Here is a 115343-nt window from a genome sequence, read left to right as displayed (position 1 = left end):
ATTCAAGCTGAGTCGAAAGCTGAATGAACTCGAAGACAGGAAGGAATATTTTTTAGAGCGAAAAGCCAAAATCAAGGAGGAACGGGAAGAATTAATGAACAATCCGGAACTCATGGAGAAGTTTGCTCGTGAAAAGTACTTTATGAAGAAAGAAACGGAGGATCTCTATGTTATCGTCAAGAAATAAATTCAAAGCCCTCTTTTTCGGGCTTTTTTTGTTCAGTTCAATCGCTTTTGCGCAGCGTCCCATCTACAGTGATAGCACTTCTTTTAAGGATAGATTGTATTTCGGTGGGAATTTCGGGATGCAGTTTGGGACGATTACGTTGATCGATGTATCTCCTTTGGCAGGGGTAATGATCACTGATCGCTATTCTGCTGGATTAGGAATTACCTACCAATATTTCGATGATAGACGATATATTGGAGGCTCTTCTTCGACCTATGGTTGGAGAGTTTTCAATCGCTACAATGTACTTCCCAATATTTTCCTCCATGCAGAGTTTGAATCCATCAATTTTGACAATTACAATTTACTAACAGATCGATTTGAGCGGATTTGGGCAAATGGACTTTTTCTGGGAGGAGGTTATTTTGCGCCTTTCGGCGGGGGAAGAGGTGGAGCTAATTTCACCTTTTTGTACAATGTCCTTCATGACAATCTTCGATCTCCTTACGGTGAACCTTATGTCATTCGAGTGGGTTTTGTGATGTAAAGACACTCCAAACCTATTCGATGAATTCATTACTGAAAAAAATCTACCAAGCACATCAGGAATGCTCTGATTGCCCTTCCCCTCAGGTTGTTCAGCATTTTTTCGAAAATCTTTTGGGACTTTTATTTCCTGAGCATTCGGTTCAAAAAATAAAAGAGGAAAGCGAACTCAAAGCCAAGCTGAATGAGCTTCAAGAGCGGCTCTCTAAGATTTTGGAACGAAATACCCACTTGCATGGTCAGGATGGAAGAAAGCTCGCGGCTCAGTTTTTTGCCAATTTGGAGAGGGTTTATGATTGGGTCAATCAAGATGTGGACGCCATGTATGCAGGTGACCCTGCTGCAAAATCCCGTACGGAAATTCTCAGATCCTATCCCGGATTTTATGCCATCGCAGCTTATCGGATTGCCAATGAACTTCATCTATTAGGGATCAAATTGATTCCGAGAATGATTACTGAATTGGCACACAGCCGAACCGGAATTGATATTCACCCAGGTGCTCGGATTGGTCAGCATTTCTGCATTGATCACGGTACAGGGGTGGTTATTGGAGAGACGACTGTAATCGGTAATCATGTGAAAATCTATCAAGGCGTTACCTTAGGTGCCTTGAGCGTGGAAAAAGCCGATGCGGACGTGAAGCGACATCCAACTATCGAAGATGAGGTGGTGATCTATGCGGGTGCTACCATTTTGGGAGGGAAGACGGTTATTGGAAAGGGAAGTACAATCGGAGGTAATGTGTGGTTGACCAAATCCATTCCTGCCGGTTCCAAGGTTTACTATCAAGCCAAGATGTACCATGCGGATTCGGATGTGACAGATTTGTACGTTTTTAAAAATGATCCAGATGCAACTAGTTGATTTGATTGGAAATACTCCTTTGGTAGAGTTGGTGCATATTCCTACTAATCCTAATGTCAAAATCCTTTGCAAAATGGAAGGACAAAACCCCGGGGGAAGTGTGAAGGACCGTGCAGCTTACAATATGCTAAAGTCCGCATTGGACCGAGGAGACATCAAAAAAGGAGATAAGCTTGTCGAAGCGACAAGTGGAAATACAGGTATTGCTCTAGCAATGGTTTCCAAGGTCCTTGGCTTGGATATGACCTTGATTATGCCGGATAATTCTACCCGGGAGCGGGTATTGTCCATGGAAGCCTATGGCGCCAAAGTCATTTTAACTCCAGCTGCTCAAACCATCGAATATTCACGGGTCTTAGCGGAAAAGATGCGGGATGAGGAAGGGTACTTTATGCTAAATCAGTTTGGGAATAGCGATAATTATCTGGCTCATTATAAAAGTACCGGTCCCGAAATCTGGAGAGATACTGAAGGAAAAGTCACCCATTTTGTTTCCGCTATGGGGACTACAGGTACGATCATGGGCGTTTCCATGTTTTTGAAAGAGATGAATCCTGCTATTCAAATTGTAGGAACGCAACCAACTGAAGGATCCAGTATTCCTGGAATCAGACGCTGGTCTCCTGAATTTTTACCAGCTATTTTTGATGCTTCCCGAGTTGATCGGGTTATTGATGTCAGTCAGGACCAAGCTACTCAAATGACACGAAGAATGGCTAAAGAAGAAGGAATTTTGGCGGGAATGAGTAGTGGAGGTGCGTTGCATGCTGCCATCGAACTTTCCAAAGAACTGGAAGAAGGACTTATTGTCTGCATTACTTGCGACCGAGGCGATCGCTATTTAAGTTCGGATTTGTTTGGATAAAGAAATTTGAATTTCCTAAAGTTCATGGGGTTCGCATCGGGGATAATGCTTTATGCTTACAATCACCCTTTCCTCAAGTTTCACCTACAAGTAAAAAAATTTTGACTTCGCTCAGGGTCTTTGTGAAAAAGTATTTTTGGCTAAATCCATGGTTCCTGCTTAGACTAAATATTCATTTAACTTCTGGTTAGGAAAAGATTAGACGATCTGTTTCCCGATTTTTTTATTTTCGGACCATTCTATCCAATTGGGTTCATTCCTTTTCGTGACGCATATCACCAAAAAATTGACTGAAATGGCCCAATTTTGCACTCCATCTCATGAACAAAATCATCAAACTCGGCCTAAAAGAAAATTGGCGACAATTTGTATTGTTGGTCCTTGTCAATGCTCTAGTCGGAGGGATGATTGGGTTGGAGCGATCGATCTTTCCGGAATTTGCCAGTAGTCAGTTTGGGATTTCGTCTCACGTTGCCATTCTTTCCTTTATCACAGCCTTCGGGATAAGTAAGGCGGTTGCTAATTACTATACTGGTCGCCTAGCGAATCGATTGGGGAGAAAAAATTTGTTGGTCATCGGTTGGTTCATTGCGATTCCGGTGCCATTCCTATTGATTTTTGCTCCGACCTGGGGCTTTGTGGTCTTTTCAAATGTACTATTGGGAATCAGTCAAGGTCTCACATGGAGTAGCACTGTTTTGATGAAGATTGACTTGGTCGGAGAGAAGGACCGTGGCTTTGCCATGGGAATCAATGAGTTTGCCGGATATTTGGCCGTAGGCATCGTTGCTTTTCTGACGGGATTTATGGCCGATCGTTTTGGGATTTGGCCCTACCCCTTTATTCTTGGAATTTTCATCTCCTTGTTGGGTTTGGGTTTATCTGTGGTTTGGGTTCAGGATACCCGGTTTTTTGTGAAAAAAGAAAGTCAGACCTCATCCATTTCCTCGCTTAAACAGGTGTTTCGTGAAACTACCTTAAAAAACAAGACCTTAAGTGCCGTCACACAAGCGGGCTTGGTCAACAACCTGAATGATGGTATGATGTGGGGGTTGTTTCCCATTTTGCTTTTTTCGCTGGATTTTGACTCGGAAAACACAGGGCTCCTGACTGCTATCTATCCGACAGTCTGGGGTGTCAGTCAACTTTTTACCGGGAAAATGGCGGATTGTTTCCCCAAAAAATCCATGCTCGTATGGGGAATGTTGATGCAAGGAGTGGCGATACTTCTGCTCTCGGTAAGCAGTATCACCACAAGCCTGGTACTGCTTTCCATTGCCCTTGGGGTTGGTACTGCATTGGTTTATCCGACATTTCTTTCCACCATTGCATCGGTGACCCATCCCGAACAGCGAGCAGAAAGTATCGGGGTGTTTAGATTGTGGCGTGATTTGGGATATGGCATCGGAGCGATTGTATCTGGGATTGCGGCAGATTTTTTTGGCGTCCATTATGCCATAGCGCTAATTGGGGTGATTACCATCCTTTCGGCTGGAATTATTCAGGTCCGAATGCCAAAACCCATCCCTACTACCTCTTGATTATCGGAGTTTTAAAAGAACCGTTTCATCTTCTCCAAACCTTCTTTTACGACCACTGCTGCATCCATGGCATAGTAGGTTGGGTTAAAGAGTTCTAGGGAAAGAATCACCGGAGTCCCTTTTGCCTTGAGCGTGTCGGCGAGTTCCTGCATGGGTGCTGCTCCATCTCCTGGGAATACCCGATCCTTGTCCTGTTGCTCCAAGCGTGGGATGTCACCCGGCACATCATTCAAATGGAAAATATCAATCGCCTGACCATCGAGCAATTTCATTCCTTCAAAACCAGATCCTCCTCTGAATAGGTGATAGACGTCTGCGAGAATTTTGGCATCCGGATCATCTGCTACAGCAGCCACCATCATGGCTTGCCCTAAGTGATGGAAGGAGGGATAAGCTCCCCAAAATTCCAATTGAGGCATGACTCCGGTTTTCCGACCTAGGTCCAAAAGCTTTTTATACTTTTTACCTGCCTGCATCAGGTCCAAGGGGGCTTCTGTTCCGATAGCCGGAGCAGCTACTCGAGGGCAACCCAAATCTGCCAAGATTCCCATTTCCTTTTCCATCTGGGCAAAACCTGCCTTGCTCTTTTCTTCATCCTGAGCCATCCAAGTTGGGAAGCCTATGCAGTCAAAAAATTCCAAACCTGCATCAGATGCCAGTTTTTTCAGGGAAGCCAAGCTCTTTCCACTTTCCAGATAGGCTTGGATTTCCATCATCCAAGGTTCAAATCCGTCATAACCTGCCCGAGCTGTCAGTTCAATGATTTCTGGAAGACTGAGTTTTTGTCCCCGAATGGTGGAGGTGTTCAGGGAAAATTTAAAGCTAGTCTCTCTCTTGACAGTGGGCTTTGCTTCGGCGTTCATTGCCACCCCGGCTAAAGGTGCCAAAGCAAGTGATTTGAGCAGGTTTCTACGATTGATCATGAGGATTCAGAAATTTTTGTAGCATTTTTTTCCCTTCCATCGTAAAGGGAAACCATTTAAAGATATTTTTAAAAATAAACATCTTCGATTGGAATCTATCGTAATTTCATCCATGCGGAAAATTATTTTTTCTTGGGGTTTGTGTGCCCTACTAGCGGTTTCGGCTTGGTCCCAGACCGTCAACGAGAACTTGGCGAATCTTGAAAAGTATCAGGAGGAGCTTCCCTTTTTCCAGGAATTGATCACCGGGGCTCAATATCCGGAACCGCCACGGAATTATGATGGCTTTCCTTACCTAGAGACTCGTTCCTTCGAAAATGGAGGCTTGACCATCAACCGGGTATTTTATCCGGATGTGCCGCTGCTTTATGATATCCGCTTTGATCAGGTGATTACCTTTCACCCGCTTTTTTCTCAAAAACTCCTAATCAATCCTGCTAAAGTCAATGGCTTTGTACTGGCAAATGGGAATGAATTCAGGAAGTTGAAAGGGAATGAAAACTATCTGTATGATAAAAATGGATTCTATGAAATCATTGCAGAAGGTGCTTATTTATTGGTTTCAAAACATTACAAAGTTGAAAAGCCCGCCCGTGAATTGGGGGACTATGTAGGCTACTATTTAGAATATGAGGATTTTTTTCTGGTGAAGAATGAGCAGTTTTTTCCGATTAAGAAAAAGAAAGATGCCATCAAGCAGCTACAAGTTGAAAAGAAGGCGGTTCGGGAAAATCTTACCAGAAAGGGTATCTACTATAATCAAAACCGCCGCAAATACTTAATTGCTTTATTGGAGCTTTCTCCGAATTCCCCATCTGATTCCTTATGAAGTTTATCCGATTTTTAATATTTCTTTTGTTGCTGTTTGGTTGGGGAGCTCCGGAGCTACTTGCACAAACTTCTCAGAAATTCTCTGGGTTTTTTGCCGGGATCTCCTTTGAGCGCTTTGTGGAAAGAATAGAGTCCGAAAGTGATTTCCGATTCATTTATTCTAAGCAGGATTTATCGGGTTTTTCGGTGAATATCCAAGCAAATGACAGCGAGTTAAAAGACCTGCTGGAAACCCTCTTTTCGGATACGGATTTCAAATTTTCCATTGCTGCCGATCATCGGGTATTTATTACCCGAGGGGAAAAGCTGACGGTGAATTTTTCCAGAGATTATTTTGAGGCTAAAGCTCCTAGTGATGTGAATGCCATGGGGACAAAAGGAACTGAATTAGGCGCTTTTGCTAAAAACATGCGCTTCGAAATTGGGAAAGACAAGGAAGACCCATCGCGGAAAACTGCCATCCTTAGCGGAAAAGTCAGCAATATCGATAATGGGGAGCCCATGCTTGGAACCGTCATTTTCGAAAAGGTGGATTACAATAAGACCATCACTGACACGGATGGGAATTACAAGCTTGAATTACCCAAGGGTAGGCATACGCTTTTTATCCAGAATCCAGGAGGCTATCAGGAGCAACGTCAAATCGAATTGTTTGGAGATGGGGTGCTCGATATGGAAGTACAGGAAAGCTTCCTTTCACTGGATGAAATAGTGGTGAGTTCTGGTGCGCTCAACAACATCAATAAACTGGATATGGGTGTTCAGGCTATAAGCATTGCAGATGTACGAAAACTGCCCGCTGTTTTAGGAGAAGTTGACATCTTGAGAGGAGTGCTTACTATGCCAGGAGTGAATACGGTAGGAGAGGCTAGTGTGGGCTTTAATGTGCGTGGAGGAGCTGCTGACCAGAATTTGATTCTCTATAATCAATCCACCATTTTCAATCCATCCCATGTTTTTGGTTTCTTTTCTGCATTCAATCCGGATATGGTTTCAGGAGTGGAATTGTACAAAGGTTCTGTTCCGGTCAATTATGGTGGAAGACTTTCTTCGGTGCTTCAGGTGGAGCCAAAATTTGGCAGATCGGATAAGATCGGAGGAAGCGGAGGTATAGGGATTATGACGGGTCGATTGAGTTTGGAAGGGCCGATTGGAGAGAAAACGACATTCATTATAGGTGGACGAACTACCTACTCCAATTGGGCACTAGACCTGCTTGATGATGAGGCTGCTTTGGAAGGCTCGAGTGCTTCTTTTTATGACCTGAATGCCAATATCCGTCATGAGTTCAATGATAAGAATCAACTGGAAATCACCTCCTATATTTCCAAAGATGACTTTGCCTTTGATTTGGATACGACCTATTCCTATGAGAATTTGAATTTGGCCGCTACTTGGAGACACTTTTTCAATGAGCAGCTAGAAGGGAAGTTTACCATGGGCTCGGATAATTACCAATTCGGCATCATCGGAGCAGACAATCTGCTAAATGCTTATCAATTTCAATTTGATGTCAGCCAACTTCACCTTCGGGCTGATTTCGAATATCGGAAAGGAGAGGACCATATTTATAAGTTTGGAATCCATGGAATTCAATACGAATTGAATCCGGGAACCAATAGCCCTTATGGACCGGAATCCATTGTGATTCCTGAGGATTTGGAGGATGAAAAGGCAAGGGAAATTTCTGTCTATTTCGGTGATGAATGGACCCTCAGCGAACAGCTTTCAGTCAGCTTTGGCGGGCGGTACATGTTTTATCAGCTTTTGGGTCCTTTGACAGTAAATCAATATGTGCCAAATGCTCCGATTACGGATAGCAATGTAATTGGTGAGGAGACTTTTGAGTCAGGAGAGTCGGTCCAAACATACCACGGACCTGAATTCAGAGTTTCGGCCCGCTTTACTTTGGATAATCAATCCTCCGTGAAGATGGGCTTCAATACCATGCGGCAAAATATCCATCTTTTGTCTAATACTTCCGCGATTGCCCCGACGGATTCCTGGAAGCTAAGTGATCGCTATATCAAGCCGCAAAATGGAGGGCAGGCATCGGTTGGCTATTACCGAAATATGGCCTTAAATACCTTGGAATTTTCTGCGGAGGTGTATTATCGCTATATGAATAATCTCCTGGATTACCGCTCAGGAGCTAGCATTATTTTGAATGAAAATATTGAGCAAGACGTCTTGAATACCGAAGGTAAGGCCTATGGGTTGGAATTATTGCTGAAGAAATCTACCGGAAAATTGACTGGATCTTTGGCCTATACTTATTCACGCTCTTTGTTGCGGACTTCTGATGAGCCGAGTATCGAAAAAATCAACAATGGGGAGTTTTATCCGAGCAATTTTGATCAACCTCATCACGCTACCTTGGTGGGTAATTATGAGGTGAGCAAGCGTGTAAACGTAACCTTAAATGGAAATTACAGTACGGGTCGGCCTGTGACTTTGCCTATCGCCAAATTTGAATATGCAAGTTCGGAGCGGGTTTATTTCTCCGATAGAAATGCTTACCGAATTCCTGATTATTTCCGATTGGATCTTTCTGTGAATTTGGAAGGGAATCACAAGGTACGAAAATTAGCTCATTCTTCCTGGTCCGTTGGCGTGTATAATGTGCTCGGCAGAAGCAATCCTTACTCAGTTTATTATGCTCCCGTAGATGGACAGTTGCGTGGCTATCAGTTGTCCATTTTTGCAAGACCTATTCCATTCATTACCTATAATTTCAAATTTTAATGAGACATATTTTATTTTTCGGATTAGGATTAATTGGGTTATTGGCTTCCTGTCGGGAACCTTTCGAGCCTGAGATCGACCCAGTGGATTTGAATGTATTGGTAGTGGAGGGTTATTTGGATTCTGAAGGGACTCCAAGCCTGCTTACCTTAAACTATACCCAGCCAATTCAGGGGCAAGGCCAGCCTAATTCTCTGGTTTTGGGAGCGGATATTTATTTGGAAAGTTTGGGTGGAGAACGGTTTCCATTTATTGAATTGGGAGATGGAGTCTATCAGTTTCAGCATGATATTTCAGAATCAGATAGCTATCGCTTGCGTATTTTCCTTTGGGATGGCACGAGCTACACTTCCGAGGAACTTCAACCTTTGATTACTCCCGATATTATTGATGTAGGTTTTGAAGAAAATGAAAATGGAGTGGAAATATTTTTGACTACTCAGGGTGATGAAAACGCCGATGATTTCCTTTGGACCTATGAGGAGACTTGGGCTTTTCGGCCTCCATTTACTTCCCTGGTAAAATACGTTCCCGAGACCCAAGAAATTGTACCACGTAGTAACGAGGAGCGAATAGATATTTGTTATATGAGTCGAAGAAACTCAGATTTATTGCTAGAAACCTCCTCCCGTTTTCAGGATCAGTTTGTCTTTCGTCAGGCTATCCGACAAATAGATCAAGGAGATGAGCGACTTTCGGTGCGCTATAGTATCTTGATTTCTCAAAAAGCGATAAGCAAAGAGGACTCTGAGTTTTGGGAAATTTTGAAGAAAAACACAGATGATTTGGGTTCCATTTTTAGTCCGCTTCCCTCTTTGATTGGGGGAAATATCCGACAGGATCAAAATCCCGACGCACCGGTTATCGGGCAGGTGAGTTTGGGTGTTGTTCGCCAAAAACGAATGTTTATTGACAATCAAGAGGTAGCACCTTGGCGGCCTGATGTGGAAGATTATTTCGGTTGTGTGACCGAGCCGGATACAGTTTTAGTGGCCAATTACGATCAATATTTCCGAGCTGGGGGAAATCTTCCTACTACCCCTGTTTTTCTGGAAAATGGATTTGAGCCGATTGGCTATCGCTATGCCCGGGCTTCCTGTGTGGATTGTACCCGAAGAGGAACAAATGTCAAACCTGATTTTTGGGAGGATTAAGTATGGTAAAAATATTTAAGGGACTGTTATTTGCGGTCTTTTCGCTCTTGATCCTCTTTCCAAAGCTTTCACTTGGACAAGAAGTACTTGCTGAATCGGTATCTTATTCCATTCCCAAGACCATTTATTTTACTGGGGAAAAGATTTGGATTCAAGCCCAAGTACTTCAGGGAAATTCCCCAACTTCTTCCCATGTTTTGTATGCTGAGCTGTTGAATCGAGAAAATCAATCGGTTCATCTGGCTAAGCTACTATTGGAAAAAGGAGAGGTGTTTCATTTTCTGGAAATACCAGATGATATTCCTTCTGATAATTATTTGCTTCGGGTTTATACTAGAATTAGCCCCATTTTGGATTTGGAAAATGGGCTTCAGCAGCAGTTTGTGACCGTTTTCAATCCGAGTATTCCCCCTCAGGTTAGGACTGAATTAGCAAGTGTTTTTGAAACAGAAGTAGAAACTAATTCCAGTCTGAACCTTTCCAAGCAAAGCCTTTTTCCCGGAGAAAGGTTAACTGTTTCTTGGGGATCGCTTTCGAATGTTTCTGAAGTAATTGTTCGGGTAAAGAATCCATATTTAAATATGGATTGGCTTATTTCCTCTTCGGAAATCTATGATGGAAAGATTGAGGGGAATTTACTTCCTGAGCTTTTTGGACATATCGTAGCGGCTCAAGTGGATCCTCGAACGGTTGATACCACGAAGGTTTATTTCCTATCAGTCCATGGGAGGGAGTCTGCGCTTTACACGGATCGTCCTGATTCAGAGGGGAATCTTTATTTTGATATTGGGGGCTTAAAGCACTGGGATTTTATGATTGCCCAAGCAGATCAAAATGGAAGCCTTTTGGATTTTGAGTTTCGCTCACCGGCAATTCAGACAAACTTTAAGCAGGGATTTGAATTTCCTGAATTAGTGATAAGTACTAAGGACCAACCTTATCTTCAAGAGTTGTTGATCAGTAGAGGGGTGCAGACCTTTTTCATAGAAAAATACTCTCAAGAGCCTGTTCCCGTGGTTACTGGATTTGTGGCGGATCGCACCTTTATGCTGGATGATTATACCCGCTTTGAGTCTGTGGAAACCGTGATCAAGGAATATGTACCTATGATTTCTGTACGCACTCGAAAAGGCTTAAAGGAATTTCGGTCCATCAATGAAAATGGGGGTGTCTTTTCCGGTAATCCCTTAATGTTGGTAGATGGAATGCCGGTTTTTGATTCAGATCAGTTGGCCTCATTCAACCCGAAGAATTTTGAAAAGCTGGAAGTCCTTTCCCGCTTGTTTTACCTGAATGATCGGGAGTTTGAAGGTGTGATGAGTTTTTCTTCCTATCAAAGTAATGTGGGAGGATTCCCTTTGCCTAGTAATGCTTTTTTTACCCAAACTCCTGGAATCCAAATTCCAGTAGAATTATTACAGCCGATTACTGCAATTCCTGAAGATGCAGGCGATTATCGATCTATTCTTTTTTGGTCAGCAGATAAAATGTCTGAAATGCCAAAAACGAATAGTTTTACTGTAACCATTCCAAATCTTTTCGTTCCCTTCGAAGTGGAGGTCATTTCAAAATCTCCTCAAGGCGAAGAAGTTAGAAACAAAGCTAGTTTTTGGGTGAAGAAGGATTGATTGACCTGAATCAATCCTTTTTCCCAAGCTCTTTGGATAAGAAATCGCTCAACTTTCTTTGGTAATCCGCATTATCGCTAGGATAGACTGGCACCAATCCTTTTTTCTCCGGGAAGCTTTCCATGTGCAAAGTCTGTGTAGGGAAAGCAAAGCGCACACCCAATGAATTGGCAAGTTTCACGATTTGAATTAAGATCTCGTGTCTGGCTCGCAATTCTTCCGGCCAGGTAGGAACTTCAAAGAAAATGTAAAACATCACATCCTGACTGTAGGCCGAAAGATTGTTGAAATAGATATTGAAGTAATCCTTTCGGGTATCCGGATGTGCAAGGACGATTTCCTTCAAGCCCTTTACAAACTCATCGATCAACTGTGGAGGAGTGTCATAGGTTACGGTAAGGGTAGAGTAGAAACGACGGTACTTTCTAAGGCCGTGATTGTCAAGAATCGCATCGGCAATTTTTCCGTTAGGGACATACATGACAGAATTTCGGAAAGTACGGATTCGAGTCGATCGAAACCCTACTTCTTCGACAGTTCCATCAATTTCTCCTGAAGTAATCCAATCTCCAACTTGAAAAGGCTTGTCGATGAAGATCATAATGGACCCAAAGAAATTCTTGATGGTATCCTGAGCTGCCAAGGCGATTGCCACACCACCAATAGAAAGTCCTGTCAGGAATGGAATAATGTCCAGATTTAAGCCATCTCTCAGGATAAACAGGGTACCAATGATGATTACAAATGCCTTGAGTGTTTTCCGAAGGAGTGGAACTAATTGATCATCTAAGGTTGATTCTGTTTTGGTTGCCAGTCTTGCGAAGTACACGGCCAGCACATTGACCAACTTGTAGAAGATCAAGGTTAGTAAAAGTGGCTTCAAGGTTCTCAAAATCACCACCATCCACGACCAAATTTCTACAGGTAGCTGTAGAACCGGAAGAAGGATGGACAAGATTTGAGCAATGATAAAGTAGCTGACTACTTTGGCAACGGGAAGAAGGTAGTTTTCTCCTATTTGCTGATAATTGAATTTTCGGAAGAAATAGACCAATACCCGATCTACTAAAAAGGTCAGTAGAAAGTGGCTGACAAACACTAAAAGAATAATAAAAAACAAACCGAAAAGCTGCCAGGAATAGAGTCCTAAGTATCGATCATTTCCAATTTTTGGAAGTAAGTTTAGCAATCTATCTGTACCATAAGGATAGGTTTTCTTGTGTAGCTCATCAATTTGGCTTACTGTGAAAGCAGAGAATTTCCACTCTGAACCTCTTTTTTCTAGGAAAACTCCGGGTAATTTATCCTTGTCGAAATAGTAGATGTCCTCATTTATAAGGCCTGTCGTGTCCTGATAATTGGCGAGTCTTGGAATTTGACTGGCTCGAATGATGATTCCCTGACCTTCAAATACCTGCTTAAGTTTGATACTTAATCTGGTTCCGTCTGCCTCATCAATACCGTTTAAGTTTAATGTGAAGGCAGCTTTTTCAGGAAAGAAATTATTATCCTCCAAATTGTGAAAGAAAGTCAGCGTAGTATGATAGGGGGTGCTGAGATTAGCTCGATTGGAATCAGAAATGGAGGCTGCATTATCTCGAATCAGTTGGGCATGTAACTGAAGAGAAATCAGGAATAAAAAAGATAGGCTGAGTATGATTTTTCGAAGCTTCATTTTCGAAATAGTTTTCTTTTTAACAGGAGTTCTGAAATTGCTTAAGCTGATAGCAAGTAAGAAACCAAACGGTTTCCGGTAATCGTTCTAATCAGGTATTGATTATTTCGCTGGTCATAGCTAATCTGAATCGAGCCAGAACTATCCAATGGTAAATTAGTAAGCAGATTTCCACTAAGATCATAAAGGAAAGCAAAGTTTTGCTCTGGATCTACGACTACAAAAATCTGACGATCTCCACCAAAATCAAAATATTGGTAAATCAAGTTCCCCTCGGATACCCGTAGATTGAACAATTCCTCTTCTTTGGAATTGAATGCTTTCAATTGGTTGTAAGTTTTGGAAATGATCAGGAAGGATTGATTTCGTTGATCTGGGATCAAGAAGAACTCACTGTCCCTATCATCTTTGATGAGTTGATTTCGATTGATCACTTCTCCATCAAAGTTAACTTGAATTACTTGTCCGTCTTGAGTTACTCCCGTCAATCCATATTGATTGGAAGCGTTCATTCTACCAAAGAATAAACCTGAATTGAACTCTCCACTCAAATCAAAAGGAGAACCTTCCTGGGCTTCGCCTCTTCGATTGAATAAATGTAATTTTCCACTTTTTGAAAGGGTACCCATGTAATCTCCTTTTCCAGGAACGCGGAAATGGTTAGGGTTTTGGAAACTTGGATCTCCGATTGAATTGGGATTCCATCCGTCCAGTCTAGTCCCAGTTTTATCCAGCAAGAATAAATCCCCTTCAGCAGTAGCCAAGAAATAGCGATACTCTCGGTTATTGTCATAATCTACTAACTGTAGATGGGTTAGCTTTTGATCAAAATTGAAAGGGTATCCTGTTAATGGATTTCCTAAACGATCGATTCCATAGACTTTGTCAGCAGTCGCAAGTAAGACTTGAAGTTTGTCGTTTTTATAATAATCTACCTGAAAAGCATCTCCTAGAATTTTTCCTGAAAGTGGAGCGCTGTAAACCAAAGTACCGTCAGAATTTAGGAGGTGGAAGACATGGTTTTCATCCTGAACGATGATGTCTTCAGTGCCGTCTTGATAATTGATAATGGATTGAGGACCCCAAATCAACCGGTTTTCAAATTCAATTTGCTTTTGGGAAGCAAGGCTTACCGATGCATGAGCCTCTACTGGGACCGGGGCGGAATCATCAAAAGGAACCAGAATACTGCTCTTTTTTTGACTACCAACCTGATTGATTCGCAAAGTCAGGTAATCAAAAGAGGTAAAAGACGGCCGATACCGCTGAAAGAAAGAGCTCCAAGATGAATTGGCCTGTTCGGTCCAGCTGTTCCAAATTTCTTTCAATCGATAAGTTTGAGAAAAACCAGCACTTGGACTAATGACAGTTTTTAGATTTTCAGGAAATCTTGAATAGCCCCAAGTGAACCCACCTTCCAAATCATCAATCAACATTTTCATTGCCGATTGAGAATTGGCGAAGAATAAGAGGTTGCCCCGTTTTGTAATGAAGGTTTGGGGGAATCCCTGAAATTTGCTAGAGAATAAATATGCCGGTAACTCCTCGGTTCCTACAAAAAATATCTCAGCATTCCGGTAAAAATCAGGGTAGGTAGGATTCTCCTGTTCCAAGTAGCTTCTCAGAATACTAATTGGAGCGTTATCATTGATAATTCTGGAGACAAGGATGAGGTTTTTGCTTCCATCAGAATTGGGCTCTAACTCTTGGAAATATAATTCGCCGCTTAAGCCATCCAAAAATCCTTGGTCAATAAGATTTCGCTGGACTTCCCCTTGAATCGTTGATTTTGGAGTGAAGCCACGATTTGTCAATTCTTGAATCTCAAAAATCCCGGGTAAGTTGTATTGGGTAATTGATAATGCTCTCGCGGAAATGCCTTCCTGAATTTCACTCCAATTGGCTTGCAAAGAAGGAGTGAAAGTAACCTGATCGAAGAGTGAAATTTCTCCTTCTAGTCGAATTTGGTTCGAGTCTAAAATTAAATCGTAAGCAGCCTGGGCATCCAGATTTTCGAGTGATTTGATCTGAATGCTTTCTCGGTCTTTGGAAGTACCTTTTATCAAATGTGCTATGCTTTTTCCGCTAAGCCAAAGCCTTCCCAGGCTACCTTTTTCTTGGGTGATTGTAAAATCTTCCCAAGAGCTTGAAATGCTTTGTGGAGCCTCATACATTCGGATTGCTTCCTCCACCAAAAAAGAAGACTCTGAAAATACTAGTAGCCCCCCTAAGTGGGCAAAACTGTAGAGTCGTTCATCAGTACCTTTGACAACTTCTAATATTTCAATGTCTGTATAGTTTCGGTCTGTAATTTTTATATCAGCAGGAATTTGGTTGCGTAGAGAGGCTAGAAGATTCTCAAATTCAGATTTTTCTTGTTGCAAAATGTAAAGCAATTCGAAGTTCTCAGTTCCGATGGGATGGTAAGAAATGCTTAAAAGATTTCCATTAAGAAGCCTAGAAATTTGCCCTTGATATCCTGTGAGGCTGTCTAATTGTGAGAGATTTTCCGCGATTTCTTCAAAAGCAGGGAAATTGCTGATTTTTTTCCACAAAGAATGATTGACTAAGGTGTTCCAGCTTTGGTCAGCTTGTTCGGTTTCAAAAATAAAAACCGCATTATCACTGATTAATTGGCGGTTTTGGAGTTGGGGTTCGGAAGAATACTTAGAATATAACCAGTATCCTGTAGCGGCAGTTACCAAGATGATGGCGAGGATGAGTGCGCTTTTTCCGATGTTCACCGTGCTGGATTTTTTTATGGTTAAATACAAAAATCAGACCCGGAATTTGACTTGGTCAAGCCATATCCCGGGTCTGTATGAAAAGGAGGTGATTAATTGGACAATTTATCCAATACGCTCATTACCTCTTTTACGTGTCCTCTAGAGACCTCGAGAAGAGCTTTTTCTTCCTCATTCAAATCGAGTTCGATTACTTTCTCGATACCGTTTTTACCCAAGATAACTGGTACGCCTAGGTAGCAATCATCGATTCCATATTCTCCATCCAATTTGATACAAACCGGGAATACGCGACGCTGATTTTTCAAGATAGCTTCCACCATTTGAGCTGCTGCAGAACCTGGTGCATACCAAGCAGATGTTCCCATCAACTTCACAAGCTCGCCACCGCCAAACTTGGTTCTCTCGATGATAGCATCCAGCTTATCCTTTTCGATCAATTCAGTTACAGGAATACCTGCCACAGTAGTGTATCTAGGAAGTGGTACCATGGTGTCTCCATGTCCACCCATTAGGATGGCTTGAATTTCTTTTCCAGAAACGTTCAATTCTTCCGCCAAAAATGCTCTGTATCTAGCAGTATCCAAAATACCCGCCATACCCATTACTTTGGTACGAGGAAGCTTGGAAGTCAAATGTGCCTGATAAGTCATCACGTCAAGTGGGTTGGAAACGACGATGATGATAGCATTTGGAGAATATTTGATCACATTTTCAGTTACGGACTTTACGATGCCCGCATTGGTTTCGATCAAGTCATCCCGGGTCATTCCAGGTTTTCTTGGCAAGCCAGAAGTGATCACCACTACATCAGAATTGGCAGTCTTTGAATAATCGTTTGTACTTCCTACAGTTCGGGAATCATATTGATTGATAGGAGCCTTTTGCCAGATATCCAGTGCCTTTCCTTCGGCTACACCTTCTTTGATATCTACCAAAACAATCTCTTCCGCGATTTCGCGATAGGCCAAAACGTCAGCACAGGTTGCCCCAACGTTTCCAGCCCCAACTACGGTTACTTTGCTCATGATTTTATGGATTTTATAAATGATAATTGCGTAAAAAGCGACGCTAAGTTAATTAACAATGACAGGATTAGAAACCCGAAAGGGAATACTTTGTTAAGCGGAAAAATAAACGGGCAAAGAATCGTGTAAATTTTTACTCAAACATCTGTCGAAGGCTGAAAAACCCAAATGATTCCCGGTAGGAACGGAACAGTCGTTGGTTGTTTTCATTGTAAAATTCAGCCAAAGCAGTCATGATTTTCGCCTTGATTTTGGGGTTGCTATCGAAGATTTCCTGAATTGCGAAATGAGGAATGACAATCAGGTCCGCTTCATCCGAGGTTATGATTGCGGTGTAGATTCTTTTGCTGTTTTGTAGAAAAGCGTTTTCTCCAAAGGCTTGACCCTTATTGACTTCTAGAATAGTTTCAAAATTGTCCTTAACATCTATGGTCAGGTGAACTTGTCCTTTTTTGATTAGATAAAGCGCTTGACTGGGATCTTTGCTGAAAAACACCACTTCATCTTTGGTATACTTCCGAAAATGCATAGCGGGTAAAAACCGCTCCATTTCTTTGTTTTTAAGCTTTTCAAAAAATTTGATCAATCTTAAAAAGTCAAATGTCTGCAGTTCAGCTTCGGTATAAGTCTTGGTAAAAGGGTTTCTCATCAGTTTTTCATTTTGAAATGGAGAATTGTTCGGGTAGATCCATCACACTTGGCCCATTCGGCAATACGGTGCCCAATTACCCAAGCAATTTGCCCATCGGAAATCAGTACTTTAACCCGCTCTTTGTGAATGCGAGGTAATTTCAAATCTATCAAAAAGTCCGAAACTTTTTTTGGATGATTCATGCCAAGGGGAATAAATCGGTCTCCTAATTGCCATGTTCGTATTTCAAATGGAAAATTCAATTTTTCTAGATCGAGCATGGCATTTTCACGGGATGAATCCAGCTTGTCTCCGATTGGTTTTTTGATCAATTCGTAAGTTCCCTCAGGTAAAGTAATTTCGATGTCCTGCTCTTGGATAAAAATAGATTGGAAGTTTTCAACCTGAGGAGCTAGTAATAATTCTTCCCGATCCACATTTAATTGATGGCTTGCACTGAAAAACTGCTTTCCGGACTCGCCGGATTTCGCAGATGTCACGATGGCTTCACATTGATCAGAATTAAAACCAAAGCCTCGAAGCCAATAGAATATGAGCGTATTTGCTCCCGAATGGTGGATAAACGCATGAAATGGGAGAGTTTGAGTGTCCTTGTCGGTTTTCAGGTATTTTCCCAACCAATCTTGGACTAAGCCATGTAAAGCTTTTCCTGCGTCATGCATTCTGGCAAAGCTTCCAAGCAGATTTTGTCTGGCATCATCTGATACTGCATATAATCCAGGCAAGGCTTCTAATCGGAGTTTATTTCGCTTGTAATCAGTCTTTTGATTGGACTTGTCTTCTCTCCAGGCAATCTCGTTTTCATTTGCAAAAGCCTCGATTTCAGCTTTCGAAAAAGGTAAAAGCGGTCTGATTAATCCAGATTTTTTGTCCGCCATTCCTTGAATACCATCCAAGCCAGTTCCTCGTAGGAGGTTCAAAAAGATGGTTTCCAATTGATCATCCTGATGATGTGCAAGGATAATTCCTTCCAAATTTCTTTCCTGTTTCAGGGATTCAAACCAAGAATATCTGATTTCCCTTGCCGCCATTTGGATAGAGAGCTTTTTTTCCTCTGCATGTTCCTGAGTTTTTGGATGATGAAGATGAAAGGTGATACCGTGTTCTTCTGCCCATTGAATGACAAAAAGTTCGTCTTGATTGCTATCCTCTCCCCGAAGTCCAAAATTGACATGTGCTAGTTCAATGGGTATTTCAGACTTCATTAAGAGAAAGCCTAAAACCATGCTGTCCACTCCACCACTGCAAGCCAATAAATAGGTCTTCGATGGATCCAAAAGTGCCTTTTGGCGTATATGCTCCTGAAAAGCTGCTAACATTAACCAAAAATAGCTTTTTCTACTAATTTTGCCCACTTGAGTCTCTTTATGAAATCCACGCTTCGGTTTTTTCTATTCTTCCTTCTGAGCATTTGGTCTGTTCATACGCTTTATGGACAAACGAGAGGAGCTAATTCTCAGGGAAATACCTTGGATATTCTCCAGGCTGATTCTTTGAAGGGTGCTGAGGGTTTTGAGCGACTGATTGGATCGGTCCGAATGAAAAACCAAAGCACATTGATTTCCTGTGACTCTGCACATTTTTTCAGAATGGAAAATCGGGCTGAGTTGTTCGGCCGGGTTTTTATAAAGGATGAGCAAGATTCGGTAACTACCCGAAGCGCTTATGCCGAATATGATGGAAATACCAAACTGGCCAAGCTTCGATCGAATGTGGTCTTTTCCAATATGGAAACCACGGTCTACACAGACTATCTTAATTATGATCGAGCAGGAAATATCGCTACCTATTTCAACGGTGGGAGAGTAGTTGATTCTACCAACGTATTGACCAGTGAGCGAGGTCGTTATGAGGTGAATTTGGAGCGAATAACTTTTACTGATAATGTTGTTTTGGTCAACCCGGATTATACCATGAAGACCAATTACTTGGTGTACCTCACCATCCCCAAAACTGCTGAGACCAAAGGCTTAACAAATTTGGTGTCGAAGGATGGAAACACACTCGATGCGGAAAAAGGAAGTTTCTATGATACCCAAGCAAAAAGTTTTCGATTCTTTGATGGGGTGGTTGAGACGGAAACTAGCCGGGTGAAGGCAGGTGAACTAATCTACCGAGAAAATGAAGCCTATTATGAAGGGAAAGATGATGTCCGGGTTTTGAACAAGGAGCGTGAAGTTGAAATCTTTGGTGATCAAGGTCAGTATTGGGAAGAAAGAGGGTATAGCTTAGTTCACGGAAATGCATTGGTGAGAAGATACTTCGAGATGGACACCTTGTATCTGACGGCTGATACCTTGATTTCTCAAGACAATGAGACAGATTCTCTTAAATATCTTTTGGCCTTTTCATCCATCCAATTGGTCAAATCCGATTTGTCTGGAATAGCCGATTCACTCAGCTATAATTATGCTGATTCGACAATAAAGCTTTTTAAAGACCCGGTAATTTGGAATCAAAAAAGCCAAATTTCAGCTGATTCGATGACCTTTTTTATTGAGAGTGAGCAGATTCGGGAGCTTTTTGTGAAAAACAATGCCTTTGCCGTGATGTCCGACACCTTGTTGAATTTCAATCAAATGAAAGGGCGATCCATGACTGGTTATTTTAAAGAAGGGCAGTTAGATCGATTGAATATTGATGGAAATGGCGAGTCCTTGTATTATGCTTTGGAAGGGGATACCTTGGTTCAGGGAGTCAATAAAACCTTGTCTGCTACTATTCGAATGGGCTTTGAAGATGGACAGTTAGTCAAGGTCAATTATGGGGTAAAGCCGGAAGGGAAATTTATACCTGTTCAGGATATTGGAGATGACGGTGGCAAACTGGAAGGCTTTGTTTGGAGGCAGGAGGAAAAGCCCGATATGGAGAAGATTTTTGCTTGGCGATCCATTGTAGAGATCGATGCAGGAGCCAAAAATTTATTTGATGTTCCGAACGCGGAAATTCGAATGCCAACAGATGAGGAGATGCAGAAGTCTCTTGAAAAATGGAAGGCAAATGCAAAAAAAAGGACTTTGGTGCCACTCCAGAAAAACCAAAATTCCCCTAACGAATAAAATCTCAAAAAATTTTAAAGAGGTTAACAACAATTAACCCGAATTTTTCGTCCCGACATTACCTACCACGTAGATTTGTTGTGTATATTTCTATTCAGAAACATCTATTCGTAGGCTTATCGACAAAACTTCTACATGAATACTTTTCTCAAATTTTTTACATGGGCATTTATTGTGCTTCTCCCTGTAGTAGTGGAAGCACAGGAGGTTCGTGTATTGAGTGAAGCGTTGGAGTTTGACGGAGCAATTGGCGCTTCCCAGCGAAAAACAATCATACTTCAAAACGAAGGCAATACTTCCAAAACTTACTTTCTGAAAAATATCAATGGAAATATTGGTTCTTCCCAGGATATGAAAATCTGTATTGGGGAAAACTGCTTCGATGCCAAGCGTGATTTAGCCAAAATTAAAGTAACCCTGGAGCCAGGAGAAATTGTGACTGATTTGTATTTGGAGTTTTCCTTGGGAATCACCGAGACAAGAGGAGGGTTTGACTTGGTTTTTGTTAATGAAAAAAATATCCGAGAGTCTTTCATAGTCGAAGCAAAATATGATGTAATCAATCCTGAAGAAAGAGCAGATGAATCTGATTACGATGCGATTCGAATTAGTGATGTCTATCCTAATCCAAGTAATCGAATTGCGCAGTTGGATTATGTGTTAAAAAAGCCTCAGGCCAATGCGAAAATCACCATCAATAGCTTCATTGGTAATCCGGTGGCAGAATTTGTATTAGATCCTGATCAAAACACCTTGGTGATCAATGTTTCCGACTTTCATCCAGGTGTATATTTTTACACCCTTTTTGTTGACAATAAGAATATTGTGACAAAAAAACTCGTTGTAAAGAAGTAATCTCCCAGTTTCCTATTCGTTTGAATACCAACAATTATCCCGTATATTTGCGGTCTTGAAAATGAGCATGCGTCGAATTTCCCTTATCATACTTACCTTCACCTCCCTTCTTTATTCTTGTGGTCCTTTTGCCAAGCTGGAAAAAAGTACCAACTGGGAAGAGCTATATGAAGGAGCAAATAAGTATTACCAAGAAGGTGAATACAACAAGGCTATCATTCTTTATGATAAAGTTCTTCCCATTATCCGAGGAAGTGAAAAGGCCGAATTAGCGGATTATAACTACGCCTACTGTCATTTTAAGACGAAGCGATACATCGAGTCTGCCGGGTATTTCAATAATTTTTACCGTACATACAATCGAAGTCCTTTGGCTGAGGAAGCATTATTTATGCATGCTTATTCTTTGTATTTGGATTCTCCGGATTTCAATCTGGACCAGCAAAGTAGTCAAGAGGCCGTTGCTGCCATACAGCAATTTGTGACCCGATATCCGGGTTCAGATTCCTATGAACGAGCTTTGGAGATGTTGGAAGATCTTGAAACACGTTTCGAACGAAAAGCTTACGAGGAGTCCCAAATGTATTACCGATTGAAGGACGGCTTATTCCCTGGGGATTTCTACAGAGCTTGTATCGTCAATTTTCAGAATTTTGCCAAAGATTTTCCGGAGAGTAAATACAATGAAGAATTAGCTTACAAATTGGTAGAAGTAAGCACAGGGTATGCGGTAAACAGTGTTTTTTCAAAAAAGGAAGAACGGCTGAATGATGTATTTACCTATGCTTTAAATTTCTACAGAAGATATCCCGACAGCAAGTTTACGGCAGAGGTGAAAAGCTATGAAGCTGAAGCGCGTGAGGAGCTTGAGGAGCATTTGAAGCTAAAGAAAGATATTGCTGAGCGGGAAGAAGCAGAGAAAAATAAGCTTTCCGATCCAGCTACTAGTCAAACAAACGAAAACAAACAATAATCTATATGGCAGTTAATCCATCCATCATCACACGCGATTTGGACAAGGTTTCTGAACCTACCGGCAACATCTACGAGTCTATTCATATCGTAGGTCAGCGTGCCAAGCAAATCTCCAACAATTTGAAAGAAGAGTTGAACAACAAGCTTTCTGAGTTTGCTTCTACTGTAGATAATTTGGAAGAGGTCTTTGAAAACAAAGAGCAAATCGAAATTTCCAAGTTTTACGAAAGAATGCCAAAGCCAACTACCTTGGCAATGGAAGAGTTTTTGGAAGGTAAAGTTTATTACCGATTCCCAGAAGAGGAAGCACAATAATGGGGCTTGCAGGTAAGCGGATTATTTTAGGTATCACAGGTAGCATTGCTGCTTATAAATCCGCTTTCCTGACACGATTATTAATTAAAGAAGGAGCAGAGGTACAGGTAATCCTAAGTGCCTCTGCTCTTGATTTTATAAGCCCTTTGACACTGGCTACTCTTTCCAAGCGGCCTGCTTTACATCAATTTCAAAAAGATGAAACCGGAGTTTGGAATAATCATGTCGAATTGGGTCTTTGGGCTGACCTGATGCTTTTTGCGCCTTTATCTGCCAATACCTTGGCTAAAATGGCGAATGGTCACTGCGATAATCTTTTACTCGCCACCTACCTTTCAGCACGTTGCCCAGTCTGGTTTGCTCCTGCCATGGATTTGGATATGTATCAGCATCCTTCGGTTCGAAAGAATATTCAAACTTTACAATCATTTGGAAATCGACTTTTGGATGCCGAAAGCGGGGAACTTGCTTCTGGGCTTTCTGGTCAGGGAAGAATGATGGAGCCAGAAAGTATTGTTAAGGAAATCAAAGGCTTTTTCGAATCCGGTCAGGATTTTAAGGGTAAAAAAATTGGACTGACGATTGGTCCCACCCAGGAAGCCATCGATCCTGTTCGTTTTATATCTAATCATTCCAGTGGAAAAATGGGCTATGCCCTGGCGGAAGCTTTTTTAGAAAGAGGGGCGGAAGTTTGGGTGATTTCTGGACCAATTTCCATTCCTGTATCTAAGGATAAATTCCATTGGAAGGATGTTCATAGTGCCCAAGAAATGTTTGAGGCTGCTCAGGATATCCATGAGAAAATGGATGTGATGGTTTTTGCTGCTGCTGTGGCTGACTATGCACCGGCCGAGGTGGCACCTGAAAAAATCAAAAAACAGGGAGATTCACTTCAAATTCACCTGAAAAAGAATGTGGACATAGCTCAGGAATTGGGTAAGCAGAAAAAGCCTAATCAGATTCACGTAGGTTTTGCTTTGGAAACTGAAAATGAAAAAGAGCATGCCGTCGATAAATTAAATCGAAAAAACTTTGATCTGATTGTTTTGAATTCCATGAAAGAAAAAGGAGCTGGATTTCGTTTAGATACCAATCGCGTGAGTATTTTTTCAAAGAATGGGCAGGTCGTGGAATCTGAGATTTCCCCGAAAAAAGAAATTGCGGGAATGATTTTGGATCAAATCAAAAAAGAATCAAGTTGGACTCTCGTTTGATTTTTTCTTTACTTGTATTCCATGAGGAAAATCGCCGTTATTCTTTTTCTACTTCTAAGTTTTAGCTCCCAAGCGCAGGAGTTGAATTTTACCGTCATTATCAATAGCGAGCGGTCAAACCTTCAAAACACGGATATTTTCAACCAAATGAAAACTTCCTTTGAGCAGTTTTTGAATGGGCGTTCTTGGACTTCGAATGAGTTTCGGCCAGAAGAACGAATAAAAGGGAACTTATTGATTACCATCAATGAAGCTACAACGGTTGGTTCTTTTTCTGCCACCGTTCAAGTTCAAACAGTTCGTCCGGTTTATGGAACCAATTATGAAACTTTGCTTCTGAATTTTGCAGATCGAAACTGGAATTTTGAATTCATTGAGTCACAGCCTATTGAATTTAACCGATTTACATTTCTGAATAATATTTCCTCCCTGCTGGCCTTCTATGCCAATATCGCCATCGGTTTGGATTATGATAGCTTTGAAAGTCGTGGAGGGAACTCATTTTTTGCAGTTGCCAATGATATCGTCAATAATGCTCAGCAGTCGGGTAGAGCAGGTTGGGGACAGAGTAATTCCGATCGAAGAAACCGATTTTGGTTAATCAATGATATTTATTCCTCCTCCGTTTATTCATCTATTCGAGATGCTTATTACCTCTATCATCGGCAAGGCTTGGATCTGTTGCAGATAGACTCCGAAAAAGCCTACCAAAACATGCTAGAAGCAATCCGATTGGTAGCAGAAGCAAATAAGGCACAACCAAATGGGATTTTTACGATTGCTTTCATGGATGCAAAGGGAGATGAAATCAGTAAGATTTTTAAAAATGCTCCCATGGAAATACGGACAGAAGTAGTGGAATTATTGCTTGAAGTAGATCCCAATAATGCCAGAAAGTATAATGAGCTGCTTAAAAGCTAAAGGGGATTTTTTAGCTTTGTGGAAAACCGAAATTCATGCTCAAAACCCTCAGTATTTCCAATTACGCTTTAATCGATGATCTGCATATGCAGCCGGGTTCCGGTCTGAATATGGTGACCGGAGAGACAGGTGCAGGGAAGTCCATCATGTTGGGAGCTGTTGGTCTACTTTTAGGAAAAAGGGCAGATACCAAGGTCCTGCTCCATGAGGATCGCAAATGCGTCATTGAAGGCTGGTTTGAAATCGGGGAATATGGTTTGAAGGATTTTTTTGAAGAGCATGAGTTGGATTATGAGGAGCCTTGTATCATTCGAAGAGAGATAAGTCCTTCTGGAAAATCCAGATCCTTTGTCAATGATTCTCCTGTATTGTTGGAGGTTTTGAAGGAACTAGGATCCAGACTCATGGATGTTCATTCGCAGCATGATACTCTATTACTTGGAGAAGGTTCATATCAATTGGGTTTGGTAGATGCATTTTCCGGAACCTCTGCCGAACTCACCGAATACAAAGAAAGATTCAAGGCCTATAGGAAGGCAAAGGAACATTGGGAAGATCTGAAAAAGAAGGCTATTGAACTCCAAAAAGAAGCTGATTTCAATCAGTTTCAGTTGGAAGAACTCAGTGCTCTTTCTTTAGTAGCAGGTGAGCAGGAGGAATTGGAATCCAATCAGGAGATTCTTGAGAATGCAGAAGAGATCAAATCCAAAATTCATGAGATCGTAGGCCTATTTCAGGATGATCAATTCGGTGTGTTGCAGGGATTGTGGCAAATCCAGCAGCAATTGCATAACCTGGAGCGATTGGCTCATAAATTTTCTGAAATCAAAGAGCGCTTCTATTCCACTTTGATCGAATTGAAAGATTTGGTTGCTACCCTTGAAGAAGAAGATCTCAACGTGGAGGTTGATTTTGAGAAGTTGGAAGAGACGCGGGAGCGATTGAGTAAGATTTATCAGCTTCAAAAGAAACATGGAGTTCTGACAGTTGAAGAGCTTATCGCTATAGAAAAAGACTTGGCAGACCGAGTCTTCGAGTTTCAAAATCTAGACGAATCACTCGAAAAGGCTGAAAAAGAATTCCATCAAGCGGAAAAGTTGATGATCAAATCAGGAGAAGCTTTGACTGCCAAGCGAAAATCCTGTTTTTCCTCTTTTGAGAAATCTATGGAATCTTTGCTTCATCGGCTAGGGATGGAAAATGCCAAGATCAAGTTTGAGCATCAATCGATTCAGCCAAGTACTTCAGGTTTGGATCAAATCGAAATGCTTTTTTCCGCAAACAAAGGTTCTCAGCTACAGCCTTTGAAGAAAGTAGCATCAGGAGGAGAATTTTCACGTTTGCTTTTTGCCATCAAGTATTTGATGGCGGACAAAATGGCCTTGCCTACCCTTATTTTTGATGAAATTGACACGGGGATTTCTGGAGAAGTGGCCTTGCAGATGGTCCGAATGATGAAGGATATTGCCCAAAATCACCAAATCATTTGCATTACCCATTTGCCTCAAGTTGCCGCTAAAGGCGATTTGCATTACTTCGTTTACAAAGACAATTCAGCTGCGAAAACCGTATCCAAAATTAAGTTGTTGGATGAAAATGAGCGGGTTCAGGAGTTGGCAAAAATGATTGCTGGAGCCCAGCCTTCCGGTTCGGCAGTGGAAAGTGCTAAGGAGCTTCTCGCCAATTGAGAGAAGAACTCCCGAATTTTGTCTATTTTTGATCAAATTTTTGAAATCAACCCAATAGTCATATGCCAGAAAACTTGCTAAAAGGTAAAGTCGGTATCATTACCGGTGCTTTGGATGAAAACTCCATCGCGTGGAAAACCGCTCTAAAAGTAAAGGAACAAGGAGGGCGTTTTGTCCTGACCAATGCGCCTATCGCCATGAGAATGGGGGCTATCAAAGAACTTGCGGAAGAGTGTAACACGATTGTGATTCCTGCTGACGCTACAGTCGTTGAGGATATTGAAAAGCTATATGCAGAAGCAAAAGAATTCCTAGGTGGGAATTTCGATTTTCTGCTTCACTCTATCGGAATGTCTCCGAATATTCGGAAGGGACGATCTTATGGAGAACTCAACTATGATTGGGCGATGAAGTCCTACGATGTTTCCGCGATTTCTTTCCACAAGATGATGCATGTGGCTGAGAAAATGGATATTATGAATGAATGGGCTTCCATTATTGGTCTTTCCTATATTGCAGCGCAGCGTGTTTATCCTTTCTATACAGATATGGCAGATGCCAAAGCCTTATTGGAAAGCATTGCAAGAGGATATGGGTACCGATTCGGTAAGTTGAAAAAAGTTCGAGTAAATACCATTTCTCAGTCTCCTACTAAAACCACTGCAGGAACAGGAATTGGTGGATTTGATTCATTTTTCAATTTTGCGGAGAAACTTTCACCACTTGGAAATGCATCAGCAGAAGCCTGTGCGGATTATATCGTAACGATGTTCTCCGATATGACAAGAATGGTGACCATGCAAAATCTCTTCCATGACGGAGGATATTCCTTCACAGGTATTTCCGAAGAGATCATGGATCAATTCAAAGACCTCTGATCAAAAAATCAAATCAATTTCAAAGTCCGGGTATTTATCCGGACTTTTTTGTTTCCGGTCATCCCGAAGGGATTTTTTCCTGTGTCTTTTTCTCCTAACTTATTGACTCATATCATCCACCAACCCTATGCTAAAGAAGAATTTTCTACTCAGCTTGCTTGTGGCAATGTTTGCTATTCAAGCTTATTCCCAGATTATGCCAGCTCCAGACAGGGAGGAAGGCGATGGGCCTTATGATAAATTAATCCTGCGAGGAGTAACCTTGATTGATGGGACTGGAGCACCTCCAATTGGTCCAGTAGATATTGTAGTGGAGAAAAATAGAATTACTCAAATTCAAGTTGTGGGATATCCTGGATTACCTATTCGGGAAGGAAGAAGGCCAGAAGCGGATGAAAATACCAAAGAAATTGACCTGGAAGGACATTATTTATTGCCTGGATTCATTGATATGCATGCACATATAGGAGGGACAGGTCAGGGAACCCCAGCTGAGTATGTCTATAAGCTTTGGATGGCGCATGGAGTAACAACTATTCGGGACCCTTCTGCAGGAAATGGCTTGGATTGGGTTCTCAATGAAAAGAAAAGATCAGCTGCTAATCAAATTACTGCTCCACGGATTTTAGCCTATACTGCCTTTGGCCAAGGATCGGAAGAGCCTATCGTTACAGCGGATCAGGCAAAAGCCTGGGTCAATCAGAATAAGGCAAAAGGTGCGGATGGAATTAAGTTTTTTGGGGCTAATCCAGAGGTGATGCAGGCGGCTATTTCCGAAAATAAGCGAATCGGACTTCGATCTGCGATGCATCATCAGCAGTTGGATGTTGCCAGATGGAATGTATTGAACTCTGCAAGGGCTGGCTTGACTTCCATGGAACATTGGTATGGTTTGCCAGAAGCATTATTTCAGGATCGAACAATTCAGGATTTTAGGTTGGATTACAATTATCAAAATGAACAGCATCGATTTGCTGAAGCTGGTAAGCTTTGGAAGCAGGCTGCTCCTCCTTATTCTGATCATTGGAATAAGGTGATGAATGAACTGCTGGAGCTTGATTTCACCCTTGATCCGACCTTTAATATTTATGAAGCGAATCGGGACTTAATGCGCGCACGTAGGGCAGAATGGCATGAAACTTACACCTTGCCTTCTCTTTGGAGATTTTATTCTCCTAGCCGTCAATCTCATGGATCCTACTGGTTCGATTGGACCACTGAGGAGGAACTTCAGTGGAAAGAAAATTATCGACTTTGGATGACCTTTATTAATGAATATAAAAATCGGGGTGGCCGGGTAACTGCAGGTTCGGATTCTGGATTCATCTACCAATTGTATGGTTTTGCTTATATCCGAGAATTGGAATTGCTTCGAGAGGCAGGTTTTCATCCTTTAGAAGTGATTCGATCCGCGACCATGTTTGGGGCTGAGGCTTTGGGAATGGAAAAAGAAATTGGTACAGTTGAAGTTGGGAAATTGGCTGATTTTGTGATTTTGGAAGAAAATCCTTTGCAAAACCTTAAGGTTCTTTATGGTACAGGAGCGATTCGAGTGGATGAAAATAATCAACCCATTCGAGTAGGTGGCGTTAAATACACTGTTAAAGACGGAGTAGTTTACGATGCTAAAAAGCTTCTTGAGGACGTGAAGGAAATCGTGGATCAGCATAAGGCCCGTGAAAATGCCCGCTTAACTCAACCAGGATTAGATTGGTAAATCAACAATAAAAGAGAAGACATGCCACAAATTGAAGCCAATGGTGTAAAGCTTTTTTACCTTGAAAAAGGTGAAGGAAAGGAGACTGTTGTTTTTTCTCACGGGCTGCTTTGGAGTCATAAAATGTTTGCTGCTCAAATAGAGGAGTTATCCAAGAAGTACCATGTTATTGCATACGATCACCGTGGCCAAGGTCAAAGTGAGGTAAAGGAGCCATTTGATATGGATACCGTGGCTGATGATGCAGCAGCCCTGATTGAAAATTTAAACCTTGGAAAGGTTCATTTTATAGGCCTTTCCATGGGGGGATTTGTTGGTTTGAGATTGGCTTCCCGAAGACCGGATTTGATCAAGAGTTTGATTTTGCTTGAAACTTCGGCTAACGCGGAACCTGTGGAGAATTTGCCCAAATACAAGACCCTTAATGGAATTGTGAAATGGTTTGGGATCATTCCTCCTGTAGCAAATAAAGTGATGCCAATTATGTTTGCCGAATCTTGGCTTTCAAATAAGTCTAACCGAGTCGAGGTGAAGCATTGGAAGAAAGAATTGATGTCCAATAAAAAATCGATTACTGGCCCGGTGGAAGGAGTGATTTATCGAAATGGAGTGGAGGACGAGTTAGCTTCAATTTCTTGCCCGACAATGATTGTGGTGGGAGATGAGGATGTAGCTACCAAGCCTGAAAAAGCCAAATTCATTCAAATGGGGATTTCGGGATCTATCCTTCATCGAATTCCGGGGGCAGGACACAGTAGCTGTATAGAAAAACCAGATATTGTAAATCAGCTTATTTTAGATTGGTTGAAAGAGAGACAATAAAAAAAGCCCGAGAGGGCTTTTTTTATTAGTCAAATTGAAAGACTCGGATGTAATCCACAATCATATGTTGTGGAAAGACGGTTGTATTATCGGGAGAACCCGGCCAATTTCCACCTACTGCCACATTCATAATAAAGAAAAAGCTTCTTCTGAACTCATCTAACTGAGCTGGCGTGGTATCGATGACATTGTATTCTACATTATCAATATACCAGCGTATAGATGTGGCATCCCATACGATGGAGAAAACATGAAATTTATCTGCTAAAGTCCCTGATGGAAGTCTATAAGATCTTCCGAATTCGGCATGGGAACCATCATTTTGCCAGTGCACTGTGCCATGGACAGTGTTTTCACGGCCTTGACCGCCCACCATTTCCATGATATCAATTTCTCCACAGGCAGGCCAGCCTACCTCTGAGAAATTGGACCCAAGCATCCACAGTGCTGGCCAAAGTCCCTGTCCTCTTGGCATCACCGCTCGAATGTCTACTCTTCCATATCGGAATTGCTTTTTATTCATAGACACGATCCGGGAGGAAGTGTATTGACTGCCTCCAAAGGATTCTTGTTTGGCTGTAATGATTAAGTGTCCGCGCTCTACAGAAGTATTTTGAGACCGGTAATACTGGAGCTCATTATTTCCCCAGCCGTTGTTACCAGTTCCGGTTTCATGTGACCAATTTGCGATATCTAGGCTGTTGCCTTCGAAATCATCTTCCCAGACTAAAGTCATTCCATCATAGGTCGTAGGAGAAACAAAACCTTGATCTGGGATGGGAATGGTGGCCGTTGGGTTATCGGGTGTCGAGCCACTAGGGTTATCCTTGTCCTCGGAATCACAGGAAAGAAAAAATCCTCCTATTATACTGAGAAAAAAGATTGAGATAATTCGAGTTGAAAATTTCATTTGATTTTGGGTTTAGAAAAAAAAACACCCGGTAGCCAAAAGACCACCGGGTGAAAAAAAAATTATTCAGAAATCAGTTTAAAGGTCCACCAAACACCGGTTCCTGCCTCAATGTGAAGAGTCATCTTTTTGACACCGTCTTGTTCAGTAAGGCTTACCACCTTGTACGTGATGCTTTCTGGTACTGCTACGTTTGGTAGCTCACCTGCATTTCCAACTTTAGGTAAAGCAATATGTGCACCTACTCCACTAAGGGTAAGAGAAGATCCATCAAATGTATATGTGTAACTTCCGCTACCATCGAATGGTGCAACTGGAGTACCGCAAGAAGGGGATCCGCCCTGCCATTCCTCTAGCCAAGTTTGATCTCCCATGTTGTAGGAATAAGCTCCATCTTCCGCAAAGGTATATACATCGTCAAAGAAGCAAGCACGGGCACTTACGTCATCAGCACTTGAAGAAAACCATTCTGTACTACCTTCTGTTGGGCCAACACTAAATGCACCAGCAACAGGCTCCATTTTCCAATTTCCAACAATAGAAGTAGTTTCATTTCCTCCAGAGCCGATTTCACCAGAGATCAATTTAAAATCCCACCATACTCCTGAACCAGCTTCGATTCGAAGAGTCATTCGTCTTGTATTTCCATCTACTACTGGATCAATGATGGAATAAGTGATTTGATCAGGGATAGCAGCACCTTGAGAAACTTCACCTGCATTATTTACTTTAGGAAGCCCTAAGTAAGCACCTTCTCCGATTACGGTCAAAGAGGTACTAGTGTAAGTATATTGATAAGTACCTCCATTATACGGAGCTACTGGAGTTCCACATCTGTCGGTATCTACTCCTTGCCAAGGCTCTAACCAGGTGGCATCGCCTAAATCAATTACGAAAGAGCCGTCTGCTCCAAAAGTATATGTGTCGTCGTAGAAACAAGCCCGGGTAATGACATCACTTGCTGAAATAGAAAACCATTCTCCGTTTCCAGGACCTGGACCAACTGCTAAAGATCCAGCAACTGGTTCTACTAGCCAAGTTCCTGTGATGTCAAAAGCAGGTTTTGCTGATGCAACTGTAAATGAAAGGTTCGTGGATTCGGCATTACCGTTGCTGTCTTTGGCAGTAACGTCTAAGTTGTAGTCTCCTGGCTCAAAACCTCCTGCTACGGTAATGGTAACAGTTTGCTTATCTCCAGTAAGAGCTTCCGTTCCTGAGGCTGCAGTAGCACCTCCACTGGTAATTACATAATCTAAAGTAGAAAGGGAGCTGATCGCACCATTGTCTACACCGTCGTCTAATGTGACATTGATTTTAAAATCCTGACCTTCTGTCAAACCACTAGTGATTGCCCCCAATGTAATTTTGGGTGGAGTGTCAACCACCGGCACCTCTGAAAACCCGTTGTCACAGGCCCAAGTCAAAGCTAAAAGCGATAAAACCGCGATGATTTTGGGAAAATTGTTTTTCATAGAATTTAAATTTTTTTCTAATGTCTTTGTCTCTTTAATATTTGCCAAAAAAATGAGTTCTACAACAATTCATCAGACTGGGAAAAACTTTACATCAAAAACTCATCATATTTTAGTAAAAATGCTTTTTCGGGTATTTGGAGGCTGATTTTTTGACTCAAAAAATTTCACATTGTTTAAAAATTAATTGCTCAAATTAATGGGCGGGATTATTTTATTTAAAAATTACCATGATTAAAAATAAATGATCCATTTATCAATATTCATCCTTTTTTCCAGGGGTTTTAGGTCTAGTTTCTTAAAAATAAATTAAGATTTTTTCGAAGTGATGAAACTTTCCCCTACATTTGTATGTATATACATTAAATTCACTTGTAAGTAAAAATGGGAAAAATAGAAGATGCAATAAGGCAAAGGGAATTCAAAGACCCTTACAACAAGGCAGTGGTAAATTTGCTATTTACACATAGCTATTTGGTGACTTTGCAAAACGCCCTATTTAAGCCCTATGACATCTCTCCAGAACAATATAATGTACTACGAATTTTGAGGGGACAAAACGGAGTACCTACAACTGTTTCTTCCATTCAGGATCGGATGTTAAATAAAATGTCCAATGCATCCAGATTGGTGGAAAAGTTAAAAACAAAGGGCTTACTCATTCGAGAGGAATGTCCCACTGATCGAAGACAAGTGGACGTGGTAATCTCCGAGAAGGGACTAAACCTCCTTAGAGAATTGGAAGGGAAAGTGGAGGAATCAAACCGAACGTTAATTCATTTGACTGAGGAAGAAGTAAGGCAGCTAAATGACTTACTAGACAAGATGAGGGGGTAAAAAAATTTAGAATAAATAGTGTATATACATATAATGTCAAAACAATTCAATTTATAATTCACAAAACAAACACAACTATGAGTACTACTAAATGGACAATCGATCCTACACATTCTGAAGTTTCATTCAAGGTGAAGCACTTGGTGATTTCTACAGTTACAGGTTTCTTCCGATCATTTGAAGGTTCTGCCGAGAGCACCTCAGACGATTTTGATGGAGCTTCTGTTTCTTTCTCTGCTGCCATCGATAGCATTGACACTAATCAGACTGATCGAGATAATCACTTGAAGTCTGCTGATTTCTTCGATGCTGAAAATCATCCAAAACTTTCTTTTGAAGGTAAGGTTAGCAAGGAGTCTGGAGACTATAAGTTGGTAGGTGAATTGGAAATGCGAGGCACCAAAAAGCAAGTTGAGTTGGACGTAGATTTCGGTGGTGTTGTAGCTGATCCATACGGTCAGACAAAAGCTGGTTTTGAAATCGAAGGTAAAATCAACCGAAAAGAGTTTGGATTGGCTTGGTCCGCAGTGACTGAAGCAGGTTCTGTAGTCGTAAGTGATCAAGTTCGTTTGCACTTGAATATTCAGCTTGTAAAGCAGGCTTAATTTAATATTTCAACCTTTGGGGAGTAATCTCCAAAGGTTTCCTTTAAAAATCTATCATCATGAAAGCATTAATCACGGGTATCCATCATATCACTGCCATCGCAGGTGATCCTCAAAAAAACATTGACTTCTACACTGGAGTCCTAGGACTGCGATTGGTAAAAAAGACCATTAATTTTGATGCTCCAGATGTTTATCATTTTTATTTCGGAGATGAATTGGGACGCCCGGGTGCGGTTTTCACTACTTTTCCTTTTAAAGGAGCAAGACGGGGAGTAAAGGGGACTGGTGAATTAACCTATACTGCTTTTTCCATAGCTAAGAATTCCTTGCAATACTGGATCGATCGCTTGCGAAAATTTGGTATTCCTGTTTCTGATGTTCAGACTCGCTTTGGAGATCAATTGATTCGATTTGAAGACCATGACGGGATGGGCTTAGAGTTGATTGCCAATGATCTTGATGATCGTAAAGGTTGGCCTCAAGGTCATATTCCAGCTGAACATTCAATCAAAGGATTTTACGGAGCAACTTTAAATCTTCGTGCTAAGGATTTGACAGAAATCCTGTTGATGGATCACATGAATTATCGCTTTATCGGGCAAGAAGGTGATCGCTATCGCTATGGAACCGAAGGAAAGCCAGGTGACATAGTTGATATCCGAATTGATAAAAGCGGAAATCGTGGAATGCAGAGTGCCGGTACTGTTCACCATATCGCATTCCGAACTGCCAATGAGGAATCCCAATTGGAAATGCAGCGTATTTTGATGGAGCATGGTTATGGGGTGACTGAAGTTCGTGACAGGAATTATTTCAAAAGCATTTATTTCAGGGAGCCAGGAGGAGTACTTTTTGAAATCGCTACAGACGAGCCTGGATTTGCTATTGATGAGGAGGAAGAGAATCTCGGTGAATTGTTAAAGTTACCAGATTGGGCTGAGGCATCTCGTCCACGCATCGAACAATTACTTCCTGAAGTTCAAGTAAATTTGGAAGACTATGTCTAATATGATAATTGCAGGAGAAAAACCTGAAAATGGTCGAAAGGCAGCCATTTTGATCCATGGTAGAGGTGCCTCTGCTGAAAGCATTCTTTCTTTACAGTCTTATTTGAATTTGGATGAGTATGCTTTGGTTGCTCCTCAAGCTTCTGATAATACCTGGTATCCTTTCAGCTTTATGGCCCCTGATGAAAGCAATCAGCCGAAATTGGAAGAGTCACTTTCCCAGATTCAACAAGCATTTGAGTATTTGATCAATGGAGGAGTTTCTTCATCTGATATTTTAATCTTAGGATTCTCCCAAGGAGCCTGTTTGAGTTTAGAATTTGCTGCGAGGAATGGTAAGAAATTCGGAGGAGTTGTTGCGTTTACGGGCGGGCTAATTGGTGAAAAACTCAACCCTGCTAAATATCAAGGCGATTTTCAAGGAACACCAATTTTGATTTCTGGAAGCAAACAAGACATGCATGTTCCGCTAAGCAGAATGCAGGATTCAGCAGATTTGTTGAAAAAAATGGGTGCAGAGGTGACGCTTATTCCTTTCCCTGATTCAATGCATACCATTCGACAAGAAGAAGTGGAATGGGTAAACGAACACCTATTAGGATAAGGTCCCTTCATTGGTTTAAGTCTGCAAGTTTTAAATCAAGCTTTCTTTTTAAGTAAATTCGGGCGTGCAGACTAATTCTCATATCTATCTTTTTTCAGTTTCCTATTACGGCGCCCGGTATAAAGGATGGGCAATCCAGAAAGGTCAGCCTACCATTCAGGGGAAATTGGAACGAGTTTTCCGCTATGTTTTGGGACATGAAGACTTCAAGTTATTGGGGTCAAGTCGGACGGACTCTGGAGTAAGTTGCCGAAAGGCCTTTTTTCAACTCCTCCTTAAAGAGCCATCTAACCTTAAAGAAAAGGTTCAATTGATCAATTCCTATTTAGGTGGAGAAATACGAATTGCTTTTGAGGGGCTTTGCAGACTGGAGTTTAATTTGATTCAGGCATCCCGAAAGAAGACCTATCGTTACTTTTTTACAGATGATGATAATCCTCATCCATTTTCATCGAGCTTTCTGGTATCATTATTTTCAAAAGTTGATGTAGAGAAAATGAGACTTGCTGCAAAGCTCTTTGAGGGTACCCATGATTTTTATGCTTTTTGCAAACCTTCAGATACCAAATCCGATTATTCGAGAACCATCCTCCATTGCGATATTCAACCTGCTAAGGATACTCCCTGGGTTGATTTAGGTCAAAGGGTTTATATGATGGAGGTAATTGGAACTGGTTTTCTCTATCACCAAGTTCGTAAAATGATGCAGGCAGTTTGGAAGATTGGAATAGGTGAATGGGAATTAGATGAATTGAAAAAGCGCTTGGAAAATCCTCGTTATAGCTGGGAAAAAATTCCCACGGCCCCTCCATTTAGTTTGTTTTTATGGGATACCGAATTACAAGAGGATTGGAGGTTGGAAAAAGACTAAATTTCAAAAGGGGTAAGGTTGGAAAGTTGGATTCTTCACCTTTCAACTTTCCAACATTAATAACTTTCCAACTCAATTTTAACTACCTTTGCACTCCCAAATCGAAGCGAATTCTGTGAAAGCGAGAACATTAAAGAAAGACAAAGTCAATATCATCACCATGGGTTGCTCCAAAAACCTGGTGGATTCCGAAGTACTTTTGACCCAATTGAAAGGCAACGGCATCAATGCCAGTCATGAATCCAATTCGGATGATAATAACATTGTCATTATCAATACCTGCGGGTTTATCGATAATGCCAAGCAAGAGTCCATCGATACCATCCTTCAGTATGTAGACGCAAAGGAGCAGGGCTTGGTAGATAAGGTTTATGTGACAGGTTGTCTTTCTCAGCGCTACAAAGACGATTTAGAAAAAGAAATTCCCCAGGTCGATGCATTTTTTGGGACAAGGGATTTGCCAGCCATTCTGAAAAAATTCAAAGCCGACTATAAGCATGAGTTGGTAGGTGAGCGATTGCTCACTCATAATGCGCATTATGCCTACATGAAGATCTCTGAAGGATGTGACCGTCCTTGTTCTTTCTGTGCTATTCCTTTGATGCGGGGAGGTCATATCTCTCGACCAATTGAGGAATTGGTCAAAGAAGCACAACATAAGGCTGCAAATGGTACGAAGGAATTATTACTGATCGCACAGGATTCAACCTATTATGGTTTGGATTTGTATAAAAAGAGAAATCTGGCAGAGCTGCTTCGACAACTTTCTGATGTAGAGGGAATCGACTGGATTCGCTTGCATTATGCTTATCCTACGGGTTTTCCGATGGATGTGATTGAAGTGATGAAGGAGCGTTCCAATATTTGTAATTACTTAGATATTCCTTTGCAGCATGGCTCTACAGATGTTCTAAAGGCCATGCGTCGTGGAACTACCCGAGAAAAGCAGGAGGAATTGATCTATAGAATACGGGAAATGATTCCTGAAATAGCCATCCGAACTACTTTGATCGCCGGACACCCAGGAGAGGGAGGAAAGGAATTCCAGGAAATGGTGGACTTTGTTGAGCGGATGAAGTTTGAGCGTTTGGGAGTTTTCACTTATTCCCATGAAGAAAATACCCATGCTTTCTCGATGGAAGACAAACTTTCCCAAGAGGAAAAGCAAGAACGCGCCAATTATTTAATGGAAGTTCAGGAGCAGATCAGCTATGACCTCAATCAGGAAAAGGTCGGTAAAACTTTCAAAGTGCTGATCGATAAAAAAGAAGGAGGATACTTTGTCGGCCGAACGGAATTTGACTCCGTGGAGGTGGACAATGAGGTGTTGATTGATGCTTCGAAATACTATTGTAGGGTTGGAGATTTTGTGCAGGCTAAGGTGACTGAAGCGACGGAGTTTGATTTGTATGCTGATGTAATCAGTTAAAAATCAGTTTTAAATATAATTGGAGTTGTTCTAAGCTAGTCTTATTTTTAGCTAGTTAGCTATTTCAAAAACCATTATGTGGTCATTTATTGTATCTATATTTTTTCTTTTTTCTGCCCCTGATTCTACTGAATTAAGCTATTTGTATTTCGGGAACACCAATCTGTTGGGTGTTGGAGAAATCGTAAATGGGAAGAAAGAAGGATTGTGGAAGGTTTACTATTCCAATAATCCACTCGATAATCCTCAGCCCAATTTGCTGAGGGCAAACCGGAAGGTTTTCGAGGAGAAATTCACTCCTGAAAGAGTTGTATTTCAAATTAATTTCAAAGCGGACCTTCCTGAAGGTCTATATCAAGAAAATTACCCTTCAGGAGAGATTAAATCCATCACGTTTTATGTGGATGGAAAACAAAATGGTGATTTTCGGGAATTTTATAAAAATGGCGAATTGAAGGCTCAGGGAGCCTATTTGGAAGGGAAAAGAGAAGGAACTTGGGAAGAATTTTATGAAAACGGAGTCACCAAGATAGAAGTCAATTACAAGGAAGGCCTGATGCAAGGCAATGCTTTAGGATATTATCCTGACGGAAAAGCTAGATGGGAGATTCCCTATCAAAATGGAGAATTAGACGGTAATTACCGCTTGTTTTTCGAAAATGGAAATTTGCAGGAAAGGGGAGCTTACTCAGGTGGAATTCCAAATGGACTTTTGGAAGAATTTGATGAAAACGGGAAGCTGACTGTCCGAGGGAATTTTTTGAATGGGAAACCTGAAGGTGAATGGATTTCCTATGACAAGAATGGGGAATTAGATTTTAAGGGACACTTTAAGGAAGGATTGCCCTCTGGTGAATGGACGGAGCGGGTTGATATTGTTTCAGGCTTTTACAGAAAAGGAAACTATGTAGACGGGCTGAAAGAAGGGGAATGGATTCTTGTTGATGAATCCGAAGAAACCTCACAAATTGAAATGTTTGAAGCGGGTGAATTGGTGTCTGTGGGTCCATTTTTAGTTGGAGAAAATGAATTAAATGGGGGTAAGTTGAGAAAAGGAACCGGGCAGCGAATATTCTATGATTCCGAGGGCCACATTATAGCTAAAGGGAAATATTCCAAAGGAATACCAAAGGGTGACTGGTACTTTTATTTTCCAAAATCAGATCGAGTTACAGCAGCTGGGAGAATGGTCGGCACTGATCGGATCGGTTTGTGGAACTTCTATAGCTATGAAGGGGAAATTATAGACCAACAAGATTACATCCCCGATTATTCAAACTCAAGTAACCCTGCCATCAATTCCAGGGGCGCCACAACTAACCGAAATATGAGGTCAATGGGATATAACACAAATCCTAATGGATCGGTGGATGCTTTACGGTCAGCGCAAGAAAGTATGTTTAGAACGCAGAATAATATGAATGGGTCCTTTCTGTTAAGAAACTAAGTTTTTATGATAATTAAACTGAAGCTTTTGAAAAATATACTCTTAGGACTTTTGATGGTCTTCCCTCTTTCCGTGTTTGCTCAGTTTTCCTATGATCTCCAAGGTCATCGAGGCAGCAGGGGATTGATGCCAGAAAATACGATCCCAGCTATGATTAAAGCGATGGATTTGGGAGTTAGCACATTGGAAATGGATTTAGCTGTTACTAAGGATGGTCAAGTGATTCTTTCGCATGAACCTTTCATGAATCCAGTTATTTGTTTGACGCCTGACAGGCAGGAAATTCCCATAGATGATCATTCGCATAACATTTACCAAATGACTTATGCTGAAGTTTTGGCCTATGACTGTGGAAGTAAAGTTCATCCGGGATTCCCGCAACAGGTTAAATTTTTTACTACCAAACCTTTGCTTCGGGATGTCTTTGAGGTGGCAGAAAAGTATGCAAAAGATAAGGGTTTACCGGCACCACACTACAATATTGAGATCAAAAGTAGTCCTGAAGGAGATGGGGAATATCATCCCGGGGTAGCAGAATTTTCGGATCTTGTAGTCAATTTAATCTCTGAATCAATTGGCTGGGAACGGGTAAATATCCAATCATTTGACTTCCGTGTGTTGAAGTATATTCACGAAAAATATCCAGAAGTTCCGTTGGCTATGTTGGTGGAAAATGCCTCCCGGTTTCAAGAGGATTTGAATGAATTGGGGTTCGTTCCTGAATTCTATTCTCCTTATTTCTTAGCCTTGAATAAGGAGATCGTGGAGTCTCTTCATCAAAAAGGGATGAAGGTGGTTCCCTGGACTGTTAACACCAAAGAGCAGATGGAAAGATTATTGGGTTTGGGAGTCGATGGAATTATCACGGACTATCCAAATTTAGCCCCGAAGCGATAATTATTGCCATTTCAGAACCTTGGGTTAATTTTACCCACTAAAATTCTCTCCTAATGAAGCTGATTGAAGTTACCACACCCGCCCATCAAAAAGAATTCATTGAGATGGCGGTAAGGCTATACAAAAACGAGAAAAACTGGATCCGACCGCTAGATAAGGATATTGAAGGACTTTTTCATCCGGAAACGAACAAGCTTTTTCGTCGGGGAGCCAAGGCCAAACGATGGTTGCTTCAGGACAATAAAGGCCAAACCATCGGTCGTATTGCTGCCTTTATCAATCCAAAAATGAAGGAAAAGCAGCCGACTGGAGGAGTAGGTTTTTTTGAATGCATCGACAATGAGGAAGCTGCTTTCATGCTATTTGATGTTGCCAAAGATTGGCTTCAAAGTGAAGGAATGGAGGCTATGGATGGCCCTATCAATTTTGGAGAGCGTGATAAGTGGTGGGGCTTGCTTGTTGATGGGTATTCCGAGCCGAACTACAACATGCCCTGGAATTTTTCTTACTATCAAAAATTCTTCGAGGATTACGGTTTCAAGCTTTATTTCAAGCAGTTTACCTACATGCGGCCCGTTCAGGAATTGCGTTTTGATGAAAAGATGATCAAGAGGGCTAATCAGATAATCGCAAACCCTGATTATTCATTTCGATACATCAAAGGAAAGGAGTTGAAGGAAAAAGCTCCCGAGTACTTTATGACCGTTTACAATAAGGCTTGGGCAAGGCATCTAGGCAAATCCCTCACTTTGAAGGAAGCTCAAATCATGTTTGGGAAAATGAAGCCCATCATCGATCCAAGGCTGATTTATTTTGGGTTTTTCAAGGGTGAGCCAGTTTCTTTCTTTATCAATATTCCGGAGATTAATCAAATTTTCAAGCATGTCAATGGAAAGATGGATTTGATCGGAAAACTCAAATTCCTTTGGTACAAAACTTTTTCACCACCCAATAAAATGTTGGGTTTGGTGTTTGGTGTAGTACCCGAGCATCAGGGTAAAGGAGTAGAAAGTGCGATGATCATTTCTTATGATAAGATGAGTAATGATCCAAAATTCCCTTACAAAACCATCGAAATGAACTGGATTGGGGATTTCAATCCTAAGATGATGCGTGTTTGCGAACAGCTATTAGCAGATATTTACAAAACCCATCATACTTATCGATATTTGTTTGATCGGGAAAAGCCGTTTGAAAGACATCCGATATTTGATTGACGATTTACAAAGTACGATTTACGAGGCTTATGAGAACCTCAATCGATATCTTTAGGGCTTGAAGTTTTAATATCGAATATCGAATGCTGAATTTCGAATAATGAAGTGAACTAACTTTATAACCTTTACACATTACAACTTTCCAACTATTAAAAAATGAAAAAATACGACGTAACAGGCATTGGAAATGCCTTAGTAGATATTGAATTCAAAGTTACCGATCAGTTTTTTGCTGATAATGGGGTCGAAAAAGGCTTGATGACCTTAGTGGATGAGGATAGACAAAATCACCTGATGAGGGCGATTAATCATGCAGAAGCGAAGAAGCAAGCTGGTGGATCGGCAGCCAATACCATTGTGGCGGTAAGTCAGTTCGGAGGAAAATCCTTTTACTGTTTCCGAGTAGCCAATGATGAATTGGGACATTTTTATCTTCAGGATTTGATTGACTCGGGAGTAGATATTGCCTTGGTTCCCGAGCGCTTGGAAAATGGAGTAACTGGAAAGTGCTTGGTAATGGTAACTGAAGATTCCGAAAGGACTATGAATACCTTTTTGGGAATCACTCAAAATTTTTCCATTAAAGATATTCACGAGTCGGCGATCAAAGATTCTCAGTATCTATTCATAGAAGGATATTTGGTGACTTCCCCAAATGGGAAGGAGGCCATGATGCACGCTAAAAAAATTGCTGAGGAAGGCGGCACTAAGGTTGCCATGACATTTTCTGATCCTGCGATGGTCAAATACTTCAAGGAGAACTTTGATGATGTAATCGGACCAAGTGTTGATTTACTTTTTGCAAATGAGGAAGAAGCACTTTTGTATACCGGTAAAAGTAATCTCGCTGAAGCTCGGGAAGAGATGAAGAAAGCGGCGAAACATTTTGTGATTACACAAGGAAAAAATGGAGCGATGATCTTTGATGGAGATACGTTCATTGATATCGAACCTTATAAAACCACTGCGATTGATAGTAATGGAGCAGGAGATATGTTTGCAGGAGCATTCTTATTTGGGATCACAAATGGCCATAGCTATGCTTCAAGTGGAAAATTAGCATCTATGGCAAGCTCTCAAATCGTAAGTCAATTTGGGCCACGCCTCCAGTGGCATCAAGCAAAGGATATTTTGGCTCGGCTAAATCCTTGATGAAGAGAGGTTAGCAACCGCTAAGTGTTACCCTGAGCGGAGTCGAATAGTCCTCGACTCCGCTCGGACTGACACATACTTTAGTCCCTCAGTTTTACTTTTCCACTATCAGCTCGGAGCTAGGAACCCGGAACCTAGGGCCGTAAATCCCTTCCGGAAGGCCTTTGCCACAACCGATAATCATAGAGATTTCAGCCTCTGCAGGTAGATTAAGGAGCTTTTTTACACGCTTTGAATCAAATCCTTCCATCGGGCAGGTATCATAGCCAACCGCTTTCATGCCTAGCATAAAGGTCATAGCAGCTAGGGCAGCACTTTTATGAACTGAAATCCGAACTTCGGTTTCTCCCACTTCACGAACCATCGGACGACGCAAGCCCACCCACCAAGCAATGATTTTCTTAATTAAAGTCCAGCCGGGATATTTTCCAAAAAGCTTTGGGATAAGGTTTTTGTAATAGTTTCGGGCCTGTTTTACCTTTTTTTCGGATTGGTTTTGAACTGATTCACTGAGGTATTTATAATTTGCCTCAGCCCGAGATTTCCAAAGATCTCTTCGAGTGATGATGACCACGAGTTCTCGTGCCGTCGTAGCTGCCTTTTGTCGCATGCAGAGATCGGCCAATGGCTTTTTTAAGGGAGAGGATTCTGGAACACGAATGAATTGATAAAGTTGGAGATTAGAGCTATTTGGGGAAAGAATGGCCGCTTCCAGACACTTCTGAACTTGCTCATGATCAAATGGAGAGTTTTGGTCGAATATTCTTACTGATCTTCGCTCTTTTACCGCATGGAAAAATCCTATTTCATCTCTTAATTCCTGCATTTATCCGATTTTTTTGGTGATTAAGTCGATCAAATGTAAGCTTTATCCTTATTTTCAAGCAAAATTATTAGGAAAGCACCAAACTAACTACCTATGTTTTTTGAATTAATCCGGCTTCAGTACCTAAAATCCGTGCGTTCAACGGCTTTTGCAAAAAGCCTTATGACCAATATTTTCCTTGGTTTCATCATTCTTCTTTTGCTGAGCTACGTTTTGATGGCTGGCTTATTTTTAGGAAGGATTATCGAAAATTTCGCTGAAGGTCAGGATCCCGTTGGGTTGTTGAATAGCTTTCTGATTTTCTTCTTTTTGACGGAGTTCCTCTACAGATATTTCATTCAGAGTTTGCCAGTGGTCGACTTGGAGAGCCTACTCCATCTTCCGATTGGAAAGCGTAAAATCATGCATTTGTTGTTGATTCGGACATTTCTTTCGCCAATCAATATCATTGCTTTGCTGCTATTCTTACCATTCAGCATGCAGACTATCGCTCCAGAATATGGAAGCCTAGCTGCTTGGACTTGGATTGGAGCTATTGTGCTGACAAGCTGGATTTTGCACTGGTTTATGTTATGGTTCAAGCAGCGATTTGAAGATTCAACCTTGGGCTTGTTAATTGTAATGACCATTTTGGTACTTGGTGGAGGATCGAGCTATATGGGATGGTTCAATTTGGGAGAATTAACCAAACCTGTTTTTGATTTGGCAATTTCCTCTCCGATTCCATTGGCGGTTTTATTCTTGGTCTTTTTGGGAAGCTATTGGCTTTGCTATAGATATCATGTTGCAAATGCATACTTGGAAGATCTTTCTTCTGATGATGAAGGACGTGTAAGAGGACAATCCATAGGATTCTTTTCTCGATTTGGATTGGCAGGAGAGATGGCCAATGTTGAATGGAAATTAATTGTTCGCCATAAGAAAAGCCGGACCTACCTCATGTTATCAGCGTTCTTTCTTTTATACGGGATGGTGTTTTATACCCAGCCAGCCTATATGGAAAATGAGAGACTTGGTTTCATGTTGATTTTCGTAGGAGTATTTATCACAGGAATCTTTATGATTCAATACGGGCAATTATTTCTCAGTTGGAACTCGGGTAATTTTGATTTTTACCTTCAGAAAAAAGATGGAGTTGAGCAATTAGTGCGAGGAAAATACCTTTTGTTTATTTCTATTTCAGTGATATGCTTTTTGGCTTCCATTCCCTATGTGTATTTCGGATGGAAAATCCTTCTGATACATGCAGTCACTTTTCTGTTCAATGTCGGAATTCTGATTCATGTGATCATCTATTTGGCACTTTGGAAACCTAAGCCCATGGACTTGAACAAGGGAGCCATGTTCAATTACGAAGGAGTAGGAGCTGCTCAATGGCTTATGGTGATTCCCATGATGTTTTTGCCTTATGTATTTTATCTGCCTTTTGCCTTGCTAATCAATGAATTTGCGGGATTGGCAGCGCTCGGAATTTTCGGGCTTTTGGGAATTCTATTTTATAAAAAACTCAGCGCGATCAATGTGAATCGTGTATATGAAAACAAATACGAAATTTCATCTTCATTTAGACAAGAACTATGATAGCGGTAAAAAATCTTAAAAAGCAGTACAAGGAAGCGGTTGTATTGGATGTGGATTCTCTGGAAATCCCCAAAGGTGAGTGCTTTGGGCTCGTGGGAAATAACGGAGCAGGAAAGACCACTTTGTTCCGAATAATGCTTGACCTGGTTCGCCCCACTCAAGGAGAGGTGACGATTGAAGGTTATCAAGTGAATCAAACTGAAGAATGGAAAAAGTTTACCGGTGCTTATCTGGATGAGCATATGCTTTTGTCCTATCTAACGCCTGATGAATATTTTCAGACTTTGAGAAAGATTTATGGCATGTCTGAAGCGGATTTGGAACTTCACTTGGAGAAATTCACAGAGCTATTCAATGATGAAGTACGAGGGAAGAAAAAGTATATCCGTGATCTTTCTAAAGGGAATTTGAAAAAAGTAGGGATTGCTGCGGCTCTCTTAGGAAAGCCTGAAGTGGTGTTTTTGGATGAGCCTTTCGAAAACCTGGACCCGAGTTCCCAGATTCGTTTGAAAAAATTAATCTTAAAGGAAAAAGAAGAATCTCGAATCACCTTTTTGATTTCTTCTCATGACCTCAATCATGTGACCGAAATCTGTGACCGAATCGTGCTCTTGGAAAAAGGCAAAATCATCAGAGATCTGCATGAAAAATCCGAAATGATGAGTGAATTGGAAGCTTATTTTACAGGGTAATTGATCATTTTTTAAATTGGGAAGATTCCTTGTTTTTGGAAGTTTGTTCCTTTCAAAAGAAAAAAGCTAGAAATAAAAAAAGCTCGCAGAAATGCGAGCTTTTTTAATGTACCCAGGCTTGTCTACCGACAGGTAGAGCCGGATTTGTATGTCTATGAGGGATGGGTCGAACGTGCCTTCGGCACGCAGGCCGTCACGAGTGTTACCTCATTGGTGTTTGAGACCATTTAGACTTAATTTGGACAGTAATAAATTAGTAGGAATTGGCTCCTTTTTGATATAGAATTAATTAAAATCCTTACTCTCCAATTTTTTCAAAAATTCTTTCCCAATACCACTTTTAAGATATTTTTCTCTTTTTCTAGCTTCCTCTCGGCAGGAAGCTTTTTCTGAAAAAATCAACTTAAAGGGAGCATAGGGTTTTGTTGACCTACCTTTACCTGAGTTATGTTCTTGAATTCGTCTCTCGAGGTTATTAGTCATCCCAACATATATGTAATTTCTATGAAGACTTTTAATTGCGTAGACAAAAAACTCTTTCATAACTAAAAATAATCAAAACAAAAAAAGCCCGCATTATTGCGAGCTTTTTTAATGTACCCAGGGCCGGAGTCGAACCGGCACGAGTGTTACCTCATTGGTGTTTGAGACCAACGCGTCTACCAATTCCGCCACCTGGGCTTGTCAATTAAATCCCATTTCTTATCAAACGGGATGCAAATATGAATACAATTTTATTTTTCTCCAACCCTAGATTTCTACTTCCTCAAATTTTTTTGAACTGAAAGCAATCGGCCTTTCAGAAAAGAGGCTTTTTGTGTAGGTCCAGACGGATTTAAATAGTTCAGAATCACGGTATTTGTTCAAAGCCTCCTCGTTTTCCCAATGGGAATAGGTCAAAAAAATATTTTTTTGATTTTCATCTTGCCATAGTTCCAAATGATGGCAACCAGGGAAAGATCGGATCTTTTTCTTGTTGGACTCAAAGTTTTCTAGGAAGGCTTGAATCTGATCTTCCTGAAAGGTCATCCGTACAATTCGAATTAGCATGGCTTAGAACTTAAAGTGAATCATAACTACCGACTCAAACCGAAGACCTAACAAATTGCCACCATGTCCATGGTTAATCCCTATTTCCAGATATCCCGAGCTATTGAAGAAGGCAAAGCAATCTCCCGGTTCTACCTGATCATAACCAGAGAAAATTCGGTCAAGGGTTTCTCTTCCAAATTCGATGGTAAATCTTCCCGGATTCAATTTGTCAAAAAGCTCTTTGGAAATATTGGTAATGAGGTTTCCATAGCGGTCTACTCGCATGACATGACCTGTGATCTGTTCTTTGGTAGCCTTGGGGATACGAGGCATGAGTTTGCGGAAATTCTGTAAGGGCCCGCCAAAGTCATGAATAGCGGCTCCAGAAGCTACTTTAGCTGCAATTGGTGCCAAAATATCCTTGGCAGGAAAAGAACTTTCTTGGACATGGATTTCTGCAAATTGAACCATAATTCCAGGTTCTTTATCAGCAAGTAGACTGAAAATCCCATTGTTAGGTCCTATAAAAATATGCTCTTCAAGTTTTACCCCAATGTATCCTTGGGTCATCGATCCGGTGGTATTTACAGCCACTAAATGCACGGTTCCTTTGGGAAAATCCCGAAAGGTTGAGCGCAGGATAAAGGCCGCATGTGCCAAGTCATAGGTTTCGATTCGATGAGATAGATCGATGATATTCAACTGGGGATTGATGGCCAGCATTTTGGCCTTTACTGCTGGTACGTAGAAGTCCTGATCTCCAAAATCGGAGAGGAATGTCACCAATGCCATAGAAGCAAGTCAATTAAAATTATGTACTTTTGTTAGTGAGGGGTTAGAACAAAAATAGAACATTATCCATCCCCCTTCAAGAATATTTAATCAAAGAAAAAATTTGGTAGAAAAAGTAATCACACTGGAGAATGTGCCGCTTGCGGAATTTTTAGGCCAGGCAAATGAAAATATCCGTCAGCTTGCGCAAGCATTTCCCCAAAGCAAAATTATTTCCAGAGGAAACGAGATCCGGATTCAAGGGAGTGCCCCTGAAATTTTGCGGATCAATAATCTCATTAATTTGCTCCTGGAGCATGTAGAGCGCTTTGGCCACCTGAGTCCCGATAAAGTCAAAGATTATTTGGACATCGAAGGCGTGCCTTTTGAGCAAACGAATCGTGATTCGGTAATTGTCTTTGGTAATAAAGGGTTGGTGATCAAGCCTAAGTCTCCCAATCAGCGAAAGTTGGTGGAAGCTTCCATGAAAAATGATTTGGTTTTTGCCTTAGGTCCTGCAGGTACTGGTAAAACCTACATTGCGGTGGCTTTGGCGGTGAGGGCTTTGAAAAATAGGGAGGTAAAGCGGATCATCATTACAAGACCCGCTGTGGAAGCAGGAGAAAATCTTGGCTTTTTACCAGGTGATTTGCAGGAAAAATTAGATCCGTATTTGCGACCGATTTATGATGCGCTTCAGGATATGGTTCCGCCTGAAAAGCTAAAGTATTATCAAGAAACCCGGGTAATCGAAATAGCTCCTTTGGCCTATATGAGGGGAAGAACCCTTCATGATGCATTTGTTTTGCTGGATGAAGCTCAAAATACCACTTCTGAACAGATTAAGATGTTTTTGACTCGAATGGGGCCAAATTCCAAAGTAATCATCACAGGAGATCAGACTCAGGTTGATCTTCCTATACGACAGAAGTCGGGTCTTAGTGAGGCTTTAAGAATTCTCAATAATGTCAAAGGTATTGGGATTGTCAATTTGAGTGGAAAGGATGTGATTCGCCATAAATTGGTGAAGGCAATCATTGAGGCATACGAAAAAAATCAGGCTGAAAAAGAGATAGCTAAAAATGAGTCTGCTGGTAGAAAAAGTGACCGGTAAAGCCGGGATGGATATTGCTTTTAAGATTCGGACAGAAGTATTTGTCAAAGAGCAAAACGTAGATCCTGATATGGAATATGATGAGTTTGAAGAATCATCGACTCATTTTTTGGCATCTTTGAATGGCAAGCCTGTAGGAACTGCAAGGTGGAGATTTACATCCTATGGGGTAAAATTGGAGCGATTTGCAGTTTTGAAAGAGGCAAGAGGAAAAGGCGTTGGACAGGCTTTGGTCTTAGCGGTACTTCGGGATTTACTCGTTCACCCTGAGGCTCAGGGAAAGACTCGCTACCTTCATGCTCAAATTCCTGCTGTTTCCTTGTATTCCAGATTTGGATTTCAGGTAATAGGTGAGCAATTTGAGGAATGCGATATTCTTCATTACAAGATGGAATTGAAACATTAATTGAACAATTTTTAATTTAAACACAATGAAAAAAATCCTAATTACATTTTTGATGATGGGGCTCATGGGATATTCTTTTGGGCAAAATGTCATCTCCAGCAGCGGAGGAAACTCAGATCGTGAGTTTTCAAGTGAAATAAAGCTCAACTTCTTGAATTTAATTGCTTTAGGTTCACTGGAAGTCGGCTTTGAAAAGTATTTATCGGATGATCATTCCTTGGATTTACAAGTTCATCTGAATGATCGTTTTGGATTTAATTCTCAAAAGAATGGGAAAAATTACAAAACCAATGCGGTACAGGCTTCCATGAATTTTTATTTCGGAGAAAATCCCAATGGAAGATTTTACATATTCCCCTTGGCTAAATTACGGTTTGGAGAGTTTGAAGAGGAAGTTGACGGTGGAATTGCTACTACCAATATGAATGCCTTTTTGCTCGGTGTTGGAGCGGGTTTCAAATGGGAGTTTTCTCCAAAATTTGCCTTTGGCCCTCATGTAAGTATAGCTAGAGGATTCAGTGACGAAGTTGCAAATCGATTCACACGGATTGAACTAAATGGAGGTTTTAGCTTGGGCTACCGCTTCTGACGAAAAATCTTGACAAGATTTAGCCATCCTAACCTTTTAGGATGGCTTTTTTATTTTTAAATTGATAGGTGTTTTTCCTATGCGTTTTTCAGATTATCCATTTTTACGCTTTCTGATCTTTTTTCTGATCGGTATTCTTTTGGGTACATACATAGAGCTGTATCCTTTTTGGAATCACTTTGCAATTTTGCTAGGCTGTATTTGGCTTCTTTATTTTTTCCTAGTTTGGAAGAAAATGGGGCTCGGTTTGATTTCGATTTTGGGATATGCTCAATTAATCGTTTTAGGAATCTCTATTTCACTGTTTTCGAAAAGCCAACAGGAAGCACCTAATCCAATTGAAGGCTCCTATTTGGCAGAAGTGCAAAGGTTTGATTTGAAAAAGCCGAATTCTAAAGAGAATGTTTTGTTGGTAAAGGCTTTTCAAACTGAAGAAGGCTGGAAGGAAACAGAACATGCTGTCTTAGTTTATCATCAAAGTGAATTAGATTTACAACCCGGTCAGTTTGTTTGGGTTGCCGATCCTCCGGAATTACTAGTTCCTCCCCGAAACCCCTCTGAATTTGATTTCAGGGACTTTTTGTCTAAGAAGGGGATTTTTTCACGGCAGTTTATTTCTAAGGATAAAATCCAAATTCTCGGGACTTCTAAATTGGCTGGTTCTAAATTTTGGCTTGTTCAAGTTCGGAAGTACTTCGCGGATTTGATTCGAAAAAATATGCCTCAGGCAGGCTCTCATTCAATTGCTTTGGCTTTGTTACTAGGGCAAAAAGAACAATTGGATCGGTCTCTGCGAGACGCATTTTCGGATGCCGGGGTGATGCATGTTTTGGCTGTTTCGGGTTTGCATGTGGGGATTTTGGTAGCAGTAATGCTCTTCTTAATCAAGCCTTTGAAACTGAAATCCTCGATTCGAAGGCTATACTTACTTGTGGTTGTTTTAATAATTTGGGCTTATGCAGGAATCACCGGATTCTCTCCTTCTGTAGTTCGGGCTTCCGTGATGTTTAGCTTAGTCGTTTTGGGAGAAATGCGAGACCGAAAACCTCCAATTTTTAATATTTTGGCCTTTTCGGCTATCTTGATGATTGCCCTAAATCCAGCTGTTATTTTTGATGTAGGCTTTCAACTTTCTTATGTGGCGGTTTCAGGGATTGTACTTATTCAGCCCTTAATTCTTCGATTTTGGTATCCTCCTAGTCGAATTTTGGAATACCTCTGGCAATTAGCATCAGTTTCCATAGCAGCACAATTAGTCACCTTTCCGATTTCGGTTTGGTATTTCCATAGTTTTCCAATTTGGTTTTTACCTGCCAACCTTCTCATCATTCCCTTGACCTTTCTGATTATGCAAGTTGGTATCCCTTTTCTTTTTCTAGGTTGGATCCCCGTTTTTGGGAAGGCATTGGGATGGGTCGTAGGAAGTTTGATTCAGCTTGAGGTTTGGGTTTTGGATGGATTTAGAATGCTCCCTTTCCGGCTGCAGGAAATAACGATCTATCCTACTACTATCTGGGTAATTTGGGGATTTCTATTGATTTGGGTCGCTTGGGAATTTTTTCCAAGAAAAAGATTATTGTACCTAGGTGTCTTTTTGCTGTTGATTTGGACAGGAGGTAGGTGGTATTATTCTTATGATCTTCATCAAAATCAGGCTGTCATCTATCGCTCTCAGAAAGGTTGGGCTGTAGATTTTTGGGAAAATGGAACTTTGAAATCATGGAATCAAGGAATCCAACCTGATGAAATGAAATTTTTGATATCTCCGAACCGTATCAAAAAGGAATGGGGAAATCAACCTAAGCTTCTTACTGCTTTGCAGGAAAGTCGGGGTAGTTTATATTTTCCGGAGATAGGTATCAGATTGCTCAATGATACACTATTCCTTCCCCCAAAGGATGAATTAAAATGGAAAGTTTGGAATGAGTCTTCCTGGAAGAGCGCTAAAGAGGAGGATGTTTTTCCGCTTTCTGAATCTGCAGTCGAAATCTCCTTTTGAATTGCCCTATTCTCCTGCTAATTTCAGGAGCAAAGAATTAAACATGGAATCTCCAATCAGACTCGAAAAGTCAAACCGAATCGGAAAAATAACTCTTAATCGTCCGGAAAAAAGAAATGCCATGAGCACTGAATTGGTGGAGGGAATGCTGGGGGCTTTGGGTGAATTGGAATCAGACGAAGAGGTGAAGGTCGTAATTATTGCTGCCGAGGGGAAAGCTTTCTGTGCAGGAGCTGATTTAGCCTATCTGCAACAGATGCAAAACTTTACTCCTGAAGAAAATCTTGTTGACAGCCGACGGCTGATGAGTTTATTTGACCGGATTTATAATTTCCCTAAGCCTGTTATAGCGCAGGTTCAAGGACATGCTTTGGCAGGAGGATGTGGTTTAGTCACGGTTTGCGATTTTGCTTTCACAGTTCCTGATGCACTTTTTGGATATACAGAGGTGAAAATTGGCTTTATTCCTGCTTTAGTTTCTATCTTTTTGCAGGAGCAAATTGGTGCTGCCAAAACCCAGGAACTCCTTTTGTCAGGTGAATTAATTTCCGCTCAAAAGGCAGCAGAATTGGGGATAGTTACCGCTGTGACTGAACTTGAATTTTTAGAAAAAGAAGTCCAAGAATTTACCCAAAAACTGATTGAGAATAATTCGGGGCATGCAATGACTACAACTAAGGCGCTTCTTCGAAGTCTTCATCAGGAAGAAAGACAGAAGAAACTCGAGGAGGCAGCTGTCTTGAATGCCAAATCCAGATCTAACCCGGATTGTGTTCGGGGTATTTCTGCATTTTTGAACAAAGAAAAACCGAGTTGGTAATTGGAAAATAGGGCCAAGCAAATCCTGCAACAGGTTTTTGGATTCGGAGATTTTCGGCCAGTCCAAAGGCAAGTCATTCAATCGGTTTTGGATGGTGCGGATAGTCTTGCCCTGATGCCAACAGGTGGAGGGAAATCCCTTTGCTATCAGATTCCTGGATTAACTTTAGATGGGATTTGCTTGGTGATCAGTCCTTTGATCGCTTTGATGAAAGATCAGGTAGATCAACTTAGGGCTAGAGGGGTTCTCGCCCAGGCAATTTATTCTGGGATGAGTTACCGGGAGATTGATCGGGCTTTGGATAACTGCATCTACGGGAATTACAAGTTTTTATATGTCTCTCCCGAGAGACTAAAGTCTGATATTTTTATTGAGCGATTTAAGCAAATGCCCGTCAATTTGATTGCTATAGACGAGGCCCACTGTATTTCCCAATGGGGCTATGATTTCAGACCTCCTTATCTGGAAATTGCCGCTATTCGAACCTTTCATCCAAATGTACCCATGTTGGCTTTGACTGCTTCTGCGACCCCACAGGTTTTGCAGGATATTGTGGAGAAGTTGGAGATGAAAAATCCTCAGGTATTCAGGCAAAGTTTTGCTAGAGAAAATCTGAGTTATCATGTCCGCTTGGTAGAAAATAAATTAGAGAAAGGAAAAGAAATTCTGGATAGAGTAGGGGGAAGTGCGATTTGGTACGTCAGAAATCGGCAAGCAACTCAACAAATAGCCAAAGCACTCCATCAATTAGGGATTTCTGCCACGTTTTACCATGCGGGTTTATCAGTTAAAGACCGAACGGAGCGTCAGGAAGCTTGGATGAAAAATCAAGTTCGGGTGATGGTTTCCACTAATGCCTTTGGAATGGGAATCGACAAACCTGATGTGCGGGTAGTGATTCATTCGGATGTGCCAGAGAATATCGAAAGTTACTACCAGGAAGCTGGACGTGCTGGAAGAGATGGCAAAAAGTCTTATGTTGTTTTGCTGTGCAATGAAGAAAATCTGGAAAAGCTAATGGACCGGGCTGCCTTAGTGTATCCTCCTATTGATTTTATTAAGAAAGTCTACCAATGCCTCGCCAATTATTTCCAGATAGCTGTTGGTAGTAATATGCTTAGCAGCTTTGATTTTGATTGGGGTGAGTTTGCAAAAACATACAATTTGGGTGTTTTGGAGACTTTTTATGCACTCAAGGTTTTGGAAGAGGAGGGATTTATTGGTTTGAGTGAAAGTTATTACAGTCCATCCCGACTTCACTTTTTGGTGAATCCTCAGCAATTGTATGAATTTCAGATTTCCCAAGCTCGATTGGATCCAGTTATTAAAATATTACTTCGGACCTATGGAGGGAATTTGTTTTCAGAATACATCAAAATCCAGGAATCCAAGATCGCCAAGTTTCTGGAAATGAAGGAGTCGGAGCTAGTCAAGCTTTTGGAACGGATGGCTCAATTCGAAATCGCGGACTATGAAAAGCGAAAAGATAAGCCACAAATCACCTTTCTGACCCCTCGCTATGACGCGGCTAAGTTACCTCTGAATGTCAAACGGATTAGTCAAAGAAGGGACCTGACCTTAGAAAAGGCTAAAAGTATGGTCATGTATGTCCACCAAAATTTGATCTGCCGAACCCAGTTTATTCAGGAGTATTTTGGAGAGAAAACGGATGAAACCTGTGGAATCTGCGATTGGTGTATTGCTCATCGAAGGGATCCGGGAGCTTTAGGCGAAAAACTCAAAAAGTGGATAATTGAAACTTTGCGGCTTGCTGGTGAGTTAGAACAAGACTCACTGATCAATCAGGTGAATTATTCCAATGCGGAATTTGCTGTGGAATTAATCCGAGAACTGATCGATGAAGGTGAGATTCAATTAACTCCTGTGGGAACTCTAACATTAAAGCCTGATGAATAGCTTCTTTGACGATCTTTTTGGGAAGATCTTTAAAAATCCAGCCAAAAGCCCTGTAAAGGTAAAGGAGAATTATGAGTTCAAAGAAGCTGATTTACAGGAAATTGAGAGTTGGATGGATGGTGAGGAAGCGACTAAGTTGTTTGATCAAGTTTATCGAAGCTATCATTTGAAAAGGACCGGAATAAACGAAAGTCCACAGGTTCACCTTTTCCAATCTCCCTATGCAAATGGATTTGCGGTGACCTATGAGCCGCCTTTTACACCGGAAACTTTTTCCAAGCTTTTCTTGGCTTTTTCACGACGCATCTTAGCTTTGGGGTATAAGCAGGTGAGTCTTGATCGAAAAATGGAAGAAATCAACGATCAAGTAAAAACCACAGAAAAGTTTTACCTTAAACCTCCCTTGCAATCACCTTCCGAAAATCAGCGCATTTCCCAGCTTTTCGGAAATGTAAGTATTGAGAAAATCAGTATTGATAATAAACCCAGTTACCTGAAGCTTCTGGTAACGGTCTATTCGGACCGTCTCTACGAAGATGCTCAACCTTTCGACCAAATGATCGATCGCTTATTCGATACCAACCATGGATAGATACACCTTTCAAAAACAACTGGAATTGTACCGGACTCCTTACGAGGAGGAGGCTGAATTTATTGCTGATTTTGCAGCTTTAACCGAGGATCCGCTTGCCTACAAGCGAGAAAGACTGGCTGGGCACTTTACAGCTTCATCTTGGATCGTGAATAAAAAGCGAACCCATACACTTCTGACTTTACATCGGAAGTTGGGACGCTGGCTTCAGTTGGGTGGTCATGCTGATGGAAATGAAAACCTCATGGAGGTTGCGATGAAAGAGGCAATGGAGGAAAGCGGTTTGCAAAATCTTCGGTTGGTAGAAGAGCAAATTTTTGATTTAGACAAACATATCATCCCGGAGCGACCTCATGTTCCCGAACATTATCATTATGATGTTCGCTTCCTTTTGGAAGCAGATATGGATGAACCCCTACAGATTAGTGACGAGAGTATTTCCTTAGCTTGGTTTAGTTTTGATTCGGTGGCAGATATGATTGGGTACAATCCTTCCATTCTCCGGATGCTTGAAAAAACCAGTAAATCAGAAATTTTGCTTTAAGGCTTTAGGATTCTATGAGTACTCTTGAAGGGTTTGAATTTTCAGTTCCGATTCAGGTTCGCTTTTCGGATATTGATGGCTATATGCATGTGAATAATGGGATTTATTTCAATTATTTCGAGCATGCTAGGGCGCAATATCTTTATGAACTTTGTGGCTGGAATATTATGGAAGTAGGTACCGTAGTGGCTCGGATCGAGTTGGACTACGTAAAACCCATCCACATGGAAGATAAGGTCAAAGCTTATGTCCGCTGCAGTCGATTGGGTAATTCTTCATTTGACCTGGAGCAGGTTTTAGTGGATGAATCTAATCAGCAAGTTTTTGCAAAATGCAAAACCATCATGGTATCTGTTTCTATGGAAAACATGAAACCTGTCTCTATCCCAAGTAATTACCGGGAGATTATGGAGGCTGATCTCAACAAAAGCGCGTGATTCCCTATCTTTGCGCAAAATCAATAAGGAAGTGAAGAAAATTTGGATTTTCGGGCTGTTTGTTTTCAGCCTTGTTGCTTGTGCACCCAGCGAAGAAGAGCTGATGAAGGCCGGTTTGGAAAAAATGGACGCCCAACAATGGGATGATGCTATTTCTATTTTTGATCGGGTTTTGGAAAAAAATGCAATTCAAGGTCAGGCGCTCAATGCAAAGGGAGTTGCCTTGTTTCAGCAAGAAAAATATAAGGAGGCAATTTCTGTTTTCTCTGAAGCCATCGAAGCAGATTCTGCCAGTTATAAGCCTTGGTTTAATCGCGGGAATTCCCACTTTGAATTAGGGAATTTGAAGGAAGCGGTGTCCGATTATAATATGGCTAATCGTTTGGATCCTCAACAGACCGATATTTACTACAACCGAGGTTTAGCGCTATTAGGAATCGAATATTATGAAGATGCTATTTTGGATTTCGATATGGCTCTTCAGGTAAATCCCAATCAAGCTTTGGTCTATTTTAATAAGGGAAAAGCCCAAATGGGAAATAATGATCCGATTGGAGCGCTTGAATCTTTGACCAATGCGGTCAATTTGGATCCCAAGAATGGGGCTGCCTATTATTTATTGGGAGTGACTCGATTGAGTGCCCTGAATGAAAAGTCGGAAGGATGCGTCGATTTACAAATGGCTCTTTCCTTGGGATACCAAGAAGCTGAAAGCTGGGTGAAAGACTTCTGTCAGTAAAATGGCTATCATCGGTCAGGACATAGAGAAAGCGAAAGAATTTTTGGAAGCCGGCCAATTGGTTGCTATTCCAACTGAGACAGTTTATGGCTTGGCTGGAAATGCCTTGGATGTGGGCGCTGTTGCAAAGATTTTTGAAACCAAAAACCGTCCCTCTTTTGATCCCTTGATCGTCCATACCGATTCCATAGAAAAAATTGGAGCTTTTGTATGCGAAATTCCTGAGGCTTTACGAAAGCTGGGAGAGAAGTTTTGGCCGGGACCTTTGACGATTTTGCTTGAAAAGAAAGCTATCATTCCTGATCTAGTAACTGCCGGATTGAGTCGAGTTGCCGTTCGTGTTCCCCGACACTCCTTGACGAGAAGTTTACTTCAAGAATTAGACTTTCCCTTGGCTGCTCCCAGTGCCAATCCTTTTGGCTATATCAGCCCTACCCAAGCAAGCCATGTAGCTAAGCAGTTGGGTGATAAAATCCCATACATTTTGGATGGTGGAAGTTGCGAAGTGGGATTGGAAAGTACGATTGTGGGAATGGAAGATGGAAAAGTAACCGTTTATCGCTTAGGAGGCTTGGATCTAAATCAAATCACAGAAGTTGTGGGAGAAGTTGAGATTAAATCCCACAGCAGTTCAAATCCTGCGGCTCCAGGTTTATTAAAGAGCCACTATGCGCCTACCAAAGAATTTATCTTAGGTGATTTGGATGAGTTGGTTCCAGAAATGCTGCAAAGAGGAAGACCCTTTGGAGTATTGAGTTTGAATAAGCGGTTTACCTTGGATGGTCCTGCACCTCAATTCCAATTAAGTCCCAGTGGGGATTTAGTTGAGGCTGCCCGGAATTTGTTTGATTATTTGCGTCAGTTGGATCAATCTGGCGTGGAGGTTATTGTAGCCGAATTGATGCCTGAAAATGGATTGGGGCGTGCTATAAATGACCGCTTAAGAAGGGCTGCGGCCAAGGGATAATTTTTCGCCCTAGATTTACTGCTTCAAGAAAATCGCTTTTTGTTGTAATCTTTGATAAATTCGACCGTGTTTTTCGAATTTTCTATAATCTATTAAATCCTATTTTATGAATCCTAGAATCAAAAACGTCGATAATCTGAGTTTCGAGGGGAAGAAAGCTCTCGTGCGGGTAGATTTCAACGTGCCTTTGGATGAAAACCTGAAAGTAACGGATGATACCCGGATACAAGCTGCTTTGCCAACCATCAAGAAAATCCTAAGCGATGGCGGGGCGGCTATTTTGATGTCCCACTTGGGAAGACCAAAAAATGGTCCTGAAGACAAATTTTCTTTGAGACACATTGTGGTAGACTTAGAAAAAGCCTTGGGCCAAGCGGTAAAATTTGCTCCAGATTGCATTGGTGAAGAAGCCAAAGTCTTAGCCGCTGGCTTGAAGCCGGGAGAGGTTTTGCTTTTGGAAAACCTTCGCTTTTACAAAGAAGAAGAAAAGGGAGACGCAGAATTCGCAAAGAAATTGGCTTCCCTAGGAGATATATATGTGAATGATGCCTTTGGTACGGCGCATCGAGCTCATGCCTCTACGGCGGTGATTGCTCAGTTTTTCACAGAGAAAGTTTGTGGATACCTCATGCTTTCCGAGCTAGAGAATGCTGACAAGGTTTTGGGAAATCCTGAAAGACCTTACACAGCAATCATGGGCGGTGCTAAGATCTCTGATAAGATTTTGATCATAGAGCGTTTGCTGGACAAAGTGGACAACCTGATCATAGGTGGAGGGATGTCCTATACTTTCGCTAAAGCTCAAGGTGGAACGATCGGTGATTCTTTGTTGGAGGCAGATAAGTTGGACTTTGTGTTGGAGTTGATGGAAAAAGCCAAATCAAAAGGAGTGAATTTGATTCTTCCTGTTGATACGGTGATTTCAAAGGCTTTTGCCAACGATGCGGAACAAGGATTGGCAAATAAAGGTGAAATTCCTGACGGTTGGATGGGCTTGGATATCGGTCCAAAAACCCGTGAATTATTCGCTGAAACCATTTTGAAGTCCAAAACCATCCTTTGGAATGGTCCAATGGGGGTTTTTGAAATGGAGTCATTCGACAAAGGAACCAAAGCAGTAGCTGAGGCAGTTGTGGCGGCTACTAAAAATGGAGCTTTCTCTTTGATTGGTGGAGGTGATTCAGCAGCCGCAGTCAACAAGTTTGGCTATGGAGATCAAGTTTCCTTTGTGTCTACCGGTGGTGGAGCTTTATTGGAATATATGGAAGGAAAAGAGTTGCCAGGTGTGGCTGCTTTGAGACCGTAATAGAATTATAAAGGCAATAAAAAACCCTTTCTGAATCAACAGAAAGGGTTTTTTTATGATTAGTCGGAAATCAATTATCCGATAGAGATTCTCTTGAAAGCTGAAACAGTCAAACCTTTGCTTACTCCGTCCAAGTATTGAGCAATAGTTTTGCTGTTGTCTTTTACGAATTGCTGGCTCAACAAGGTGTTTTCTTTGTAGAACTTGTTCAATTTACCCAAAGCAATTTTTTCCAACATTTCTTCAGGCTTGCCTTCAGCTCTAGCTTGTTCTTTACCAACTTCGATTTCACGCTCGATAGTAGAAGCATCTACTCCGTCTTTGTCAACAGCCACTGGATTCATAGCTGCAATTTGCATTGCAACGTCTTTTCCAGCTTCTTCAACGTCAGCTCCGTTAGTGTTAGTCAAACCTACCAATACACCCAATTTACCATTAGAGTGAATGTAAGGAACAACAGCCTCAGCAGAAACGGTTTCAAAGTGAGAAACGTCGATTTTCTCACCGATTTTACCGGTCATTTCAACGATTTTTTCTGCTACAGTGATTCCTTCGATAGGCAATGCCATGATTGCTTCTTTAGAAGCAGCACCGTTTTCTACCGCTAGGTTCAAAAGGGTGTTTGCGAAAGCACCGAACTCTTCGTTTTTAGCTACGAAGTCAGTTTCGCAAGTCAGGGAAAGAATAGTTCCTTTAGTTCCGTCTTCGCTAACGTGAGTTACCACTACACCTTCTTTGGTTTCGCGATCAGCTCTGGAAGCAGATACTTTTTGACCTTTTTTACGTAAGATGTCGATTGCTTTTTCAAAATCGCCTTCAGCTTCAGTCAAGGCTTTTTTGCAATCCATCATACCGGCACCGGTCATTTGTCTCAATTTGTTTACGTCTTGTGCAGTAATTGCCATTTTCGGGTCTGTTTATGGAATTAAACGATATTTATTTCATTTGAAAGCCTGCTAAGCAAGCTTCGGATCTGATCCATTATGGAATCCGACCCCATCAGATAAAACAAAAAATTGAACATCGGCCGGAACCAGATGTTCAATTTTTTTAATTATTTCAAAATCAGTAGTGGGATTATTCTTTGGTTTCAGCGTCAACGGCTCTTTTAGCCTCTTCCTCTTCAGAAAGTTTTGCTTCTTCCTTCTCTTTTTTGCGCTCAGCAAGGCCTTCTTCGATAGCCGCACCGAATGCTTTTACGAGTAGATTAACTGATTTGAAAGCATCATCATTGGCAGGGATAGGGAAATCCACCTCATTTGGGTTGGAGTTTGTATCTACCAATGCGAAAACAGGGATACCAAGCTTTTGTGCTTCGGCAATCGCAATGTGCTCACGCTTGATGTCAACGATGAAAAGAGCAGCTGGAAGTCTGGTCAAGTCAGCGATACCGCCAAGAACAGTTTCCATTTTCTCTTTTTGACGAGAGATCATCAATCGCTCTTTTTTCGCCATATTCTTGAAAGAATCTTCTTTCATCATCTTATCCAAAGAAGACATCTTCTTCAAAGATTTTCTGATAGTAGCGAAGTTGGTCAACATACCACCCAACCATCTTTCGGTTACGTAAGGCATGTTAAGACGGCGAGCTTCGTCAGCTACTAGGTCTTTAGCCTGTTTTTTAGTAGCTACGAACATTACTTTTTTGCCTGATCTTACGATCTGCTTGACTGCGGCGGATGCTTCTTCGAGGCAGGCAAGCGTTTTATTAAGGTCGATAATGTGGATTCCGTTCTTCTCCATGAAGATGTATGGAGCCATACGGGGATCCCACTTTCTCGTCAAGTGTCCGAAGTGAACACCAGCATCCAATAAGTCTTTGTATTCGATTTTTGACATGAATTAAATTGGTTTCTATTAATTGGGAGGAAGTTCCGATTAACGCTTGGAGAACTGGAATCTTCTTCGTGCTTTTCTTCTTCCCGGCTTCTTACGCTCGACCATACGAGGGTCACGAGTCAAGAATCCTTCTTTCTTCAATGGACCTCTGTGCTCTTCGTTTACTTCACACAAAGCTCTGGCGATCGCCATTCTGGCAGCTTCTGCCTGTCCTTTGATTCCACCGCCATCTACATTGATCTTGATGTCGAAGTTTCCGTCTTCACCCACCAAAGTCAAAGGCTGCTTAACCACGATTTGGTGTAGGTCAAATGGAAAATATTTCTCCAAAGACTGCTTGTTTACGGTGATCTCTCCTTTACCCGGCTGTAAATAGATTCGGGCTACTGAGGTTTTTCTTCTACCGATTGTATTGATTACATCCATGAGTTTTTACGATTAGAGCGTGATGGTTTTAGGCTGCTGCGCTTCATGTGGGTGCTCAGCTCCTTCATACACGTACAAGTTTCCGTACATTTTTCTTCCTAGTCTGTTCTTTGGCAACATGCCTCTTACAGCTTTCTCAACCAAGATGGCAGAAGACTTTTGCTTCAACAATCTAGGAGTAGAAATTCGCTGTCCTCCTGGATATCCGGTGTGGCGAACGTAAACTTTCTCGTCCCACTTCTTACCGGTCAATCGAACTTTGTCTGCGTTGATTACAATGACATTGTCACCACAATCCACGTGAGGGGTGAAATTCGGTTTGTTTTTCCCCCTTAAGATTTTCGCTACCTCACTGGCTAATCGACCCAAAACTGCAGCCTGAGCGTCCACTACCACCCATTGCTTGTCTACAGTTGCGTCATTAGCCGATACGGTCTTATAGCTTAAAGTATCCACTGTGTAACTGTTTAATTTTTAGCTTGTTAAATGTTTTCGACCCCCAAAAAGGGACACAAAGATAGAAGTATTTTATTTTCCATGCAAAATATTTCAAATGCTACCTCCTAATTTTCATGTGGTTATACTTGTTTTCAATGGTCACATGGAATCTCACAGGCCCAATAAACTGTAAAATTTAAAGGTTTTGCCCTGTTCGATTTCATAGGTTTAGCATCCGAATACCAAATTTTCGATGGATTTCCTGGGTTGATAATCAGGTGGTTTTCTCCAATTGATGAATTAAAACCTGAAAATCCTTCGGATAAGGGGCTTGTACGAAAATTTCTTTTCCATCCAGTCCCTCAAATCCAATCGAAAAAGCATGCAAGGAAACCCGCTGCATAATCGGCAGCTCTTCCGTGTCCTTCTTGAGATTGAAGCGGCGCTTCAATGAAGAAAGGTACAAAGGTTTTCCACCGTACAGTTCATCCCCACAAATGGGGGATTTGAGGTAAGCTAGGTGTACCCGGATTTGATGCAATCGACCTGTGATCGGTTTGCATTCAATCAAGGAATGAGCCCGGTATGTTTTAAGTGTATTAAATACAGTCTGGGCTGGCTTGCCTTCCTTATTGACTTTGGCGACTCCTTTGGCTGATGCAACGAGGTTTCGGTCTACTAGCAAGTGCTCATATTCCTTTATTCCCTCGACTACAGCGTGGTAGATTTTGCTTACTTTCCGGTTTTCAAACTGGATGGCCAAGTGCCTGTAGGCCTCTGGATTCTTAGCAATCACCAGACATCCGGATGTTTCCTTGTCCAATCGATGACACAGCTGGGCATCTGCTGAGTAACCCTTGGCAAGGTCCAGGATGTTCTGCGCCTCATGCCTATCGTCTAAGCTCGACAGGTAAGGCGGCTTGTTGATTACCAGGTAATCCTCGTTTTCAAACAGAATGAGTTTCTGAAAATCTACTTTCTTCATGGATTCTCCTGCCTCTTCAAAGAGGGTGCAAAGGTAGAGGGAAAATGGCAGTTAAAAAATTAACTTACATTATTTCAAACTTCCCTCACTTGTTTTATGAGTATCCTCAGGAGCATTAGCTTTGACCAATGGCAATGAAAAACTAAAAATCGAGCCTTTGCCCACGGTGGAGCTGACTGAAATCTTACTTTTATGGCCTTCTAAAATATGCTTGACAATGGCTAGTCCCAGCCCGGTGCCTCCCTCTTTTTTGTTTCGGCTTTTTTCTACTCGATAGAATCGCTCAAAGATTCGCTTCAGATCTTCAGGAGGGATGCCTTGTCCATCATCTTTAATGTCGACTTGAATATGATTCTTTTGTGTCTTCAATAAAATCTTTACCTCACCAGCTTCATGGTTGTATTTGACTGCATTGAAGATTAAGTTTTGGCAAACTCTGTAGATTTTTTGACGATCTGCATGCGTGATGTAGGTCTTTTCAGGATCGAATTTGAAGTTGATTTTCACATTTCTTTTGGAAGCTTTGTGTTCCAATTCCTCAATCACTTCTTCGATCACTTCCTTCAAATCAAAGTCCGTAAATACAAACTTGATCACACCACTTTCCATTTGATTCAGTGTAAGCAAGTCCTGAACCAAGTTGTCTAAAGAGTCTAGGCTTTTTGCAGCCCGCTTCAGAAACTTCATCCGGACATGTTTATCATCAATCGCACCGTCTAAAAGTGTGTGAATATAGCCCTGAGTTGCAAAAATGGGGGTCTTCAATTCATGGGAGATATCGGCGATAAATTCCCGTCTAAACTCAGCGTTTTTCTGAAGGGCCTCAATTTCCTTTTGGCGGGCAAGTGCATAGGAATTGATTACTGCATTGATTCTCCGCAAGGGAGAAATGGAAGATTTGGTTTTCTTCTCCTGAATTTCTGATAGATCTTTCTTTTGAATCTTTTCCAGTAATTGGTAGATGTTGCCAATTTCTCGAAACACCAAAAATTCAAGGGTAATGGATATTAAAAGGTAGGAGGTAGAAAAAGCAACTCCCGCTGCTACGAGGATGACTAAGGTCGATGCCTCATCCACTAAGGATAAAAAAGCTACCACCAAGACCGAAATGGCCAAGGCCAATACAACAGCAATCCCTCGGGAAGTAGTGAGCATGAATTAACCCAAATCGAACTTATAACCTACACCTTTTACTGTAGTGATGTAGTCATCTCCGATTTTTTCGCGGACTTTTCGGATGTGTACGTCTACTGTTCTAGCAAGTACAAATACATCCGCTCCCCAAATATTCTGAAGAAGCTCATCTCTACTATAGACGATATTAGGGTTTTTGGCAAGGAAATACAAAAGTTCAAATTCTTTCTTCGGGAGGGTAATGGTTTTTCCGGCTTTTTCAATGGTGTAGCTTCCGCGGTCGATTACTAAATCCCTGATTTTGATCTGCGCCTGCTCTTGTTCTTTTTTAGCCTCTCTTCTGAATAGCGCCGCAATTCGGCTCATCAAAGCTCTTGGCTTGATAGGTTTGGTGATATAATCATCCGCACCCACATCAAAAGCAGCTACTTCGGAATACTCCTCCATTCGGGCTGTCAGGAAGATCACGAAGGTGTTTTTCAGTTCAGGAATTTCCCGGATTTGACGACAGGTTTCGACTCCGTCCTGATTGGGCATCATGATGTCCAGGAGAATCACATCAGGTAAAAACTTAGAGGCTTTTTTAACCGCTTTCACGCCATCTTCAGCAGTTTCTACTTCATAGCCTTCCTTTTGGAGGTTGTATTTTAGAATCTCAACTATGTCCGGTTCGTCATCTACAACCAGGACCTTGATTTTCTGCTTATCGCCCATTGGGTTCCGTGCTTATTGATTTGGTTAAAATTAAGTAATATTTGAGGATAGCCCGCAACTTTTTTAGCTTTTCCAATGAGCTGAAGGCTAAAAAAGAATCAGAAAAGCTGCTGTTTGAAGCTAATGTTACCGGAAGGTTATAGGACTGTGAAATCAATAGCGTAGCCCGCTTGCTGATTTCAATTCCAAATTCAGAGAACCCAGAAACAAATTCGCCTTGATTTTCACGGGGATCTTGTTTTGGTCTTGTGTCACCCAGACAGTAACCGGGAAGTCACCTCTAAAGAGTTTGTTTTTTGGGATTTGAGGGGAAAAAATGAAGGTATCTTTCTCTCCAAGCTCGGTATCGATGCGCTCTTGTCCCTCGTAGATTAATTTTATGTTATATATTTCTTTATCAAAAAATCCCAGGATTTCTACTGTGTCACCAACCTGCAAATTGCTCAGATCAAGGGTGCGCAAATAGTAGAATCCGCTAACGATATCCTGGACTTTTCCGGGCAAAGAAAATTCCTTTTCCTCTTTAAGAGATTTATTTTCCTTGTCAAAAAGCTGCATTTTGGCTTTTTTCTTTTGCTGATCGAAAAATACCTTCTCGTGCTTTCTATATTTTCCTTCTTCAATGTGTCGATAGGAAACGGAAGGCAGTTTGGATTCTAATTCCCAAATGCTCCCCCAGTTATCATTTACCCTTCCGAAAATCGTAGCAGCACCTTTAGTTTTTCCATAAACATCAATTTTGAAATGAGTCTTCTCATTGATAGTTTCTGGTTTTTTGCCGATTTTCATGGTGGCATCAGCTAGGTTAAACCAGCCATAACTTACTTCAAATTCCAACTCTTCTCCATAGGTAAAGGGGTAGTTATGCTGTCCCAGTACAACTTGGGAAAGAAGCAGAAATAGAGTAAAGAGAGAGAATTTGATACTTTGTTTCATATTAATTGACAATACCTGACAAAAAGCTGGTATTTTTAACATGATTACGAAAAAGCATGCCGATTAGTGGCGAAAAATACGAATTTGCCTCTCGAAATCAAGATGAATGGCACTTTTGACCATGTCCTTTACAAGATTTAACTTTAACGTAAGAATTCTTTAAACATAGACTCATGAGTACGAATGCAGAAAAATTGAAGGCCCTCCAACTCACCATTGATAAATTGGAAAAGGCCTATGGAAAAGGGACCGTTATGAAACTAAGCGATAATACGGTGCAGGATATCCCTGCGATTTCTACCGGTTCGCTTGGCTTGGATATGGCCTTAGGTGTAGGGGGGATTCCTAGAGGAAGAGTAATTGAGATTTATGGTCCAGAATCTTCCGGTAAAACAACTTTGACCATGCATTGCATCGCAGAAGCGCAGAAAGCAGGTGGCTTGGCCGCCTTCATTGATGCAGAGCATGCCTTTGATAAAGTATATGCTGAAAAGTTAGGCATTGATACCGAAAACCTATTGATCTCTCAGCCGGACAATGGTGAGCAGGCATTGGAAATTGCAGAGCATTTGATCCGGTCAGGCGCCATAGATATTATTGTAATTGACTCGGTGGCAGCCTTGGTTCCTAAAGGGGAATTGGAAGGTGAAATGGGCGAAAGCAAAATGGGGCTTCAGGCTCGCCTGATGTCTCAAGCCCTAAGAAAATTGACAGGAGCAATTAATAAAACCGGGTGCGCTTGTATTTTCATCAACCAGCTTCGTGAGAAAATCGGAGTGATGTTTGGGAACCCTGAAACTACTACTGGTGGTAATGCCTTGAAATTTTATGCTTCTGTGCGCTTGGATATTCGACGCATAGGACAAATCAAGGAGAGCGCTGATAATGTAACAGGTAACCGTACTCGAGTGAAAGTAGTGAAAAACAAAGTGGCGCCACCATTTAAAGTAGTCGAGTTTGATATCATGTATGGTCAGGGTATCTCTAAAGTTGGAGAAGTGATTGATCTAGGAGTAGAATTTGACATTATTAAAAAAGCTGGTTCTTGGTTCTCTTACAATGGAGAAAAACTTGGACAGGGTCGTGATGCAGTAAAGAATCTTCTACTCGATAATCCTGAATTGATGGAAGAGTTGGAAGGAAAAATCAAGGCTGCTGCCGGATTGCTTCCTGTTGATCCGACTAGCGATATGGACTGATTTGTTTTTGTGTTTGATTGATTAAAAAAAGGGAAACCGATTTGATCGGCTTCCCTTTTTTATTGATGTCAAACAAGTGCGTTTAAGTAGTTCTAATAGCTTCTACCGGATCCATTCTGGCCGCGAGTGTAGCAGGGACGATTCCTGAAACCACTCCAATTATAGAAGAAACTCCCAAGCCGAGAATGATATTCCCTGGAGATAAAACCAAATCCAGACTTCCTAATTGCACAAAACTCAGGAAGTACACGAGAATAATTCCTGTCCCTCCTCCAATCAAACTCAAGCAAACTGCTTCGAATAGAAACTGGAAAAGGATAAAGTAATTTTTAGCGCCTAAGGATTTTTGGATACCAATAATATTGGTGCGTTCACGGACGGAGACAAACATGATATTGGCTATTCCAAATCCACCTACTAAAATGGAGAATCCACCGATTACCCAACCTGCGGTAGAAATTACATCGAATACGGATCCAATGGCGTTTTGAAGGAATTCGGTTTTGTTAAGCGAAAAGGAATCATCTTCGGTAGGTTTGAGGGCTCTTTTTGCACGAAGTAAGCCGATCATTTCATTTTCGATTCCTACCAAACCCACATCCTCTTCCATTCCTTTCGCAGCAATGGTTGGATTGATTCCGTTTTTCCCGGTATTGAAAAGTTTGGTGAAGGCTGGGTAAGGAATAAGACAAGCTTCATCTTTGGAAGGAAGGTCCAAAACCCCACTTCCTTCTTCCTCAAATACACCCACAACCACAAATTTTAGTCCTTTGATTTTGAATTCTTTCCCAATTGGAGATTGATTTGGGAATAAGGTATCTGCGATCTTTTTTCCTATTACCGCCAGATTTCTGGCAGCTTTGATTTCATTTCCGTTGAAGAGTCTGCCTTCTTCGATGGGAGCATCATAGACATCTCCATAATCTTCAAAAGCCCCAGTAAGTTGTACCCCTTGATAGGCATTACTTCCAGCTGTTACTGTTGTGCTTGCCGAAGCTGAGATGGTAATTCCTTCAGCAGTGGTCAGTCTATTTTTCAGAAATTCATATTCTTCAACAGTATTATTGGGTCTTCGGAAATATTTCCACCAAGGAAAATTTCCCGGAGGGCCTGACTGGAAAGGGAATTTGTCAACTCGGATAACATTAGTTCCAAGAAATGCAAAAGAAGATTTGATATTGTTTTCCAGTGAATCGACGAGTGTAAAAACAGCAATGATAGCAAATATCCCGACTGTAACCCCCAATAATGACAGAACTGTGCGGGTTAGATTGGATTTCAGGGCATTGAGAGCAAAGCGAAGGCTCTCCCAAGAAAGTCTCAAAAAAAGCATAGTGGGGAATAGTTGGTTAAATCAATCTTTAAAGTTAGGGGATTTTGGATATTATATTCTTATCTTTGCACTTTTTAGAGTAAATCTAAACAAAAAATTATAGCCATACATCTAACGCTTCTCTATGAAATTATCAGATTTCAAATTTGACGTACCTAAGAAACTTATTGCGCTTTATCCAACTGAAAACAGGGACGAGTCCAGACTCATGGTCGTTCACCGTAAAACAGGGGAATTCGAGCATCGCACCTTCAAAGATATCCTGGAATATTTTGATGAAGGGGATGTTTTTGTAACCAACGATACAAAGGTTTTTCCAGCGCGACTGTACGGAAATAAGGAAAAAACAGGTGCAGAAATTGAAGTATTCTTGCTTCGAGAATTGAATCCGGAGTTAAGGTTATGGGATGTGTTGGTAGATCCAGCTCGAAAAATCCGGGTAGGAAATAAATTGTACTTCGGAGATTCTGATTTGGTTGCTGAAGTGATTGACAATACAACTTCCAGAGGTAGAACTATCCGATTCCTATTTGATGGTACGCAGGAAGAATTCTACAAGGCGATTGATACGCTTGGTGAAACGCCGCTTTTGAAGGAAATCATCGACCGAAAAGTTGAGCCTGAAGATCGTGAGCGCTACCAAACCGTTTTCGCAAAGAATGTAGGGGCTGTTGCTGCACCAACTGCAGGTTTGCATTTCACCCCTCACTTACTGAAGCGCTTGGAGTTGAAGGGAATCGAAGTGACTCCAATTACCCTTCATGTGGGATTGGGAACCTTCAGACAGGTAGACGTAGAGGATTTGACCAAACATAAAATGGACTCTGAGAATTATGATATTCCTGAGAAAACCGTCGAGTTGGTCAACGAAGCCTTGGACAATAAGAAACGTGTGGTTGCTGTTGGAACTACCGTACTTAAAACTGTCGAGTCTTCCGTTACAGCTAGCAACCATTTGAAAGCTTCCAGCGGATGGACTGACAAATTCATCATTCCTCCTTACGATTTTAAAATTGCCAATGCATTGATCACAAATTTCCATTTGCCAGAATCAACGCTGCTAATGACAGCTGCTGCATTTGGAGGGTATGACTTGATCATGAAGGCTTACAAAGAGGCAATCAAAGAAAAATACCGATTCTTCTCCTATGGAGATGCGATGTTGATACTTTAAAAAAAAGGCTCCTTTCGAGGAGCTTTTTTATTTTTACTTGGTATTTCAAAAATCAGGAGTAGTACGAAACTACTTTTTCAAAAAATCACACATGCAAAAAGCAGCAGTTTTGGTAGCAGGAGGGCGAGGTACTCGAATGGGAGGCCCTATGTCCAAACAATACCTTCCCATAGGAGGGATGCCAATTTTAATGCATACGCTTTCAGTTTTTCATAAAGTTGATCCAAAAATGGAATTGATCTTGGTGATTCCAGGGGATGATTTTGAGCTTTGGGAAAACTTATGTCAACAGCATGACTTCACTATCCCACATCAGGTTGTTGCCGGAGGAAATTCAAGGTTTCAATCTGTGAAAAATGGTATTACTGCTGTTTCCTTTTCGGAAGGAGTTGTAGCTATTCATGATGGGGTGCGGCCATTTGTACATGAAAATGTCATCAAAGAAAGTTTTGAAAAGGCAGCAGAAACAGGGAGTGCTGTGGCTGTGGTAGCTTTAAAAGACTCTATTAGGAAATTGATGGATGATGATCGGAGTTTTTATCAGGAGCGGCAATATTTTCGATTGGTGCAAACTCCACAGACTTTTGATATCCAAAAAATTCGGAAGGCTTTTGAAGTGACAGAATTGCCTCAATTTACCGATGATGCAACCGTCTATGAACATCAAGGTTGGCAGGTTACTTTGATTCCCGGGAATCCAGAAAACATCAAGATTACTACACCAGAAGATATGGATTATGCGGAGTTTTTGATTCAGAAAATGAAGAGTCGGTAAAAAATCCCCTGCGTTTTTACCGACTTTTTCTCCGCATTCACCGACTTTTTAGATAGGCTATCGACTGCTACTATTTGCGTTAATTGAGCCATACTACATTTGGGCATCATTCAAAACTCAAAAAGCGATGGCAAATTATTCTAAACCCAGTTCAAGTAGCGACGGAGGATTAATCTTCGGATTTATCATCTTAGGCTTAGGCGTTTTATTACTTCTTCGAAAGTTGGGAATTTTCTTTCCCGGATGGTTACTCAGTTGGCCCATGATTTTGATTGCAATCGGGCTTGTTGTATCGATTAAGCATCAATTCCGCTCCTTATTTGGTGGAATCATGTTGTTTCTTGGCGTTTACTTTCTTTTAGATCGAGAGTTCGCATTTGACTTCGGAATTGAACGCTACATTTTACCGATTGGCTTGATCATTTTGGGTATTTACCTTATTACCCAAAAACAAAAAGAAAAGCGGATCATGGATAATGTTCAGGATCAAATCCGAAATAAAACATTTAAATCCCCTGATTCAGGATCTGACAGTGAAGGTGCTTCTAGCAGTTTTTCCGGGTCAGGTTCTTCCGATTCTTCCCAAAAGCCACCAATTTCAGGGGTTTCGGGAACAAGTTTCTCAGATCGAATCAACATCGATGCGGTCTTCAGTGGGGTGAATAAGCGGGTTTTATCCAAAAATTTCCAGGGAGGAAAACTCACCGCTGCCTTTGGTGGAGTTGACTTGGATTTGACTCAAGCGGATTTTTCCGGCTTAATCAATCTACAGGTAGATGTAATTTTCGGAGGTATGAAAATTATTGTTCCTCCTCATTGGGATGTACGTGTGGAGGTGACGAATGTCGCGGCAGGCGTAGAGGATAAGCGAATCTATCGCCAGTCGGAAGTAGATGCTGATAAAGTACTTGTTCTTCGAGGTACGGTTTTCTTTGGCGGTTTGGAAATCAAATCATTTTAACGAATTTCCATCAATCAAATCGCAAGAACTGTGTTTTCAAGGGCCTTCCGATCCACAAAAAAATACTATTGGATTATCCAAGGAGCCAGCCTAGCTTGGTTCCTTGGTACTTTTTTGATTTTAAGGCACTATCAAATCGAGATGTTTAGAGCCTTGATTGATGCTGGGATTTTCACTCTTCTTTTTGTTGGATTGGTGACTGTTCTTGATCGAATTTTCACCTTTTACAATCCCAAAAGCGGGAATATGATTCTGCTTTTGATTCTTCCTTTGATTCTATCTTTTTTGGTAGTCTTGCTTCATCGGTTTTCAGTTCCTTTGGCTTTTTCTGAGGATTTGGAGTATTTAGATTTTTTGAAGAATAACCTTTACCTCCGTTGGGCTATTTTGGCTTTAGCTGCTTTAATGATCACTCTATTGGCGATGGTTGTGTCTAGACTGGAGCAGCAGGAAGAGACCAAGAATCGCGAATTGCACATGATGGAGTTGAGCAAAGAAGCAGAGCTTTCCCAATTAAGACAGCAGCTTCAGCCACACTTTTTATTCAATAGCTTGAATTCAATTAGTGCTTTGGTCATGAGTCAGCCGGATCGAGCAAGAGAAATGGTGATTATGCTTTCGGATTTTCTTCGAGGGACCATTCGAAAAGACCTAAAGACTTGGACTACTTTAAAGGAGGAACTCGATTATTTACAAATGTATCTTGAAATTGAGCGGGTGCGATTTGGGCATCGGCTTGAGGTTATATTCGAAATTTCCCCAGATTCTGAAGAACTTAAAATTCCTCAATTGTTGATTCAACCTCTTTTGGAAAATGCCATCAAACATGGGCTGTATGGAGTAACTGGAGAAGTAAAGATTCAGCTAAGTTCAAAAAAAGAGCAACATTACCTGGTTGTTCAAATTGATAATCCATACGACCCGGAGAATCCTCCTCAAAAAGGAACAGGCTTTGGACTTAGTTCTTTGAGGAGAAGACTATATCTTCTTTTTGGAAGAAATGACCTGCTCAGTACCCGAGAAGAAGGCACTTGTTTTTCAGTAAATTTGAAAATACCCCAACCAAAATGATCAAAACCATCATAATAGACGATGAACCTTTGGCAGCCAGCGTGGTCGAGGAATTTTTGAAAGATGATGAACGCTTTGAAATCGCAGCAATCTGTCATGATGGTTTTGAGGGGTACAAAGCCATTCAACAGCATGAGCCGGATTTAATTTTTTTGGATGTGCAAATGCCCAAAATCACTGGGTTTGAGATGCTGGAATTATTAGATGATCCACCTGAGGTGATTTTTACGACAGCTTTTGATCAGTATGCTTTAGCAGCTTTTGATGCGAAAGCCATTGATTATTTACTTAAGCCTTTTTCCAAGCAGCGATTTCAACAGGCAATAGATCGGTTTTTAGAAAAATATTCAGCTGGTGAGGCAAAGCAGACTACCTCAATCTCCGAATTGGCGGATAAGGGACAGCGCTTGGTTGTTCGTGTTAAAAATGAAATCAAGATAATTCCTACCGATCAGGTCAGTTATTTTGAGGCATCGGATGATTACATTCGGATTGTAACTGAATCAGGTACCTATCTCAAAAAGATGACGATGAAAGCTTTGGAAGATGCTGTATCTCCCGAAAAGTTTGCACGGATTCACCGATCCTACATGCTGAATTTGAATGAGATTACGCGGATCGAGCCCTATGAGCGGGATAGCTATTTGGTTTTTTTGAAAAGTGGGCAAAAACTTCCAGTCAGTAAGACAGGATACAGTCGATTAAGACAAGTACTTGGGCTTTAGCCTAAAAGACAAAAAGCCCCAAAAAATGGGGCTTTCAATTAATATTCGTCTTCGTTAAAGAAGAAATCGTCCTTGGTCGGATAATCCGGCCAAATTTCTTCGATGGTTTCATAAGGTTCTCCATCGTCTTCCAATTCTTGGAGATTTTCTACCACTTCAAGTGGTGCTCCTGAGCGGATTGCATAGTCGATCAACTCGTCTTTGGTTGCTGGCCAAGGAGCGTCTTCCAAGTAGGATGCTAATTCTAGTGTCCAGTACATAGTATTCGTTTTAGAGTGTTCCGGATTATAAAGGGTGCAAAATTATCTTTTTTTTCAAATATGTATGCTTGTACTCATTATTTCTGAGAAAGTTGCTTTAAGATGTGATTTTTTACATCCACTTTCCGCTTAAGACCAAATAATTTTTTCTTCATCATAATTTCAAAGTCTCCAGTCTGAACTCGGAAATTACCTGAATTATCCTGAGCGGTCTCATATTCAGTCTGATCTCGGTGCAACAAATCTTTCAAAAGAGAAGTACGGATATGATCTTGTTCCTGCTGAGATTTACTATCAAAATCCGGGTATTTATTATGGATTAACTTGTTCAAGAAAGCTTTTTCGAAAACAACGTCCGAGAAAAACTGAAAAGAACGTGCCAAAAGATTGGCTTCTTTTGGCTTTCTGGGAGGGAGCTTTCGCCATTCTTGCTGGATTTCCTTTGCTCGCTGAATGAGTTCATAGCTACTATCTTTGGAAGCCAATTTTTTGATTTCCTCTGTTAGGGTTTCCACTTTTTTCATCACCTCTCGAGGGTGCATTTGTGGACCAGGATTCAGAGTGCGCTTGTATCGAGAAAAAATCCGATTGTTCAAGCGAGAAAATTCATCCCAAAGTGGCTGCCTTTTTTCGGCAGGTACTTTACCGGCAGCTTTCCATTCTTTTTGAATCCGCTTACTGATTTCAAAAGCCATCTTGGCATCAGGAAGATCGTGTGCTTCTCTCGCTTGCACCACCAAGGCTTCATAAACCTTAATATTCTCTTCAGCCTGAAGGGCCATGCCTTCATAATAATGTCTTCGGTTTTCAAAGAAATGCTGCACGGCATCGTTAAACTGTGCTTCGATTTCTTCTTGGATTTCTTTTTCGACAGGACCGGTTTTGATCCAGCGCATTTTCAAATCCTTGAAAGCTTCTGTAGTTTGTTTCCAGTCTGTGTCATCCTTCAGGGCTTCAGCTTCCTGGATCAAAGCTTTTTTGATTTCCAGATTTTTAGCCCGATTGCTTTGGATGATTTCGTTTAGGTAGTTTTCCTGCTGATTAAGCTCTTCGATCAAAGGAACAAAATCGCCAAGTGCGTCAGAGGCATACAAAGAATCTCGAAGGTGGATCAATTTCATCAAGAAAGAACCCTTGTTTTGATTCTCTTGGATATCCGTTTTCAGTTTTTCTACCTTTTCCTTTATCTGCTCAAAACGGTCTTCAAAATAAGCGATGGTTGATGCCTCATCTTCCTTCACTTCTCCGATTTCTCGATCAGGTTTCCCCAAAAATCCTTTCAGAAAAACTTTATTGTCTTTAATGTATCCATATGGATGATCCATCGCACTACAGTAGGTTATAGGTGGTCGTTTTCAATTTTCCGCAAATTAATTAATTCAAAAGCACTTATCCTAAGAAAGGGCTTTTTTTGCATCTTTGCTGTTTAACGCAAATTCTCAGGAAAAATTCAACGCATGAGTGCAGAAAAAATCATCTTTTCCATGGCCGGGGTATCAAAAATCTACCCGCCTCAGAAAAAAGTACTAAAAGATATCTATCTCTCATTTTTCTATGGTGCCAAAATCGGCGTCTTGGGTCTAAATGGTTCGGGGAAGTCCTCTTTGCTCCGGATTATTGCTGGAGTAGATAAAGACTATCAAGGTGAGGTCGTTTTCTCACCGGGATATACCGTGGGAATGTTGGAGCAGGAACCTAAGCTTGATCCCAATAAAACGGTTAAAGAAGTCGTAGAAGAGGCTGTGGCTGACACGGTGAATTTGTTGAAGGAGTTTGAAGAGATCAATGAGAAATTCATGGATCCTGCCTTAATGGATGATCCTGATGCGATGAACAAATTGATTGAGCGTCAAGGGGAGGTTCAGGAAAAACTGGATGCTGCCAACGCTTGGGAATTGGATGTGATGCTTGATAAGGCGATGGATGCCTTGAGACTTCCACCTAGCGATGCCAACGTGGGAAATCTTTCCGGTGGAGAAAAAAGGCGTGTAGCACTTTGTCGATTGTTGCTTCAGGAGCCGGATGTATTGCTTTTGGACGAACCTACTAACCACTTGGATGCGGAGTCCGTTCTTTGGCTTGAGCAACATTTGCAGCAATATAAAGGAACGGTGATTGCTGTGACTCACGATCGTTATTTCTTGGATAATGTAGCCGGATGGATTTTGGAATTGGATCGGGGAGAGGGTATTCCATGGAAAGGGAATTATTCCTCTTGGTTGGATCAAAAACAACAGCGCTTAAAGCAAGAAGAAAAGACGGAATCCAAGCGTCAAAAGACCTTAGAGCGGGAATTGGAATGGATTCGCATGTCTCCAAAAGCCCGACAGTCAAAAGGGAAAGCCCGTCTGAATGCTTATGATAAGCTAGTAGGAGAAGAAGCAAAAGAAAAAGAAGCGAAACTGGAGCTCTTCATTCCACCCGGACCTCGATTGGGTGCTAAGGTGATTGAAGCGAATCATGTTTCGAAAGCTTATGGCGATAAGTTGCTATTTGAAGATTTGAGTTTTTCTCTGCCTCAAGGTGGTATTGTAGGAGTAATCGGTCCAAATGGTGCGGGTAAAACCACGCTCTTCAAATTAATTACTGGTCAGGAGAAACCGGATTCCGGAAACTTTGAGGTAGGTGAGACAGTGAAACTTGCCTATGTGGATCAGGAGCATGATCATTTGGATCCAAATAAAACAGTTTACCAAACGATCTCTGAAGGCAATGAATTGATGAAGTTAGGAAATAAGGAGGTGAATTCGAGAGCCTATGTTTCCAAGTTCAACTTTGCCGGATCTGATCAGGAGAAGAAAGTTGGGGTGCTTTCAGGTGGTGAGCGTAACCGCGTTCATTTGGCTTTGACCCTGAAAGAAGGAGGAAACCTCTTGCTTTTGGACGAACCGACCAATGACTTGGATGTGAATACACTTCGTGCCTTGGAGGAAGCCTTGGAAAACTTCGGTGGCTGTGCGGTGATCATTTCCCACGACCGTTGGTTTCTGGATCGTATCTGTACGCATATTTTGGCTTTTGAAGGTGATTCTCAGGTATATTGGTTTGAAGGTAATTTCACCGACTATGAGGAAAACAAGAAAAAGCGGCTTGGTGATGTGACGCCGAAGCGAATTCGGTATAAGAATTTGAAGTAAGCTTTGAAGTCAGAAGGCTAAAATCAGAAAGCTGAAATAATGCCTCTCGAGGAGAAATCTTCGAGAGGCTTTGTTTTTTTATCAAGATTTTGAGTTATTACTCTAAAATTAGTTTTTCAGAATGAGCAAACGTCGACTCTATTTCCATCTTTCCATGATCTTGATTGCCTTATTGATTGGTGGTCTATCTCTTTGGCAATCTGGTTTTTGGATGGATGGACGGAATAAGGTTCCTAATTTCACAGCAATTGCCGTGGTTTTTCTGGTTATTTCGCAGGGAATACTTCTTCGTGTAGGATTGAAAGAAAAGAAATAACTAACCTAGGCTCAATGAAAACGAGATATTTTTTATTAGTTCTATTGGTCTGTACTGCAGCATTTATTCAAAAAGCAGAGCGAGACCCCCGCTTGGTTGGGAAATGGACGATGCTTTTTTCAAAAGACGAAAATGGAGAAATCGTCAAAGATGAGTTTTACGGAAAGAGCTACATCGAAACTTTCACAAGAGATGGGAAATGGATCATTGATCCACAGTTCTTGAGAGATGATGCCAAAAGACTTGGGGTAAATGCTCCCATTGACTATTCGGCCATTCCAACTTTCCAATGGAAAACCACGGATGATCAATTCCTTGAAATGATTACTAGTGAAGGAACTCGGACTAATCGCTATGGTTTTTTAGGGGATACCCTAATTTTCGGCTATTCTAATGGCCACACAAGATATCTATTGAAAAGAAAATGAGTTGAAAGCCACTCAAATACCTGAATTTTTCAATTTTTTGTACATGATATCTCCCCCATCCCCACTATTTGGATTGTTTATCATTTTGGGAGTGATTGTGTTTATTGTTTAGGTGATCCAGAATAATAAAACATAGTATATGTAATCTCGAGTCTTCTATCATCTTAAAATAAATTGGTAACCCATTTCTGCTTTGTCATTAAGATGAATTGGTGTAATTTTACACCAAAAGAACACAACCATGGCTAGACAAACAATTACAGTAACTGAACCGAATGATCGCTGGTTGAAACAAAAAGTAGAGGAGAATGAGTATGCTAGCAAAAGTGAATTGATCAACGATTTGATCCGCCGTCAGCGAGAAAAGGAAAATGAGCTGATTTGGCTTAGAAATGAGCTGATCAAAGGAGAAGATAGTGGTGTTTCTACTAAAACCATGTCTGAGATTTTGGAGGAGGCAAAGAAAAGAGCAAATAAAACTTTATGAGCTATTCACTTAGCTTTCAAGCCGAGGAAGATCTAATTCAGATTTTTCTTTATGGATTGAAAACATTTGGTGAATCACAAGCTGAACGTTATTTCAGTTCTTTAGAAAAAACATTTGAAAGGATTGCAAAAAATCCTGAAATGTATCCAATGGCTTCTGAATTCAAAGAAGGATACCGATTCTGTATCCATATTTCCCATACTATCTTTTTCAAGATGGATGAGGAGGTTAAAATTATTCGGATAATTGGAAGGCAAAAGTTTCCCTAAGAATGAACTTCCTGATGTCACCTTACTTCCTCCTCAATTCCAGCACCGTAATCTCCGGCCAAATCCCAACCCTTCCCGGAAAAGCCAAAAATCCAAAGCCTCGGTTGACGTGGAGGTAGCGACCTAGTTCTTCATATAAACCAGCCCATTTTGGGTATCGAAGGGATGCAGGACTCCACTTGATAAAGCCGGGAATCTCTATCCCAAACTGCATTCCATGGGTATGTCCACTCAATGTGAGGTGAATATGGTGTGCAAAAGACTTTACTTCCTCATCAAAATGAGAAGGATCATGACTCATCAGAATTTTGAAGCTTTCCTTAGTCAGATTAGCCGCTGCTTTTGCCAAGTCTCCATATTGAGCAAATCCTTTTCCCCAATTCTCTACGCCAATAAGATCTATACTTGAATTGCCCTTTTGGATTTGGACGCTTTCATTGCGAAGAAGCTTGAATCCCAATTCTTCCTGAATTTGAAACAGGTGCTGCAAATTAGCTGCTTTGGCTTCCTGACTCGGCCAAGACATGTAGTCCCCATAATCATGATTTCCCAAGATGGAGTATTTGCCCAAGGGAGCATGGAGCTTTTTGAAGGTTTCTATCCAAGGTTCCATTTCCTCAGATCGGTTGTTGACCAAGTCACCGGTAAAGAGAATGACATCCGAGCCTTGTTGATTGATTAAGTCAACGCCGTATTCTAATTTCTTTCTATCATCAAAACTTCCGGAATGAATGTCCGAAATCTGAGTGATGGTGAAGCCATCGAATTCTTCGGGAAGGTCATCAAATTCCAAGGTATGCCTGATTACACGATAGCGGTATTTTCCTATCAGTACCCCATGTAGGATTCCCACAAATGGAATTGCCGCAAGTGCTAAGGCTGTCTGATTCAAAAATTTTCTTCGATCTGGCAAAAAGTCTCCTTCTCGGCTTCCAGCAATGGATTGAAAGGCTCCTGTGGAAACCCGCAAAATATCTTCCCCAAATAAGAAGGTCAGGATAATCAGTTTAGGAATTATTGAAAGAATTAGCAGAGAGGCCATTCTCCCAAAATTTGGACTTGAAACTCCTCTATTGCTAAAGGTGAGAAAAGTGTAAGCGACAAAAAGGTAAACGATAATGGAAAAGCTCCAAAATGCAAGCTTGACCCAAAAATTACCGGGAAATGAAGCCTTGAAAGCCTGGAAGGAATACCAGTCTATCAAGAAGAGAAAAGCCAAGAAAAAAAGAATACGGATAAGCATATTTACTGCTGATGAAAGATTTGATTAGGTTTAAAATTGAAACAAGAGGGTTTTTCCTATTTTTCCATTGGATGCTTTTTTAGTAATTCATCAGCTGTCCAAAATCCTTTTTTATCCTTCACTTCTTCCCGAACTTGTCTAACCAAATCCGGAGAAACGGGAGAAGCCTGATTTCCAAAGGAATTACGTACATAGGTGAGTACTGCGGCGATTTCGGTATCATTTAGCATGCCTTCATAAGGGGTCATCGGAACCTGTCCCGGATATACGCGACCGTTCACTTCGATTTCCCCCATGATTCCCTTTAAGACGATTTTGATTAATCGTTCTTGATTACCAGTCACCCAAGAGGTGCCACGGAGTGGAGGGAATTGGGAAGCGGTCAATCCGCCTCCATCCAGTTGATGGCAAGTTCCACAAAATCCTTCCCTAGCATAGATTTCTTTTCCTAGGACAAATAGCTCTCGATCAGAACCTGTCAAACTGGACTTGATATCTTCTTCTTTTTTCTCCTCGACTGAAAGTCCATTGATATGAGCAATGGCAGTTTCCAATGTTCGTGGAATCCAAGTCCCATCTTTTGGCTGTTTTTCAACCTCTGCCAAAACTCGCACTCCCTCTTCCTGAGGTAGCCAAGATGCGGCGGCTATGACTTCCATGCGAACCCTGCCATGTGGGTCAGAAGCTGCTTTCAGAAGTAAGTCTGCCTGGTCTTTGACTTGATGACCAGTATATCGGAGTACTCGAACTGCAGCGGCTCGTACACGATGGTCTTTTGACTCCAAGAGTGATTCCAAAAGGTCCTGATTAAGCTGATTGATTCCCCATGTCACCCAAAGTGCCTCTAAACGGTTGTGTTCGTAATTTGGATCGGATGGATCCAAGTCAGCTATCCATTTTTCAACAGCCTGATAAACTTCCGAAGCGTCTCGTCCTCGCAATTCTCTTCGAGTTCGATAGCGGGCTCGATATTCAGGAAGCTTCAGATTTTCCAAAAGTTCTGGAATACTGGCACCATCAATTTTAGCTGGCGTAACCAAAGGCCGAGATGGATAGGTAATCCGATAAATTCTGCCATGTACATGATCTCGTAACGGATCCCGGGCATTGTGCTGCATGTGACCGATTAGAATGTTATGCCAGTCAACGATGTATAATGAACCATCAGGAGCAAATTCAAGATCAACTGGACGGAAGTTCCGATCGGTAGAACTAACCAAGTCCTGACGAAATTCTGTTTTGAAACCAACCGAATCTTCAATCATTCGATGTTGCTTAGTTCCTAAGAAACCAATGGTATTGTTCAGTAAAATATCCCCTTGAACTTCATCTGGGAAGTGACGACTGGAAACGAATTCTAAGCCCGAAGTGGGTCGGACCATTTGGTCTTTTTCTACCAAGTTTGGCCCCTTGAAATTGGAGTTGCCATAGCGTGGAAGAACAGATCCCGGTAGCATCCAATTGAGGTTTGGACCGGAAGTCTCGAGGTAAAAATTTTGACCCCAGTCATCGAAGGCAATTCCCCAAGGGTTTGGAATGGCGACTTGGTTGACACGCTCCAATTTGTGTCGCTTCGGTTCATACCGATAAAATCCCCCATTCGTTGCTCGTACCGGACCATAAGATGTCTCAACATTGGTATGTAAAAAGACTCCTTCAGCCATGTAAATCGCTCCTGATTCATCGGTGGTATAAGCAGAAATCGCATGGTGAGTATCGTGATCATCAAAACCTGAAAGCAGGATTGTTTTTTTATCTGCTCTATCATCTCCATCCGTGTCTTGAAGAAGGACTAGGTTGGGTAATTGAGATACGTAAACTCCTTCTGCGGCAATTTCAAAGCCCACTGGTAGATGCAAGTTCTCCGCAAAAATGGTTTGCTTATCTGCTTTGCCATCATTGTCCGTGTCCTCCAGAATGATGAGTTTGTCAAATGGTTTTGGATCTCCGGGTTTGTAATGAGGGTAACTTGGCATGGTTGCAACCCACAACCTTCCTTTATTGTCGAAAGAAAGTTGGACAGGATTAGCCAAATCCGGGAATTCTTCTTCGGAGGCGAAAAGTTCGATTTTGTAACCTTCCGGAACTTTCAGACTTGCTAAAGCATCCTCTCCGTATTTGTATTCCAGACTTCCATTCGCTTGAGGGTTGTAATTTGTTTCAACTTCAGGTAAATCTCGGGTTTTTGAATCAGCTGCTATCAAATCGTATTCTTTTCCCTGAGCTGCAGCCCAAATGGCAGAATCTCGATTGGCGGTGAGTTGACGGATTTTTTCCAACTCATAGGGGTAATTATCCGGGCCAAATGGATCATACCTTCTTCCAAAAACATGGACGCCATTTGGGATTTTGTAATCATTGTGCCACATCCAGTTTTTTTCCATTACAGCCTGATGTACGGATTCTAGTTTTCCATTAGTTTTTTGATCAGCTTCTCCAAAAAGTTCATCTGCCAATAATTGAGCGAATTTTTTATATCCTTCTTCAGTAAGTTGTGAGCCATCAATTGTCAAAGGTTCAACAGTAGATTCATACCATTTCTGACTCGCTGTGAATGCATTCACAAAAACCAATTCATGTTTTTTGGCTACTTCCTCAATCGCTTGTGTATAAGCTCGAATGATTTCATTTTGCTCGATTCCATCCGGAACGTCTACGATATCGGAAATATTTTCCATCGCGATAGGAGAAACCAGTGCCAATTGAGGAGCAGCTTTCCCGTTATACTTTTGAGCTTTGGAATGAATTACCCAAGCTTCTAGCTCATCTTTAAAGTTTTGAAGTTTTTCTATTCCCTGAAAAGACTCACTGAAACCAAAAAAGCCAATCACCATATCCATTTGAAGGCGTGTTAGCCATTGGTCTGGTTTTTCAAAAAATCCCTGTGAGTCGGAATAGGTTGCATATTCATCCTGAAATACCTCAGCTCCTGGGAAAGCCCATGGATCATTGGTTGCAGATCGAGGTCGAAAACCCGGTGTATCTCCAGGGTCGGCCATGTTTCGAATAAACAACGCACTATCAGGATAACGTAAATGCATTTCAGTTTCAAACCAGCCAAATTCCATCATTCTGGAAGCCAGGTTTCCTCCAACTAAAGCAATACGGCTGCCTTTATTTAAGGCGAGCTTTTTTTCTTTTTGGCAGGAGGAAAGAAGGACAATAAAAAGAATTAGGGTGGCAAGAGAAGCACGTTTCATCATGAGGATTGGATTCTATAGATCGGGCAAATGAATAGGAAATATCGCTTTTATTTCCCTAAGGTTCAACTGAAGTGAAATCAAGGTCTTTTAAAACAAAATTTCCTCCTCTTTTTTGTGAATGGTAGATCATTTGGGTGCTTATCTATTTTGCTTTTTTTAAATTTCAAATTGAAATCTATTTAGTAGCCCATGATAACCCGAAATCAAATCCTGTATTCTTTCTTTTTTGTAGCCTTTTTATTCCTGGTTTTTTCCTGTGAAAAACCCAGCCCGGAGCGACAATTAACAGGAAATCCAAAAATCGATAAACTCAAAATCCCAGATGGATTTAAAGTCGAACACCTCTACAGTCCGGGAGAAAATGATCAGGGATCTTGGGTGGCAATGACTTTTGATGACAAGGGCAGAATGATTACTGCCGATCAATATGGTTTCCTTTATCGACTGACTATTCCTTCAATTGGTTCAGAAGATTTGACTCCACAGGTAGAAAGATTGATAGTTGGAAATGTGGCTGAGCCTCAGGTTGGGATGGGGTATGCGCAAGGATTATTGTATGCCTTCAATAGTCTGTATGTCATGGTAAACCATAATCCGGATGATCTTTTTTCAAAAAGTACAGGCTTGTACCGTATTCAGGATTTGGATGGAGATGATCAATATGAAACGGTAACCGAAATACGAACTTTCACGGGTGATCCAGGTGAACATGGACCCCATTCTTTGAAATTGTCTCCGGATGGAAAGCATATTGTGCTTTCTGCTGGAAATCATGTGGATGTTCCCGAGATGGATCAATATCGACTTCCTAGAGTTTGGGATGAGGATAATCTTTTTCCATTAATCAAGGATCCAAGAGGACATGCCAATAACCGAAAAGCTCCTGGAGGATGGATTGCTCAAATTGACCCCGAGGGAAAAACCTGGGAGTTAATCGCAGCCGGTTTCCGAAACGAATTTGATATCGCTTTTAATGAGGTGGGGGATCTCTTTATCTACGATTCGGATATGGAATGGGATTTTGGAATGCCTTGGTATCGCCCCACTCGGATTAATCATGTGACAAGTGGAGCTGAATTCGGTTGGCGGACAGGAAATGCAAAATGGTCTCCCAATTATCCGGATAATCTCCCGGCAGTTTTGAATATCGGGCAAGGTTCTCCGACTAATGTCATGTTTGGCACAGATGCGAAATTCCCAGCCCACTATAGAAAGGCGCTTTATGCCTTTGACTGGAGTTTTGGGATAATTTATGCGATTCATTTGGACCCTTCTGGAGCTAGTTATCAGGCTACTGCTGAGGAATTCATTTCAGGGTCCCCACTTCCTTTGACTGATGGCACGATTGGTCCGGATGGAGCGATGTATTTCGCTACTGGCGGTAGAAGACTGGAGTCGGATTTATATCGAGTGTATTTCGATGATGATTTGGATACTTATTCTCCTCTGAGTATGGATGATCTTCCCGCCGAAGCCAAACTTCGACGTGATTTGGAAAGATTCCATGTGGATCAAGCTGATCCTGTCGGCCTGGAATTGGCTTGGGAAAATCTTGATCATGCTGACCGATTTGTTCAGTATGCAGCCCGGATAGCCTTAGAACATCAACCGGTGAATTCTTGGAGAGAAAAAGCCTTTGCTGAAACAAATCCTGTAAAGAAAACCCAGGCTATTTTGGCATTGGCTCGGCATAGCCAAAATGCAGATGCTATTCCCATGCTTCAGGCTTTGATGAGCATTGATTATTCTGAGCTTTCTGAAAAAGAAAAGCAGGATTTAATTCGGACGATTGAAGTGATTTTATATCGATTTGATGACGCTTCAAATCCCGTTAAATCTGATTTGATAGCTTTTCTTTCACCGAATTTCCCTGCTGATGAAAACATGCTGAATCGCTCACTTTCAGTGCTTTTGACTCATCTTAATGCACCGGATGCGGTGGAAAAGACCTTGGTATTGCTGAAGACTGCTAAAGATGATGCTGATTACCAAAAGACATTTACATCCTCGGCGGAGCTGGTTTTTCGAAATCCTCAATACGGTTTGGATATAGCGAATATGCTCGCAAATGTTCCACCAGCCCAAGCGACCTATTTTGCTACCGTCTTGGGAGGAGCTGAGACAGGCTGGACTCCTGAAATGCGGGAAGAATATTTTGCTTGGATCAAGAATGCTCTGACCAATTACAAAGGGGGTAGAAGCTATGTTGGTTTTTTGGATCGAACCCGAAAAATGGCTCTAGCACATGTAGCCCCAGAGGATTTTGAAAAATATGATGAGCTTTCAGGTGGGAAACTATTGACTTCTAGTGGAAATGATATTGCAAATACAGGGATCCAACCGGAAGGTCCCGGAAGAAGTTGGACAGTAGAAGAGGCGATAACAGTTGTAGAAAATCTCCAGGGAAGGGACTATCTCAAAGGGAAGGCCATGTATCAGGCCACGCTTTGCCAGTCTTGTCATACCATGCAGGGTGAGGGTGGAATTATTGGACCGGATTTAACCCAATTAGGCACACGCTTTTCCAAGAAGGATATTTTGGAAGCTACCATCAATCCAAGTGCTGTGATTTCTGAACAATATCACGCGACGGTTTTTGAATTGAAAGAGGGAGGTTCTATCGTTGGTCGCTTGACCAATGAGGATGACGCTAATTATTACGTGTCTCAAAACCCTTTTGCTCCGGCTGATTTACGTACTATTCCAAAAAATACCGTGGCTTTTACCAAAAATTCAGATGTATCTATCATGCTTCCCGGTCTTATTAATCGCCTTAATGAAGAAGAATTGAAGGATTTAATGGCCTACTTGATATCTGGAGGGAATGAAAATCACGAGGTGTTTCAAGATCAAAGTATTGGAGGAAATTGATTTGCTGAGCTTGAACAGTTTGGCTTATTTCATTCCTTCAGGTGACAATTATCATTTTTAAGTTGGTATTTGGAAGGTAATATTGATTACCAATTCCAGAAGCCATGAAATCTAACCGTCTTTCCAAAAAAAGCATTTTGCATGCCTGTAAAGTCAAGCAGGAATTAACCATTTCTGATTTTGAGCAAGAGCTAAAAAATATTCGTGAAAACCTGACCGATCATGATGAAAGTGCCAGCCAATCTCAGAAAGGAAGCGGGGATCAAAATGAAATGATCGTTAGGCTGGAGCATGAGCTTACCTTCTTGAAAAAAGAACTTCAAATTCTGGAATCCATAGACCCAGAAAAGGAATTTGAAACAGTGGATGAAGGAGCAGTAGTTGAAACAGATCAGCGAATCTTTTTTGTGTCAACTTCCATTGAACAGGTGGATGTGAATGGAAAATGCGTCTTTGGAATCTCTACCAAAGCACCTATTTTTCAAGCCATGAAAGGAAAGAAAAAAGGAGATTCCTTTGAAGGTGGAGGTATCCACTATTTTATTGTGGATGTATATTAAGATCTTTTTACTCCCTAACGATCGGTAAACCTTGCTGATACCAAGCTTGTATACCTCCCTGTAAATGGTACACATTCGTAAAGCCCATTTCGACTAATTGCTCAGCTGCTTCCCTACTTCTAGCACCAACAGCGCAATACAGAAGAACTGGCTTATCTTTCGGGAGTTCTTGGACTTTTTTCTGAAAATCAGGCTGGTAGTAATCGATTTCGATAGCTCCTTCGATTTTCCCCTGAGCGATTTCTCCCGGAGTTCTTACATCCAGGATATTTCCGGTACTTCCTAATTTGCTGAATTCCTGTGGGTTCAGGTTCACCACAGAGGCTCCGGAATTAGTTACGGCTTGATTGGTTCCCTTGTCAGATTGGCAGGAAACAGCAATCAAAAGAAGGAAAAGGAAAAAGGGCGTCAGGTATTTCATTTGAACGGTTTTTTGACAAATGTAATAGGAATCAGTAATGCCTTTCTGTGAGAAAAATTACTAAAAGAAACGGATCAGACGTGCTGATCGATTAAAATACCGTTTCCATCAGGATCAAATAATAGGATACTTCCAGGCCCTTTTCCATTAGGATCAGTTTCTTGCGCAAGAGGAATCCCACCGTTTTTAAGTGATTGCTGAATTGATCTTACATCATCGAAATTTTCAAGAACTTGGGCATCCTGATTCCAACCTGGATTAAAGGTCAAAATATTTTTTTCGAACATTTCGTGAAAAAGTCCGATTAGCGTTTGTTCATTTTTCATGATCAGGTAATTCATTTCTTCACTTCCTGCGAAGACAGAAAAACCCAATTGCTCATAAAATTTCCGCGAGGCTTGTAAGTCCTTGACTGAAAGGCTGATTGAAAAAGCTCCAAGTTTCATAATGAAGGGATTTGATGAGTTATTAAGATAAGTAATTCTATCCGGTCTTTCAGGGTACAACTTCTTGATCGAGTGGTATTTTTCTCCTTTATCCCTTTTTGGGTTTGAAAATTCCCAACTTTTTATTCATTTCATACCAAACCCAATCAAGCATGAAAAAATTACTCTTCGTCCTCTTTCTCCTTCCTGGTATTTCATTAGCACAAAATCATGAAGAAAATATTCAAAGCATTTTCAATCTGGAGTTGACCAAAGGCCATACCTATGAAAATCTACGCTACCTCTGCAAAGACATTGGTCATAGGCTATCGGGCTCTCCCCAAGCAGCAGCTGCGGTGGAATATACCCGTCAACTTATGGAAAGCTATGGATTTGATACGGTTTATTTACAGCCGGTAATGGTTCCGCATTGGGTCCGTGGTGGAAAAGATGAGGTTAAGATTGTCAATTCCGAAAAATTGGGCACAGTAGACCTTCATGCCTTGGCCTTGGGAAATACTCAAGGGACAGGATCAAGTGGATTGGTAGGAGAAGTAGTGGAGGTTCAAGGATTGGGGGGATTGAGAGCCTTGGGAGAGGGTGCAAAAGGAAAGATTGTCTTTTACAATCAGCCCATGGACCCTACCAAAGTCAATACTTTTCAAGCTTACAGCGGAGCAGTTGGTCAGCGAGGTTCAGGTGCCGCCGAAGCATCGAAGTATGGAGCGATTGGAGTTATTGTACGCTCCATGAGCAATCGGATCGATCATATCCCACATACTGGAAATCAGCGCTATAATCCTGATTTCCCTGAGATTCCTTCGTTGGCAATCAGTACCCAAGATGCGGAGCTTTTAAGTGAGTTGCTGAAAGAACAATCTGATTTAAAGGTTTTTTTAAAATCTCAGGGAGAAATGAGAGGTCAAGTTCTTTCTTACAATGTAATTGGTGAAATCCGAGGTGCTGAGAGACCAGATGAAATCATCGCTGTAGGTGGGCATTTGGACTCTTGGGATGTGGGTGAAGGAGCGCATGATGATGGAGCAGGGTGTATGCAAGCAATTGAGGTTTTGCGTATTTACAAGGAATTGGGTTGGAAGCCGAAACGAACCATCCGAGCTGTAATGTGGATGAATGAAGAAAACGGCTTGATGGGAGGAAGAGAATATGCTCGTGTAGCCAAAGAAAAAGGTGAAAAACATATTGCTGCTATCGAGTCGGATTCTGGAGGTTTTTTACCAATCGGGTTTTCTTCAACAGGAACCGAAACCCAACGTTCCAAATTAGCCTCTTGGAGAGATTATTTTACCCCCTATAATATTTGGAAATTGGACGTGCCAGGTGGAGGCGCTGATATTGGTCCGCTTCGGGATCAGGGGCCTATCTTGATTGGTCTTCATCCAGATTCACAGCGATACTTTATCTATCACCATACAGCAGCTGATATTTTTGAAGCAGTAGATCAACGGGAATTGGAGTTAGGTGCTGCAGCTATGACTGCCTTGGTTTACCTAATCGAACAAGAGGGGATTTAATGTCAGAAAAAGAGGAAAAAGTTCCTGAAATCAGTATTCTCATTCCCTTCAAAAATGCTGAGAAGTGGATGGAGGAATGCTTGGATTCAATTGTCAATCAAAGTTTTCCGGATTTTGAGGTGATTGGAGTAGATGATTTCTCCCAAGACGGGAGCGTCTCAATTTATCAGGAATTTGTCCGAAAAGATCCCCGATTTAAAATGATATCTAATGTGGGGCACGGGGTTATTCCCGCATTGGATTTAGCTTTTTCAGCTTCCAAAGGGAAAATGATTACCCGGATGGATCCGGATGATCGCATGCCGGAAAAACGGTTGGAAATTATGCGGAACCGACTGCTCCGCTGCGATAGGCATACCGTTGTGACAGGAAAGGTGCTTTATTTTTCAGAGCATGAAGTAAGTCCTGGTAACCTAGATTACCAAAGTTGGCTCAATGATATCAACATGCATGGGAATCAATATGCCCAAATTTATAGGGAATGTGTTATCGCCTCTCCCAATTGGCTGACTTATCGGGAAAATATTGATTTAATTGGTGGATTTGGAAGTCTGCACTATCCGGAGGATTATGATTTGGCTATCAAATGGTATGAAAGGAAAATAAATTTTGAGGCTGTACAGGAATTAACCTTATACTGGAGGGAACATCCCGATCGGAGTGCCCACAACTCTAATTATTTCACCCAAAAGCTTTTTTTAGAATTAAAAATCAATGCCTTTTTAAAATTGGATTTTAGAGGTGGTCCTTTGTTGATTTGGGGGAAAAACAAAAAATCAGAGATAATCTCCAAGATTTTGAAGGAGCATCAAATTCATTTTAAGATACACGATACCAAGGACTTCAAACGGATTGAAAAAATCTCCAACCCACAATTACTGGTAGCCATATATCCTGAAGAAAAGGAGCGAATTGAAATCCAAAAGTACCTGACCTTGATAGGTCTTAAGGAAGGGACCGATTGGTGGTGGGTTTAGTTTTTTGGATAAAATTGCTCGGTATAGGCTTTTTTTGATTGAATCTTTTCCTTTGAAAAGGGAATCCCCACAAACTCATCATTTGCCCAAATCGGGAATAAATTCTTGTAAAATGGGCTTTCGGGATTTCCGGATTGTCCCGGGGTATTTATTCCAATGGTGTTTTCCCAATCTCCGGTGTCAACCACAATTCGAAATGAAGCTCCTGAAGTATTATTGTCACCATAAGCATTAGCTCCCGGAGTAAAGCTGTAACCACCTCTCGGAAGGATTTCTGTGTTTAATTTATCTTGCCATTCCTTATTGACTACTAGGCCCAAAGGATGAATGATTTGAGCGTGTTTGTAATCTGCTTGACCATATGGCCATTTTTTGGGATCAAGTCCAAGTTTTCTTTTCAAGGCATCGATCGCCTCGATTAATGAATCCTTAAGCAAATCATTTCGATTTTGATCAGGATTGTTGGGATAGATCATTTCTGGATTTTCCATCCATTCCAAAACTCGTGTCAACTGTATGCTTCCTAGCCAAGGTTTTACCTCTTTAGGGATAGTGAAGTCCGAGACTTTGTCTCTTAAAATCCGCTCCCACATCACATAGACTCCAGCTTCAATGGAATTAGGACTTAGAACAAAATCCCAAGCCTGTAATACTTGACTTAGGGAATCAACGCGCTCATTTTCCCAAGTCAAACTTTTAAGAAAAGGAATCAATCGTCTTGCTGGCAAGGCGAGGTAGTCGTTTTGCAAGGCTCCCATTTCTGAAACGGTGAATTTTTTATCCTGTCTGAGAACTTCCTTTATTCGCTCTCCCCGAAAATCATCCGCCCATTCATATCCTAACGCTTCCGGAAAAGGGTAATTTTCTTCAGCTACATTTTGATTGGCTGTTGCAATAAAGCCTGATTCTGGATTGACAGAATGGGGGCGGTCTTCAATGGGAAGGTATCCATCCCATTCATAATTTCCATCACCTGTTGTGGCAATCAAACCTGAGAAACCTCTTCGAATCGGCGCAATTCCGGTTGCCTGCCATCCGATTGTTCCATCTTTTCCAGCCCAAACCATATTTTCAGCAGGGATATTATTGAAGGTACAAGCCTCCCGAAATTCTTCCCAAGTCTGGGATTGGTCCATTCGCAAGCTGGCTAAATAGGGAGCAGAACCCGGCTCCAGCCAAGCGCATTCTACCGCTACCGCTTTATTTAAATCCTCATCGACAAAGGTCACTGGACCATGAATGGTATAGCGATGGGTGACTATTTCCTCTTTTCCACCTTTGATCCGAATAGTATCCTGAATTTTCTCCATTTCTTTCCATTCTCCTTGAAAGAAATATAAATCAGGATTTTCTGGAGAAATGTCATAGATCCGCAAGTCTTCATTGTCGGTGGAGAAAATGGTCAATCCCCAAGCCCCATAATCATTATGCCCGATGGAAACTCCTGGGATTTCAGGTTCACCCGCTCCAATTACATTCCATCCTGGTGCATTCAGGTGAACCCAATATCGAAGGGAAGGAACAGCCTGAAGTCTATGTGGATCATTGGCCATAAACGGAAAACCACTTGCTGTTTTCTCTCCCGAAATGACCCAGTTGTTACTGCCCTGAGCAAAGGCATCCGACTCTAAGGTATATTGAATGGATTCTTCAAGTAGTGCAGTTGATTTTTCAAACTCTGCTTGATTGATACGATAGGATTCTTCAATATCCTCCGGCCTGAATTCCACTCTTCTTCTAAAAGCTTGGTAGGGAGCCAGAATATCTTTCATTAGCAATTCCTCTGGGATGTTTGGGTCCAAATCCAAAATGGGTTCGTTAGGATGGAAATAATAAAGTTCTTTTGCTTTTTGGGGTCCAATTTGACTGACCACTCGACTAATATTGAGTTCATCCACTACATTTTCCAAAAGCCCTTGATGCCTTGAAATGACCACTTCCCAAGTCCAATATTCAGGGAGCATATCCAGCATTTTAAACTCAATGGGGAGCAATTCTGGATTTTCCCGTACTTCAGCTATGTAGGTATTGATTCCTTCGACAAATGCATCGACGATTTCAACCCCTCGAGGGTGATAGTGTCTCAGTTCAGTTTCTTTATCTCCTCGGAATTTAAAAAGGCGTACCCCACGATCCCGTTCCAATTCACGTTCACCCAAGATTTCAGAAAGAGTACCGGTAGCTTGTCTGCGCCACAATTCAAATTGAAAAAGCCGATCTCTCGCAGCCAAATAGCCTTGAGTGAAAAAGAGATCCTGTTCGTTTTGGGCAAAAATATGATTGATTCCATTTTCATCCCGAATGACTTCAACTTCCTCTTGTAAGCCGGGTATTTGAATTTGATTTTTTTGGCAGGCTGCCAAACTTATCAATAGTAAAAAAGCTATGAATCGGAAGTGTTGTATTGGGTTCATGGTTATGTGATTTGAAGAAATTTCCATAATAAATCGGGGATTTGCAATGAAATATGATGGATGGAAATTGAGGATAAAAAAAAGGAGGGCTCCAATTCTACTAATCGAAGCCCTCACTTTTCCTAACAAAAAGTAATTCCCTAAGGAAGCTACTTAACCTACTTCAATGGCTTTCTTATGTTCGCCTTTGACCATTTTACTCTTTGGAAGGACTAATCTAAGTAATCCATTTTTGTAGTTAGCATCAATGGAATCTTCAGATACATTTTCAGGAAGTACAAAAGACCGTCGGATACTAGTGTAAGAAAATTCTTTCTTACGATACTGGTCTTTTTGCTCCTCCTCATGATGTTCTTTTTCAGCGCAAATGTTTAAGACACCATCTTCAACATCTATTTTGAAGTCCTTCTTATCAAATCCCGGAGCTGATAATTCGATCTTAAATTCCTTGTCATTTTCGATCACATTAGCTGAGGGAACCTCCACGGTTTTATCCATGAACCAAAACTTGTCATCCCACTGGAAGGGATTTTCTGCTCCAAAGAAGTCTTGGGCCATTTTGGGCCAAAAACCTCTATTTCTTTTAGTTATAGCGCCCATGATTCTTTGTGTTTAAGTGAATTAATGGGCTTAATTTCCTTTTCATTTTCAAAAAATTGAATGATATCCATCACGTCAAGAGGTGATTGCCATCAAAGAAAAATGAGCCTAGAATTTATACTTGATTTCGGCTATAGTTAAATTCAGCCAAGTCCAATCACCCTTTTCTAATCGCCAGGTAGCGAGCATTTTACTCGGTACCCGAATGTCTTGAAAAGTTGAATATTCTTGTACGGTTAAGATCCAAGGGAAGCGTTTTGATTCAGGTTTGTTTTCATAAAACCTCAAGGCTTCAAACCGAATGAAATCTCCCTTTTCGTCAAAAAAGAAAGTGCCGGCTCCAGTAGTCTCGCCGATTGTTAGGGTGGCTTTTGCAGAATTTTCATTTAATGCCTGCCAGGAAATGGCAGGATGGAGTGCTAGACTAGGAATCCAGACTAGTTCACCCAAAAGCCGCTGAATACTTCCTTCGTCGATTTTCTCTCCCTTCTCGTCAACGATAGGGAAAATGCCTCCAAGCCGAATTACCATTTCCCCTTTTCCATTCAAACATTGATCCCTTCCAAAGATTTTTATGCCGGGTAGCATTTGCATTTCCACTTCCCAATGGAAAGCTGGAGAACTTAATCGTGTAAGTTGAAATGCTGTAGCAGCTTTCCAATCCTTTTGATCAGGGTTCATCTTCATTTCTGCTCTTTGGTGAATTTCTGCCATAATCATGGGATGAGTTTCATTAAATCCGATCTGCTTCAGCCATTTAATCACTGGCTCTGGTAATTCACTTATTTGCCGAAGTTTGACAGATTTAATTTTCTCTTGAAATGCCACTTTTTCATTTTCAAGCTTTTGGTTCCAATTGGATATGAAAAGCATTTGAATCGAAGCAAAGAGAATGAAAATGTTGGGGATTGTTCCAAACTTGGCGTCTTGCCAAACGGAAAATATCAATAATTGAGAGATGATGACAGCAAGGATTCCTACATAACCTGAAACGGGATTTTCCAAAAATCGGAGAATGGCAAAAGCCATAAAAAGAATGACTGCCAAAAGCCAAACCCAACCTAATGAAGGAGAAATGGAGAGTGAAAGCTGCTGGATTTCCGCAAGTCTGAATGCTTTTAAAAACCCGAGCAAATGAATCAATCCATGAACAATAGCAATTAAAATTATAGCGGTTTTCATAGTAAAAAATGGAATAGTTGACCTAGCTCTAATTTTAAAAAATTACAATTCAATTCAAATTTTATGTAGCTTTCTATCTGCTAATTATCCGCAAAAGCCATGAAAAAAATCAACCTTATAATTCTTGTTTCCTTAGTTGCATGGGCAGCATGTAGTCCCGAAAAACCTTATCAGTTTCAGGTTTCTGATCTGGAACCACTGATTGATAGTTTGTCCTCTGATTATTTTGAAGGGAGGATGCCTTTTTCTGAAGGAGAAAAAAAGACAATAGACTTTTTGGTTCATGAATTTGAATCATATGGTTTGGAACCTGGAAATGGGGATTCCTACATTCAGGATGTACCCTTGGTTTCTATTTTTACCGAAGCCGCGCCTACCATGGAAATAAAATCTTCCAATGGGTCAATGACATTGGAAGGGTTGAAGGATTATGTATTGTGGACTCAGCGAACGGATTCGGAAGTGAGTTTTGAAGATGCAGAATTAGTCTTTGCTGGATTTGGAATAGTTGCACCAGAGTACGGTTGGGATGATTACAAAAACATTGATGTGAAAGATAAGATCGTTGTGGTATTGGTCAATGACCCTGGCTTTGGAACTGAAGATGCCTCATTTTTCAAAGGAAATACCATGACATACTACGGCCGATGGACTTATAAATATGAGGAAGCTATTCGTCAGGGAGCTTTGGGATGCTTGATTGTACATAATACCATTCCGGCTGGCTATGGATTCAATGTGATTCAAAATTCTTGGAATGCCTCCAAGCTTTACTTGGACGATCGAGGAAAAGAGGGGTATAAATTGGCATTTGAAGGTTGGGTAACCTTGCCTATCGCCAACAAGCTTTTTGAGATGGCTGGCTTGAATGAAAGGGAGTTATTGGCGAAGGCTCGAAAAGCAGATTTTGAAGCCATTCCTATGGGTTTGACGGCTAGTTCATCTATGGCTGTAAACGCCACATACAACACATCCAAAAATGTGGTCGCAAAAATTACTGGCGTCGAGGAGCCCGAAGAGTATGTGATTTACACAGCGCATTGGGATCATTTCGGAATTGGAAAGCCTGATGAGACAGGAGATAGTATTTATAATGGAGCATTGGATAATGCGTCCGGTACGGCAGCTTTGTTGGCTTTGGCTAAAGCTTTTCAGGAGTCGAAGGTACCAAAGCGGTCGGTGGTCTTTTTGGCAGTGACTGCTGAAGAGCAAGGGTTGTTGGGTTCTGCTTACTATGCCCAAAATCCGATTTATCTTTTAGATAAGACGGTCGCAAATATAAATATCGATGGAGTCAATCCTTATGGAAGGATGCGGGATGTCTCGGTGATTGGCCGAGGGCAATCAGAAATGGAGGATTTGTTGGAAGTGGAATTGGAAAAGCAGGGGAGATATTCGGCTCCAGATCCAAATCCTGTAGCAGGATATTATTTCCGTTCGGATCATTTCAATTTTGCCAAGGTAGGCGTTCCTGCTCTTTACTTCCAAAATGGAATTGACCATGTGGAAAAAGGGAAAGAATATGGGAAGGAACTTGAGGAAAATTACACCATTGAGTATTACCATAAGCCTTCCGATGAGTACGATCCAGAACGTTGGAATTTGGAGGGAGCTGCAGAAGATGTACAATTGCTTTACAACATTGGACAAAATATCTCTAACTCCACCCAATGGCCAAATTGGAAAGAAGGGTCCGAATTCAAAGCAATTCGGGATGGGTATATGAAGAAGTAGTGAAATTCAAAAAAATGATTATATGAATGCTCGAGATAAAATTTCTCGAGCATTTTCATTTAAGATTTCGCCAGAAGCAGCTGAAATTCCAAAGGGCTGCAAGCCTGGAATTCGTCTTCCGCTAAATCCTCAAAAATCTCTTCATCAAATTCCATCTCGGTCTTTTCGATTTTTCCATCAGGATGAACAATCAGCTCAATCCCAGTAAAATCATCTGGATTCACCTGAACCAAAACCTGATAATCGTCAAAAATCCGCTTGAAATACTGTGCTATTGATTTGGCCATGGTGCTTTTTTTAAAATTTTTCAAAAATAGGACATAATTTTCATGATTGGATTTTGACAATTCCAAAGCCTTTCTAAATTTGTCACAGTCTTATGAAAACAACAACAAACAAATATTGGTGGTGGCATCTTAATTCTTTCCCGGGGAAAGTACAGCAAGCCCTTGCCTAAATTTGAGTTGCATGAATATAAAATGGCTTACTGGAACCCCCGGTAAGCCTTTTTTTATGTCTTAAAAATTTCAAAATGAATCACGTAAAATTTCCTATCCTGACCACTTTCCGAAAGCGATTGGCAGATACCATCACTCCAGTGAGTATTTACCTACAGATTCGCGACCGGTTTGCTAATCCGATCCTGTTGGAAAGTTCTGATTACCACGGCCAGGAAAACAGCTATTCCTACATTTGCTTTAACCCAATTGCGACATTCTCTTTTAATGCCGGGAAGGTTACTGAAAAGCTTCCTGATGGAAAGGAAATTCAATACGAAGTCGGTTCTGATAAATCTCTGATGGATTCTCTTCGGGCTTTTGGGAATAAATTCGATCCTACTCCAGATAAATTTAAATTCAGTACCAATGGACTTTTTGGGTACATTCAATACGACACGGTTGGTTGGTTTGAAGATATCAAACTGAGTAAAACCCAGCCCAATGAGATCCCAATGATGTATTACGCGATGTATCAGAACATCATTGTGGTGGATCATTACAAAAATGAGCTCTATTTATTTGAGCATCGGGTCGCAGGAGCGAACAACACGGAATACATTTCTGAAATCGAAACGCTACTTAATAACAAGAATATTCCCGCCTATTCCTTCAAAATAGTGGGAGAGGAGGTATCAAATTATACTGATGAGGAATTTTTGAAAGTTCTGAATCAAGGTAGGGAACATTGCTTCCGTGGGGATGTCTTTCAGATAGTCCTTTCCAGAAGATTCACTACGGGGTTCAAGGGTGATGAATTCAATGTTTATCGAGCCCTCCGCTCAGTAAATCCTTCCCCTTACCTTTTCTATTTTGATTATGGATCGTTTAAAGTTTTTGGAAGTTCGCCCGAAGCACAAATCGTAGTCAAAAATCGAAAAGCTACTATTTATCCTATTGCAGGTACATTCCGCCGAACAGGGAATGATGCCGAAGATGCGGAATTGGCCCGAAAACTCTACGATGATCCAAAGGAAAACTCAGAACATGTGATGTTGGTGGATTTGGCGAGAAATGATTTATCTCGTTCCTCTGATCTTGTAGAAGTAGAGGTGTTTAAGGAAATCCAATACTACTCTCACGTTATTCATTTAGTTTCCAAAGTGACTGGTCAATTGGCTGAAGGGGCTAATCCTCTTCAATTGGTTGCTGATACTTTTCCGGCAGGAACCTTATCCGGTGCTCCAAAATATCGTGCCATGGAGCTGATAGATGAACTGGAAAACACAAGTAGACAATTCTATGGAGGGGCTATAGGATATCTAGGTTTCAATGGAGATTTCAACCATGCAATTCTGATCAGATCTTTTGTTTCTGAAAACAATCAGTTGCGCTTCCAAGCGGGAGCGGGAGTTGTAGCCAAAAGCTCCATTCCATCCGAGCTTCAGGAAGTAGCGAATAAGTTAGAGGCGTTGAGAGTGGCACTTAGAGCGGCGGAGACCATATAATTACAAATTTTAAAATTTTAAAATTGAAAAATTATGGCAAAAGTTGATCGGTTTGAGGATTTAAAAGTATGGAAAGATGCGATCCAAATAGGGTTAAAGATTTATCAGTTAGTTGAAAATGATCATCTCATTCGTGATTACAGAGCAAAAGACCAGTTGATTGGAGCTGCTATTTCAATTTCTAACAACATAGCAGAAGGCTTTGAATATAATAGTAACAGGCAACTAATTAAATACCTGGGAATTGCCAAAGGATCTGCCGGTGAATTGAGAAGTCAGCTTTATTTACTTCAAAAGGCTGGTAAAATTTCTTCAGAAGTCTATGAGGAATTTTACAATGAATTGATTGAGATTTCAAGCGAGCTTAAAGGCTTTATTAAATATTTATATGATTATGAGAAAAGGGATAAATAAAACTGAAAAAGAAATTTTTCAATTTTCCAATTTTTCAATTTTCTAATTCAACACGATGCGAATTCTCGTCCTCGATAATTACGATTCCTTTACTTATAACTTGGTGTATATCATCAGGCAGTTGGGGTATGGAAAGAATATGGATGTCTTTCGGAATGATAAAATCAGTCTAGAAGAAGTGGCTTCCTATGATAAAATTTTACTTTCACCGGGTCCAGGAGTACCTGATGAGGCGGGAATCATGCCGGAATTACTCGAGAAGTATTCATCTGAAAAATCCATTTTGGGGGTTTGTCTTGGGCATCAAGCTATTGGAGAAGCATTCGGAGGAAGGCTGATTAATCTTTCGGAGGTTCTTCATGGAGTTGCTTCGCAAGTAAAAGTGGAAAGGGATTTGCTCTTTGAAGGTTTGCCTGATTCATTTCAAATTGGGAGATACCATTCTTGGGTTATCAATGAAGTAACTTTATCACCGGATTTGGAAGTAATTGCCCGAACGCCCGATAATCAGATTATGGCTATAAGACATAAGCAATTTGCCATTAGAGGAGTACAATTTCATCCTGAAAGTATTCTGACTGAACATGGAGTTCAAATCATAAAGAACTGGTTGGAATCCTGATTTCAATTCAAAATCACCCTTAAGTATGAAAGAAATATTAAATCAACTGATAGAACATAAAACACTTTCTCAGGCTCAGGCTAGGGAGGTTCTCAAAAATATTGCAACAGGAAGTTACAATTCCAGTCAAATTGCAGCTTTTATGACCGTCTACTTGATGCGTAGTATTACGGTCGAAGAGTTGCGTGGCTTTCGAGAGGCGATGTTGGAGTTGTGTATTCCAGTAGAAATTGCCGAATACGACGCAATGGACCTTTGTGGTACCGGCGGGGATGGAAAAGATACTTTTAATATTTCGACCCTTTCTTCATTTATCGTCGCAGGAGCAGGTCAAAATGTGGCAAAACATGGCAACACGGGGGTTTCTTCAATTTGTGGTTCTTCTAATTTGTTGGCTTATTTCGGCTACGAATTCACCAATAATATTGATGAAATCCGGCGATCTTTGGATGAGGCGGGAATCTGCTTTTTGCATGCGCCGCTTTTCCACCCGGCAATGAAAAATGTAGCTCCTGTTCGAAAGGAATTGGGTGTGAAAACTTTCTTCAATATGCTCGGTCCGATGGTAAATCCAAGCTTCCCCGGCAAGCAATTGGTCGGAGTCTTCAGTCTTGAATTGGCCCGTCTGTATGCTTATTTGTATCAGGAATCAGATGCACAGTTTTCCATTTTACATTCAATAGATGGCTATGATGAGATTTCGCTAACAGGAGATTTTAAGATGATTTCCAATTCTGGCGAAAAATTGTACAAACCTGAACAAATTGGACTTTCCACGCTTAATGCTTCAGAAATAAGAGGAGGAACTACAGTCGAGGAATCAGCAAAAATTTTCGAGTCCATCTTGAAAGGGAAAGGTACCAAAGCCCAAAATCAGGTAGTCCTGGCAAATTCGGCAGCGGCATTGGTGACGGCTGACCCTTCACTTTCTTTCCAAGATGCAGTTGCAAAGGCAGAAGAGGTTCTTTTAAGTGGAAAGGCTTTGAATGTCTTCAATGGATTGGTCAATCCCAAAACATCAGTTTCGTTTAATTAAGAGTGAGTTATGAATATTTTAGAAAAAATAATTGCAGATAAATACAAGGAAGTAGATGAGCGAAAAAGCCTGATTCCGGTTAAGCTTTTGGAAAAAAGCATCTTCTTTGATGGCCAGGTGGTGTCAATGAAAAAATATATTCAGCATCCCGAGAAATCAGGAATTATTGCTGAATTCAAACGAAAGTCCCCATCAAAAGGCTTGATCAACGGAAATGCTCAGGTTGAAACAGTTAGTATCGGCTACATGCAGGCTGGTGCCTCTGCGCTTTCAATTTTAACCGACAAGGAATATTTCGGTGGCTCAAATGAAGATTTGAAAACGGCTCGGAAATTCAATTTTTGCCCTATCCTTCGAAAGGATTTTGTGGTGGATGAATATCAGTTGATTGAAGCAAAATCCATTGGTGCGGACTGCGTACTTTTAATCGCGGCAGCATTGGAGCCTGAGAAGCTGAAGTCTCTAACCTACTTCGCAAAAAGCCTTGGACTTGAGGTATTATTGGAGGTGCACGATGGAGAGGAATTGGAAAAAAGCTTGAATGATGGAGTGGATTTGGTTGGGGTGAATAACCGAAATTTGAAAACCTTTGACGTCTCTATCGAAACCTCCTTGGAGTTGGTAGATCGAATTCCATCTTCCTTTGTGAAAATTTCTGAGAGCGGGATTTCTGATCCAAATACTCTTGTGAAACTTAAAAAGGCTGGATTTGATGGGTTTTTGATTGGAGAAAACTTCATGAAGTCCAGTCGGCCTGAACAAGCAGCTTATAATTTCATCAAGGAGTACAAAAGATTATTAGGAGCTGGAGCTTTATCTAAAGCCTGATGGAAATCAAAGTCTGTGGCATGCGGGAACCGGAGAATATCCGGAGTCTTATTTCGGATGTAAATCCAGATTGGATGGGATTGATTTTTTATCCCAAATCTCCCCGTTACGTTTCAGATGAATATTCGGAAAGGTTTGAGGAATTTCCAGTCAAAAAAGTTGGAGTATTTGTGAATGAATCAGTTGATGAAATTCTAAGAAAGGTAAAACTCTTTGATCTTTCTGCTATTCAACTTCACGGGAATGAACCGGTAGAAATATTAGCGGAATTAAAGAGGAAAACAGCTGCTGAGCTTTGGAAGGTAATATCGGTAGCAAATGAAATCAACTGGGAAAATATAGCGGCTTATTTGCCTTATGTAAACAAATTTCTATTTGATACTGCTAGTCCAAATCATGGGGGAACAGGAAGAAAGTTTGACTGGGAAATTTTGAAAACCTATACTTTCGAGAAAGGATTTTTATTAAGTGGAGGCTTAGATGCGGAAAGTGTCACTGAAATTAAGACTTTGAAAACAGAAATAGATCAGTTGGAAGGAGTTGATCTCAACTCGAAATTTGAAGATGCTCCTGGACTCAAAAATATTGAAAGAATAGTGAGGTTTAAAGAAAAATTAGACCATAGCTTATAGTCCATGGTCCATGGACTTAAACCTATAAACTTGAATACAGAATGATACGAGTGGATGAAAAGGGATTTTATGGAAGATTCGGAGGGGCTTACATCCCCGAAATGCTCCATCCCAATGTAGAAGAACTAAAGGAGAATTATGAAGCCATTATTGCTACTCCTGAATTTCAGCAAGAGTTTCGGATGCTTCTTAAGGATTATGTGGGTAGACCTACTCCTTTGTATTTGGCACAAAGGCTTTCTGAGAAATATGGGGCAAAAATCTATCTAAAAAGGGAAGATCTCTGTCATACCGGTGCACACAAAGTCAATAATACTATCGGCCAAATCATCTTGGCTAAAAAGCTGGGTAAAAAAAGGATCATTGCTGAAACAGGTGCCGGTCAGCATGGTGTAGCGACGGCAACTGTCTGCGCCCTGATGGGTATGGACTGCACAGTATATATGGGTGAGTTGGATATTGAGCGTCAACGTCCCAACGTGGAGCGAATGAAAATCCTAGGAGCGAAAGTAGTGGCCGCCACTTCGGGGTCAAAAACCCTCAAAGATGCAACCAATGAAGCCATGCGTCAGTGGATCAATAATCCTGTAGATACGCACTACATCATTGGCTCAGTGGTAGGTCCGCATCCATATCCTGAAATGGTTGCCCGATTCCAATCCGTGATTTCAGAGGAGATGAAATGGCAATTGCAGGAAAAAGAAGGGCGCGAAAACCCCGACTTGGTAATTGCTTGCGTGGGTGGAGGATCCAATGCAGCTGGCGCTTTTTACCATTATTACAACACTCCTGAAGTTCGATTGGTAGCTGCTGAGGCAGCAGGATTGGGTGTGAGTTCGGGGAAATCTGCAGCTACAACTGTCTTGGGAACTCCAGGTATTTTACATGGATCCAAAACCATCCTGATGCAAACGGAAGATGGTCAGGTAGTCGAACCGCATTCCATTTCTGCTGGGTTAGATTATCCAGGAATTGGACCAGTACATGCGCATTTGTTTGATATTGGTCGTGCGGAATTTGTGGCTGTGGAGGATGAAGATGCAATGAAAGCCGGAATTGAACTTAGCCGTCTGGAAGGAATTATCCCAGCCATAGAGTCTGCCCATGCGATCCACGCGCTCAACATGATTGAATACCGAAAAGATGATGTAATTGTCATTAACCTTTCCGGAAGAGGAGACAAGGATCTGGAGACTTATATCAAGTGGGGAGGATATTGAGGGAAGTACGAAGTGAGAGGTACGAATTACGAGCTAATTTCGAACCTCAATGCTTTATTCTTTTTCAAACCCAATAATTGAAAACAGGAATTACGGCTGATTTAGAGCTAATGTTAAAAACCTAAGAAGGCCTCGTAGTTCGTATTTCGTAAATCGAATTTAAGAATGAATCGCATACACTATTTATTCAACAACAAGCAAGAGCGGGTGCTCTCCATCTATTTTACAGCTGGCTTTCCCCATTTGGAAGATACAATTCCCGTCATGGAGGCTATTCAAGCTGGAGGAGCTGATATTATCGAGATAGGGGTGCCATACTCTGACCCTATAGCAGATGGACCGACCATTCAGGATAGCAATAAAATTGCCTTGGAGAATGGTATGAGCATGAAAAAGCTCTTTGAGCAACTGCGGGGTTTTCGAGCAAAAATCAATCTTCCGGTAGTGTTAATGGGATACCTGAATCCAATCATTCAATTCGGAATGGAGGAGTTTTGTCAGAAATGCAAAGAGGTTGGGGTAGATGGGCTGATTGTCCCGGATTTACCGATGCAGCAGTATTTGGATGAGTACAAATCCTTATTTGAGGAATATGGATTGGTTAATACCTTTTTGATTTCCCCTCAAACTTCCGAAAAGCGAATTCGACAAATCGATGAGAATACCGATGGGTTTATCTACATGGTATCATCACATTCAATCACTGGAGCAAAAAGTGGAATCAGTGAAGAACAAATAGCCTATTTTAAACGGGTGCAAGAGATGAAGCTTAAAAATCCCCGGCTGATAGGATTTGGAATATCCGATTCAGAGACATTCACCACCGCTTCCAAGTACAGCAATGGAGCTATCATTGGTTCGGCATTTATCAAAAAAATCAAAGACTCAAAAAATCAATCTCAAGATATTCAAGATTACATACAGGCTGTAATTAACTAGATTTCTATTGAAAAAGCCTCGTAAATCGTATTTCATAAATCGTACCTCAAAATGATTATCCAATTACAACCCGATATTTCTTCCAAGCAAAAGGAAAACCTGATCGAAAAGGTCAATGGAATCGGCTATAAAACTACTGAAGTAAAAACCCAACTGGGTGATTACATCATCGGTATCGGTAAGAAAGAATTTGATATCCGGAAGATCGGCCAACTGGATGGAATCCGAGATATTCATATCGTCTCTGATGAATACAAATTGGTTTCCAAAAAATGGAAAGCCAAGCCCACTTCGATTGATTTGGGAGATGGAGTTTTTATCAAAGACGGGGAAATGGCCGTCATCACTGGGCCTTGCTCCATTGAGTCCGAGGAGCAGATTCGAAAAGTTGTTGACCACTGCGTAGAAAATGGCATTCGGATGATGCGGGGTGGAGTCTTTAAACCAAGAACTTCTCCTTATGCTTTTCGAGGCATGGGAATCGAAGGGCTCAAGCTTTGGCATTCGATCGCTTCAGATGCAGGGATCAAGATTGTGACCGAAGTGATGCAAACTTCCCAAATTGAGGAAATGTATCCTTATGTGGATATTTACCAAGTTGGAGCGCGAAACTCCCAAAATTTCAATCTCCTCGACGAACTTGGAAAAGTAGACAAAGCCGTCATGATCAAGCGGGGGATCTCCGGTACGATTGAAGAACTCCTACAGTCAGCCGAATATGTTTTTTCCGGAGGAAATGAAAAACTGATTCTTTGTGAGCGTGGAATTCGGACCTATGAAAAGGCTTCCCGAAATACCTTGGATCTCAATGCTATTCCGATTCTTAAAGCCAAATCCCATCTGCCTGTGATCGTTGACCCTTCACACGGGATCGGTATTCGAGCCTATGTGCCACAGATGGCTCTGGCGGGAGTGATGGCAGGAGCTGATGGGGTCATTTATGAATCTCATGAAATTCCTGAGAAAGCTTACTCTGATGGGCAACAGACTTTGGATTTTGCGCAAAGTGCCAGATTAGCCGCTTGGATCAGAGAAATCTTCGATAAAAGAAAAACTTTCGACCTGCTGTAAAATAATTTTGCAATCAGCCACTTAGCTCATTAAATTCGTAGCATGAATCCAACTCCAAGAACATATATTCATCATTCTCACTACTATCTTCAATGATGGAATAGGATGAGTATGTTTTTTTGGTAAAAGATATGAAGGCCTATTCCATCTCAGGGATAGGCTTTTTTGGTTTAAAGGATGTACCCACGGAGGTTTTGAATAGTATCAAATTGAATAGAACCAAAACCCAAAATGGGATTAAGAGTTAGATAAAAAGTAAACCCAAATATGAAAACGATGACAGATAAACCAAAAGGCTGGGTGTTTAGCGACCCGAGATTGAAAGATCTAAAACAGGATTATGAAGCTTATACCCCTGAGGATTTCAAAGTTTGGAAAATCCTCTTTGAGCGACAAATGCCCAATTTGCCAGAGGCGGCTTCCCAAGCATATTTGGATGGTGTAAAAACTGTCAAGTTTACTGCTGACCGAATTGCCAATTTTGAAGAGCTGAATCAAATATTGAAGGAGACAACTGGCTGGGCAGTGCAGGTAGTTCCGGGTTTGATTGACGACGATTTGTTTTTCGGTTTGCTAAACAATAAGCGTTTTCCTTCTTCCACTTGGCTTCGAAAAATGGAACAATTGGATTATCTCGAAGAGCCGGACATGTTCCATGATGCCTTTGCCCACATGCCTATGCTAACCAATCAGCCATATGTTGACTTTTTGGAGCAGCTTTCTGGAATTGCCTTGAAGCATATTGATGATCCTTGGGCAATCCAATTGCTTAGCCGTATTTATTGGTTTACAATTGAGTTTGGGTTGATTCGAGAAAATGGGCAATTACGAATTTACGGAGCTGGAATTTTGAGTTCTAAAGGAGAAACCCAATTCAGTTTGTCGGATGAGCCAGCTCATTACCCATATGATGTTCGCCGAATTATGAATCAGGAGTACTGGAAAAATAAGTTTCAGGATAAATATTTCGTGATCGAAAGTTATGAGCAGCTATACAACTCCATTCCTGAAATTGAATCGGTTTTGGAGGAGATATTAGCTGAAAATAAGGTAAAATAAAAGTCAGTTCTCTGAAATAAAGTTGGAATATTTCTAATTACTTCGCCCCGATTTATCGGGGCTTATTTCAATTGTATTTCTCAAATGAAGAATGAAAGTAGCTGTAATTAAATACAACGCTGGCAATGTGCAGTCAGTCCTTTACGCATTGGAGCGTTTGGGAGCTGATGCTGAATTGACGGATGATCCTGAGAAAATTCGCTCAGCAGATAAAGTAATATTCCCCGGCCAAGGCGAGGCAAGTTCTGCTATGACTTATCTCAAAGCCCGTCATTTGGATCAATTGATCCGTGATATCAAGCAGCCCTTTCTAGGGGTTTGTTTGGGTTTACAGTTGCTTTGTGAGCATTCGGAGGAAAATGATACCGACTGCTTAGGGATTTTCCCTGTGAAGGTGAAGCGTTTTATTCCTGAAAATTCACAAGAATTTAAGGTGCCTCACATAGGCTGGAATGAGTTAGAAAATCTAGCTGAAAATGCCTTATTGAAGGATCTTCCTGACCCGAAGTTTTTATATTATGTCCATAGCTACTACGCTGAATTGAGTGAAGTAACCATTGCCACTACCCACTATATCCATGATTTTACAGCTATTCTCCATCGGGATAATTATTGGGCAATTCAAGCCCATCCCGAGAAAAGCAGCACGGTTGGAGAGAAGTTGTTAAGTAATTTTCTGTCAATCTAGAAATACGAAGTACGAGGTACGAAATACGGCCTAAAAAAATTTTATCACCTTACAATTTTATATCTCAAACTTTCCCATGTATATCATTCCAGCAATAGACCTCATCGGAGGTATGTGTGTCCGACTTAGTCAAGGCGATTACAGTAGCAAAAAAGAATACCATGACGATCCTCTTGAAATGGCTAAACGTTTTGAGGGGGCAGGTATTCAACGGCTTCATTTGGTGGATTTGGATGGTGCAAAGGCTAAAAAGATTGTTAATTCAGATGTATTGGAGCGGATTTGTAGTGGCACAAATTTGAAGGTGGATTTTGGTGGAGGAATTCAATCGGATCCAGAAATCGAAAAAGCTTTTTCCTTAGGAGCAAAGCAGGTGACAGGCGGAAGTATTGCGGTAAAAAATCCAGAATTATTTGAATCTTGGATCACTTCTTATGGTTCTGAAAAAATCATTTTGGGCGCGGATGCTAAAAACCGGAAAATTGCTGTTGGAGGTTGGGAAGAGACAACTTCAGTTGATTTAATTCCTTTCATTAAAAGCTATTTTGAAAAAGGGATTCGCTATGTGATTTGTACTGACGTGGCTAAAGATGGTTTATTACAGGGGCCTTCAGTGGATTTGTATCGAGAGATTTTACAGGAAATTCCTGAGCTTAAGTTAATCGCAAGTGGCGGCGTTTCTTCTGTAAAAGACTTAGAAGATTTAGAAAAAACAGGAGTTTATGGGGCGATTGTAGGGAAGGCATATTATGAAGGAAAAGTGAGTTTGGACGAACTTGCAGCCTTTTAATGTACGATTTACGATTTTGGATTTACGACTTCAATTGGACTTCAATCCTTAAATCAGTAATCTCAATCAACCTTGGGTTTCTAGGTTTGAGGTTCCCTAAAATCTCGTAAATCCTCCTTCGTAAATCGTAAATAAAAAAAATATCGAACACCGAACTTCGAATGAAGAATAAGGAAGTTTTGAATACTATATAATGTTAACAAAGAGAATCATTCCCTGCCTAGATATCAAAGATGGTCGCACGGTCAAGGGAGTCAACTTTGTCCAATTACGGGATGCAGGCGATCCGGTGGAGTTGGCAAAAATCTACTCTGATGAAGGAGCGGATGAACTTGTGTTTTTGGATATCACGGCTACCGTAGATAAGCGAAAGACTTTAGCAGAATTGGTTACCAAGGTTGCTAAAGCCATCAATATTCCATTTACAGTGGGAGGTGGGATTTCCACTGTAGAAGACGTAAAAGTGCTCTTGGGAGCAGGCGCAGATAAAATTTCTATTAATTCTGCAGCGGTTAAAAACCCAGGTGTGATTGATGAAATGGCCAAGGAATTCGGTTCTCAATGTGTTGTGGTTGCCATTGATACTCGCAATATGGACGGGATTGACTTTGTGCATACGCATGGAGGTAGAAAACCAACTCTTCTGAAAACCCAAGCTTGGGCCCAAGAAGTAGCTGACCGGGGAGCGGGAGAGATTTTATTGACTTCCATGGATCATGACGGCACCAAATCAGGTTTCGCGAATGAATTGACTGCTGAAATTTCTTCATCTTTATCCATTCCTGTAATTGCTTCCGGAGGTGCGGGAAATATGCCGCATTTCAAGGATGTCTTTACCTTTGGAAAAGCAGATGCGGCATTGGCGGCAAGTATTTTCCACTTTAAAGAAATCCCTATTCCTGAATTGAAAAGTTATTTGATAGGGGAGGGAATTTCAATTAGAAAGTAACCATTTGGTTTTTTATACCTAGAAAGTTTTAATTGGTTATGGGAGAAATACAATCGAAATACCATAGAAATATACCCTGACAAGTCAGGGTGAAATAAATACAGAGTTAATAGAATGGGTTATTTCAGCCCGATTTATCGGGCAGTATTTCAACAGTATTTCTACTTTGTTTCAAAATAAATTGACATGAACATCGACTTTAATAAAATGAACGGCCTCGTCCCCGCCATCGTCCAAGATGCTGTGAGCGGAAAGGTGCTGATGCAAGGTTATATGAATGAGGAAGCATTAACCAAAACTCAGGAAACGGGGATGGTTACTTTTTTTAGTAGAAGCAAAAACAGACTTTGGACCAAGGGTGAGACTTCCGGGAATTTTTTAGAGTTGGTATCAGTAGCTGTGGATTGTGATGGGGATTCGATTTTGATCAAGGCCAATCCAAAAGGGCCCGTTTGTCATACGGGAGCAGATACCTGCTTTTTTGAAGTGAATTCCTCAAAAACAGGTTTCATAGATCAACTTCGGGCAATCATCAAAGACCGCAAAAATAATCCATCTGATAAATCCTATACTGCATCTCTTTTTGCAAAAGGGATTAATAAAGTCGCCCAGAAAGTAGGAGAAGAGGCAGTGGAAATTGTCATCGAAGCGAAAGATGATAATAAAGAGCTTTTCCTAGGGGAAGCAGCTGATTTGCTTTTTCATTACTTGGTTTTGCTAGAAGCAAAAGGAATCGAATTGGATGATGTGATGGAGGTTTTGATTCAACGCCACGCTCAAAAATCCTAAGCTCTTATTTGTCCATTTCCACGAACTACCCACTTATAGCTTGTCAGTTCTTTCAGGGCCATTGGTCCTCGAGCGTGGAGTTTTTGAGTAGAGATTCCGATTTCAGCTCCTAATCCAAATTGGGCTCCATCGGTAAACGCTGTGGAAGCATTGGCATAAACTGCTGCAGCATCTACTTCTAATAAAAACCGATTGAGATTTTCTTGATTTTCCGATACAATAGCTTCCGAGTGACGAGAAGAATAAGTCGCAATATGCTCTAAGGCCTCGTCTAAATTTTTAACTGTTTTGATGGCTAGCTGTAGGCTTAGAAATTCTGTCCCAAAATGCTCCCCTTTTGCATGTTGAATGAGGTCAATTTCAGGTAAAGATGAAAAAGCTTTTTCATCCGCATATATTTTTACTCCACAATCCAAAAGTGGCTGAATCAATTCTGGAAGGCTAGGAAGGAGTTTTTCATGAATCAGTAAACAATCCAAAGAATTGCATACGCTCGGCCGGCGGGTTTTGGCATTGTGGACGATTGCCTTCGCTTTTTCCAGGTCTGCTTCCGCATCCACAAAGGTATGAACGATACCAGCACCTGTCTCAATTACTGGTACTTTAGCATGCTGGCGAACATAATTAATGAGTCCTTGAGAACCTCTAGGGATAATTACATCGACTTGATCCACGGCCTCTAAAAGGGCTTTTGTCGCGGTGCGATCTGCAGGTAAAAGCAAAAAAGCCTCAGTAGGTATGTTAAATTTTTGAAGGGTTTGATGGATCAAGGACATAATGGCCCGATTAGAATAATCAGCATCCGAACCGCCCTTCAGAATCAATCCATTCCCCGATTTTAGGGCCAAAGAAAATACATCAAATGTGACATTGGGGCGAGCCTCATAAATAATCCCTATAACCCCAAGAGGAACAGTGATTTTTTCTAAAAACAGTCCGTTTGGAAGCACTTTTTCTTCCAAAGGCAAATGAAGAGGGCTTGGTAATTTAGCTACCTGTCGCATTTCCTTGGCTATTCCCTCGATTCGATTTTCAGTTAGCAACAAACGATCAAACATAGGATTGGATTCTTCCATCCTTGCAAGGTCACGTTGATTTTCATGAATCAAGAGCTCACTTTGATTGACCATCAAATCTGCTAAGTCAAATAAGATATCTTGGACTCGCTCGTCTCCAATAGATGCTAGTTTTCTGCTGGATTTTTTTACTGCTTGAAATTGCGAAGTAAAATCAGTCATGATCAAATAGGTAGAGGTAATCGTAATGAATGATAGGTTTTTGGTTTTTGAGACCGATTTTCTCCTGTGCGGCTTTTGATGAATAGGCTGCTTTACCTAAACCTATTTGCTTTCCATTTTCATCCCTAACTAAGAGAATGTCTCCTTTCAAAAACTCACCTTCAATTTTGGTGATTCCTATTGGCAATAGGCTGCGGATTACCGAAGAAGTCAAGGATTTTTTTGCTCCCTCGTTGATAAATACTTCTCCTTTGTAGTAGTGGGATCCGTGAGCTAGCCATTTTTTTGTTGCTTGCCTTTTTCGTTTCGGTTCGAAGCGTGTGCATCGTAATTTTTGATTTAAGTAGTCAACCAAAACTCCATCGGTTTTACCATTCGCGATGAGAACCTCAATCCCCAAATCTGCTGATTTTTTAGCCATGGCAAACTTGGTGAGCATCCCTCCTCGTCCGAATGATGACTTGGAAGCTGTAATAAAGGAGGAGATTTCAGCCATTGATGCATGGACTGTTTCAATCAATTCAGAATCCGGATTTTCCGGGTTTCCGGTAAAAATCCCATCTACATTGGTGAGTAGCAGCAAAGTATCCGCATTTATCATTGCTGCAGTAAGGCTTGCTAATTCGTCATTGTCCGTAAACATCAATTCGGTGATAGTCACGGTGTCATTTTCATTGACTATGGGAATGATGTCCTGCTGAAGAAGGGCTTCCACACAGCTTTTCATATTCAAAAAATGCTTTCTATCGCGAAAATCTTCTTTAGTCACCAAGATTTGGGCGATTAATTGTCCATGTTGTTCCTGAAAAAGCCGTTGATATTCATTAATTAGCCGTATTTGGCCTGTCGCTGCCCAAATTTGCTTTTTGAGCACGGGATTTAGTTTTTCTGAAATTGGGGTGTTTTGTCTACCAAAAGCTACAGCTCCGGAACTCACCAAAACAATTTTTTTTCCAGCTTTCCGAAGAGTCATTAATTGCTCCACCAAATGCTTCATTCGAGCCAAGTCCGGGAGTCCATTGGACTGGGTCAAAACATTGGACCCGATTTTAATGACAAGGGTATGCTGGTGAGACATTATTGCAGAGTTTTCATAAAAATACCTGAATTAATAATGAATTGCTAAAAAGTAGGCCTTTCTGTTAAAAGAAATAAGACTTACAGGAGTCCCATGCTGAGTGTTCCTAAAAGCATGATGATTTTGGCAAAGGTGCTTAGCTGGGCAAAGTGGGACTTACGATCGGAGAGGTAAACTTTTCGAATAAACCATAGAAAAAAAACTCCTAACACTCCAAAATAATAGAATAAGCGGGGTTCGTTTATCTCAAGAGTTACGATCAAAATTGCAGTCACAAAACTTGCTGCGATCACAAATATTATCTGCTTCGTTTTTCGGAATCCCAAGACAATAGGTAGGGTTCGGCATCCGTGCTTTCGGTCTCCTGTGCGATCTTCTATGTCTTTGATGATTTCACGGATAAGGTTTAAGAAGAACGCAAAAATGGCATAGGTTAAGACTAGAAGCTCGTTTTTCTGATAATAAAACGCAACCAAATAAACAGATAAACCAGTCAAAAAAGCCACGGTAAGATTTCCAATGAAGGGCTCCCGTTTTAACCTATTGCTGTAAAGCCAGAGTAAAAAGGCTGCTAAGAAATTAATGATCGCAATTCGTGGGGCAACAATTCCCCCTATTCCTATACCAGCAAAATTGAAAAGCGTGTGAAGGAAAATGACCACTCGCCGTTTTATTCCTTTTCCAATAATTACTTCCTGAGGTCGGTTGACATAGTCGATTTTAACATCGTAATAATCATTGATCATGTAGCCAGCAGCTGTGATTAGAAGGGTTGAAAAAATCAAAAGATAAAGTCGGAAATCTTCTAAAACAGGGATGCCTTGACGACTGGTTTCAATCAAAAAATAGGCAGTCATCAATTGGGTAAATGCCACCAAAAGCAAATTAATAGGTCTACTAATCCGAAAGAGACCTTTGACAGAGATATTTCGCTCTAAAGTGGCAGTTTGATCCATAATCAAAAATACTAATTCTGGGTGTTTAATGTTTCAGGAAGTCACTTTTCTACAAAAAGCTATGCTTTCTGAATAATTGCTGGGAGTAGCCAATTTTGATTTTTATATTGGTTACGGACCATTAAACCCAATAACCATGAATTCAGAAAATGCCCAATCAAGAAGGGATTTTATTGCTCTTTCAGGAAGCTTGCTAGCTGGAACTTTTTTCGTTCATCCGGTTGCTGAAGCCTTGTCAATATTTAATAAGCTGGAAGGGAAAATGCGAGTTGCCTTGATCGGGACTGGGATTCGAGGAACGACCATGTTTGGTCGGGATGTGGTTCGAGCCTATGGAGATCAAGTGGAATTTGTAGGGCTAAGTGATATCAATGAAGGTAGGCTCAAGTATGCCAAAGAATACATAGGAGTAGATTGTCCGGTCTTTACCGATGGAGCAAAAATGATTCGAGAGACGAAGCCGGATGTGTTGATAGTGACAACTATGGATAGCACGCACCATGAATATATCATCATGGGTTTGGAATCAGGAATTCATGTCATTTCCGAAAAGCCCATGACCACTGATGAGCATAAGTGTCAGGCCATCTTGGATGCCGAGCGAAAGTCGGGGAAAAAGCTGATTGTCACTTTCAACTATCGTTATTCACCCCATCGGCAACGCATGTATGAAATTCTTCGGGCTGGAGATATTGGAGACTTAACCTCTGTGGATTTTCATTGGTATTTGGATATTTATCATGGCGCTGATTATTTCCGAAGATGGCATCGGAGAAAGGAATTTGGTGGTTCCTTATTGGTACACAAAGCGACTCATCATTTTGACTTGTTGAACTGGTGGATTGATTCGGATCCAGAGGAGGTGTTTGCCTATGGGGAATTGGAATTTTATGGTAAAAATGGTCCGTTTCGTGGGAAAAATTGTAGGACCTGTCCTCATCAGGGAACCTGTGATTTTTTCTGGGACATTACCAGAAATGAGCATTTGAAAAAGCTCTACGTAGACAATTACGAGTATGATGGCTATGATCGGGATGGCTGCGTATTTCGTGAGGATGTAGATATTTATGATAAAATGGCTGTCCAAATCAAATACAAAAACAAGGTACAGGTAAGCTACTCCTTGACAACTTATTCTCCTTATGAAGGGTACAGAATTGCTTTTAATGGAACAAAAGGACGCCTAGAGGCTTGGATCAAAGAAAGACAGCCTTGGGATGAGAAAAGTGAGGATGTGATTTGCTTAACCAAAAATTTTGGAGAGCGAGAAGAAATCATCATTCCTCATGGTGGAGGAGGGCATGGTGGAGGAGATACCCGACTGAAAGATAAGCTGTTCAAAGATCCAAATATGCCGGATCCTTGGAGGCAATCTGCAGGAAGCAGAGATGGGGCGATGTCGATTTTGGTGGGAATTGCTGCTAGAAACTCTATCGAGCAAGAGAAGCCTGTCCGTATCGAAAGCCTGACAGATATACCATTGATGGAAAGAGGAAGGGGAAAGATGGCTTAATTTTGGAAAGAAAATCAATAAAAAAAGGGAGCGACGTATCAATTTCGCTCCCTTGGTGTTTTTAAAAATTGTTAATCACCCGTTTAAAAAATGCTCAGTTAAGTTTAATCAGGCTTGTCTTAAAGATATAAGGTTGCTTTTCTCTTTTTCAAATCTGATAGGATAAGTTTACGATAGATAGAATTGCATTCCTACAATCATTTATCCTAGGTGATTTCATTGATCGAATGGTTGATCAAACGGCAATCCATTTCATTTTTTCCATATGATTAATTCCTCCTCGAAAATCCATCGATTTGCTTATATTTAATTAACTCACAGCTTATTCATCCTACAAGTTGGGGTCAAAAAAAAGAAGATTTCATTGCTTAAATCCCCAAGCTATTTCCTACTTGATGAAATGGACTATAGTTTTTCTTATATTGATTTATCGAACGTTCGGTCTATTTCCAGAGGGGATTCCACGAGGGTAAAAAAATATATTGTACAATTTCAGGAATTGATCAGCGAACGGTTGGATTTATTGAATGAGGCTCTCGAAGCTAAGGATAGAGTTCAAATTCGACAGATATGTCATAAGATGATTCCTCAATTAGAATTTTTTGGTGTAAAAGAAGTTAGGTTGCCAATTAGCCGATTGGAGTTGGAATATGAGACTATGCCGATGGAGGAGCTACATTCATTTGTTCAAAAAATTATTTCCAGGTTGAGTGGCGCCTTAGCTGAAGTTCAGGAATTTTTGAAAAATCAAGTTGACTAACACCACCTCCATAGCTCAAAAAATTTCCTGCGCCATCATTGACGATGACCCATTTATCCGAGATTTGCTGGTAGATAAGCTGCAGCAATATTTTCCAGAGGTACAAGTGATGGCCATTGCCAGAAACGGAAAAGAAGGGATTGAAAAGCTTCAGGAGTCTAGTCCCGACCTTGTTTTTTTGGATGTGGAAATGAACGATATGACGGGCTTTGAAATGCTTAGTTTTTTGCCTGAAATTACTTTTAAAACCATTTTTATCACCTCCTACAGGCATTACGCGATCAAGGCAATTCGTTTTAATGCGCTGGATTATTTACTCAAGCCTTTTGATTTGGAAGAATTAAGGAATGCCATCAGTAGGTTTAAAAATCAGGGAAATGGAGCAGGAAAACCAGAACGGATTCATCAAGCCTTAGCCAATCTAACCAATTCTGATATTAAGGAGCACATCCTTACATTGAATACTCAGGATGGGGAGTTGAAAATTGCAATAAAAGATATTTTACAGATTCAAGGAGATCGAAATTACAGTTGCATTCATCTTGTGAAAAATCGAAGAGAAGTAGTTTCCAAAACGCTATCGGATTTGGAGGAAATCTTAGATCAAGAATTCTTTTTCCGATGCCATAAATCTCATCTAGTGAATATCCTGCATATTCACTCGATTCCAAGTACCTTTTCCATTCAGCTTTCCTCGGGTTTGACCCTGCCTGTTTCCAGAAGGCGAAAACAGGATTTTCAAGATTGGTACCACAAAAACAAAACTGCATGAAGTGGGTAGGGTTCATGGTTTTGTTGCTTTGGGGGCTTTCTGCCTATTCGCAGGAAAATGAAGTTTCCTTTGAGCAGATTGATTCCCTTACCGAGCAAATTAGCCATGTGAAGAACAAAGATGATTTGGCTAAAGAGCTTGAATTGCTATTTGAACGCTTTATTCTCAATACTAAAACCCTTAACCATAATCAATCCTATGTTTGGGGATTGGAATTGGAGGCACTTATAGAGGAAAATAAGAGCTTAGATATCGTCCAAAAGATTCGTCAGCCTTTCTATTCCCGAATGGGTTGGTTGTTTAACACTTTTGGGGAATATGAAATGAGTATAGAGTATTACCAAAAGTCAATAGATCTAGCTGAAGAAACCGGGAATTATGAGTCGAAATATAAAGACTTAGGAGCGGTAGCTTTCACACATTATCTTCTTGGTAGAAATGAAGAGGCTGAATCCCTTTTAGACCAGTTGATGCAGGAAGTGACTGATTTGGGGAATCAGGAATTGATCGCTGAAATACAGTATCGTTATTACACAGTTTGGATAGACCGAGAACCTGAAAAAGCCTTGGGCCATGCAAGAGCAAGTTTAAATACCCCCAACCAAAGAGATTATACGCATAGATTACTATGCGTGGGCACTTGTTTTGATCGGTTGGGGGCTTATGACAGTGCGTTGTTTTATGCCAATAAAGGGCTTGAAATCGCGCAGGAAAAAGACTTTTTTACTCAGAAATCCAATGGACATATTCTATTGAAGAATATTTATTCGGGAATGGGCGATTTTCAAAAAGCCCTAGAGAATTTTGAGATTTATCATTCCTTGCACATTAATAGCAAGTCATTCCGGTCCGGGATGATGCTGATGGCAATCAATCAAAAAATTCTGGAGGAAAAACTTGAACTTCAGGAGTCATTGGCTCAAGAGAAACTGTCCAATCAACGGTCTTTGATGTGGATATTTGTGATTTCTACCTTAGTCCTCGGTGTAATTCTCTTTATACTATACAGCCGTATCAAACTCATCAATCATCAGAAAAAGCGGATCGAAGAAGAGAAAAATAGAGCCGAACAGTCAGAGAGATATGTAGAGCAATTCCTGACCAATATTAGCCATGAAATCCGAACTCCTATGCATGCTATATCGGGAATGGTTAATGCACTCTTGAGAAATCCAGATTCAGAATTCAAGCAGGAGTATTTAGAGGTAATGCGAATCAGTTCGGATAACCTTTTGGTTTTGCTCAATGACATGCTGGATTTGGCCAAAATCGAATCCGGGAAAATTCAAATTATTTCAGAGGAAATCAAACCTTTACAAGTAGCTACTGGAGTAGTGAACCTGTTGAAATTCAAAGCATCCGAGAAAGGGTTGGACTTAGGAATTGATGTTTCAGAGGACTTCCCTGAGACCATGGTCAGTGACCCGGCTAGATTGACCCAGGTGTTGATCAATCTCATTGGGAATGCTATCAAATTTACAGATAAAGGCCAGATTCGATTGAGGTTGAGTCGTGAAAATGATTGGGCTAGATTTGAAATCGTGGATTCGGGAATGGGAATTCCTGCTGAAAAGCTACAGGTAATTTTTGATTCTTTTGAGCAAGTAGATCAGGTGAGAACAAGAGAGTATGGAGGGACAGGATTGGGATTGAGTATATCGAAAAAGTTGATTGAGC

112 protein-coding genes and 1 tRNA gene (2 of these 113 only partly in view) are annotated in these 115343 nt (G+C 41.1%); 78 read left to right on the top strand and 35 right to left on the bottom strand.

Going from position 1 to position 115343, the window contains the following annotated elements; all coding sequences use genetic code 11:
• The 5 genes from E4S40_RS14035 to E4S40_RS14015 form a co-directional block, all read left to right on the top strand.
• Positions 1-187, top strand: partial view of an FtsB family cell division protein gene (locus E4S40_RS14035; protein ID WP_135075413.1) — the 3' portion only. The gene continues 101 nt to the left of window position 1, outside the view; only the last 187 of its 288 coding nucleotides appear in the window; its start codon lies beyond the left edge, outside the window; its stop codon occupies positions 185-187.
• Positions 168-716 (top strand): hypothetical protein, encoded by a 549-nt coding sequence (locus tag E4S40_RS14030; RefSeq protein ID WP_135075410.1) that lies wholly within the window; start codon positions 168-170, stop codon positions 714-716. Before E4S40_RS14035 ends, E4S40_RS14030 begins: the two co-directional genes overlap by 20 nt.
• 20 nt (positions 717-736) lie before the next feature.
• Positions 737-1582 (top strand): serine O-acetyltransferase, encoded by an 846-nt coding sequence (locus E4S40_RS14025; RefSeq protein ID WP_135075407.1) that lies wholly within the window; start codon positions 737-739, stop codon positions 1580-1582.
• On the top strand, positions 1569-2447 hold the full coding sequence (gene cysM / locus E4S40_RS14020; RefSeq protein ID WP_135075404.1) for a cysteine synthase CysM: 879 nt from the start codon (positions 1569-1571) through the stop codon (positions 2445-2447). Before E4S40_RS14025 ends, cysM begins: the two co-directional genes overlap by 14 nt.
• A 320-nt stretch (positions 2448-2767) precedes the next feature.
• Positions 2768-3988: an MFS transporter gene (locus E4S40_RS14015; protein WP_135075401.1), complete on the top strand. Its 1221-nt coding sequence runs from the start codon at positions 2768-2770 to the stop codon at positions 3986-3988.
• A gap of 11 nt (positions 3989-3999) precedes the next feature.
• On the opposite strand, the gene E4S40_RS14010 is transcribed toward E4S40_RS14015, so the two are convergent.
• Positions 4000-4911: a sugar phosphate isomerase/epimerase family protein gene (locus E4S40_RS14010; RefSeq protein ID WP_135075399.1), complete on the bottom strand. Its 912-nt coding sequence runs from the start codon at positions 4909-4911 to the stop codon at positions 4000-4002.
• Between the two features lie 112 nt (positions 4912-5023).
• Here E4S40_RS14010 and E4S40_RS14005 point away from each other — a divergent pair, with 112 nt between their 5' ends.
• Genes E4S40_RS14005 through E4S40_RS13990 form a run of 4 tightly spaced genes read left to right on the top strand, consistent with a single transcriptional unit; the run spans position 5024 to position 11269 of the window.
• Positions 5024-5740: a hypothetical protein gene (locus E4S40_RS14005; protein ID WP_135075396.1), complete on the top strand. Its 717-nt coding sequence runs from the start codon at positions 5024-5026 to the stop codon at positions 5738-5740.
• A complete protein-coding gene (locus E4S40_RS14000) occupies positions 5737-8487 on the top strand; it encodes a TonB-dependent receptor (protein WP_135075393.1) in 2751 nt (916 codons plus the stop codon). Before E4S40_RS14005 ends, E4S40_RS14000 begins: the two co-directional genes overlap by 4 nt.
• Positions 8487-9641 carry a DUF4249 domain-containing protein gene (locus E4S40_RS13995; protein ID WP_135075390.1) on the top strand — a complete coding sequence of 385 codons (1155 nt, stop codon included), beginning with the start codon at positions 8487-8489 and terminating at the stop codon, positions 9639-9641. The genes E4S40_RS14000 and E4S40_RS13995 overlap by 1 nt, the downstream gene beginning before the upstream one ends.
• Before the next feature lie 2 nt (positions 9642-9643).
• The gene (locus tag E4S40_RS13990) at positions 9644-11269 is read left to right on the top strand and encodes a hypothetical protein (RefSeq protein ID WP_135075387.1); all 1626 of its coding nucleotides are present in this window, start codon (positions 9644-9646) and stop codon (positions 11267-11269) included.
• A 10-nt stretch (positions 11270-11279) separates the two neighbouring features.
• Here E4S40_RS13990 and E4S40_RS13985 read toward each other — a convergent pair whose 3' ends face one another.
• The 5 genes from E4S40_RS13985 to tilS form a co-directional block, all read right to left on the bottom strand.
• Complete coding sequence (locus E4S40_RS13985) at positions 11280-12944, bottom strand: mechanosensitive ion channel family protein (protein ID WP_135075384.1); 1665 nt, start codon at positions 12942-12944, stop codon at positions 11280-11282.
• 41 nt (positions 12945-12985) lie between these two features.
• Positions 12986-15688, bottom strand: coding sequence for a hypothetical protein (locus E4S40_RS13980; RefSeq protein ID WP_135075381.1), 2703 nt, complete (start codon positions 15686-15688; stop codon positions 12986-12988).
• A 92-nt stretch (positions 15689-15780) separates the two neighbouring features.
• Positions 15781-16716 carry a malate dehydrogenase gene (gene mdh, locus E4S40_RS13975; protein WP_135075378.1) on the bottom strand — a complete coding sequence of 312 codons (936 nt, stop codon included), beginning with the start codon at positions 16714-16716 and terminating at the stop codon, positions 15781-15783.
• A gap of 133 nt (positions 16717-16849) precedes the next feature.
• Complete coding sequence (locus E4S40_RS13970; protein ID WP_135075375.1) at positions 16850-17365, bottom strand: Crp/Fnr family transcriptional regulator; 516 nt, start codon at positions 17363-17365, stop codon at positions 16850-16852.
• The gene (gene tilS, locus E4S40_RS13965) at positions 17365-18687 is read right to left on the bottom strand and encodes a tRNA lysidine(34) synthetase TilS (RefSeq protein WP_135075372.1); all 1323 of its coding nucleotides are present in this window, start codon (positions 18685-18687) and stop codon (positions 17365-17367) included. Before tilS ends, E4S40_RS13970 begins: the two co-directional genes overlap by 1 nt.
• 48 nt (positions 18688-18735) lie before the next feature.
• Here tilS and E4S40_RS13960 point away from each other — a divergent pair, with 48 nt between their 5' ends.
• From E4S40_RS13960 to E4S40_RS13915, 10 genes are all read left to right on the top strand, one after another.
• Positions 18736-20427: an OstA-like protein gene (locus tag E4S40_RS13960; protein WP_135075369.1), complete on the top strand. Its 1692-nt coding sequence runs from the start codon at positions 18736-18738 to the stop codon at positions 20425-20427.
• Positions 20428-20562: 135 nt separating this feature from the next.
• On the top strand, positions 20563-21282 hold the full coding sequence (locus E4S40_RS13955) for a T9SS type A sorting domain-containing protein (protein ID WP_135075366.1): 720 nt from the start codon (positions 20563-20565) through the stop codon (positions 21280-21282).
• Between the two features lie 67 nt (positions 21283-21349).
• Complete coding sequence (locus tag E4S40_RS13950; RefSeq protein WP_135075363.1) at positions 21350-22255, top strand: outer membrane protein assembly factor BamD; 906 nt, start codon at positions 21350-21352, stop codon at positions 22253-22255.
• A gap of 5 nt (positions 22256-22260) precedes the next feature.
• Complete coding sequence (locus E4S40_RS13945) at positions 22261-22572, top strand: DNA-directed RNA polymerase subunit omega (protein ID WP_135075360.1); 312 nt, start codon at positions 22261-22263, stop codon at positions 22570-22572.
• A complete protein-coding gene (coaBC, locus tag E4S40_RS13940; RefSeq protein WP_135075357.1) occupies positions 22572-23786 on the top strand; it encodes a bifunctional phosphopantothenoylcysteine decarboxylase/phosphopantothenate--cysteine ligase CoaBC in 1215 nt (404 codons plus the stop codon). Before E4S40_RS13945 ends, coaBC begins: the two co-directional genes overlap by 1 nt.
• A 21-nt stretch (positions 23787-23807) precedes the next feature.
• A complete protein-coding gene (porD, locus tag E4S40_RS13935) occupies positions 23808-24707 on the top strand; it encodes a type IX secretion system protein PorD (protein ID WP_135075354.1) in 900 nt (299 codons plus the stop codon).
• 35 nt (positions 24708-24742) lie between these two features.
• Positions 24743-26395 (top strand): DNA repair protein RecN, encoded by a 1653-nt coding sequence (gene recN, locus E4S40_RS13930; protein ID WP_135075351.1) that lies wholly within the window; start codon positions 24743-24745, stop codon positions 26393-26395.
• A gap of 62 nt (positions 26396-26457) precedes the next feature.
• Positions 26458-27273: an enoyl-ACP reductase FabI gene (locus E4S40_RS13925; protein WP_135075348.1), complete on the top strand. Its 816-nt coding sequence runs from the start codon at positions 26458-26460 to the stop codon at positions 27271-27273.
• Positions 27274-27400: 127 nt separating this feature from the next.
• Positions 27401-28990, top strand: coding sequence for an amidohydrolase family protein (locus E4S40_RS13920; protein ID WP_135075345.1), 1590 nt, complete (start codon positions 27401-27403; stop codon positions 28988-28990).
• Between the two features lie 21 nt (positions 28991-29011).
• Entirely contained in the window at positions 29012-29812 is an 801-nt protein-coding gene (locus tag E4S40_RS13915) for an alpha/beta fold hydrolase (protein WP_135075342.1), read from the top strand.
• Positions 29813-29837: 25 nt separating this feature from the next.
• Here the strand turns inward: E4S40_RS13915 and E4S40_RS13910 are convergent, their stop codons facing one another.
• Positions 29838-30722, bottom strand: coding sequence for a glycoside hydrolase family 16 protein (locus E4S40_RS13910; protein WP_135075339.1), 885 nt, complete (start codon positions 30720-30722; stop codon positions 29838-29840).
• 62 nt (positions 30723-30784) lie between these two features.
• Positions 30785-32194: a hypothetical protein gene (locus tag E4S40_RS13905; protein ID WP_135075336.1), complete on the bottom strand. Its 1410-nt coding sequence runs from the start codon at positions 32192-32194 to the stop codon at positions 30785-30787.
• A gap of 384 nt (positions 32195-32578) precedes the next feature.
• Between E4S40_RS13905 and E4S40_RS13900 the strand changes: the two genes are divergently transcribed.
• The 10 genes from E4S40_RS13900 (at position 32579) to E4S40_RS13855 (ending at position 42263) form a co-directional block, all read left to right on the top strand.
• Positions 32579-33031 (top strand): MarR family winged helix-turn-helix transcriptional regulator, encoded by a 453-nt coding sequence (locus tag E4S40_RS13900; protein WP_135075333.1) that lies wholly within the window; start codon positions 32579-32581, stop codon positions 33029-33031.
• A gap of 77 nt (positions 33032-33108) precedes the next feature.
• Entirely contained in the window at positions 33109-33636 is a 528-nt protein-coding gene (locus E4S40_RS13895; protein ID WP_135075330.1) for a YceI family protein, read from the top strand.
• 59 nt (positions 33637-33695) lie between these two features.
• Positions 33696-34646, top strand: coding sequence for a VOC family protein (locus tag E4S40_RS13890; RefSeq protein ID WP_135075327.1), 951 nt, complete (start codon positions 33696-33698; stop codon positions 34644-34646).
• The gene (locus E4S40_RS13885; protein ID WP_135075324.1) at positions 34639-35250 is read left to right on the top strand and encodes an alpha/beta hydrolase; all 612 of its coding nucleotides are present in this window, start codon (positions 34639-34641) and stop codon (positions 35248-35250) included. Before E4S40_RS13890 ends, E4S40_RS13885 begins: the two co-directional genes overlap by 8 nt.
• Positions 35251-35314: 64 nt before the next feature.
• Positions 35315-36121, top strand: coding sequence for a pseudouridine synthase family protein (locus tag E4S40_RS13880; protein ID WP_135075321.1), 807 nt, complete (start codon positions 35315-35317; stop codon positions 36119-36121).
• A 115-nt stretch (positions 36122-36236) separates the two neighbouring features.
• Positions 36237-37550 carry a 30S ribosomal protein S12 methylthiotransferase RimO gene (gene rimO / locus E4S40_RS13875; protein ID WP_135075318.1) on the top strand — a complete coding sequence of 438 codons (1314 nt, stop codon included), beginning with the start codon at positions 36237-36239 and terminating at the stop codon, positions 37548-37550.
• A 76-nt stretch (positions 37551-37626) separates the two neighbouring features.
• On the top strand, positions 37627-38997 hold the full coding sequence (locus E4S40_RS13870; RefSeq protein WP_135075315.1) for a toxin-antitoxin system YwqK family antitoxin: 1371 nt from the start codon (positions 37627-37629) through the stop codon (positions 38995-38997).
• 27 nt (positions 38998-39024) lie between these two features.
• Positions 39025-39894 carry a glycerophosphodiester phosphodiesterase gene (locus E4S40_RS13865; RefSeq protein WP_237563202.1) on the top strand — a complete coding sequence of 290 codons (870 nt, stop codon included), beginning with the start codon at positions 39025-39027 and terminating at the stop codon, positions 39892-39894.
• A 53-nt stretch (positions 39895-39947) separates the two neighbouring features.
• Entirely contained in the window at positions 39948-41111 is a 1164-nt protein-coding gene (locus E4S40_RS13860) for a hypothetical protein (protein WP_135075309.1), read from the top strand.
• A gap of 156 nt (positions 41112-41267) precedes the next feature.
• Complete coding sequence (locus tag E4S40_RS13855) at positions 41268-42263, top strand: adenosine kinase (protein WP_135075306.1); 996 nt, start codon at positions 41268-41270, stop codon at positions 42261-42263.
• Between the two features lie 94 nt (positions 42264-42357).
• On the opposite strand, the gene E4S40_RS13850 is transcribed toward E4S40_RS13855, so the two are convergent.
• A complete protein-coding gene (locus E4S40_RS13850) occupies positions 42358-43089 on the bottom strand; it encodes a nitroreductase family protein (RefSeq protein ID WP_135075303.1) in 732 nt (243 codons plus the stop codon).
• A 93-nt stretch (positions 43090-43182) separates the two neighbouring features.
• Between E4S40_RS13850 and E4S40_RS13845 the strand changes: the two genes are divergently transcribed.
• Both E4S40_RS13845 and E4S40_RS13840 read left to right on the top strand, forming a co-directional pair.
• Complete coding sequence (locus E4S40_RS13845; protein WP_135075300.1) at positions 43183-44670, top strand: DUF5687 family protein; 1488 nt, start codon at positions 43183-43185, stop codon at positions 44668-44670.
• Positions 44667-45362: an ABC transporter ATP-binding protein gene (locus E4S40_RS13840; protein ID WP_135075297.1), complete on the top strand. Its 696-nt coding sequence runs from the start codon at positions 44667-44669 to the stop codon at positions 45360-45362. Before E4S40_RS13845 ends, E4S40_RS13840 begins: the two co-directional genes overlap by 4 nt.
• Before the next feature lie 285 nt (positions 45363-45647).
• Here the strand turns inward: E4S40_RS13840 and E4S40_RS13835 are convergent, their stop codons facing one another.
• The 4 genes from E4S40_RS13835 to E4S40_RS13820 all read right to left on the bottom strand — a co-directional run bounded on the left by E4S40_RS13835 (position 45648) and on the right by E4S40_RS13820 (position 47186).
• Complete coding sequence (locus E4S40_RS13835) at positions 45648-45905, bottom strand: GIY-YIG nuclease family protein (protein WP_135075294.1); 258 nt, start codon at positions 45903-45905, stop codon at positions 45648-45650.
• Positions 45906-45959: 54 nt separating this feature from the next.
• Positions 45960-46043 (bottom strand) — tRNA-Leu (locus E4S40_RS13830).
• 69 nt (positions 46044-46112) lie between these two features.
• The gene (locus tag E4S40_RS13825) at positions 46113-46412 is read right to left on the bottom strand and encodes a putative quinol monooxygenase (protein ID WP_135075291.1); all 300 of its coding nucleotides are present in this window, start codon (positions 46410-46412) and stop codon (positions 46113-46115) included.
• 3 nt (positions 46413-46415) lie between these two features.
• On the bottom strand, positions 46416-47186 hold the full coding sequence (locus E4S40_RS13820) for an SAM hydrolase/SAM-dependent halogenase family protein (protein WP_135075288.1): 771 nt from the start codon (positions 47184-47186) through the stop codon (positions 46416-46418).
• 103 nt (positions 47187-47289) lie between these two features.
• On the opposite strand from E4S40_RS13820, the gene E4S40_RS13815 reads away from it, so the two are divergent.
• From E4S40_RS13815 to E4S40_RS13760, 12 genes are all read left to right on the top strand, one after another.
• Positions 47290-48279, top strand: coding sequence for a PhoH family protein (locus E4S40_RS13815; RefSeq protein WP_135075285.1), 990 nt, complete (start codon positions 47290-47292; stop codon positions 48277-48279).
• Positions 48248-48685, top strand: coding sequence for a GNAT family N-acetyltransferase (locus E4S40_RS13810; RefSeq protein ID WP_135075282.1), 438 nt, complete (start codon positions 48248-48250; stop codon positions 48683-48685). Before E4S40_RS13815 ends, E4S40_RS13810 begins: the two co-directional genes overlap by 32 nt.
• Before the next feature lie 25 nt (positions 48686-48710).
• Positions 48711-49274 carry a DUF3575 domain-containing protein gene (locus E4S40_RS13805; protein WP_135075279.1) on the top strand — a complete coding sequence of 188 codons (564 nt, stop codon included), beginning with the start codon at positions 48711-48713 and terminating at the stop codon, positions 49272-49274.
• Between the two features lie 79 nt (positions 49275-49353).
• Entirely contained in the window at positions 49354-51273 is a 1920-nt protein-coding gene (locus E4S40_RS13800; protein WP_135075276.1) for a ComEC/Rec2 family competence protein, read from the top strand.
• 43 nt (positions 51274-51316) lie between these two features.
• A complete protein-coding gene (locus E4S40_RS13795) occupies positions 51317-52093 on the top strand; it encodes an enoyl-CoA hydratase/isomerase family protein (protein ID WP_135075273.1) in 777 nt (258 codons plus the stop codon).
• Complete coding sequence (locus E4S40_RS13790; protein WP_135075270.1) at positions 52094-54010, top strand: RecQ family ATP-dependent DNA helicase; 1917 nt, start codon at positions 52094-52096, stop codon at positions 54008-54010.
• On the top strand, positions 54003-54602 hold the full coding sequence (locus E4S40_RS13785) for a hypothetical protein (protein WP_135075267.1): 600 nt from the start codon (positions 54003-54005) through the stop codon (positions 54600-54602). The genes E4S40_RS13790 and E4S40_RS13785 overlap by 8 nt, the downstream gene beginning before the upstream one ends.
• Entirely contained in the window at positions 54595-55146 is a 552-nt protein-coding gene (locus tag E4S40_RS13780; RefSeq protein WP_135075264.1) for an NUDIX hydrolase, read from the top strand. Before E4S40_RS13785 ends, E4S40_RS13780 begins: the two co-directional genes overlap by 8 nt.
• Positions 55147-55160: 14 nt before the next feature.
• Positions 55161-55583, top strand: coding sequence for an acyl-CoA thioesterase (locus E4S40_RS13775; protein WP_135075261.1), 423 nt, complete (start codon positions 55161-55163; stop codon positions 55581-55583).
• Positions 55584-55614: 31 nt separating this feature from the next.
• Positions 55615-56322: a tetratricopeptide repeat protein gene (locus tag E4S40_RS13770; RefSeq protein WP_237563201.1), complete on the top strand. Its 708-nt coding sequence runs from the start codon at positions 55615-55617 to the stop codon at positions 56320-56322.
• A gap of 1 nt (position 56323) precedes the next feature.
• Positions 56324-57289 carry an L-threonylcarbamoyladenylate synthase gene (locus tag E4S40_RS13765; protein WP_135075258.1) on the top strand — a complete coding sequence of 322 codons (966 nt, stop codon included), beginning with the start codon at positions 56324-56326 and terminating at the stop codon, positions 57287-57289.
• A 106-nt stretch (positions 57290-57395) separates the two neighbouring features.
• A complete protein-coding gene (locus E4S40_RS13760) occupies positions 57396-58595 on the top strand; it encodes a phosphoglycerate kinase (protein ID WP_135075255.1) in 1200 nt (399 codons plus the stop codon).
• Between the two features lie 74 nt (positions 58596-58669).
• Here E4S40_RS13760 and tsf read toward each other — a convergent pair whose 3' ends face one another.
• From tsf to E4S40_RS13720, 8 genes are all read right to left on the bottom strand, one after another.
• Positions 58670-59500 (bottom strand): translation elongation factor Ts, encoded by an 831-nt coding sequence (gene tsf, locus E4S40_RS13755; RefSeq protein ID WP_135075252.1) that lies wholly within the window; start codon positions 59498-59500, stop codon positions 58670-58672.
• Positions 59501-59672: 172 nt separating this feature from the next.
• Positions 59673-60434 carry a 30S ribosomal protein S2 gene (rpsB, locus tag E4S40_RS13750; RefSeq protein ID WP_135075249.1) on the bottom strand — a complete coding sequence of 254 codons (762 nt, stop codon included), beginning with the start codon at positions 60432-60434 and terminating at the stop codon, positions 59673-59675.
• Positions 60435-60473: 39 nt separating this feature from the next.
• A complete protein-coding gene (gene rpsI / locus E4S40_RS13745; RefSeq protein ID WP_135075245.1) occupies positions 60474-60860 on the bottom strand; it encodes a 30S ribosomal protein S9 in 387 nt (128 codons plus the stop codon).
• A 12-nt stretch (positions 60861-60872) separates the two neighbouring features.
• A complete protein-coding gene (rplM, locus tag E4S40_RS13740) occupies positions 60873-61316 on the bottom strand; it encodes a 50S ribosomal protein L13 (RefSeq protein ID WP_135075242.1) in 444 nt (147 codons plus the stop codon).
• A gap of 256 nt (positions 61317-61572) precedes the next feature.
• Entirely contained in the window at positions 61573-62283 is a 711-nt protein-coding gene (locus tag E4S40_RS13735) for an RluA family pseudouridine synthase (RefSeq protein ID WP_135075239.1), read from the bottom strand.
• A gap of 69 nt (positions 62284-62352) precedes the next feature.
• The gene (locus E4S40_RS13730) at positions 62353-63438 is read right to left on the bottom strand and encodes a sensor histidine kinase (protein WP_135075236.1); all 1086 of its coding nucleotides are present in this window, start codon (positions 63436-63438) and stop codon (positions 62353-62355) included.
• 3 nt (positions 63439-63441) lie between these two features.
• Positions 63442-64131: a response regulator transcription factor gene (locus tag E4S40_RS13725; protein WP_135075234.1), complete on the bottom strand. Its 690-nt coding sequence runs from the start codon at positions 64129-64131 to the stop codon at positions 63442-63444.
• A gap of 153 nt (positions 64132-64284) precedes the next feature.
• Positions 64285-65067, bottom strand: coding sequence for a DUF3108 domain-containing protein (locus E4S40_RS13720; protein ID WP_135075231.1), 783 nt, complete (start codon positions 65065-65067; stop codon positions 64285-64287).
• 173 nt (positions 65068-65240) lie between these two features.
• On the opposite strand from E4S40_RS13720, the gene recA reads away from it, so the two are divergent.
• Positions 65241-66266, top strand: coding sequence for a recombinase RecA (gene recA / locus E4S40_RS13715; RefSeq protein ID WP_135075228.1), 1026 nt, complete (start codon positions 65241-65243; stop codon positions 66264-66266).
• Positions 66267-66348: 82 nt separating this feature from the next.
• On the opposite strand, the gene E4S40_RS13710 is transcribed toward recA, so the two are convergent.
• Positions 66349-67599 carry an ABC transporter permease gene (locus E4S40_RS13710; protein ID WP_135075225.1) on the bottom strand — a complete coding sequence of 417 codons (1251 nt, stop codon included), beginning with the start codon at positions 67597-67599 and terminating at the stop codon, positions 66349-66351.
• A 124-nt stretch (positions 67600-67723) separates the two neighbouring features.
• On the opposite strand from E4S40_RS13710, the gene queA reads away from it, so the two are divergent.
• From queA to E4S40_RS13685, 5 genes are all read left to right on the top strand, one after another.
• Positions 67724-68773 (top strand): tRNA preQ1(34) S-adenosylmethionine ribosyltransferase-isomerase QueA, encoded by a 1050-nt coding sequence (gene queA, locus E4S40_RS13705; protein ID WP_135075222.1) that lies wholly within the window; start codon positions 67724-67726, stop codon positions 68771-68773.
• 91 nt (positions 68774-68864) lie between these two features.
• Positions 68865-69548, top strand: coding sequence for a 2-C-methyl-D-erythritol 4-phosphate cytidylyltransferase (locus E4S40_RS13700; protein ID WP_135075219.1), 684 nt, complete (start codon positions 68865-68867; stop codon positions 69546-69548).
• 127 nt (positions 69549-69675) lie between these two features.
• On the top strand, positions 69676-70509 hold the full coding sequence (locus tag E4S40_RS13695) for a LiaF transmembrane domain-containing protein (protein ID WP_135075216.1): 834 nt from the start codon (positions 69676-69678) through the stop codon (positions 70507-70509).
• Between the two features lie 141 nt (positions 70510-70650).
• The gene (locus tag E4S40_RS13690) at positions 70651-71580 is read left to right on the top strand and encodes a sensor histidine kinase (RefSeq protein WP_135075213.1); all 930 of its coding nucleotides are present in this window, start codon (positions 70651-70653) and stop codon (positions 71578-71580) included.
• Positions 71577-72305: a LytR/AlgR family response regulator transcription factor gene (locus E4S40_RS13685; protein WP_135075210.1), complete on the top strand. Its 729-nt coding sequence runs from the start codon at positions 71577-71579 to the stop codon at positions 72303-72305. Before E4S40_RS13690 ends, E4S40_RS13685 begins: the two co-directional genes overlap by 4 nt.
• Before the next feature lie 38 nt (positions 72306-72343).
• On the opposite strand, the gene E4S40_RS13680 is transcribed toward E4S40_RS13685, so the two are convergent.
• On the bottom strand, positions 72344-72565 hold the full coding sequence (locus tag E4S40_RS13680; RefSeq protein WP_026952747.1) for a DUF2795 domain-containing protein: 222 nt from the start codon (positions 72563-72565) through the stop codon (positions 72344-72346).
• A gap of 77 nt (positions 72566-72642) precedes the next feature.
• Positions 72643-73890, bottom strand: coding sequence for a DUF349 domain-containing protein (locus E4S40_RS13675; RefSeq protein WP_135075207.1), 1248 nt, complete (start codon positions 73888-73890; stop codon positions 72643-72645).
• Between the two features lie 132 nt (positions 73891-74022).
• Between E4S40_RS13675 and ettA the strand changes: the two genes are divergently transcribed.
• From ettA to E4S40_RS13650, 5 genes are all read left to right on the top strand, one after another.
• Positions 74023-75702, top strand: coding sequence for an energy-dependent translational throttle protein EttA (ettA, locus tag E4S40_RS13670; protein WP_135075204.1), 1680 nt, complete (start codon positions 74023-74025; stop codon positions 75700-75702).
• Positions 75703-75823: 121 nt separating this feature from the next.
• Positions 75824-76018, top strand: coding sequence for a hypothetical protein (locus E4S40_RS13665; protein WP_135075201.1), 195 nt, complete (start codon positions 75824-75826; stop codon positions 76016-76018).
• A gap of 14 nt (positions 76019-76032) precedes the next feature.
• Complete coding sequence (locus E4S40_RS13660) at positions 76033-76446, top strand: hypothetical protein (protein WP_135075198.1); 414 nt, start codon at positions 76033-76035, stop codon at positions 76444-76446.
• A gap of 241 nt (positions 76447-76687) precedes the next feature.
• Entirely contained in the window at positions 76688-76933 is a 246-nt protein-coding gene (locus E4S40_RS13655; RefSeq protein WP_135075195.1) for a ribbon-helix-helix domain-containing protein, read from the top strand.
• Entirely contained in the window at positions 76930-77202 is a 273-nt protein-coding gene (locus E4S40_RS13650; RefSeq protein WP_135075192.1) for a type II toxin-antitoxin system RelE/ParE family toxin, read from the top strand. Before E4S40_RS13655 ends, E4S40_RS13650 begins: the two co-directional genes overlap by 4 nt.
• 22 nt (positions 77203-77224) lie before the next feature.
• Here the strand turns inward: E4S40_RS13650 and E4S40_RS13645 are convergent, their stop codons facing one another.
• The gene (locus tag E4S40_RS13645) at positions 77225-78244 is read right to left on the bottom strand and encodes a metallophosphoesterase (protein WP_237563200.1); all 1020 of its coding nucleotides are present in this window, start codon (positions 78242-78244) and stop codon (positions 77225-77227) included.
• A 76-nt stretch (positions 78245-78320) separates the two neighbouring features.
• On the opposite strand from E4S40_RS13645, the gene E4S40_RS17240 reads away from it, so the two are divergent.
• A complete protein-coding gene (locus E4S40_RS17240) occupies positions 78321-78473 on the top strand; it encodes a hypothetical protein (RefSeq protein WP_237563199.1) in 153 nt (50 codons plus the stop codon).
• A gap of 28 nt (positions 78474-78501) precedes the next feature.
• On the opposite strand, the gene E4S40_RS13640 is transcribed toward E4S40_RS17240, so the two are convergent.
• Complete coding sequence (locus E4S40_RS13640) at positions 78502-81648, bottom strand: PVC-type heme-binding CxxCH protein (protein WP_135075187.1); 3147 nt, start codon at positions 81646-81648, stop codon at positions 78502-78504.
• A 189-nt stretch (positions 81649-81837) separates the two neighbouring features.
• Between E4S40_RS13640 and E4S40_RS13635 the strand changes: the two genes are divergently transcribed.
• Both E4S40_RS13635 and E4S40_RS13630 read left to right on the top strand, forming a co-directional pair.
• Entirely contained in the window at positions 81838-84519 is a 2682-nt protein-coding gene (locus tag E4S40_RS13635; RefSeq protein WP_135075184.1) for a c-type cytochrome, read from the top strand.
• Positions 84520-84623: 104 nt separating this feature from the next.
• Entirely contained in the window at positions 84624-85079 is a 456-nt protein-coding gene (locus E4S40_RS13630; protein ID WP_135075181.1) for a hypothetical protein, read from the top strand.
• A gap of 7 nt (positions 85080-85086) precedes the next feature.
• Here E4S40_RS13630 and E4S40_RS13625 read toward each other — a convergent pair whose 3' ends face one another.
• Complete coding sequence (locus E4S40_RS13625) at positions 85087-85500, bottom strand: rhodanese-like domain-containing protein (RefSeq protein ID WP_135075178.1); 414 nt, start codon at positions 85498-85500, stop codon at positions 85087-85089.
• Positions 85501-85574: 74 nt separating this feature from the next.
• Positions 85575-85946 (bottom strand): VOC family protein, encoded by a 372-nt coding sequence (locus E4S40_RS13620; RefSeq protein WP_135075175.1) that lies wholly within the window; start codon positions 85944-85946, stop codon positions 85575-85577.
• Positions 85947-86098: 152 nt separating this feature from the next.
• On the opposite strand from E4S40_RS13620, the gene E4S40_RS13615 reads away from it, so the two are divergent.
• Together E4S40_RS13615 and E4S40_RS13610 are read left to right on the top strand one after the other, a co-directional pair.
• Positions 86099-87460, top strand: coding sequence for a M20/M25/M40 family metallo-hydrolase (locus tag E4S40_RS13615; RefSeq protein WP_135075172.1), 1362 nt, complete (start codon positions 86099-86101; stop codon positions 87458-87460).
• A complete protein-coding gene (locus E4S40_RS13610; protein WP_135075169.1) occupies positions 87460-88437 on the top strand; it encodes a glycosyltransferase family 2 protein in 978 nt (325 codons plus the stop codon). The genes E4S40_RS13615 and E4S40_RS13610 overlap by 1 nt, the downstream gene beginning before the upstream one ends.
• Here E4S40_RS13610 and E4S40_RS13605 read toward each other — a convergent pair.
• The 3 genes from E4S40_RS13605 to E4S40_RS13595 all read right to left on the bottom strand — a co-directional run bounded on the left by E4S40_RS13605 (position 88434) and on the right by E4S40_RS13595 (position 92633).
• Entirely contained in the window at positions 88434-90851 is a 2418-nt protein-coding gene (locus E4S40_RS13605; RefSeq protein WP_135075166.1) for a penicillin acylase family protein, read from the bottom strand. The two genes, E4S40_RS13610 and E4S40_RS13605, sit on opposite strands and share 4 nt — an antisense overlap.
• 153 nt (positions 90852-91004) lie before the next feature.
• Positions 91005-91451 carry an Hsp20/alpha crystallin family protein gene (locus E4S40_RS13600; protein ID WP_237563198.1) on the bottom strand — a complete coding sequence of 149 codons (447 nt, stop codon included), beginning with the start codon at positions 91449-91451 and terminating at the stop codon, positions 91005-91007.
• 108 nt (positions 91452-91559) lie between these two features.
• A complete protein-coding gene (locus E4S40_RS13595; protein WP_135075163.1) occupies positions 91560-92633 on the bottom strand; it encodes a DUF6544 family protein in 1074 nt (357 codons plus the stop codon).
• 99 nt (positions 92634-92732) lie between these two features.
• Between E4S40_RS13595 and E4S40_RS13590 the strand changes: the two genes are divergently transcribed.
• Positions 92733-94367, top strand: a complete 1635-nt coding sequence (locus E4S40_RS13590; RefSeq protein WP_135075160.1) for a M28 family metallopeptidase — start codon at positions 92733-92735, stop codon at positions 94365-94367.
• Between the two features lie 59 nt (positions 94368-94426).
• On the opposite strand, the gene E4S40_RS13585 is transcribed toward E4S40_RS13590, so the two are convergent.
• Positions 94427-94654: a hypothetical protein gene (locus E4S40_RS13585; protein WP_135075157.1), complete on the bottom strand. Its 228-nt coding sequence runs from the start codon at positions 94652-94654 to the stop codon at positions 94427-94429.
• 245 nt (positions 94655-94899) lie between these two features.
• Between E4S40_RS13585 and E4S40_RS13580 the strand changes: the two genes are divergently transcribed.
• From E4S40_RS13580 to hisIE, 14 genes are all read left to right on the top strand, one after another.
• Positions 94900-96312, top strand: a complete 1413-nt coding sequence (locus E4S40_RS13580; RefSeq protein ID WP_135075154.1) for an anthranilate synthase component I family protein — start codon at positions 94900-94902, stop codon at positions 96310-96312.
• Between the two features lie 33 nt (positions 96313-96345).
• On the top strand, positions 96346-96726 hold the full coding sequence (locus E4S40_RS13575; protein WP_135075151.1) for a four helix bundle protein: 381 nt from the start codon (positions 96346-96348) through the stop codon (positions 96724-96726).
• 55 nt (positions 96727-96781) lie between these two features.
• On the top strand, positions 96782-97348 hold the full coding sequence (locus E4S40_RS13570; RefSeq protein ID WP_135075148.1) for an anthranilate synthase component II: 567 nt from the start codon (positions 96782-96784) through the stop codon (positions 97346-97348).
• Between the two features lie 25 nt (positions 97349-97373).
• Complete coding sequence (gene trpD / locus E4S40_RS13565) at positions 97374-98384, top strand: anthranilate phosphoribosyltransferase (protein ID WP_135075145.1); 1011 nt, start codon at positions 97374-97376, stop codon at positions 98382-98384.
• A gap of 9 nt (positions 98385-98393) precedes the next feature.
• Positions 98394-99212, top strand: a complete 819-nt coding sequence (trpC, locus tag E4S40_RS13560; RefSeq protein ID WP_135075143.1) for an indole-3-glycerol phosphate synthase TrpC — start codon at positions 98394-98396, stop codon at positions 99210-99212.
• A complete protein-coding gene (locus E4S40_RS13555) occupies positions 99212-99844 on the top strand; it encodes a phosphoribosylanthranilate isomerase (protein WP_135075140.1) in 633 nt (210 codons plus the stop codon). Before trpC ends, E4S40_RS13555 begins: the two co-directional genes overlap by 1 nt.
• Positions 99845-99885: 41 nt before the next feature.
• Positions 99886-101064, top strand: coding sequence for a tryptophan synthase subunit beta (trpB, locus tag E4S40_RS13550; RefSeq protein ID WP_135075137.1), 1179 nt, complete (start codon positions 99886-99888; stop codon positions 101062-101064).
• Between the two features lie 165 nt (positions 101065-101229).
• On the top strand, positions 101230-102003 hold the full coding sequence (gene trpA, locus E4S40_RS13545) for a tryptophan synthase subunit alpha (protein WP_135075134.1): 774 nt from the start codon (positions 101230-101232) through the stop codon (positions 102001-102003).
• Between the two features lie 51 nt (positions 102004-102054).
• On the top strand, positions 102055-103074 hold the full coding sequence (gene aroF / locus E4S40_RS13540) for a 3-deoxy-7-phosphoheptulonate synthase (protein ID WP_135075131.1): 1020 nt from the start codon (positions 102055-102057) through the stop codon (positions 103072-103074).
• Positions 103075-103350: 276 nt separating this feature from the next.
• The gene (locus E4S40_RS13535; protein ID WP_135076468.1) at positions 103351-104133 is read left to right on the top strand and encodes a phenylalanine 4-monooxygenase; all 783 of its coding nucleotides are present in this window, start codon (positions 103351-103353) and stop codon (positions 104131-104133) included.
• Positions 104134-104224: 91 nt separating this feature from the next.
• Positions 104225-104821, top strand: a complete 597-nt coding sequence (gene hisH / locus E4S40_RS13530) for an imidazole glycerol phosphate synthase subunit HisH (protein WP_135075128.1) — start codon at positions 104225-104227, stop codon at positions 104819-104821.
• Between the two features lie 76 nt (positions 104822-104897).
• Positions 104898-105611 carry a 1-(5-phosphoribosyl)-5-[(5-phosphoribosylamino)methylideneamino]imidazole-4-carboxamide isomerase gene (hisA, locus tag E4S40_RS13525; protein WP_135075125.1) on the top strand — a complete coding sequence of 238 codons (714 nt, stop codon included), beginning with the start codon at positions 104898-104900 and terminating at the stop codon, positions 105609-105611.
• A 193-nt stretch (positions 105612-105804) separates the two neighbouring features.
• A complete protein-coding gene (hisF, locus tag E4S40_RS13520) occupies positions 105805-106560 on the top strand; it encodes an imidazole glycerol phosphate synthase subunit HisF (RefSeq protein WP_135075122.1) in 756 nt (251 codons plus the stop codon).
• A gap of 186 nt (positions 106561-106746) precedes the next feature.
• The gene (gene hisIE / locus E4S40_RS13515) at positions 106747-107349 is read left to right on the top strand and encodes a bifunctional phosphoribosyl-AMP cyclohydrolase/phosphoribosyl-ATP diphosphatase HisIE (RefSeq protein WP_135075119.1); all 603 of its coding nucleotides are present in this window, start codon (positions 106747-106749) and stop codon (positions 107347-107349) included.
• Here hisIE and E4S40_RS13510 read toward each other — a convergent pair.
• From E4S40_RS13510 to E4S40_RS13500, 3 genes are all read right to left on the bottom strand, one after another.
• The gene (locus tag E4S40_RS13510) at positions 107346-108587 is read right to left on the bottom strand and encodes a glutamate-5-semialdehyde dehydrogenase (RefSeq protein WP_135075116.1); all 1242 of its coding nucleotides are present in this window, start codon (positions 108585-108587) and stop codon (positions 107346-107348) included. The two genes, hisIE and E4S40_RS13510, sit on opposite strands and share 4 nt — an antisense overlap.
• A complete protein-coding gene (gene proB / locus E4S40_RS13505; RefSeq protein ID WP_135075113.1) occupies positions 108580-109665 on the bottom strand; it encodes a glutamate 5-kinase in 1086 nt (361 codons plus the stop codon). The genes E4S40_RS13510 and proB overlap by 8 nt, the downstream gene beginning before the upstream one ends.
• Before the next feature lie 80 nt (positions 109666-109745).
• Positions 109746-110621: a geranylgeranylglycerol-phosphate geranylgeranyltransferase gene (locus E4S40_RS13500; RefSeq protein WP_135075110.1), complete on the bottom strand. Its 876-nt coding sequence runs from the start codon at positions 110619-110621 to the stop codon at positions 109746-109748.
• Between the two features lie 136 nt (positions 110622-110757).
• On the opposite strand from E4S40_RS13500, the gene E4S40_RS13495 reads away from it, so the two are divergent.
• The 4 genes from E4S40_RS13495 to E4S40_RS13480 all read left to right on the top strand — a co-directional run.
• Positions 110758-112134, top strand: a complete 1377-nt coding sequence (locus E4S40_RS13495) for a Gfo/Idh/MocA family protein (RefSeq protein ID WP_135075108.1) — start codon at positions 110758-110760, stop codon at positions 112132-112134.
• A 400-nt stretch (positions 112135-112534) separates the two neighbouring features.
• Positions 112535-112894: a hypothetical protein gene (locus tag E4S40_RS13490; RefSeq protein WP_161971807.1), complete on the top strand. Its 360-nt coding sequence runs from the start codon at positions 112535-112537 to the stop codon at positions 112892-112894.
• Positions 112887-113666 (top strand): LytR/AlgR family response regulator transcription factor, encoded by a 780-nt coding sequence (locus E4S40_RS13485; RefSeq protein WP_135075102.1) that lies wholly within the window; start codon positions 112887-112889, stop codon positions 113664-113666. Before E4S40_RS13490 ends, E4S40_RS13485 begins: the two co-directional genes overlap by 8 nt.
• A protein-coding gene (locus E4S40_RS13480) for a tetratricopeptide repeat-containing hybrid sensor histidine kinase/response regulator (protein ID WP_135075099.1) crosses the window boundary here: on the top strand, positions 113663-115343 show its 5' portion. Its footprint extends 545 nt past the window's final position; 1681 of the gene's 2226 nt are visible here — the first part of the coding sequence; it begins with the start codon at positions 113663-113665; the stop codon falls past the right edge of the window. Before E4S40_RS13485 ends, E4S40_RS13480 begins: the two co-directional genes overlap by 4 nt.

The sequence above is a fragment of the Algoriphagus kandeliae genome (assembly GCF_004571135.1).
Classification (GTDB): Bacteria; Bacteroidota; Bacteroidia; order Cytophagales; family Cyclobacteriaceae; genus Algoriphagus; species Algoriphagus kandeliae.
This window is presented reverse-complemented; position numbering and strand designations above follow the sequence as displayed.

Excerpts from the sequence above, each read along its gene's own strand:
- E4S40_RS13895 (WP_135075330.1), top strand. The coding sequence starts at position 33,109 with ATGAGTACTACTAAATGGACAATCGATCCTACACATTCTGAAGTTTCA.
- E4S40_RS13575 (WP_135075151.1), top strand. The coding sequence starts at position 96,346 with ATGGCAAAAGTTGATCGGTTTGAGGATTTAAAAGTATGGAAAGATGCG.
- E4S40_RS13490 (WP_161971807.1), top strand. The coding sequence starts at position 112,535 with ATGGACTATAGTTTTTCTTATATTGATTTATCGAACGTTCGGTCTATT.
- E4S40_RS13780 (WP_135075264.1), top strand. The coding sequence starts at position 54,595 with ATGGATAGATACACCTTTCAAAAACAACTGGAATTGTACCGGACTCCT.
- E4S40_RS13820 (WP_135075288.1), bottom strand. The coding sequence starts at position 47,186 with ATGGCATTGGTGACATTCCTCTCCGATTTTGGAGATCAGGACTTCTAC.
- E4S40_RS13845 (WP_135075300.1), top strand. The coding sequence starts at position 43,183 with ATGTTTTTTGAATTAATCCGGCTTCAGTACCTAAAATCCGTGCGTTCA.
- rpsB (WP_135075249.1), bottom strand. The coding sequence starts at position 60,434 with ATGTCAAAAATCGAATACAAAGACTTATTGGATGCTGGTGTTCACTTC.
- E4S40_RS13810 (WP_135075282.1), top strand. The coding sequence starts at position 48,248 with ATGAGTCTGCTGGTAGAAAAAGTGACCGGTAAAGCCGGGATGGATATT.
- E4S40_RS13925 (WP_135075348.1), top strand. The coding sequence starts at position 26,458 with ATGCCAGAAAACTTGCTAAAAGGTAAAGTCGGTATCATTACCGGTGCT.
- E4S40_RS14005 (WP_135075396.1), top strand. The coding sequence starts at position 5,024 with ATGCGGAAAATTATTTTTTCTTGGGGTTTGTGTGCCCTACTAGCGGTT.
- E4S40_RS13625 (WP_135075178.1), bottom strand. The coding sequence starts at position 85,500 with ATGAAATACCTGACGCCCTTTTTCCTTTTCCTTCTTTTGATTGCTGTT.
- E4S40_RS13555 (WP_135075140.1), top strand. The coding sequence starts at position 99,212 with ATGGAAATCAAAGTCTGTGGCATGCGGGAACCGGAGAATATCCGGAGT.
- aroF (WP_135075131.1), top strand. The coding sequence starts at position 102,055 with ATGATTATCCAATTACAACCCGATATTTCTTCCAAGCAAAAGGAAAAC.
- E4S40_RS13640 (WP_135075187.1), bottom strand. The coding sequence starts at position 81,648 with ATGATGAAACGTGCTTCTCTTGCCACCCTAATTCTTTTTATTGTCCTT.
- E4S40_RS13620 (WP_135075175.1), bottom strand. The coding sequence starts at position 85,946 with ATGAAACTTGGAGCTTTTTCAATCAGCCTTTCAGTCAAGGACTTACAA.
- hisIE (WP_135075119.1), top strand. The coding sequence starts at position 106,747 with ATGAACATCGACTTTAATAAAATGAACGGCCTCGTCCCCGCCATCGTC.
- hisF (WP_135075122.1), top strand. The coding sequence starts at position 105,805 with ATGTTAACAAAGAGAATCATTCCCTGCCTAGATATCAAAGATGGTCGC.
- hisH (WP_135075128.1), top strand. The coding sequence starts at position 104,225 with ATGAAAGTAGCTGTAATTAAATACAACGCTGGCAATGTGCAGTCAGTC.
- coaBC (WP_135075357.1), top strand. The coding sequence starts at position 22,572 with ATGGGGCTTGCAGGTAAGCGGATTATTTTAGGTATCACAGGTAGCATT.
- E4S40_RS14015 (WP_135075401.1), top strand. The coding sequence starts at position 2,768 with ATGAACAAAATCATCAAACTCGGCCTAAAAGAAAATTGGCGACAATTT.
- E4S40_RS13995 (WP_135075390.1), top strand. The coding sequence starts at position 8,487 with ATGAGACATATTTTATTTTTCGGATTAGGATTAATTGGGTTATTGGCT.
- E4S40_RS13825 (WP_135075291.1), bottom strand. The coding sequence starts at position 46,412 with ATGCTAATTCGAATTGTACGGATGACCTTTCAGGAAGATCAGATTCAA.
- E4S40_RS13800 (WP_135075276.1), top strand. The coding sequence starts at position 49,354 with ATGCGTTTTTCAGATTATCCATTTTTACGCTTTCTGATCTTTTTTCTG.
- E4S40_RS13855 (WP_135075306.1), top strand. The coding sequence starts at position 41,268 with ATGAAAAAATACGACGTAACAGGCATTGGAAATGCCTTAGTAGATATT.
- E4S40_RS13840 (WP_135075297.1), top strand. The coding sequence starts at position 44,667 with ATGATAGCGGTAAAAAATCTTAAAAAGCAGTACAAGGAAGCGGTTGTA.
- E4S40_RS13695 (WP_135075216.1), top strand. The coding sequence starts at position 69,676 with ATGGCAAATTATTCTAAACCCAGTTCAAGTAGCGACGGAGGATTAATC.
- hisA (WP_135075125.1), top strand. The coding sequence starts at position 104,898 with ATGTATATCATTCCAGCAATAGACCTCATCGGAGGTATGTGTGTCCGA.
- E4S40_RS13890 (WP_135075327.1), top strand. The coding sequence starts at position 33,696 with ATGAAAGCATTAATCACGGGTATCCATCATATCACTGCCATCGCAGGT.
- E4S40_RS13585 (WP_135075157.1), bottom strand. The coding sequence starts at position 94,654 with ATGGCCAAATCAATAGCACAGTATTTCAAGCGGATTTTTGACGATTAT.
- E4S40_RS13580 (WP_135075154.1), top strand. The coding sequence starts at position 94,900 with ATGAATCACGTAAAATTTCCTATCCTGACCACTTTCCGAAAGCGATTG.
- E4S40_RS13645 (WP_237563200.1), bottom strand. The coding sequence starts at position 78,244 with ATGGCCTCTCTGCTAATTCTTTCAATAATTCCTAAACTGATTATCCTG.
- E4S40_RS13655 (WP_135075195.1), top strand. The coding sequence starts at position 76,688 with ATGGCTAGACAAACAATTACAGTAACTGAACCGAATGATCGCTGGTTG.
- E4S40_RS13905 (WP_135075336.1), bottom strand. The coding sequence starts at position 32,194 with ATGAAAAACAATTTTCCCAAAATCATCGCGGTTTTATCGCTTTTAGCT.
- ettA (WP_135075204.1), top strand. The coding sequence starts at position 74,023 with ATGAGTGCAGAAAAAATCATCTTTTCCATGGCCGGGGTATCAAAAATC.
- E4S40_RS13795 (WP_135075273.1), top strand. The coding sequence starts at position 51,317 with ATGGAATCTCCAATCAGACTCGAAAAGTCAAACCGAATCGGAAAAATA.
- E4S40_RS13615 (WP_135075172.1), top strand. The coding sequence starts at position 86,099 with ATGAAAAAATTACTCTTCGTCCTCTTTCTCCTTCCTGGTATTTCATTA.
- E4S40_RS13805 (WP_135075279.1), top strand. The coding sequence starts at position 48,711 with ATGAAAAAAATCCTAATTACATTTTTGATGATGGGGCTCATGGGATAT.
- E4S40_RS13945 (WP_135075360.1), top strand. The coding sequence starts at position 22,261 with ATGGCAGTTAATCCATCCATCATCACACGCGATTTGGACAAGGTTTCT.
- E4S40_RS13885 (WP_135075324.1), top strand. The coding sequence starts at position 34,639 with ATGTCTAATATGATAATTGCAGGAGAAAAACCTGAAAATGGTCGAAAG.
- E4S40_RS13735 (WP_135075239.1), bottom strand. The coding sequence starts at position 62,283 with ATGAAGAAAGTAGATTTTCAGAAACTCATTCTGTTTGAAAACGAGGAT.
- recA (WP_135075228.1), top strand. The coding sequence starts at position 65,241 with ATGAGTACGAATGCAGAAAAATTGAAGGCCCTCCAACTCACCATTGAT.
- E4S40_RS14025 (WP_135075407.1), top strand. The coding sequence starts at position 737 with ATGAATTCATTACTGAAAAAAATCTACCAAGCACATCAGGAATGCTCT.
- E4S40_RS13510 (WP_135075116.1), bottom strand. The coding sequence starts at position 108,587 with ATGACTGATTTTACTTCGCAATTTCAAGCAGTAAAAAAATCCAGCAGA.
- proB (WP_135075113.1), bottom strand. The coding sequence starts at position 109,665 with ATGTCTCACCAGCATACCCTTGTCATTAAAATCGGGTCCAATGTTTTG.
- tsf (WP_135075252.1), bottom strand. The coding sequence starts at position 59,500 with ATGGCAATTACTGCACAAGACGTAAACAAATTGAGACAAATGACCGGT.
- E4S40_RS13910 (WP_135075339.1), bottom strand. The coding sequence starts at position 30,722 with ATGAAATTTTCAACTCGAATTATCTCAATCTTTTTTCTCAGTATAATA.
- E4S40_RS13870 (WP_135075315.1), top strand. The coding sequence starts at position 37,627 with ATGTGGTCATTTATTGTATCTATATTTTTTCTTTTTTCTGCCCCTGAT.
- E4S40_RS13570 (WP_135075148.1), top strand. The coding sequence starts at position 96,782 with ATGCGAATTCTCGTCCTCGATAATTACGATTCCTTTACTTATAACTTG.
- trpD (WP_135075145.1), top strand. The coding sequence starts at position 97,374 with ATGAAAGAAATATTAAATCAACTGATAGAACATAAAACACTTTCTCAG.
- E4S40_RS13675 (WP_135075207.1), bottom strand. The coding sequence starts at position 73,890 with ATGGATCATCCATATGGATACATTAAAGACAATAAAGTTTTTCTGAAA.
- E4S40_RS13680 (WP_026952747.1), bottom strand. The coding sequence starts at position 72,565 with ATGTACTGGACACTAGAATTAGCATCCTACTTGGAAGACGCTCCTTGG.
- E4S40_RS13915 (WP_135075342.1), top strand. The coding sequence starts at position 29,012 with ATGCCACAAATTGAAGCCAATGGTGTAAAGCTTTTTTACCTTGAAAAA.
- E4S40_RS13990 (WP_135075387.1), top strand. The coding sequence starts at position 9,644 with ATGGTAAAAATATTTAAGGGACTGTTATTTGCGGTCTTTTCGCTCTTG.
- E4S40_RS13605 (WP_135075166.1), bottom strand. The coding sequence starts at position 90,851 with ATGAACCCAATACAACACTTCCGATTCATAGCTTTTTTACTATTGATA.
- E4S40_RS13595 (WP_135075163.1), bottom strand. The coding sequence starts at position 92,633 with ATGAAAACCGCTATAATTTTAATTGCTATTGTTCATGGATTGATTCAT.
- trpA (WP_135075134.1), top strand. The coding sequence starts at position 101,230 with ATGAATCGCATACACTATTTATTCAACAACAAGCAAGAGCGGGTGCTC.
- E4S40_RS13785 (WP_135075267.1), top strand. The coding sequence starts at position 54,003 with ATGAATAGCTTCTTTGACGATCTTTTTGGGAAGATCTTTAAAAATCCA.
- E4S40_RS13950 (WP_135075363.1), top strand. The coding sequence starts at position 21,350 with ATGCGTCGAATTTCCCTTATCATACTTACCTTCACCTCCCTTCTTTAT.
- E4S40_RS13665 (WP_135075201.1), top strand. The coding sequence starts at position 75,824 with ATGAGCAAACGTCGACTCTATTTCCATCTTTCCATGATCTTGATTGCC.
- E4S40_RS13920 (WP_135075345.1), top strand. The coding sequence starts at position 27,401 with ATGCTAAAGAAGAATTTTCTACTCAGCTTGCTTGTGGCAATGTTTGCT.
- E4S40_RS13535 (WP_135076468.1), top strand. The coding sequence starts at position 103,351 with ATGACAGATAAACCAAAAGGCTGGGTGTTTAGCGACCCGAGATTGAAA.
- E4S40_RS13590 (WP_135075160.1), top strand. The coding sequence starts at position 92,733 with ATGAAAAAAATCAACCTTATAATTCTTGTTTCCTTAGTTGCATGGGCA.
- E4S40_RS13900 (WP_135075333.1), top strand. The coding sequence starts at position 32,579 with ATGGGAAAAATAGAAGATGCAATAAGGCAAAGGGAATTCAAAGACCCT.
- E4S40_RS17240 (WP_237563199.1), top strand. The coding sequence starts at position 78,321 with ATGGAAAAGCTCCAAAATGCAAGCTTGACCCAAAAATTACCGGGAAAT.
- E4S40_RS13710 (WP_135075225.1), bottom strand. The coding sequence starts at position 67,599 with ATGCTTTTTTTGAGACTTTCTTGGGAGAGCCTTCGCTTTGCTCTCAAT.
- E4S40_RS14000 (WP_135075393.1), top strand. The coding sequence starts at position 5,737 with ATGAAGTTTATCCGATTTTTAATATTTCTTTTGTTGCTGTTTGGTTGG.
- mdh (WP_135075378.1), bottom strand. The coding sequence starts at position 16,716 with ATGAGCAAAGTAACCGTAGTTGGGGCTGGAAACGTTGGGGCAACCTGT.
- E4S40_RS13730 (WP_135075236.1), bottom strand. The coding sequence starts at position 63,438 with ATGCTCACTACTTCCCGAGGGATTGCTGTTGTATTGGCCTTGGCCATT.
- E4S40_RS13955 (WP_135075366.1), top strand. The coding sequence starts at position 20,563 with ATGAATACTTTTCTCAAATTTTTTACATGGGCATTTATTGTGCTTCTC.
- E4S40_RS13650 (WP_135075192.1), top strand. The coding sequence starts at position 76,930 with ATGAGCTATTCACTTAGCTTTCAAGCCGAGGAAGATCTAATTCAGATT.
- E4S40_RS13970 (WP_135075375.1), bottom strand. The coding sequence starts at position 17,365 with ATGAGAAACCCTTTTACCAAGACTTATACCGAAGCTGAACTGCAGACA.
- E4S40_RS13985 (WP_135075384.1), bottom strand. The coding sequence starts at position 12,944 with ATGAAGCTTCGAAAAATCATACTCAGCCTATCTTTTTTATTCCTGATT.
- E4S40_RS13760 (WP_135075255.1), top strand. The coding sequence starts at position 57,396 with ATGAATCCTAGAATCAAAAACGTCGATAATCTGAGTTTCGAGGGGAAG.
- E4S40_RS13630 (WP_135075181.1), top strand. The coding sequence starts at position 84,624 with ATGAAATCTAACCGTCTTTCCAAAAAAAGCATTTTGCATGCCTGTAAA.
- trpC (WP_135075143.1), top strand. The coding sequence starts at position 98,394 with ATGAATATTTTAGAAAAAATAATTGCAGATAAATACAAGGAAGTAGAT.
- E4S40_RS13690 (WP_135075213.1), top strand. The coding sequence starts at position 70,651 with ATGTTTAGAGCCTTGATTGATGCTGGGATTTTCACTCTTCTTTTTGTT.
- E4S40_RS13660 (WP_135075198.1), top strand. The coding sequence starts at position 76,033 with ATGAAAACGAGATATTTTTTATTAGTTCTATTGGTCTGTACTGCAGCA.
- E4S40_RS13765 (WP_135075258.1), top strand. The coding sequence starts at position 56,324 with ATGGCTATCATCGGTCAGGACATAGAGAAAGCGAAAGAATTTTTGGAA.
- E4S40_RS13850 (WP_135075303.1), bottom strand. The coding sequence starts at position 43,089 with ATGCAGGAATTAAGAGATGAAATAGGATTTTTCCATGCGGTAAAAGAG.
- E4S40_RS13495 (WP_135075108.1), top strand. The coding sequence starts at position 110,758 with ATGAATTCAGAAAATGCCCAATCAAGAAGGGATTTTATTGCTCTTTCA.
- trpB (WP_135075137.1), top strand. The coding sequence starts at position 99,886 with ATGATACGAGTGGATGAAAAGGGATTTTATGGAAGATTCGGAGGGGCT.
- E4S40_RS13860 (WP_135075309.1), top strand. The coding sequence starts at position 39,948 with ATGAAGCTGATTGAAGTTACCACACCCGCCCATCAAAAAGAATTCATT.
- queA (WP_135075222.1), top strand. The coding sequence starts at position 67,724 with ATGAAATTATCAGATTTCAAATTTGACGTACCTAAGAAACTTATTGCG.
- E4S40_RS13685 (WP_135075210.1), top strand. The coding sequence starts at position 71,577 with ATGATCAAAACCATCATAATAGACGATGAACCTTTGGCAGCCAGCGTG.
- recN (WP_135075351.1), top strand. The coding sequence starts at position 24,743 with ATGCTCAAAACCCTCAGTATTTCCAATTACGCTTTAATCGATGATCTG.
- cysM (WP_135075404.1), top strand. The coding sequence starts at position 1,569 with ATGCAACTAGTTGATTTGATTGGAAATACTCCTTTGGTAGAGTTGGTG.
- E4S40_RS13775 (WP_135075261.1), top strand. The coding sequence starts at position 55,161 with ATGAGTACTCTTGAAGGGTTTGAATTTTCAGTTCCGATTCAGGTTCGC.
- E4S40_RS14030 (WP_135075410.1), top strand. The coding sequence starts at position 168 with ATGTTATCGTCAAGAAATAAATTCAAAGCCCTCTTTTTCGGGCTTTTT.
- E4S40_RS13700 (WP_135075219.1), top strand. The coding sequence starts at position 68,865 with ATGCAAAAAGCAGCAGTTTTGGTAGCAGGAGGGCGAGGTACTCGAATG.
- E4S40_RS13600 (WP_237563198.1), bottom strand. The coding sequence starts at position 91,451 with ATGGGCGCTATAACTAAAAGAAATAGAGGTTTTTGGCCCAAAATGGCC.
- E4S40_RS13720 (WP_135075231.1), bottom strand. The coding sequence starts at position 65,067 with ATGAAACAAAGTATCAAATTCTCTCTCTTTACTCTATTTCTGCTTCTT.
- tilS (WP_135075372.1), bottom strand. The coding sequence starts at position 18,687 with ATGTTAGCAGCTTTTCAGGAGCATATACGCCAAAAGGCACTTTTGGAT.
- E4S40_RS13960 (WP_135075369.1), top strand. The coding sequence starts at position 18,736 with ATGAAATCCACGCTTCGGTTTTTTCTATTCTTCCTTCTGAGCATTTGG.
- E4S40_RS13835 (WP_135075294.1), bottom strand. The coding sequence starts at position 45,905 with ATGAAAGAGTTTTTTGTCTACGCAATTAAAAGTCTTCATAGAAATTAC.
- E4S40_RS13500 (WP_135075110.1), bottom strand. The coding sequence starts at position 110,621 with ATGGATCAAACTGCCACTTTAGAGCGAAATATCTCTGTCAAAGGTCTC.
- E4S40_RS13610 (WP_135075169.1), top strand. The coding sequence starts at position 87,460 with ATGTCAGAAAAAGAGGAAAAAGTTCCTGAAATCAGTATTCTCATTCCC.
- E4S40_RS13725 (WP_135075234.1), bottom strand. The coding sequence starts at position 64,131 with ATGGGCGATAAGCAGAAAATCAAGGTCCTGGTTGTAGATGACGAACCG.
- E4S40_RS14010 (WP_135075399.1), bottom strand. The coding sequence starts at position 4,911 with ATGATCAATCGTAGAAACCTGCTCAAATCACTTGCTTTGGCACCTTTA.
- rpsI (WP_135075245.1), bottom strand. The coding sequence starts at position 60,860 with ATGGATGTAATCAATACAATCGGTAGAAGAAAAACCTCAGTAGCCCGA.
- porD (WP_135075354.1), top strand. The coding sequence starts at position 23,808 with ATGAGGAAAATCGCCGTTATTCTTTTTCTACTTCTAAGTTTTAGCTCC.
- E4S40_RS13635 (WP_135075184.1), top strand. The coding sequence starts at position 81,838 with ATGATAACCCGAAATCAAATCCTGTATTCTTTCTTTTTTGTAGCCTTT.